This is a genomic window from Janthinobacterium sp. GW822-FHT07H11 (assembly GCF_058798615.1).
The window spans coordinates 3,751,234-3,866,576 of sequence record NZ_CM179507.1; the positions used below are offsets into that span (position 1 = coordinate 3,751,234).

General features: G+C 65.5%; 96 protein-coding genes (2 of these 96 only partly in view). 36 read left to right on the top strand and 60 right to left on the bottom strand.

All coding sequences use genetic code 11. From position 1 onward, the window contains the following. Positions 1–327 carry the beginning of a GGDEF domain-containing protein gene (locus AC3RCJ_RS16585; RefSeq protein ID WP_492958173.1) on the bottom strand. It extends 576 nt beyond the left edge of the window, so the window shows 327 of its 903 coding nt (coding positions 1–327); it begins with the start codon at positions 325–327; the stop codon falls past the left edge of the window. A 306-nt stretch (positions 328–633) separates the two neighbouring features. Between AC3RCJ_RS16585 and AC3RCJ_RS16590 the strand changes: the two genes are divergently transcribed. Together AC3RCJ_RS16590 and AC3RCJ_RS16595 are read left to right on the top strand one after the other, a co-directional pair. After that, positions 634–3,171, top strand: coding sequence for a TonB-dependent receptor (locus AC3RCJ_RS16590; RefSeq protein ID WP_492958175.1), 2,538 nt, complete (start codon positions 634–636; stop codon positions 3,169–3,171). Between the two features lie 17 nt (positions 3,172–3,188). Continuing rightward, entirely contained in the window at positions 3,189–5,048 is a 1,860-nt protein-coding gene (locus AC3RCJ_RS16595) for a phytase (protein WP_492958177.1), read from the top strand. Between the two features lie 76 nt (positions 5,049–5,124). Here the strand turns inward: AC3RCJ_RS16595 and AC3RCJ_RS16600 are convergent, their stop codons facing one another. Together AC3RCJ_RS16600 and AC3RCJ_RS16605 are read right to left on the bottom strand one after the other, a co-directional pair. Further along, a complete protein-coding gene (locus tag AC3RCJ_RS16600) occupies positions 5,125–7,458 on the bottom strand; it encodes a M28 family metallopeptidase (RefSeq protein ID WP_492958179.1) in 2,334 nt (777 codons plus the stop codon). A gap of 255 nt (positions 7,459–7,713) precedes the next feature. Next, positions 7,714–8,151, bottom strand: coding sequence for a hypothetical protein (locus AC3RCJ_RS16605; protein ID WP_492958181.1), 438 nt, complete (start codon positions 8,149–8,151; stop codon positions 7,714–7,716). 295 nt (positions 8,152–8,446) lie between these two features. Here AC3RCJ_RS16605 and AC3RCJ_RS16610 point away from each other — a divergent pair, with 295 nt between their 5' ends. Both AC3RCJ_RS16610 and AC3RCJ_RS16615 read left to right on the top strand, forming a co-directional pair. Then, on the top strand, positions 8,447–9,325 hold the full coding sequence (locus AC3RCJ_RS16610) for an EamA family transporter (protein ID WP_492958183.1): 879 nt from the start codon (positions 8,447–8,449) through the stop codon (positions 9,323–9,325). A gap of 265 nt (positions 9,326–9,590) precedes the next feature. Further along, complete coding sequence (locus tag AC3RCJ_RS16615) at positions 9,591–10,022, top strand: c-type cytochrome (RefSeq protein ID WP_492958185.1); 432 nt, start codon at positions 9,591–9,593, stop codon at positions 10,020–10,022. 88 nt (positions 10,023–10,110) lie between these two features. Here AC3RCJ_RS16615 and AC3RCJ_RS16620 read toward each other — a convergent pair whose 3' ends face one another. The 4 genes from AC3RCJ_RS16620 to AC3RCJ_RS16635 form a co-directional block, all read right to left on the bottom strand. After that, a complete protein-coding gene (locus tag AC3RCJ_RS16620; RefSeq protein ID WP_492958187.1) occupies positions 10,111–10,374 on the bottom strand; it encodes a DUF378 domain-containing protein in 264 nt (87 codons plus the stop codon). Between the two features lie 169 nt (positions 10,375–10,543). Continuing rightward, positions 10,544–11,083, bottom strand: coding sequence for a GNAT family N-acetyltransferase (locus AC3RCJ_RS16625; RefSeq protein WP_492958189.1), 540 nt, complete (start codon positions 11,081–11,083; stop codon positions 10,544–10,546). Positions 11,084–11,090: 7 nt separating this feature from the next. After that, the gene (locus tag AC3RCJ_RS16630) at positions 11,091–11,663 is read right to left on the bottom strand and encodes a helix-turn-helix domain-containing protein (protein WP_492958191.1); all 573 of its coding nucleotides are present in this window, start codon (positions 11,661–11,663) and stop codon (positions 11,091–11,093) included. A 181-nt stretch (positions 11,664–11,844) separates the two neighbouring features. Next, a complete protein-coding gene (locus AC3RCJ_RS16635; protein ID WP_492958193.1) occupies positions 11,845–12,747 on the bottom strand; it encodes a LysR family transcriptional regulator in 903 nt (300 codons plus the stop codon). A gap of 117 nt (positions 12,748–12,864) precedes the next feature. Between AC3RCJ_RS16635 and AC3RCJ_RS16640 the strand changes: the two genes are divergently transcribed. From AC3RCJ_RS16640 to AC3RCJ_RS16650, 3 genes are all read left to right on the top strand, one after another. Continuing rightward, the gene (locus AC3RCJ_RS16640; protein WP_492958195.1) at positions 12,865–13,944 is read left to right on the top strand and encodes a YeiH family protein; all 1,080 of its coding nucleotides are present in this window, start codon (positions 12,865–12,867) and stop codon (positions 13,942–13,944) included. 104 nt (positions 13,945–14,048) lie between these two features. After that, positions 14,049–15,035: a MerR family transcriptional regulator gene (locus AC3RCJ_RS16645; protein WP_492958197.1), complete on the top strand. Its 987-nt coding sequence runs from the start codon at positions 14,049–14,051 to the stop codon at positions 15,033–15,035. 161 nt (positions 15,036–15,196) lie between these two features. Continuing rightward, a complete protein-coding gene (locus AC3RCJ_RS16650) occupies positions 15,197–15,838 on the top strand; it encodes a LysE family translocator (protein ID WP_492958199.1) in 642 nt (213 codons plus the stop codon). Between the two features lie 2 nt (positions 15,839–15,840). On the opposite strand, the gene AC3RCJ_RS16655 is transcribed toward AC3RCJ_RS16650, so the two are convergent. Continuing rightward, positions 15,841–16,605 (bottom strand): alpha/beta fold hydrolase, encoded by a 765-nt coding sequence (locus AC3RCJ_RS16655; RefSeq protein ID WP_492958201.1) that lies wholly within the window; start codon positions 16,603–16,605, stop codon positions 15,841–15,843. Positions 16,606–16,690: 85 nt separating this feature from the next. Between AC3RCJ_RS16655 and AC3RCJ_RS16660 the strand changes: the two genes are divergently transcribed. Then, the gene (locus AC3RCJ_RS16660; RefSeq protein ID WP_492958203.1) at positions 16,691–17,449 is read left to right on the top strand and encodes an AraC family transcriptional regulator; all 759 of its coding nucleotides are present in this window, start codon (positions 16,691–16,693) and stop codon (positions 17,447–17,449) included. 163 nt (positions 17,450–17,612) lie between these two features. On the opposite strand, the gene AC3RCJ_RS16665 is transcribed toward AC3RCJ_RS16660, so the two are convergent. The 4 genes from AC3RCJ_RS16665 to AC3RCJ_RS16680 form a co-directional block, all read right to left on the bottom strand. After that, complete coding sequence (locus AC3RCJ_RS16665; RefSeq protein WP_492958205.1) at positions 17,613–17,939, bottom strand: hypothetical protein; 327 nt, start codon at positions 17,937–17,939, stop codon at positions 17,613–17,615. Positions 17,940–18,019: 80 nt separating this feature from the next. Continuing rightward, positions 18,020–18,892 carry a hypothetical protein gene (locus AC3RCJ_RS16670; RefSeq protein WP_492958207.1) on the bottom strand — a complete coding sequence of 291 codons (873 nt, stop codon included), beginning with the start codon at positions 18,890–18,892 and terminating at the stop codon, positions 18,020–18,022. 136 nt (positions 18,893–19,028) lie between these two features. Then, on the bottom strand, positions 19,029–19,424 hold the full coding sequence (locus AC3RCJ_RS16675; protein ID WP_492958209.1) for a DUF5071 domain-containing protein: 396 nt from the start codon (positions 19,422–19,424) through the stop codon (positions 19,029–19,031). A 13-nt stretch (positions 19,425–19,437) separates the two neighbouring features. Further along, positions 19,438–20,658: an MFS transporter gene (locus AC3RCJ_RS16680; protein ID WP_492958211.1), complete on the bottom strand. Its 1,221-nt coding sequence runs from the start codon at positions 20,656–20,658 to the stop codon at positions 19,438–19,440. Positions 20,659–20,849: 191 nt separating this feature from the next. On the opposite strand from AC3RCJ_RS16680, the gene AC3RCJ_RS16685 reads away from it, so the two are divergent. Continuing rightward, positions 20,850–21,629 carry an EAL domain-containing protein gene (locus AC3RCJ_RS16685; RefSeq protein WP_492958213.1) on the top strand — a complete coding sequence of 260 codons (780 nt, stop codon included), beginning with the start codon at positions 20,850–20,852 and terminating at the stop codon, positions 21,627–21,629. Positions 21,630–21,663: 34 nt separating this feature from the next. Here the strand turns inward: AC3RCJ_RS16685 and AC3RCJ_RS16690 are convergent, their stop codons facing one another. The 4 genes from AC3RCJ_RS16690 to AC3RCJ_RS16705 all read right to left on the bottom strand — a co-directional run bounded on the left by AC3RCJ_RS16690 (position 21,664) and on the right by AC3RCJ_RS16705 (position 23,562). Beyond that, a complete protein-coding gene (locus AC3RCJ_RS16690; protein WP_492958215.1) occupies positions 21,664–21,951 on the bottom strand; it encodes a pentapeptide MXKDX repeat protein in 288 nt (95 codons plus the stop codon). Positions 21,952–22,032: 81 nt separating this feature from the next. Continuing rightward, entirely contained in the window at positions 22,033–22,764 is a 732-nt protein-coding gene (locus tag AC3RCJ_RS16695; protein WP_492958289.1) for a molybdopterin-dependent oxidoreductase, read from the bottom strand. A 49-nt stretch (positions 22,765–22,813) separates the two neighbouring features. Then, complete coding sequence (locus tag AC3RCJ_RS16700; protein ID WP_492964654.1) at positions 22,814–23,419, bottom strand: cytochrome b/b6 domain-containing protein; 606 nt, start codon at positions 23,417–23,419, stop codon at positions 22,814–22,816. After that, on the bottom strand, positions 23,419–23,562 hold the full coding sequence (locus tag AC3RCJ_RS16705) for a hypothetical protein (protein ID WP_492958219.1): 144 nt from the start codon (positions 23,560–23,562) through the stop codon (positions 23,419–23,421). The genes AC3RCJ_RS16700 and AC3RCJ_RS16705 overlap by 1 nt, the downstream gene beginning before the upstream one ends. Positions 23,563–23,690: 128 nt before the next feature. On the opposite strand from AC3RCJ_RS16705, the gene AC3RCJ_RS16710 reads away from it, so the two are divergent. The 6 genes from AC3RCJ_RS16710 (at position 23,691) to AC3RCJ_RS16735 (ending at position 29,195) form a co-directional block, all read left to right on the top strand. Beyond that, positions 23,691–24,275, top strand: a complete 585-nt coding sequence (locus AC3RCJ_RS16710; RefSeq protein WP_492958221.1) for a sigma-70 family RNA polymerase sigma factor — start codon at positions 23,691–23,693, stop codon at positions 24,273–24,275. Then, positions 24,272–24,919 carry an NrsF family protein gene (locus AC3RCJ_RS16715; RefSeq protein ID WP_492958223.1) on the top strand — a complete coding sequence of 216 codons (648 nt, stop codon included), beginning with the start codon at positions 24,272–24,274 and terminating at the stop codon, positions 24,917–24,919. The genes AC3RCJ_RS16710 and AC3RCJ_RS16715 overlap by 4 nt, the downstream gene beginning before the upstream one ends. A 119-nt stretch (positions 24,920–25,038) precedes the next feature. Continuing rightward, entirely contained in the window at positions 25,039–26,535 is a 1,497-nt protein-coding gene (locus AC3RCJ_RS16720; RefSeq protein WP_492958225.1) for a DUF4331 domain-containing protein, read from the top strand. Between the two features lie 13 nt (positions 26,536–26,548). Beyond that, positions 26,549–26,791, top strand: a complete 243-nt coding sequence (locus tag AC3RCJ_RS16725) for a hypothetical protein (protein ID WP_492958227.1) — start codon at positions 26,549–26,551, stop codon at positions 26,789–26,791. A gap of 65 nt (positions 26,792–26,856) precedes the next feature. Continuing rightward, complete coding sequence (locus AC3RCJ_RS16730) at positions 26,857–28,068, top strand: tetratricopeptide repeat protein (RefSeq protein ID WP_492958229.1); 1,212 nt, start codon at positions 26,857–26,859, stop codon at positions 28,066–28,068. Further along, positions 28,065–29,195 (top strand): HupE/UreJ family protein, encoded by a 1,131-nt coding sequence (locus AC3RCJ_RS16735; RefSeq protein ID WP_492958231.1) that lies wholly within the window; start codon positions 28,065–28,067, stop codon positions 29,193–29,195. Before AC3RCJ_RS16730 ends, AC3RCJ_RS16735 begins: the two co-directional genes overlap by 4 nt. A 130-nt stretch (positions 29,196–29,325) precedes the next feature. Here AC3RCJ_RS16735 and AC3RCJ_RS16740 read toward each other — a convergent pair whose 3' ends face one another. The 3 genes from AC3RCJ_RS16740 to AC3RCJ_RS16750 all read right to left on the bottom strand — a co-directional run bounded on the left by AC3RCJ_RS16740 (position 29,326) and on the right by AC3RCJ_RS16750 (position 32,399). Further along, a complete protein-coding gene (locus AC3RCJ_RS16740; protein WP_492958291.1) occupies positions 29,326–30,285 on the bottom strand; it encodes an LLM class oxidoreductase in 960 nt (319 codons plus the stop codon). 96 nt (positions 30,286–30,381) lie between these two features. After that, positions 30,382–31,005, bottom strand: coding sequence for a glutathione S-transferase family protein (locus AC3RCJ_RS16745; RefSeq protein ID WP_492958233.1), 624 nt, complete (start codon positions 31,003–31,005; stop codon positions 30,382–30,384). Further along, on the bottom strand, positions 31,002–32,399 hold the full coding sequence (locus tag AC3RCJ_RS16750; protein WP_492958235.1) for an MFS transporter: 1,398 nt from the start codon (positions 32,397–32,399) through the stop codon (positions 31,002–31,004). Before AC3RCJ_RS16750 ends, AC3RCJ_RS16745 begins: the two co-directional genes overlap by 4 nt. A gap of 126 nt (positions 32,400–32,525) precedes the next feature. On the opposite strand from AC3RCJ_RS16750, the gene AC3RCJ_RS16755 reads away from it, so the two are divergent. Continuing rightward, on the top strand, positions 32,526–33,416 hold the full coding sequence (locus AC3RCJ_RS16755; protein ID WP_492958237.1) for a LysR substrate-binding domain-containing protein: 891 nt from the start codon (positions 32,526–32,528) through the stop codon (positions 33,414–33,416). Between the two features lie 291 nt (positions 33,417–33,707). Here AC3RCJ_RS16755 and AC3RCJ_RS16760 read toward each other — a convergent pair whose 3' ends face one another. Next, positions 33,708–34,658 carry a hypothetical protein gene (locus AC3RCJ_RS16760; RefSeq protein ID WP_492958239.1) on the bottom strand — a complete coding sequence of 317 codons (951 nt, stop codon included), beginning with the start codon at positions 34,656–34,658 and terminating at the stop codon, positions 33,708–33,710. Here AC3RCJ_RS16760 and AC3RCJ_RS16765 point away from each other — a divergent pair. Then, entirely contained in the window at positions 34,657–34,896 is a 240-nt protein-coding gene (locus tag AC3RCJ_RS16765) for a hypothetical protein (protein WP_492958241.1), read from the top strand. The genes AC3RCJ_RS16760 and AC3RCJ_RS16765 overlap by 2 nt on opposite strands. 405 nt (positions 34,897–35,301) lie before the next feature. Beyond that, positions 35,302–36,528, top strand: coding sequence for a response regulator (locus AC3RCJ_RS16770; RefSeq protein WP_492958243.1), 1,227 nt, complete (start codon positions 35,302–35,304; stop codon positions 36,526–36,528). Here the strand turns inward: AC3RCJ_RS16770 and AC3RCJ_RS16775 are convergent. The 11 genes from AC3RCJ_RS16775 to AC3RCJ_RS16825 form a co-directional block, all read right to left on the bottom strand. Next, the gene (locus tag AC3RCJ_RS16775) at positions 36,510–36,893 is read right to left on the bottom strand and encodes an immunity 22 family protein (RefSeq protein WP_492958245.1); all 384 of its coding nucleotides are present in this window, start codon (positions 36,891–36,893) and stop codon (positions 36,510–36,512) included. The genes AC3RCJ_RS16770 and AC3RCJ_RS16775 overlap by 19 nt on opposite strands. Beyond that, positions 36,894–39,587: a polysaccharide deacetylase family protein gene (locus AC3RCJ_RS16780; RefSeq protein WP_492958247.1), complete on the bottom strand. Its 2,694-nt coding sequence runs from the start codon at positions 39,585–39,587 to the stop codon at positions 36,894–36,896. A 124-nt stretch (positions 39,588–39,711) separates the two neighbouring features. Then, a complete protein-coding gene (gene hmgA, locus AC3RCJ_RS16785; RefSeq protein WP_492958249.1) occupies positions 39,712–41,016 on the bottom strand; it encodes a homogentisate 1,2-dioxygenase in 1,305 nt (434 codons plus the stop codon). Between the two features lie 249 nt (positions 41,017–41,265). Continuing rightward, positions 41,266–41,775, bottom strand: coding sequence for a peptide-methionine (S)-S-oxide reductase MsrA (gene msrA, locus AC3RCJ_RS16790; protein ID WP_492958251.1), 510 nt, complete (start codon positions 41,773–41,775; stop codon positions 41,266–41,268). Positions 41,776–41,841: 66 nt separating this feature from the next. Continuing rightward, positions 41,842–43,185: an MBL fold metallo-hydrolase gene (locus AC3RCJ_RS16795; RefSeq protein WP_492958253.1), complete on the bottom strand. Its 1,344-nt coding sequence runs from the start codon at positions 43,183–43,185 to the stop codon at positions 41,842–41,844. A 128-nt stretch (positions 43,186–43,313) separates the two neighbouring features. Further along, a complete protein-coding gene (hemB, locus tag AC3RCJ_RS16800) occupies positions 43,314–44,288 on the bottom strand; it encodes a porphobilinogen synthase (protein WP_099667779.1) in 975 nt (324 codons plus the stop codon). A gap of 115 nt (positions 44,289–44,403) precedes the next feature. Then, positions 44,404–45,303, bottom strand: a complete 900-nt coding sequence (locus AC3RCJ_RS16805) for a VirK/YbjX family protein (protein ID WP_492958255.1) — start codon at positions 45,301–45,303, stop codon at positions 44,404–44,406. Positions 45,304–45,481: 178 nt separating this feature from the next. Continuing rightward, a complete protein-coding gene (locus tag AC3RCJ_RS16810; protein ID WP_492958257.1) occupies positions 45,482–46,567 on the bottom strand; it encodes an acyltransferase family protein in 1,086 nt (361 codons plus the stop codon). A 214-nt stretch (positions 46,568–46,781) separates the two neighbouring features. Beyond that, on the bottom strand, positions 46,782–48,146 hold the full coding sequence (locus AC3RCJ_RS16815) for a sensor histidine kinase (RefSeq protein WP_492958259.1): 1,365 nt from the start codon (positions 48,144–48,146) through the stop codon (positions 46,782–46,784). Then, positions 48,139–48,825, bottom strand: a complete 687-nt coding sequence (locus AC3RCJ_RS16820; protein ID WP_492958261.1) for a winged helix-turn-helix domain-containing protein — start codon at positions 48,823–48,825, stop codon at positions 48,139–48,141. Before AC3RCJ_RS16820 ends, AC3RCJ_RS16815 begins: the two co-directional genes overlap by 8 nt. A gap of 102 nt (positions 48,826–48,927) precedes the next feature. After that, on the bottom strand, positions 48,928–49,302 hold the full coding sequence (locus tag AC3RCJ_RS16825) for a hypothetical protein (protein WP_492958263.1): 375 nt from the start codon (positions 49,300–49,302) through the stop codon (positions 48,928–48,930). Positions 49,303–49,556: 254 nt separating this feature from the next. Between AC3RCJ_RS16825 and AC3RCJ_RS16830 the strand changes: the two genes are divergently transcribed. The 4 genes from AC3RCJ_RS16830 (at position 49,557) to AC3RCJ_RS16845 (ending at position 53,667) form a co-directional block, all read left to right on the top strand. Beyond that, entirely contained in the window at positions 49,557–50,339 is a 783-nt protein-coding gene (locus AC3RCJ_RS16830) for a DUF481 domain-containing protein (RefSeq protein ID WP_492958265.1), read from the top strand. Positions 50,340–50,355: 16 nt separating this feature from the next. Next, positions 50,356–52,218: an esterase/lipase family protein gene (locus AC3RCJ_RS16835; RefSeq protein WP_492958293.1), complete on the top strand. Its 1,863-nt coding sequence runs from the start codon at positions 50,356–50,358 to the stop codon at positions 52,216–52,218. 117 nt (positions 52,219–52,335) lie between these two features. Continuing rightward, positions 52,336–52,980, top strand: coding sequence for a hypothetical protein (locus AC3RCJ_RS16840; protein ID WP_492958267.1), 645 nt, complete (start codon positions 52,336–52,338; stop codon positions 52,978–52,980). 6 nt (positions 52,981–52,986) lie between these two features. Further along, positions 52,987–53,667 carry an RES family NAD+ phosphorylase gene (locus tag AC3RCJ_RS16845; RefSeq protein WP_492958269.1) on the top strand — a complete coding sequence of 227 codons (681 nt, stop codon included), beginning with the start codon at positions 52,987–52,989 and terminating at the stop codon, positions 53,665–53,667. An 11-nt stretch (positions 53,668–53,678) separates the two neighbouring features. Here AC3RCJ_RS16845 and AC3RCJ_RS16850 read toward each other — a convergent pair whose 3' ends face one another. The 13 genes from AC3RCJ_RS16850 to AC3RCJ_RS16910 form a co-directional block, all read right to left on the bottom strand. Beyond that, positions 53,679–54,674: an HD domain-containing phosphohydrolase gene (locus AC3RCJ_RS16850; RefSeq protein ID WP_492958271.1), complete on the bottom strand. Its 996-nt coding sequence runs from the start codon at positions 54,672–54,674 to the stop codon at positions 53,679–53,681. Between the two features lie 13 nt (positions 54,675–54,687). Further along, positions 54,688–58,392, bottom strand: a complete 3,705-nt coding sequence (locus AC3RCJ_RS16855) for a PAS domain S-box protein (RefSeq protein WP_492958273.1) — start codon at positions 58,390–58,392, stop codon at positions 54,688–54,690. Between the two features lie 355 nt (positions 58,393–58,747). Continuing rightward, positions 58,748–59,404, bottom strand: coding sequence for a hypothetical protein (locus AC3RCJ_RS16860; protein ID WP_492958275.1), 657 nt, complete (start codon positions 59,402–59,404; stop codon positions 58,748–58,750). Continuing rightward, on the bottom strand, positions 59,401–59,769 hold the full coding sequence (locus AC3RCJ_RS16865) for a hypothetical protein (RefSeq protein WP_492958277.1): 369 nt from the start codon (positions 59,767–59,769) through the stop codon (positions 59,401–59,403). Before AC3RCJ_RS16865 ends, AC3RCJ_RS16860 begins: the two co-directional genes overlap by 4 nt. Before the next feature lie 76 nt (positions 59,770–59,845). Continuing rightward, positions 59,846–62,344, bottom strand: coding sequence for a TonB-dependent siderophore receptor (locus tag AC3RCJ_RS16870; protein WP_492958279.1), 2,499 nt, complete (start codon positions 62,342–62,344; stop codon positions 59,846–59,848). 185 nt (positions 62,345–62,529) lie between these two features. Continuing rightward, a complete protein-coding gene (locus tag AC3RCJ_RS16875; protein WP_492964655.1) occupies positions 62,530–63,495 on the bottom strand; it encodes a FecR domain-containing protein in 966 nt (321 codons plus the stop codon). After that, positions 63,492–63,998 carry a sigma-70 family RNA polymerase sigma factor gene (locus AC3RCJ_RS16880; protein WP_492964250.1) on the bottom strand — a complete coding sequence of 169 codons (507 nt, stop codon included), beginning with the start codon at positions 63,996–63,998 and terminating at the stop codon, positions 63,492–63,494. The genes AC3RCJ_RS16875 and AC3RCJ_RS16880 overlap by 4 nt, the downstream gene beginning before the upstream one ends. A gap of 148 nt (positions 63,999–64,146) precedes the next feature. Next, positions 64,147–64,641: a DUF3617 domain-containing protein gene (locus tag AC3RCJ_RS16885; RefSeq protein ID WP_492964249.1), complete on the bottom strand. Its 495-nt coding sequence runs from the start codon at positions 64,639–64,641 to the stop codon at positions 64,147–64,149. A 76-nt stretch (positions 64,642–64,717) separates the two neighbouring features. Further along, a complete protein-coding gene (locus AC3RCJ_RS16890; protein WP_492964248.1) occupies positions 64,718–64,897 on the bottom strand; it encodes a hypothetical protein in 180 nt (59 codons plus the stop codon). 156 nt (positions 64,898–65,053) lie between these two features. Beyond that, on the bottom strand, positions 65,054–66,514 hold the full coding sequence (gene pyk, locus AC3RCJ_RS16895) for a pyruvate kinase (RefSeq protein WP_492964247.1): 1,461 nt from the start codon (positions 66,512–66,514) through the stop codon (positions 65,054–65,056). Positions 66,515–66,604: 90 nt separating this feature from the next. Beyond that, positions 66,605–67,615 (bottom strand): type I glyceraldehyde-3-phosphate dehydrogenase, encoded by a 1,011-nt coding sequence (gap, locus tag AC3RCJ_RS16900; protein ID WP_492964246.1) that lies wholly within the window; start codon positions 67,613–67,615, stop codon positions 66,605–66,607. Between the two features lie 32 nt (positions 67,616–67,647). Then, a complete protein-coding gene (ppc, locus tag AC3RCJ_RS16905; protein ID WP_492964245.1) occupies positions 67,648–70,401 on the bottom strand; it encodes a phosphoenolpyruvate carboxylase in 2,754 nt (917 codons plus the stop codon). A gap of 204 nt (positions 70,402–70,605) precedes the next feature. Then, entirely contained in the window at positions 70,606–70,767 is a 162-nt protein-coding gene (locus AC3RCJ_RS16910; protein WP_492964244.1) for a hypothetical protein, read from the bottom strand. On the opposite strand from AC3RCJ_RS16910, the gene AC3RCJ_RS16915 reads away from it, so the two are divergent. After that, the gene (locus AC3RCJ_RS16915) at positions 70,766–71,221 is read left to right on the top strand and encodes an RrF2 family transcriptional regulator (protein WP_492964243.1); all 456 of its coding nucleotides are present in this window, start codon (positions 70,766–70,768) and stop codon (positions 71,219–71,221) included. The genes AC3RCJ_RS16910 and AC3RCJ_RS16915 overlap by 2 nt on opposite strands. Before the next feature lie 75 nt (positions 71,222–71,296). On the opposite strand, the gene AC3RCJ_RS16920 is transcribed toward AC3RCJ_RS16915, so the two are convergent. The 4 genes from AC3RCJ_RS16920 to AC3RCJ_RS16935 all read right to left on the bottom strand — a co-directional run bounded on the left by AC3RCJ_RS16920 (position 71,297) and on the right by AC3RCJ_RS16935 (position 75,067). After that, entirely contained in the window at positions 71,297–72,982 is a 1,686-nt protein-coding gene (locus AC3RCJ_RS16920; protein ID WP_492964242.1) for a cation acetate symporter, read from the bottom strand. Further along, entirely contained in the window at positions 72,979–73,287 is a 309-nt protein-coding gene (locus tag AC3RCJ_RS16925; RefSeq protein ID WP_492964241.1) for a DUF485 domain-containing protein, read from the bottom strand. The genes AC3RCJ_RS16920 and AC3RCJ_RS16925 overlap by 4 nt, the downstream gene beginning before the upstream one ends. A gap of 150 nt (positions 73,288–73,437) precedes the next feature. Then, positions 73,438–74,619: an NO-inducible flavohemoprotein gene (hmpA, locus tag AC3RCJ_RS16930; RefSeq protein ID WP_492964240.1), complete on the bottom strand. Its 1,182-nt coding sequence runs from the start codon at positions 74,617–74,619 to the stop codon at positions 73,438–73,440. A 37-nt stretch (positions 74,620–74,656) separates the two neighbouring features. Further along, the gene (locus AC3RCJ_RS16935; protein WP_492964239.1) at positions 74,657–75,067 is read right to left on the bottom strand and encodes a hemerythrin domain-containing protein; all 411 of its coding nucleotides are present in this window, start codon (positions 75,065–75,067) and stop codon (positions 74,657–74,659) included. Between the two features lie 224 nt (positions 75,068–75,291). Between AC3RCJ_RS16935 and AC3RCJ_RS16940 the strand changes: the two genes are divergently transcribed. The 8 genes from AC3RCJ_RS16940 to AC3RCJ_RS16975 all read left to right on the top strand — a co-directional run bounded on the left by AC3RCJ_RS16940 (position 75,292) and on the right by AC3RCJ_RS16975 (position 83,201). Beyond that, entirely contained in the window at positions 75,292–76,167 is an 876-nt protein-coding gene (locus AC3RCJ_RS16940; protein ID WP_492964238.1) for an STAS domain-containing protein, read from the top strand. A 7-nt stretch (positions 76,168–76,174) separates the two neighbouring features. Continuing rightward, positions 76,175–76,537: an STAS domain-containing protein gene (locus AC3RCJ_RS16945; RefSeq protein WP_492964237.1), complete on the top strand. Its 363-nt coding sequence runs from the start codon at positions 76,175–76,177 to the stop codon at positions 76,535–76,537. 16 nt (positions 76,538–76,553) lie between these two features. After that, complete coding sequence (locus AC3RCJ_RS16950; RefSeq protein ID WP_492964236.1) at positions 76,554–76,988, top strand: ATP-binding protein; 435 nt, start codon at positions 76,554–76,556, stop codon at positions 76,986–76,988. Next, positions 76,973–78,073 (top strand): ATP-binding SpoIIE family protein phosphatase, encoded by a 1,101-nt coding sequence (locus AC3RCJ_RS16955; protein ID WP_492964656.1) that lies wholly within the window; start codon positions 76,973–76,975, stop codon positions 78,071–78,073. The genes AC3RCJ_RS16950 and AC3RCJ_RS16955 overlap by 16 nt, the downstream gene beginning before the upstream one ends. After that, positions 78,070–79,914 carry an ATP-binding protein gene (locus tag AC3RCJ_RS16960; protein ID WP_492964234.1) on the top strand — a complete coding sequence of 615 codons (1,845 nt, stop codon included), beginning with the start codon at positions 78,070–78,072 and terminating at the stop codon, positions 79,912–79,914. The genes AC3RCJ_RS16955 and AC3RCJ_RS16960 overlap by 4 nt, the downstream gene beginning before the upstream one ends. 5 nt (positions 79,915–79,919) lie before the next feature. Continuing rightward, entirely contained in the window at positions 79,920–81,434 is a 1,515-nt protein-coding gene (locus AC3RCJ_RS16965) for an ATP-binding response regulator (protein WP_492964233.1), read from the top strand. Between the two features lie 404 nt (positions 81,435–81,838). Beyond that, positions 81,839–82,072, top strand: a complete 234-nt coding sequence (locus AC3RCJ_RS16970; protein WP_492964232.1) for a hypothetical protein — start codon at positions 81,839–81,841, stop codon at positions 82,070–82,072. Position 82,073: 1 nt separating this feature from the next. Next, complete coding sequence (locus tag AC3RCJ_RS16975; RefSeq protein ID WP_492964231.1) at positions 82,074–83,201, top strand: metallophosphoesterase; 1,128 nt, start codon at positions 82,074–82,076, stop codon at positions 83,199–83,201. Here the strand turns inward: AC3RCJ_RS16975 and AC3RCJ_RS16980 are convergent. Next, positions 83,198–83,947 carry a DUF4303 domain-containing protein gene (locus AC3RCJ_RS16980; RefSeq protein WP_492964230.1) on the bottom strand — a complete coding sequence of 250 codons (750 nt, stop codon included), beginning with the start codon at positions 83,945–83,947 and terminating at the stop codon, positions 83,198–83,200. The two genes, AC3RCJ_RS16975 and AC3RCJ_RS16980, sit on opposite strands and share 4 nt — an antisense overlap. A 15-nt stretch (positions 83,948–83,962) precedes the next feature. After that, the gene (locus AC3RCJ_RS16985; RefSeq protein WP_492964229.1) at positions 83,963–84,886 is read right to left on the bottom strand and encodes a LysR family transcriptional regulator; all 924 of its coding nucleotides are present in this window, start codon (positions 84,884–84,886) and stop codon (positions 83,963–83,965) included. 123 nt (positions 84,887–85,009) lie between these two features. Between AC3RCJ_RS16985 and AC3RCJ_RS16990 the strand changes: the two genes are divergently transcribed. Continuing rightward, positions 85,010–85,777, top strand: coding sequence for an SDR family oxidoreductase (locus AC3RCJ_RS16990; protein ID WP_492964228.1), 768 nt, complete (start codon positions 85,010–85,012; stop codon positions 85,775–85,777). 64 nt (positions 85,778–85,841) lie between these two features. Here the strand turns inward: AC3RCJ_RS16990 and AC3RCJ_RS16995 are convergent, their stop codons facing one another. From AC3RCJ_RS16995 to hpaR, 5 genes are all read right to left on the bottom strand, one after another. Next, positions 85,842–87,242, bottom strand: a complete 1,401-nt coding sequence (locus AC3RCJ_RS16995) for a c-type cytochrome (protein WP_492964227.1) — start codon at positions 87,240–87,242, stop codon at positions 85,842–85,844. Beyond that, positions 87,239–88,849, bottom strand: a complete 1,611-nt coding sequence (locus tag AC3RCJ_RS17000) for a GMC family oxidoreductase (protein ID WP_492964226.1) — start codon at positions 88,847–88,849, stop codon at positions 87,239–87,241. Before AC3RCJ_RS17000 ends, AC3RCJ_RS16995 begins: the two co-directional genes overlap by 4 nt. Before the next feature lie 9 nt (positions 88,850–88,858). Further along, positions 88,859–89,383: a sugar dehydrogenase complex small subunit gene (locus AC3RCJ_RS17005; protein WP_492964225.1), complete on the bottom strand. Its 525-nt coding sequence runs from the start codon at positions 89,381–89,383 to the stop codon at positions 88,859–88,861. Positions 89,384–89,411: 28 nt separating this feature from the next. Then, positions 89,412–90,578, bottom strand: a complete 1,167-nt coding sequence (locus tag AC3RCJ_RS17010) for a porin (protein ID WP_492964224.1) — start codon at positions 90,576–90,578, stop codon at positions 89,412–89,414. Positions 90,579–90,972: 394 nt separating this feature from the next. Beyond that, on the bottom strand, positions 90,973–91,428 hold the full coding sequence (gene hpaR, locus AC3RCJ_RS17015) for a homoprotocatechuate degradation operon regulator HpaR (RefSeq protein WP_492964223.1): 456 nt from the start codon (positions 91,426–91,428) through the stop codon (positions 90,973–90,975). Positions 91,429–91,915: 487 nt separating this feature from the next. Here hpaR and AC3RCJ_RS17020 point away from each other — a divergent pair, with 487 nt between their 5' ends. After that, on the top strand, positions 91,916–93,460 hold the full coding sequence (locus AC3RCJ_RS17020; RefSeq protein WP_492964222.1) for a ShlB/FhaC/HecB family hemolysin secretion/activation protein: 1,545 nt from the start codon (positions 91,916–91,918) through the stop codon (positions 93,458–93,460). Between the two features lie 42 nt (positions 93,461–93,502). Beyond that, positions 93,503–106,204: a YDG domain-containing protein gene (locus AC3RCJ_RS17025; RefSeq protein WP_492964657.1), complete on the top strand. Its 12,702-nt coding sequence runs from the start codon at positions 93,503–93,505 to the stop codon at positions 106,202–106,204. Positions 106,205–106,243: 39 nt separating this feature from the next. On the opposite strand, the gene AC3RCJ_RS17030 is transcribed toward AC3RCJ_RS17025, so the two are convergent. The 3 genes from AC3RCJ_RS17030 to AC3RCJ_RS17040 form a co-directional block, all read right to left on the bottom strand. Next, entirely contained in the window at positions 106,244–107,197 is a 954-nt protein-coding gene (locus tag AC3RCJ_RS17030; RefSeq protein ID WP_492958588.1) for a DMT family transporter, read from the bottom strand. Between the two features lie 68 nt (positions 107,198–107,265). Further along, positions 107,266–109,089 carry a DUF885 domain-containing protein gene (locus AC3RCJ_RS17035; RefSeq protein WP_492958586.1) on the bottom strand — a complete coding sequence of 608 codons (1,824 nt, stop codon included), beginning with the start codon at positions 109,087–109,089 and terminating at the stop codon, positions 107,266–107,268. A gap of 155 nt (positions 109,090–109,244) precedes the next feature. Then, the gene (locus AC3RCJ_RS17040) at positions 109,245–110,288 is read right to left on the bottom strand and encodes a LacI family DNA-binding transcriptional regulator (protein WP_492958584.1); all 1,044 of its coding nucleotides are present in this window, start codon (positions 110,286–110,288) and stop codon (positions 109,245–109,247) included. Positions 110,289–110,423: 135 nt separating this feature from the next. Between AC3RCJ_RS17040 and AC3RCJ_RS17045 the strand changes: the two genes are divergently transcribed. After that, on the top strand, positions 110,424–111,620 hold the full coding sequence (locus tag AC3RCJ_RS17045) for a phytanoyl-CoA dioxygenase family protein (RefSeq protein ID WP_492958582.1): 1,197 nt from the start codon (positions 110,424–110,426) through the stop codon (positions 111,618–111,620). A gap of 52 nt (positions 111,621–111,672) precedes the next feature. On the opposite strand, the gene AC3RCJ_RS17050 is transcribed toward AC3RCJ_RS17045, so the two are convergent. Next, positions 111,673–113,685: a glycoside hydrolase family 3 protein gene (locus tag AC3RCJ_RS17050; protein WP_492958580.1), complete on the bottom strand. Its 2,013-nt coding sequence runs from the start codon at positions 113,683–113,685 to the stop codon at positions 111,673–111,675. Between the two features lie 225 nt (positions 113,686–113,910). On the opposite strand from AC3RCJ_RS17050, the gene AC3RCJ_RS17055 reads away from it, so the two are divergent. Beyond that, on the top strand, positions 113,911–114,948 hold the full coding sequence (locus AC3RCJ_RS17055; protein ID WP_492958578.1) for a helix-turn-helix transcriptional regulator: 1,038 nt from the start codon (positions 113,911–113,913) through the stop codon (positions 114,946–114,948). Between the two features lie 260 nt (positions 114,949–115,208). Here the strand turns inward: AC3RCJ_RS17055 and AC3RCJ_RS17060 are convergent, their stop codons facing one another. After that, positions 115,209–115,343, bottom strand: partial view of an efflux RND transporter permease subunit gene (locus tag AC3RCJ_RS17060; RefSeq protein ID WP_492958576.1) — the 3' end only. The gene runs 2,925 nt beyond the window's last position; only the last 135 of its 3,060 coding nucleotides appear in the window; its start codon lies beyond the right edge, outside the window; it ends in the stop codon at positions 115,209–115,211.

A 115,343-nucleotide genomic window follows, 5' to 3' on the forward strand; every position in this document is an offset into this window, starting at 1 on the left:
GCCGAACGGAATCAAGGCTTCCAGCCAGTTATCCCATACTTGCCGCTTGTCGACGGCAAAAAATTCATCGAGGCAATCGGCCCACGACCCCAGCATGATGGCGCACAGGCCGCCCGCGATCAGGCTCGTCACGCGGCCGCGCGGCCGGCTGCTCAGGGTAAACAGGAACCATACGCCGGCCATGACGGCCGTGCCGCCTTCGCAGACGATATCCATCCACTTCCAGATGGCGACCGGCTTCGGATGGCCGAGGGTGGCGTACAGGAAAAAAAACAGGGGCAGCGCCAGCGCGGCGGCAATCAGGCTGTTACGGTGCAATGGCAGCATGGGGGAAAACCTTTAAAAGTGGTGCTGCCGCCACGATAGCGCCCGCCCATGACGCCACGATGACATGCCCCGCGCCCGTGCGGCAGGTGCAAACGGCTCACCATTCCTATTTGCCATCGCGCAAATACCGCATGCCGCGCCCCGCGCGCCCACGGCCGGCAGGTCATTTCAGCTCACCATGCTTCATTTCCAGATGGAAAGCGCTCAGATGCCGTTGTTTTCGCGGCGCCCCGCCCGCCCCTGTCACGCAACCGTCATATTTGCTGCCTAGAATCCGCCCGGTTCCTTCCCCCCACCGAGCCCTTCATGAAAACCATGCACACATCGTTCCCCTCCCCGCTGCGCCTGACGGCCCTGTCCCTGGCCGTCATGGCCGTCTTCAGCGGCCAAAGCCATGCGCAAGCGCAAGATGCGAACGGCCAGCCGGCCGCCACCGTGGTCGTCAGCGGCCAGCGCGCCAGCCTGCGCAACGCCATCGCCGCGCAAGAGAAAGCCGACAACATCATCAGCGTCATCAGCAGCGACGATATCGGCGGCTTGCCCGATAAAAACGCGGCCGAGGCGCTGGCCCGCCTGCCGGGCGTGTCGGTGCAGCGCGACCAGGGCGAAGGCCGCTACATCACGGTACGCGGCCTGGGGCCGGACCTGAACGCGGTGACCATCAACGGCGCGCTGGTGCCGTCGCCGGAAGCGGGCCGCCGCGCCGTGGCGCTCGATATCCTGCCTGCCGGCCTGATACGCACGCTGGAAGTGTCGAAAACCTTGCTGCCAGAAATGGACGCCAACTCGCTGGGCGCCACCATCGAAGTCAAGTCGCTGTCCGCCTTCGACTTGCCGGGCAAGCTGCTGTCGGCCAACGTGGCCGCCAGCCACGATGAAAAGACGGGCAAGACCAGCCCCAGCGGCGGCGCCCTGTGGGCCCAGCGCTTTCTCGACGGCAAACTGGGCGTGGCCGCCGGCCTGAGCGCGGAAAAGCGCTCGTTCGGCTCCGATGACGTGGAAACGGGCGGCGCCTGGAGCAAGGGCAAATTGTCGGGCCTGGAATTGCGCGACTACCTGCCCGTGCGCAAGCGCGGCGCCCTGGCCGTCAACCTCGATTACCGCCCGGAAGCGGGCAACAGCTGGTTCCTGCGCTCTTTTGTAAGCGAATTTTCCGACGATGAAGTGCGCGACCGCTTGACCATCAGCAATATCGCGGGTGGCAGCCTGGCAGAAGGCCAGACGGCCAGCGCGCGCGCCGAGCGCCGCATCCGCCAGCGCAAGTACACGCAGCAAGTGCGCTCGCTGGTGCTGGGCACGCAGCAGACATCGGGCGACTGGACCCTGGACGTGAAAGGCGGCATGAGCCGCGCCACGGAAGACACGCCGGAGTCCTTGAACGACGGCCGTTTCCGCGGCCTCAGCAATTTCGCCGGGATCAGTTTCAATGGCACCGAGCAACCATTGTTGAGCGGCCCCGCCTCGCTGTACGACCCGGCCGGCTATGCGCTGAACGCCATCACCCTGCAAAAGCGCTACTCGAAGGACAATGAGCACCACGCGCGCATCGACCTGGCGCGCAAGTTCGACATCGCCACCCTGAAATTCGGCGCCAAGCTCAGCCGCCGCGAAAAAAACAATGACACGGATCAATGGGCGTATAACAGCAGCAAGGCTGCCAGCGGCAATTACTGGGGCGCCGGCGCCACCTCGATGAGCGCCTTCGTGCAGGGCCACCATCTCGACTACGACCTGGGAAACATCGGCGTGGCGCTGGACCCGGCCCTGATACGCGCCAGGGTCGCCGGCCTGGACCGCGCCAAGGCGCGCCTGGCCACGGAATCGATCATCAACGATTACCGCATGCAAGAAGACATCAACGCCATGTATGTGCAGAACAGCTACGACTTCGACGCCTGGCACATCCTCGGCGGCGTGCGCGCCGAACGCACCAGCTTTGAAGCGGCCGGTTCGCAAGTGGACAGCGCCGGCGTCGCCACGGCCTTGACGCGCGAGCGTTCGTACACCAACTGGCTGCCGAACCTGCAAGCCCGTTATGACATGGATCAAAAAACCAGCGTGCGGGCCGCGTGGACGCAAGCCGTGGTGCGCGCCAACTTCAGCCAGCTGGCACCGGGCATCAGCCTGGCCAGCAACACGGAAGCCGTGATCGGCAACCCGGACTTGAAACCCTTGAAAGCCAACAACCTGGACCTCGGCATCGAAAGAGTCCTGGGCAACGACGGCGTGATGTCGGCCTACGGTTTCTACAAGGACATCAAGAATTTCACGTACACGACCAACCTGGCCGGCACGGGACAATGGACGGGCTACACGACGGCCACCTCGTATGCGAACGGCGACGCGGCCAAGGTGAAAGGCATCGAACTGGCCTACATGCAGCCGCTGCGCATGCTGCCGGCGCCATTCAACAAGTTTCTGGTGGGCGTCAACGGCACCCTGAGCACCTCGCGCGCGCGCATCGGCCGCTACGACAAGGCGAGCAACAGGCAGATGAACCGCGACATCCGCCTGCCGGGCCAGTCGAACCAGGTCATGAACTTGATGCTCGGCTATGAAACAGGGCCGGTCAGCGCCCGCCTGGCCCTCAACTACAAGTCGCCTTACCTGCTGGAAATGGGCAACGATATCCTCGCCCAGAGCCAGGACCACATCGTCGACAGCCAGAAACAGCTCGATTTCTCGCTGTCCTACCAGGTCAACAAGCAGTTCCAGCTGACGTTCGAGGCGGCTAACCTGAACAACGAGAAATACTATGTCTACCAGGGCACGAAGCAATACAACGTGCAAAACGAACAATACGGCCGCACTTTCAAGGTGAGCCTGAAAGCCAGCGCCTTCTGATGATGATTATCAATACCATGAAAAAAACCGTACTCTGCAGCGCTGTGCTGGCTGCCTTCTGCCTGGGCGGCATCGCCCAGGCCGCCCCCGCCCACGCCTTGCCTGCCTTCACGCAGGAGGCGGAAGAACTGGCCCGCCTGCCCGGCGGCGGCTGGCTGACCCTGGACAAGCACGGCTTGCGTCTGTTCAATGCGGCCGGCCAGGAGCAGGACCGCATCGCCGTGCGCGCCAAGCAGCTCGACACGCGCCCCGATGGCGGCAAGGTACTGGCCGTCTTCCTGGAAGCGGACACGCAGCGCCCGCTGCCCGTCTCCGTCGACGTGCAGGCGGGCAAGCTGGTCAAGCTGGCGCCGTTTCCCGTGCCGACGTTTTCCGTGGAAGCGTCGTGTTTGTACCGCGACGCCCAGCAACTGGCCCATTTGTTCTTGATCGGCAAGGATGGCCAGGCGGAACAATGGGTGATGCAGGGCGAACAGCGCAGCCTGGTACGCAAGCTGGCCTTGCCGCCGCACGCGAAACACTGCCGGGTCGACGATGGCGCGCAGCGCCTGCTGGTGAGCGAGTCCGGCATGGGCGTGTGGGCCTATGACGCCGAGTCCGAAGGCATGGGCAAGCGCGAAGTGGTGGCCCTGCGCAAGCCGTACGGCCAACTGGACGGCGGCGCCGGCGCGCTGGCCGTGCTGCCCGGCGGCGTGGCCGTGCTCGACGGCAAGGCGGACAAGCTGCACCTGCTCACCCATCAAGGAGAGACATGGACGGCGCAGCCGGCCCAGGCGCTCGCCTTGAACGTGCGCAAGGGCGACAGCCAGCTGGCGCTCGACGGAAATTCGTTGATGTTGCGCGGCAAGAACGGTTGGCAAGCGCGGCAGTTAAAATGGGCTGGCCAAGCGGAGACAAAGCCTGCGGTCGCCATCATCGCGCCGCAAGCGCAGACGGAACCGATGGCGCGCCAGGGCGACGCGGCCGACGACCCGGCCATCTGGCTGGCCAAGAACCCGGCCGATGCGCGCATCCTCGGCACCAACAAGAAACAGGGGCTATTGGTCTACGACCTGCAGGGCAAGCAGACGCAGCTGCTGGAAGTGGGCCGCCTGAACAACGTCGACGTGCGGCAGCATATCCAATTGAATGGCCGCAAGGTCGACCTGGCTGTCGCCACGCAGCGCGACGACAACAGCATGATGTTGTTCACGATCAATGCCAGCGGCGAGGTGGCGGAAGCGGGCCGTTTTCCGACCGGACTGAAAAGCATCTACGGCATGTGCCTGTATCAACCGGCCGGCGGCGGCGTGGAAGCGTTCATCAACGACAAGGACGGCACCTTCCAGCAGTACAAGATCGGCATGAGCGGCGACCGGTTCAGCGCGACGCTGTTGCGCAGCTTCAAGGTCGCCACCCAGCCGGAAGGCTGCGTGGCCGACGACGCCAATGGCCGCTTGTTCCTGGGCGAGGAAACGCGCGGCGTGTGGACCACCTCGGCCGACGCGGCCAGGCCGGACGCGCTCGCCATGGTCTTGCCCGTGGGAGCGCACCTGGCGGCCGACGTGGAAGGCATGGCCATCTACCGCAAGCCCGGTGGCGCGCCCAATACGGGCTACCTGGTCGTCTCCAGCCAGGGCGACAGCAGCTATGTCGTGCTCGACGCGCAAGCGCCGTACAAAGTGCGCGGGCGCTTCAAGGTGGGCTTCAACTTGCCGGCCGGCATAGACGGCACCTCGGAAACGGATGGCCTGGACGTGACGTCCGCCAACCTGGGCGGCGCGTATGCGCAAGGCATGCTGGTGATCCAGGACGGCTACAAGCGCTTGCCCGACGGCCCGCAAAACTTCAAGTATGTGGCGTGGGGGGATGTGGCGAAGGCGCTGGGCCTGGAATAGATACCCGGCATGCCCGAGCCGCAGGAAAGGCCGGGGCCGGGCATGCCAGTGCCGGCCGTGCACGACACCGGCCACGCTAGGGCGCGGGGCTGGCGACGCGATAATAGCCGTGCCGGCTGATTTCCTCCGGGGCATTGGCGACTTCATAGGCGGTCAAGGCAATGGCGAGGGCGGAATACTGCTGCGCCGCACGCAAGGGCAGCACCTTGTCATACGTATCGAGGACCGTGTGCAGCACGCGCGCATAGTCGAAATCGCCGAGCACGCTAAATCGCGGCGTCGGCACGCCATTCACGGCAAAGACGGCGTCATCGCTGCCTGCCCTCGCGCTCATCGCCTTGCCCGCATCGCGCGGCGCATCGTTGATCGCCGCGGCGAAGCCGAAGATGGGATGGACGCCTTCCAAGTCGTTCTCGACGCGCTCGAACACCGGCTTCCAGGCCGATGGAATCGTGATGCCGCTGATGGCGCCAGGCCGGCCGTCGCGGTTGAGCATCATGATGACGTTTTTCAGTTCGCCGGCATGCCGCGCGGCAAACGCGAACGCGCCCTTGCGGCCAAGTTCTTCCGCACCAAACGCCACCATCATGATGGTGCGGCGCGGCTTGGCGCCGGATTTTGCCAGCAGGCGCATCGCCTCCATCATGCCGGCCACGCCGCTGCCGTTGTCGGCGGCGCCCGTCCCGCCATCGAAACTGTCAAGGTGAGCGCCGATCAGCACGATTTCCTCGGGCTTGTGCGTGCCGGGAATCCGGGCCACGACATTGTGATAGCTCACCGGGCCGGGATGGAACCAGTTACGGATGTCAAACTCCAGCGCGACCGGCGCGCCGTCCGCCAGGCGCCGCCGGATGTCGGCGTACTGTGGCGCAGCCAGTTTGATGTCAGGCAGGGTCGGCAGGGACTCCCAGGTGGTGGGCGCCGCCGTGCCGGAATACAAGGGCTCTTCGCCGGACTGGATGGTGCCCAGCGCGCCTGCCTCCATCAAGACCCTGGTGATGGCCCTGGGCTTGTTGACGGCTTCGCCATCGCGCCCGCTGCCCCCGCTTTCGCCGCCGATCAACACCCATTTTCCCTTGAATTGCGGGAAACGCAGCCGCGCCTCTTCCAGCGTGGCCGGACCCGGCGTGGCCAGGCCACGCTGCACGCCGCTGGTGCCGGCCGTGTAGGCCGGCGTCGCGATGCGCAGCGGCTGCTCCACGGGCGCCACCATGCGGGCAAGCCACGGCCCGCGGTTAAATCCCAGCGGCATCTGGCCCGCCTCTTCCAGCTCTGCCTGCATGCCCCACTGCTGCAATTGCATGCGCACCCATTGCGACGCATGCGTGTGGGCGTCGCTGCCGGCCATGCGCCCGCCAAAACGGTTGCTCAGGATATCTAGCCAGTCCATGACGCGCGGCTCGCTGGCGGCGAGCGCAACCATGCGGCGCACCGTTGCGTCACCTGCCTGCGATGGCGCGGCCTCGAAGCTGGCGTCCCTGCCAGAAAGCGTCGCCAGGAAGGCCGGCAGCCTGTCCTGTTCGCGTGCCGCCAGCGCCAGGTCCAGCTTCGCGGAACGGTGCCGCGGGTTGGCGCGCACCAGTGTTTCGTAGGCGCGCAGCACCGCTTGCATGCCCGCCAGGTCGCTGGCCGGCTGCTGGTCGGCCGCGTCCGGATGCAGCACCTGGAAAGCCATCGCGCTGGCCAGGTACTGGAAACCGATGGCCTCGCGTATGGCGGCGTGGGGCGCGACCCACAGCCAGCCTTCCAGCGGCCCGGCATGCAGCGTGAGGTCGGGAATATCGTCGATCCACGTGCTCAGCCAGGCCCCATCGCGTTGTTGCACCGCCAGCGGGTCCTGCTGCGCCTCCGCCGCCATCTGCACGACGCGCGCGCGCTCGGCCGGCGTGGAGGGACCGCGTCCGGCAGCCGCTGCTGGCGTCCCGGGCGGCAGCGCCGCCGGCACATAGCGCTCCCTGAGCCGCGTGCCGGTCACGGGCTTCGGTTCATTCTCATCGGTTTCAACCAGGCGCTCGCCGCTCAGCAGGTCGCCTTTTGCCTGCAAGGTCCAGCCGATGGTCACGTCGACGCTGACGTCCTTGCCGCTGCGGCCCGTGCTGATACGCTTGCCGCCATGCCGGAACACGGCACCGGCCGGCCCGGCCACCCCGTGCACCGTGCGCGTCGAGGCGAACTGGCCACGCTCGTCCAGCCATGATATCGTCGCCGTCACGCCGCCTGCGTCTTCGCTGATGTCGAGTATGCCCTTGTCGATCAAGTCCACCTCCACGCCATTCGTCGTCGTTGTGCCAGTCGCCGTCTGGAAACTCCACTGTCCCACGATGGCTGGCGCCTGCGCATGCGCGGTGCCGGGGATTGCGACAGCCGCGAGGAAGCAGCTGGCATGCAGGATGGGGCGTAGTCGATTCATGGATGTCCTTGTCATGGTTTTATCTCGGAAGAGTCAAAACCATTATGAGGAAAGCCAGATTGCCTTGATGCTATTTTCCGACCAAGGCCATGATTTGAGGCCTGAATGCCGGCATGCCCGTGCCGAACGCGCAGATCACCGGCCGCCGGCGGATGCCGGGGCGCACTTGACGCTGCCCCATCCCGGGAAAGCCGCCTGTTGCATTGCCTCGGGGCCTATCCCGGCAGCGCTGTATTCATCGAGTGGCACAGGCCCCTAACGAGGCTGCGGACGGCGCGTCGAATCGCGGTGCTGGCCGACCAGAATCCGGGCCGTCATCAGGATGACGCCAGGCCCGACGCTGCCTCGTTCCATGGCCTTCCAGTGGCCATTCTCCTGGCGAAATGCCTGCGTACTTATACCAGGAGCCCGGCCGCCGTGCTGGATCGCCACGATGGTCTCGCCGGCACTGACTGCGGCAAGCATGAAGCGCGTCGTCGGAACGCCGGGCTCGACGAAACAGCTGCCATTGAACAAGTCCCCCTGGTCCGCCACCGCCGTGCTGTCGGTCAAATACGTGCGGACCTCCAGCGGCAAGCCCGCAAACGAGTTGGCCAGGCCCCAGACGGGAGCCTCCCCGGACGCGCCGGACGCCGCTCCCGCGAGCGCCAATCCCGCCGCGCCGACTGCCAGTAATCGATGCCATTTCGCCATTCACCGCTCCCCATATCAAGATTCGTCCCGCCATGTCGTGACGCTGTCCGTGCGTGCCGGCTATCGGCGCCATGGTCCATATTTTTCCTTGTGGCACAGCCTTTCAGGAAAGGGACCGCCCGCGGCGCCTTGGCAAGCCATTGCGACTGTAGCGCATTTCACAACTTTGCGTCAGGAAAACTGTCAACGGAAATCCCGTGACGGGCCAGGCAGTTGAAAGGCCTTGCACAAAAATCCCCGGAATATGGCATTTTGCCAGCGACCAGCAGGCTCTTGCATATTAAAATGGCGCCCCATGACCTCCCCCGCCTCGACCTCCTCCCTGCCCGACAGCATTTTGCTCCCTTCCCTGGCCGTGCTGGGAGGGCAGATTTCCGTCAACCTGGGGGCGGCGATTGCGAAGAACCTGTTTCCCGTCATTGGCGTGGAAGGGATCACGGCCTACCGCGTGGGATGCTCGGCATTGATACTGCTGGCGATCTTCCGCCCCTGGCGTTTCCGCCTGACGCGCAAGGATGTGCTGAATTTGCTCGTCTACGGTTCCGTGCTGGGACTGATGAATCTGCTGATTTACCGGGCCTTTGCGCTGATACCGATCGGCATCGCCGTCGCCATCGAGGTGACGGGGCCGCTGGCCGTGGCCATGCTGTCGTCGCGCCGGCCGCGCGATTTATTCGCCGTCGCCTGCGCCGTGTTCGGTTTATATTTGCTGCTGCCCCTGCAAGGCAGCCCGGGCAGCCTGGACCCCGTGGGCGTCGCGTATGCGCTGGGCGCGGCCCTGTGCTGGGCGCTGTACATCATCTTCGGCAAGCGTGCCTCGACCCTGCAGGGCGGCCAGGCCGTGGCCTGGGGCATGACGGTGGCGGCGATGGTGACGGTGCCCATCGGCGTCGCCTATGCGGGCACGGCGCTGCTGGCGCCGTCGCTCGCGCTGATGGGCCTGGCCATTGCCCTGCTGTCCAGCGCCCTGCCGTATTCGCTGGAGATCTTTGCCCTGCGCCGCTTGCCGCAAGGCGTGTTCGGCATGTTCAGCAGCGCCGCGCCCGCCGTCAGCGCGCTGGCCGCCATGGCGGTGCTGGGAGAAATGCTGAGCCTGATCCAGTGGCTGGCCATCGCCTGCATCGTCTTCGCCTCGGCCATGGCAGCCTTGGGCGCGCAAGGCGGCAAGCGCTAGGGCCACGGATCAGCGGCGGGCAAGTAACAGGCCTTGATACGGCCTCGGAACGGCGTCAGTCAGCCGTCAACAGGCTGCAGGCGAGGCGCAGGCCGGCCACAGGCGAGCCGCAGGGAAGCCGCAGGCCGGCCACAGGACGGCGCCAAAGGCCACAGGCCAGTCCCGGGGTGCCGGCCGCTGCGGCACGGCGGCGCAGGAACGGCCGCCGCACTGTAAAATGCACGATTCCTTTGCCACGCGCCACGCCTGTATGCCTGTATCACAGATGAAACTCCTGCCGCCAATCCGCTCCCCGTTTCCATTCCCGCCACTGGCCCTGGTCTTGGCGGCGCTGCTGCTCGCGCATGGCGCCATGGCCAGGGCCGCCGCGCCTGCCCCGGCACCCGCCCTCAAGGGCAATGCGGAAGCGGGCAAGGCCGCGTTTCGCAAGTGCGCGTCTTGCCACCAGGTGGGACCGGCGGCACGCGGCGGCTTCGGCCCCAAGCTGACGGGCGTGATCGGCCGCAAGGCCGGTGCCACCACCGACTACAAGTACTCCACGGCCATGAAAAACGCCAATATCGTATGGACCGAGCAAAACCTGGCCGGTTTCCTGGCCGCGCCCAGCGATTTCATTCCCGGAAACAACATGCGCTTCTGGGGCATCGGCAACCAGCAGCAGCTGGCCGACTTGCTGGCCTATCTGCGCACGCAGTAAGGCCAGGCCGGCCTTGAATTCGCGTTCGCGTTTCGCGCTGGCGCCGACAGGCATCATGGCCGCCGGTGTCTGGTGGCGGCGGCCGCCGTCATGGCGTCCTGGGCAGCTTTTTCACGCACAGATAGATCGAATACAAGGCCGCCAGCCCCACCAGCACGTATACGCCGCGCGATGCCGTCGTCATGGCGCCCAGGATGCGGGCCACGATGTCGATGTCGAACAGGCCCACCAACGCCCAGTTCAAGCCGCCCACGATCAGCAGGACCATGGAGATCCAGTCGACCACGTTCAAGCCTTTTGCCGTCATTTCCGCGTTTGCCGCACCGTCCGATCCCGCCTGGATATTCGCCATGTCAGCCTCCTGTGGAGAGTAAGTGGAGAGTAAGAGAGGAGCCCGTCGCCGGGCCTGTGTATACGCCAGTGTAGACGGGGCACGGCCGGGCGCCAGTCGGACGATGCCGGACGCCGAGGTAGGACGAGTCTGTAATCGGATGCGTGATTTTATCCGGCAATGCGCCTGGCTAAGCCTGCAGGCATTTATACATGACCGTGGTGGCATCGAGCCTGTCCCCGGCGGGCGCCAGCGCATACGCGGGAATGATGCCGGCCACCGCATAGCCGAGCGAGGCATACAGCGGCTCGGCATGGTCGCCCGTGCGCGTATCGAGGGTCAGCAGGCTGCACGGCAACTGGCGCGCGCGCGTTTCCAGTTCGCGCATCAGCAGGCGGGCGATGCCGCGCCGGCGGAACGCGGGACTGACCAGCAATTTGCGCACTTCCGCCCGGTGCCGCTGGTTGGGATTGGTATCCCAGTCCAGCTGCACGGCGCCCGCCACCTGGCCGCCCTCCTCGGCCACCAGCAGCAGGCGCACGCCGCGCCGCACGGCCGGCAGCACGTTGCCGCGCCAGAAGGCCAGGCTGTCTTCCCGCTCGAACGGCAGCACAAAGCCGATGCTGGCACCGTCGTGCACGCACGCTTGCAGCAAGGCGGCCAGTTGCGGCAGGCGCGCCTCGATGTCGGCGGCGGCAAGGGCATGCAGATGCAGGGAAGACGAGGTCATGGCTGGCTCACACGATGAAAAGGAAATAGCGGGCGCCGCTGTCCGGCGGCGTCGTAAACGCGCTGGGGCCGTGCAGCTGGTAGCGCAGGCAGTCGCCGGCGGCAAGGTCATGCGTCCGGTCCGCGAGCGTGACCGTCAGCTTGCCTTCCTGCAACAGCAAATGGTGTTCCATGCCGGGCCGGGGCGCACCGGCATAGGCGATGTGCACGCCAGCGCCCAGTTCGCATTCGAGCGCTTCGCCCGCCAGCGCGCGCGACGGGGGCGAGACGCTGCGGCGCTGGAAACCCGTCTCGGGGTCCGTCCATACGGCTTGCCGGGCCCGCCGCAGCACGGGCGCGAAGTCGTCCTCGACCATGCGCAGCAGGCGCGACATGGCCAGGCCGTAGGCCGCGCACAGCCTGCCCAGCACGCTGGTGGTGGGACTGACTTCGCCGTTTTCCAGGCGCGACAGGGTGGCGCGGCTGACCTGGCTGGCGCTGGCCAGCTGGTCCAGCGACCAGCCCCGTTCGACGCGCAACTGTTTCAGGCGCCGGGCCAGGCGCTGTTCCGCATCGCTCTGCGCAGATATTGAATTTTCCATATATGGAAATTTATCCCATATACGGAAAAATAACAAGGATCCGCGTAGCGATGCCTGCCACGGGCTACGGCCCGACACATCAGCATGTGCACATAAAATTTCCCACAATCAATTTCAATCCCCGAAATTGACACAGCAGCGCTTGCTTCCGGGGCGGCATGTCCAGCATGGCCTTGCTTGACTACCCCGCCATGCGCGACGCATGCCGGCACAGCTCCAGGAAGCCGGCCAGGCGCGGCGAGAGGATTTTCTTCGATTGGCGGATCAGATAGAAATTGCGCTCCAGGGGCGGCAACATGGTGTCCAGCTCCACCAGTTGCCCGCTGGCCAGCAAGTCGGCCACCACCACGCGCGACAGGCAGGCGATGCCGAGACCGGCCGCCGCGCCATACTTGATGGCTTCCGAATTGCTGAATTCGCCCGCGGCGCGCAGATAGTGCAGATACGGCACCAAGGCCTGCTCCACCGCTTCGCGCGTGCCCGAGCCGGCTTCGCGCAGCAGCCAGCCCGCCTGGTTCAGCTCGGCAAAGCTGAGCAGGTGCCGCAGCTGTGCCAGCGGGTGCGCAGGCGCGGCCACGATCAGCATCTGGTCCGTCAGCCACGGCTCGACCAGCAAGCCCGGCTCGTGGCACGGTCCCTCGATCAGGCCGATATCGACACGGAACTCGGCCACGGCGGCGGCGATGTCGGCCGTGTTGGCTATCGTCACTTGCGGAATGCTGCGCCCGTACTGCTGCGCGGCCTGCGCCAGGATCTGCGGCAGCAGATAGATGCCGATGGTGGTGCTGGCGCCGATCTGCAGGCTGACGGGCACGGACGGGTCGGCGCCCGCGAACTGGCGCTCGATGCTGGCGGCCGCGTCGCGCATCTGCCGCGCCTGCGGCAGCAGCAGGCGGCCATTGTCGTTGAGCACCAGGCGTTTGCCCACGCGGTCGAACAGTTGGGCGCCGAGCAGGGTTTCCAGCTCGTTCAGGGCGGCGCTGGTGGCCGATTGCGACAGCGCAATCTGCTCGGCGGCGGCGCTGGTGCTGCCCGTGTCCGCGACGGCGAGAAAAATCTGCAATTGCCGCAAGGTCAAAGCCATGCTGTTTCCTCCTCAAGTTACCTATTTTTCAGGTTGAACATACAAAAACAATCCGTTTTACCATTTAATTTGCGAACTGTACAGTGACGCCATACGCATAAAAACATGGAGTACGGCATGTCATACCTTTCAACAAGCAACACGACAAGTTTCAGCGACCGCTACGGCCGCTTGCTGCCGGGCCTGTTACTCAGCGGCCTGATCGCGTATGCCGCGATTCAGCTGGGCAAGCTGGACTGGATGCAAAACCACGGCATGAGCGCGCTGACCCTGGCCATCATGCTCGGCATCGTGCTCGGCAACAGCGCCTACGCGCGCCTGGCGCCCAGTTGCGGCGCCGGCGTGGCCTTTTCCAAGCAGACCCTGCTGCGCCTGGGCATCATCCTCTACGGTTTCCGCCTGACCTTCCAGGATATCGGGCAAGTGGGCCTGGCCGGCATCGCCATCGACGCGCTGGTGCTGACGTCCACCTTCGGCCTGGCCATGTTCCTGGGCACCAGGGTCTTCAAGCTCGAGCGCAACAGCGCCATCCTGATCGGTGCCGGCAGCGCCATCTGCGGCGCGGCGGCCGTGATGGCCACCGAACCCGTCGTCAAGGGGCGCAGCGAGGATGTCACCGTGGCTGTCTCCACCGTGGTGGTGTTCGGCACCATCGCCATCTTCCTGTATCCGCTGCTGTACCAGTGGAACCTGGGCTGGCAGGTGCTGGGCGCCACGCCCACGGCGTTTGGCGTGTACATCGGCTCGACCGTGCATGAAGTGGCGCAGGTGGTGGCGGCCGGCAAGTCGATCGGCCAGGAAGCGGCGAATGCGGCCGTCATCGCCAAGATGGTGCGCGTGATGATGCTGGCGCCCTTCCTCGTCATCGTGTCGGCCGTGCTGGCGCGCGGCAAGAGCAAGGCGGGCGGCGACGGCGGCAAGGCGGCCAGGCTGGCCATCCCCTGGTTTGCCTTCATCTTCATCGCCGTGGTCGCCTTCAATTCGCTGGGCTTGCTGCCAGGCGGCGTGGTGGCCACCATTACCGATATCGACACGGCCTTGCTGGCGATGGCCATGGCGGCCCTGGGCCTGACGACGCATCTGTCGGCCATCCGCCGCGCCGGCATCCGGCCGCTGCTGCTGGCCGGCCTGCTGTTCTGCTGGCTGATCGCCGGCGGCGCCGCCATCAACCACGTGGTGGCCAGCCTGTTTGCCTGACTATGTGCGATGCACCGCTTAGCAGGCCACCCGCGCACAAAAACGGCTTGCGCGGCCAAGTTGAACCGCTACAATGAAAAATCACGGTTCACCTACGGTTCATCATGGCAAGCGCTCTCCCGGCAACGGCAAACGAAGACACTGGCGACGCGGAACGCGGCGCGTACCGCAGCGGCACGGCCGCCAGGATGGCGGGCTTGCCTGTCGAGACCCTGCGCGTATGGGAACGCCGCTACGGCATTAGCGATGCGCAACGCTCCCCCCATGGCCAGCGCCACTATTCGGCGAGCCAGGTGCATCGCCTGGGCCTGATCAAGCAACTGGTCGACCAGGGCCACGCGGTGGGCCTGCTGGCGCGCCTGCCGCCGGAACAATTGCAGCAGTTGCTGGCGCCACCCGGGGCCGCCATCCTGCCGCGGCCCCTGCGCCTGGCGCTGGTGGGCACGACCTTGCCCATGCGCATGTCAAGCGATTTGCGCGGCACGGCCAGCCTGCCCGCCTGCGACGTGGTGCGCGTGTGCGATACGCTGGCCGAGGCGGCGACGGCGCTGCGCGAGGCGCGCGCCGATATCGTCATGATCGAAATCGCCGAACTGGACGACGACGCCCTGCCCCTGATCCGCGCGGCCAGCGTGGCCGCCGCCGCGCGCGCGGTGGTGGTGCTCTATCATTTTGGCGCCGGCGCCACGCTGGCCCGCCTGCGCGCCCTCGATTGCCTGCTGGCGCGCGAACCGGCCGCGCCGGCCGATGTCATCCGCATGTGCGCGGGCGCCCTGCGCGGCGCCAGCCCCGTCGCGGCGCCGCCGTCGACGCTGCCGCCGCCGCGCTTCGACGCGCAGGCACTGGCTGCCATCACGGCCGCTGCCACCAAGGTGCAATGCGAATGCCCGCGCCACCTGGCCGACATCCTGCGCATGCTGGGCAGTTTCGAGCACTACAGCCAGCAATGTGCGACGCGCAACCCGGACGATGCGCTGCTGCACCAGGACCTGAGCCATGTTGCGGGCCAGGCGCGGGCCATGCTGGAACTGGCCATGGACAGGCTGGCCCGGGCGGAAGGCTTGCCGCTGCCGCCGGCCACGCAGGCCTGAGCCGCGCCGCCTTGTCCTGAGCGGCGCCGGGCTCGCCGGCCGCGCCCGGCCCCGGCCGAGGGTACTGGCCTGAACGGCTGCCGGCGGCTTGCGCAAAAACTTCGTACAATAGCGATGTTTTCAAGTTCAATCCGGCCACGGCCCCATCCAGGAAATACTCCATGCATCTCTCGAACTGGCTGCTTTTCTGCAGCGTTGCCTTGCTCGTCACGTTTTCGCCCGGCCCCGCCGTCCTGCTGGCCATTTCAAATGCCATCGCCGTCGGCCCGCGCCGCGCGATGATCAGCAGCATGGGCAACGGTTTTGGCCTGTTCATCATTTCCGGCGTGGCCATGGCCGGCATGGGCGTCGTGCTGGCCACCTCGGCCACCGCCTTCATGCTGCTGAAACTGGCCGGCGCCCTGTACCTGGTCTACCTGGGCGTCAAGCAATGGCGCAGCAAGACCAGCATCGTGGCCGACGCGCCCGTGGCACAAGGGGCGGCGAATCCGAATTCGTTCTGGAAACTCTTCCGCCAGGGCCTGACCGTCGCGCTGACCAACCCGAAAGCCATCCTGTTCTTCTCGGCCCTGTTCCCGCAGTTCATCACGCCGGGCGAACCCGTAGCCATCCAGTTCACCGTGCTGACGACCTCGTTTGTCGCCTGCGCCATGCTGGCCCATCTGTTCTATGCCAACCTGGCGCGCCTGCTGAAAACCCAGCTGGCCACGCCGGGCCGCGCCAAACTGTTCAACCGCATCTCGGGCGGCGCCTTCGTGCTACTGGGCCTGAGCCTGCTGCGCCTGCGCGCCAAGACCGCGTAAGGTCATTCCTCCGACAAGAACGCCTCGATGCTGGCCGCCAGGGCCAGCGGCGTTTCATTCATCGGATAGTGTCCCGCATTGCCCAGCACTTCCAGCCGGGCTTGCGGGTAGCGCGCCAGATACGTGCGGCGCATCAGGGCCGCGTCAAATCGGGGATCGTGTTCGCCCACCAGCGCCAGCAAAGGCAGATTCGGCGCCGCCCGCATCACTTCCCCGCTGAAATCCGTATCGCTCCACGCCAGAAAATAGGCGGCGAACGCGGCCGGATCCGAACTTTCCCACGAATATTGCGCCTTCCAGTCCAGCCAGGCTGCGGACAAACGCCCGCCCGTGCTGCGATCGATGATGGCGCGCCGCGCCTGCTGGTTGCTGCTGGCATCGAGAAACAGCGCGCGCGCCGGCGCATCCATGGTCACGCCGCAGCTGGGCACGGGCGCCACGGCCACCAGTTTGCGCAAGCGCAAGGGCGCCAGCAAGGCCAGCCGTTCCAGCGCCATGCTGCCCATCGAGTGACCGACCACGCTGAACGCGGCAAAACCCAGCGCATCGGCCAAGGCCAGCGCGTCGCGGGCGACTTCATCCATCGAATACTGCCCTGCCGCGCCGCGCATGCCGCCATAGCCGCGATTGTCCATGAAAACGTAGCTGAAGGCGGCGCCGTCGAGGGCCGTTTCCATCGGCGCGAACGCGTGCGCGTCGCCAAACCAGCCGTGCAGGACGATGACGGCGTGCGGTCCATGGCCCACGCGATGATAGCTGTTGTGCATGTTCACTCCTGAAAAAGAGTGGATCGTAAGGGGAAATAGGACGGCCCGCCTTCGATGCCAGGTCAAATACTGTAGAGTATGGGCCATGGATGATTTTTATACGGAAGTGCCGCGAACACTGATCGCCACCGCGCGCGACCATGCCCCCGGCGAACAGTTTCCCAGCCACAGCCATGCGCGCGGGCAATTTGCGTATGCGGCGCGCGGCGTCATCAGCGTGCATACGCCGCAAGGCAACTGGCTGGTGCCGCCGCAACGCGCTTGCTGGGTGCCGGCCGGACTCGTCCACGGCATGCGCATGCATGGCGCCGTAACCATGCACAATGTGTTTATCGCCCCGGACGCCATCGCCAGGATGGGCTTGCCACCCGATTGCCAGGTGCTCGATGCCACGCCGCTGCTGCGCCAGTTGCTGGCCGAAGCCGTGACCGTGGAAGCCTTGTATGTGGCAGCGTCGCGCGCCGGGCGGTTGATGGCCTTGCTGCTCGACGAAATCGCCGCCATGGCGCCCCTGCCCCTGAGCGCGCCCCTGCCGCGCGACGCCCGGCTGGCGCGGCTGTGCATGGCAGTGCTCGAACAGCCCAGCCTGGACAGCGGCCTGGACGCGATGGCGGCGCAGGCAGGCATGAGCCGGCGCACCTTTACGCGGCAATTCCGCGCCCAGACGGGGCTGGCCTTTGCCCAATGGCGCCAGCAAGCATGCCTGCTGGCCGCCATCACGCGGCTGGCCGACGGGCAAGCCGTCACCCGGGTCGCGCTCGATCTCGGCTATGCCAGCCCCAGCGCCTTTACGGCCGCCTTCCGCCGCGTACTGGGCCGGGCACCCAGCGACTATTTAGCCTAGGAAATGATCGTGGCGATGCGCCGCGCCAGCGCCTGCGCCAGTTTCTGCATATGGCAGCCGTCGACAAAACCGTGATGCGCCTGCGCGGAAAACGGCACCCGCATGCCGTCGTCCGGCTGCGCCAGGACGCGCGCAGCGGCGTCCCTTTGATCCGCATCAAGCGTTATTCGTCACTGCGACTTGACGGCCTGGCGCGCAGATCCAGCAAAACATGCCCCAGGATTTTTTTGCCGTGGATATCGACGATAACCGTCAGATAAGTATCATCGTGGGGGACGGGAATACCGATGTGTTGAAACTTTCCATCTGACGACTCATAAATATGGGCGACCTGCCAATTCCAGTCCACAGCATCGCCAAAGTCACTCCCGATGACCAGATCGGCATATGCCCAAAGATCGACGACTTCCCTGGCGGTTTCAGTCACCTTCAGCATAGGCGCATGAAACGTTTCTTGGTATTCGTCATTCGACAGTAAATGTATTTTCATTTTTTATCTGCATTTGGCCGCCGGCCGGGATAGCCCGGTCGCCAGCCTCCCTGTATCGGGAGGTATGTTGCGCCGGAATTTTACCCGGCCTGATTCATCTCGTCGTCCAGCATATTGGCGAACAGGTCGAAACTCAGGATACCCGTGCCGATGCATGAAAACACCGTCGTGCCGGCCGCATCCTTGATCGTCAGTTTTTCGGTCCAGTCATTCTGATTCATGCACTTCAGGCTGGCGCCAGGCCAGGTGACGCCGTCCACATGCAAACCCTGCGCCGACAAGGCCAGTTCCTGTGTCTTGACATTCAGGAAATTGCCGAAAAAGCGCTTCTTGTACACGTCGCCGCTGCTGATGTAGCGGAAAGTCACGCGCTCGCCGTCCGCAAGCTTCTGCTTTAATACGGGCATACGGTATTCCAGGTAACGGGAACGAAACGCGTCCATGAACTCGTCAAAGCGCTTGAGTTCTCCGGTGGCCCATATCCATGGCTGGTCGGCGCCCGTGCGGTAGGCAAAGTTATTGATCATGCCGGCCATGGCAGTGGAGCCGCCCGCAAACAGATACAGGTCTTCGATATCGGCAAAGGCTGCGTAGCTGCGAATGCCGTCCGATTCATGCACCACACCGTCTTCATGCAATTCAAAACGGCTTTTCTGCCGCTTGAGCATTACCGCGCGCATGACCAGCACCAGCACGGCGAGCAGCAATAGAAAAGCCGCTGAACCATAAAGAATAGTCAAATTGCTGTGCGTGCCCAGCTTGGCGCCATTACGCAAGGTCATGGCCTGCGTATCGCTCAGTGTTTTCTGAGGCATGGTCGTGCTCAGGTACAAGACAAAACCTGCCACTGCCGCCAGGATCGCCGCAAATACCGCAAACAGCATAGGCACCGTCTTGCCATGAAAATACACGGCGAGTGCTTTATTGGTTTGCGGGATACTAAAATTGCCCATGTAATCTTCCTGTTAAATGATAGGGAGGGTTTTACAACCCGGAGGTCGAAATATATTCGGCCCGGATTGTCTCCTATCTATTACAGGAATGGCCACACGCACGCTCAATACTGATTTTCTACAAGAATGACCCTGATTATTGCTCGACCGCAGTGATTATCTGGCATTGCAGAATTTCCCGGGCCACCTCGGCCACGCCTTCTTCCAGCTCGGCAGCCGTTGGCGCGAGGGCGAAGCGCCGCAATTCCCCGTCCACGGCGGCAGCCAGCCCGGAGGAATGGCGCACGATGCCCAGCAGCACAATGTACTTCCACTGTTCATCGTCGCTGGCCAGCACCGTTCTGATATGGGGAGCCAGGCGCGGGCCGATGCCGGCCAGGTAAGGCAGGAGGATGGCGGCCACGGGCCAGTTCGCATCTTGCACCCACTCCAGGATCTGCGGCATGGCGGGACGCAGTTCTTCCCAGCGCACGGCGGTCAGGGCTTGCGCGTTCTGCGTATCGTGTTTATCGCGCGGCAATGGCAGACTCATGCGAGGCGTCCTGTCATGCGGCGCCATCGCGCGCCAGGCCCCGCTGCACCTGCCACGCCAGCGGCAAGGTCAGCAGCAGTACGGCCGCCAGCACCGTCAGGGCCGCGGGCACGCCCGCATGGTCGCCCAGCGCGCCGAACAGCACGGGCGCCAGCGCCCCGCCGCCGATGGTGCCCGTGTAGAACAGGGCGAACGCATGCTCGCGCTTGCCCGGTTCGGCCAGTTCCGGCACCACGCCGTACAGCACGGACGAGGTGCCGTTCAGCGCCAGCCCCAGCAGGGGCAGCATGGCCATGACGCCGGCCAGCGGCAGCCACAGGGCCGCGACGATCAGCAGCGAGGTCATCGATTCCGTCAGCCGCACGGTCTTCATCATGCCGATGCGCGCGCCCAGGTAGCCGCACAGCAGCTTGCCGAAGGCGCCGCCCACGAACAGCAGCGATAAGGCCACGCCGATGCCGGCCGTGCCCGCGCCCTTGCTTTTCAGCAAGAACGGCAAGAAGGTAAGAAAACCCATGCGCACGGCGCTGTCCAGGGTGCCCGTGGCCAGCAGCGCGCGAAAACTCCCTTTCGAACCGCTGCCGGCGATGGTCTTGCCCGCCTTTTTGGTCCCCGCCTGCAGTTCGCCGGGTTTCGGCAGCAGCCACCACAGCAAGCCCGCCGCCGCCAGGCCCAGCAGCCCCAGCAGCGAGACGCCGGTTTGCCAGCTGCACGCGAGCAGCAGCAAACCCATCAGCGCGGGTATCAGGGTCTTGCCGATATCGCCGGCGAAATTATAGTGCGACAAGGCCTCCTTCACGCCGCCGCCCGCCTCGTGCGCGTCCGTGACGATGGACGAGGCCAGCGGATGCTGGGTGCTGGCGCCCAGGCCGCCCAGCAGCAAGGCGATCAGCAGCACGGCCAGGCCGCCCGCCTGCCCCGCGACCAGGTAGGCGACGCCGGCCAGCGCCGTGCCGCCCACCAGCATGCGTTCGCGTCCCCAGCGCCTGGCCATGCGGCTGGCCAGCAGCTGGAAGCCGGCCATCATGCCTGAATACGAGCCGCGCAAGAGGCCCACCATGGCGTAGCTGATGGCGAACTGCGCCTGCCAGATGGGCAGCAGCACGTAGATGACGTCCGTCAAGCCGTCATGCACGGCATGCGCGCCGCAGGCGGCAAACAGCGAGCGGCGGCGGATGGATTTGTCGGATGGTTTGGCTTCGGAGGACTGCGCGGCGGTGGATGGTTCGGTCATGACTGTGCATGCAGGAAATCAGGAGGCGACCAGCTTACTACAAATTGCAAATTAGCATCTTTGCCGCCCCGCCAGTGCCGTGCCAGCCCCGGCACGGCCGTCCCTGCGTGTTGTTGCGCTACAAAATGACGCTGCGCAGGCACCATGCCATGGTATAACTATGCACAATTGCCATCAGAAGCGGCGCGACCATGACGTCCTCCAGCGACACATCAGGCCCATCAGGGAAAAACGCAGGCTGCAGCCAGTGCCGGCAAGCGGCGCCGCTGGGCTTCGATTTCACCTTTGCCTATCAGCCCATCGTCGAACTGTCCACGCGCTCGATCTTTGGCCATGAAGCCCTGGTGCGCGGCCCCAACGGCGAATCCGCTTACTCGGTCCTGTCCCAGGTCACTGACGAAAACCGCTACGTCTTCGACCAGGCTTGCCGCGTGCGCGCCATCGAGGGCGCGGCCCTGCTGGGCATCGAGGAATATCTGTCGATTAACTTTCTGCCGAACGCCGTGTATCGCCCCGAAGCGTGCATCCAGGCAACTTTGGCTGCGGCGCGCGAGCACAACTTCCCCATCCGCCGCATTATCTTCGAGGTGACCGAGGGCGAGGAAGTGCGCGACCGCCCCCACCTCGTCAACATCTTCCATGAGTACCGGCGCTTCGGCTTCCAGACGGCCATCGACGATTTCGGCGCCGGCTACGCGGGCCTGACCCTGCTGTCCGAGTATCAGCCCCACATCATCAAGATCGACATGGAACTGGTGCGCGGCATCGAGGCCAGCGCGCCGAAACAGGCTATCGTCAAGGGCATCATCGGCATTTGCAGCGAACTCGGCATTCAAGTCCTGGCCGAGGGCATCGAAACGGCCGCCGAACGCGATTGCCTGCGGGTAATGGGCATCGACCTGATGCAGGGATATTTGTTTTGCAAGCCGGCGCTGATGGCCATAGGCAAGATCGACCCTGCGGCGTGGTGACAGGCAGCCACCACGCCCCGGCCTGCCCGGCTGCTTACTTGCCCATCGCATCCTTCTTCATGTCATCCTTCTTCATCTCGTCCTTCTTCATCGCGTCTTTCGCCATGGCGTCTTTTGCCATGCCATCCTTTGCCATGTGATCCTTCTTCATGTGCTTCTTCGCCATCGGCTTGTGCATGCCGTCCTTGTCCATCGCATCCTTGTGCATGGCATCGGCCGGGGCAGGCTTGGCCATGGCGTCTTTCTGCATGGCGTCCTGGGCGAACGCGGCGCCCGACACGAGAATGGCGGAAGCGAGGATGGCGGTGATCGTGGTTTTCATGATATGTCCTTGTCTCTGGGTTAAATGGGCAAGTGCCCGGTGTGAAAGCGGCTGCGGTACTGCTGGTGCTGCTAAAAGTGTTCAAGAGCCGCCGAACCAGTTATATCCCTGATTCTCCCAATACCCTCCCGGGTAGGTATTCGTCACGAAAATGGCCTGGATATGCTTGGGGTTCTTGTAGCCGAGCTTGGTCGGCATGCGCAGCTTCATCGGGTAGCCGTATTTCGGCGGCAATTCCTCGCCGTCATACGTCAAGGCCATGATGGTTTGCGGATGCAGGGCCGTGGCCATGTCGATGCTCGTGAAATAATCGTCGGCGCACTGGAAGCCGATATATCTGGCCGTCGTGTCGGCGCCGACCCGCTTGAGGAAATGGGAAAACGGCACGCCGCCCCACTTGCCGATGGCGCTCCAGCCTTCCACGCAGATGTGGCGCGTCACCTGCGTTTCTTGCGGCAGGGCGCGCAGCTGCGGCAGGGTCCACGGCTTCTTGTCGGCGATCAAGCCGCTCAGTTCCAGGCGCCAGGCCTCGCCATCAGCCTGTTCCACCTCGTCCTCGCCGTAATAGGCGTTGAAGGGAAACGGCCGCGTGATCATGGAGTCCGGATACGTCGGCGCCAGTTTATTCGGGTCGAACAGCCAGCCCTGCACCCGGTCGTTGAAGCGCGACACGGCCGCCAGGGCCGTCTCGATGCCGGACGGGTCGCTGACGTTACACCCCGTCAGCAAGGACAGGCCGCCCAGAGTCAGGCTGCGCTGCAAAAACAGGCGGCGCGACGGCTGTTTGATCTGGCGCAAGGCGTCGGCCAGCATGGCCTGGCCCTGCGCTTGCACGATGATGGTTTTTTTCATGCTCCTCTCCTTAGCGGCCGCGCAGCATGGCGACCAGGGTGCGCGGCACCAGCGCCACCATCAGCAGGTGCACGGCCACAAAGCCCGTCAGCAGCGCCATGGCGATGAAGTGGATCCTGCGCGCGCTCTCGTAGCCGCCCAGCACCTCGCGCAGCAGCGGGAATTGCACGGATTTCCACAGCACCAGGCCGGACAGCACCAGCACGATGCAATCAAACATCACGAACAGGTAGGCGGCCCGCTGCACCATGTTGTAGCGGCGCGGGTCCGCATGGGCCAGCTTGCCCTTCAGCGCGGCGGCAACATCGGCCAGCAGCGCGCGCGGCGACAGGGGAAAGAACTGGCGCCGCAGCCGTCCCGAGACGATATTGATGAGCAGATACAGCACGCCATTGGCCGCCAGCAGCCACATGGCGGCGAAATGCCATTGCAGGGCGCCGCCCAGCCAGCCGCCCAGGGTCAGGGCGCGCGGCAGCTCGAAGGGGAAGAACGGCGCCGCGTTGTAGATGCGCCAGCCGCTCGTGGCCAGCACCACCACGGCGATGGCGTTGAGCCAGTGCGTCAGGCGCAGCCAGGCGGGGTGGATCACGGCGCTTGCCGTCATGTGCGTGTCCATCACAGCGCTCCCTTCGCGCACCAAGCCATGCCGGCCGCTTGCAGGACGGCGCTGTTGGCGGCCCGCGGCGCGGCGGCCGGCCCTGCCACGGCCAGGAGCCAGGCGGGAAGGAAACAGGCGGCAAGACGGGACTTGATAAGCATGATGACTAACCGTTATAGTAAATTAAGAAGCGTGCTTGCCTGTCAATTCGCCGCATGCAGCGGATTGGTTACAGCCGCCCGAAAAATAATTTGGAATATTTCTTCAACGCCTGTCACCAAAGGCCCGCATGCAACGAATACCTGTCAGCGAGCAGTTGCATGGCGCGGAATTGCGGCTGCATGGCCTGCTGCTGCGCGGGCTCGATGGCGATGCGCACGCTTATCGTAGTTTCCTTCAGGCAACCAGCAGCCATTTGCGCGCCTACTTGCGGCGGCGCCTGCAGCGCTGGCCCGACGAGGTGGAAGACCTGGTGCAGGAATGTCTGCTGGCCATCCACAACCAGCGCCTGACGTATCACACGGCGGTACCGCTGACGTCGTGGATCCATGCGATCGCCCGCTATAAATGGATCGACTGGCTGCGCCGGCACGGGCGGCGCGAAGCGCAGCACCAGCCATATGACGAGGAAGATGACACGCAGCAACTTTTTTCCAGCGCCGATGCCGAGGCGGCCGAGGCCAGCCGCGACCTGGGCAAGCTGCTGGCCACCTTGCCGGCGCAGCAGCGCGACGCCATCGTGCATACCAAGCTCGACGGCTGGTCCGTGCGCGACACGGCGGCCGCCATGGGAATTTCCGAAGCCAGCGTCAAGGTGGCCGTGCACCGCGGCCTGAAGACACTGGCGGCAAACTTGAGGACAAGCGCAACATGAAAACCGACGATCTGATCGCCATGCTGGCCAGCGGTCCCGACGTGGCCGCCGCGCCGCCGCCCGGCGCCCGCTGGCGCGCCATCGCCACCCTGGGCGCCGGCCTGCTGGCCAGCGTGGCCTTGATGGCCCTGCTGCTGGGCGTGCGCCCCAACCTGGACCAGCTGGCGCAGCTGCCCGACTTCTGGATCAAGGTGGGCTTTGTCGCCTGCCTGTGCCTGGCGGGCTGGCAGGCGAGCCGCCGCCTGTGCGTGCCGGGCGCCGCCACCCGCGCCCTGCCCCTGCTGGTCGCCATGCCGGTGCTGCTGATGTGGGCGCTGGGCGCCGTCATCGTGCAGGAAGCGCCGCCCGAGCAGCGCGCCGAACTGTTCTGGGGCGCCACCTGGCGCAGCTGCCCCTTGCTGATCGCCATGCTCGCGCTGCCCATCCTGGCCGCCGTGCTGCGCCTGATGCGCGAGCTGGCGCCGACGCGCTTGCGCCTGGCCGGCGCCGCCGCCGGTCTTGCTTCCGGCGCCCTGGCCGCCCTCGTCTATTGCCTGCACTGCCCGGAACTGGCCGCCAGCTTCGTCGGCTTCTGGTATGTGCTGGGCATGCTGGCGCCCACGGCCGTCGGCGCGGCCATCGGCCCGAAAGTGCTGGCCTGGTAAGCCCCGCGCGGTCCGAACCAAGGCATTGCATCCGTTTTCTCCCGCCGCGCGTATAAGCCAGGCAGCCTGCTGTTTCCTGGACTTGTCTGTCAACGCCAACAACCATCGGGAGAATCGCAATGTCTTTGTCACTGTCAACAACCGCCCTGGGCGCCGCCCTCCTGGGCAACCTGCTGGCGGCCGCCCTGGCGCCGTCCGCCCACGCGTCCAGCCACCGCGAAGCGCCGTTCATCACGCAACACCCGAAAGTCGACGCCACCGACTTCTATCTGTTCCGCAGCTATGAAGCGGGGCGCGGCGCCTACACCACCGTGGTGGCCGACTACCTGCCGCTGCAGGACGCCTACGGCGGGCCGAACTATTTCACCATGGACCCGAACGCCCTGTACGAAATCCACATCGACAACAACGGCGACGGCAAGGAAGACCTCACCTTCCAGTTCCGCTTCACCAACACCATCAAGGATGACCAGTTCACCGTGGGCGGCAAGAAAGTCTCGATTCCGCTCGTCATCAACGGCGGCGCCATCGATTCCATCAACCCGCCGGGCCTGAACGTGCGCGAAACGTATACCGTGACGGTGGTGCGGGGCGACCGCCGCGGCGGCACGAAGAACGCCGTCACCAATGCCAGCGGCGGCGGCAGCGTGTTCGACAAGCCCGTCGACAATATCGGCAACAAGGCCATCCCCAATTACGCCGCGTATGCCGCGCAGCACGTCTACACGGTCAACATCCCCGGCTGCGGCGCGCCGGCGCGCCTGTTCGTCGGCCAGCGCAAGGACCCCTTCGTGGTGAACCTGGGCGAAACGTTTGACTTGATTAACATCAAGGCGCCCGCCACGGAATTCGCCGCCAATGCGGAGTCCGCCGCCAGGGACGACCTGGCGCGCAAGAACGTCACGGCCATCGAGATGGAAGTGCCGACCGCCTGCCTGACGGCCGGCCTGGAGCCCGTCATCGGCGGCTGGACCACGGCCAGCCTGCGCCAGGGACGCTTGCTGAACCCGGCGCCGGGCGCCATTCCCGCATCGAAGGAAGGCGGCGCCTGGGTGCAAGTATCGCGGCTGGGCATGCCGCTGGTGAATGAACTGGTCATCGGCCTGAAGGACAAGGACCGCTTCAACGCCAGCAAGCCGTCGGGCGATGCGCAATTTGCCGACTATGTGAAACATCCCACCGTGCCCGCCCTGGTGGAAGTGCTGTTCGGCTCGGCAGGCGCCAAGGCGCCCACCAACTTCCCCCGCAACGACCTGGTGGCCGCCTTCTTGACGGGCATCAAGGGCGTGAACCAGCCGGCGACGGTCGCCGCCTCTGAAATGCTGCGCCTGAACACCTCGATCGCGCCCACCGCCATCGGATCGCAAAAGCGCCTGGGCGTGATCGATGGCGACAACGCGGGCTTCCCGAACGGCCGCCGCCCCGGCGACGACGTGGTCGACGTGGTGCTGCGCGTGGCCATGGGCAAGCTGTGCACCCTGAACATCGGCTGCGCCCCGTCCGACGCGCCCGCTGGCGGCTTGCACTTCACGGACGGCGCCTTCCTCGATGAAACCTACTTCACGGCAGGCTTCCCCTACCTGAAAAACCCCATCGCCGGTGCGCCGCAGATGTAACAAGGAGAATGCGATGAACAAGCTCCATGCACTCGGCGCCCTGGCGCTCACGGCCCTGCTGGCCGGCTGCGGCGGCGGCAGCAATAGCGGCGAAAACGGCAACGGCGGCGCCACGCCGCCCCCCGTGGCCATGCCCGACGCCTTTTATGCGGCCGTCAGCAAGGTCATCGCGCGCACCAGCGATGACACGGAAGGCATCGCCATCGACGCCATCATGGCGACCGCGCCGGAAGACGCGGAAGCGGCGGCGCTGTAGCCCCTGCGGGCGCCGGGGAGTCCGCTCTCCGGTGCCCGCATCAATGACTGTTGATGGCCTCCACCATGAAAACACCGATTTCCCTGCTGTGCGCCTGCCTGCCCCTGCTGGCCTGGGCCACGCCCTACACGCCGAAAGACGGCAGCGCCGTCATCGAGCAATTGCCGCGCCGCGCCGACGCCACCCAGCTCGCCTTGCGCAGCCTGCGCCAGCGGCTCGATGCCACGCCGGGCGACCTGGCCCTGGCGGCAAGCCTGACGCAGCGCTACATCGCCCTGGCGCGCAGCGAAACGGACCCGCGCTACCTCGGCTATGCCCAGGCGGCGCTGGCGCCGTGGTGGCGGCAGGCGGCGCCGCCCCTGCCCGTGCGCCTGCTGCGCGCCACCATTTTGCAAAGCAGCCACCATTTCGGCGCCGCGCTGCAAGACCTCGACGCCGTCATCGCGCAGCAGCCGCACAACGCCCAGGCCTGGCTGACGCGCGCCACCGTGCTCACCGTGCAAGGCGATTACGCGCAGGCGACAGCGGCGTGCGCGCGCCTGTCGGCGTTGACAACGCAGCTGCTCACCGTCACCTGCCTTGCCGGTATCGCCAGCGTCACGGGCCGCGCCGCCGGCGGCGAGCGCCTGCTGGAGCTGACCCTGCAAAGGAGCGCCGGCGCGACGCCCGAGCTGGAAAGCTGGGCCGCCACCCTGCTGGCGGAAATGGCCACGCGGCGCGGAGAGGCCATGCTGGCCGAAGCCCGTTACAAGGCGGCGCTGGCGCGCCAGCCGCGCGACAGCTACCTGCTGGGCGCCTACGCGGATTTCCTGCTCGACCGGCGGCGTCCGCAAGACGTCGTCACGCTGTTGCAGGACCGGCAACGCATCGACGCCCTGCTGCTGCGCTACGCGCTGGCCCTGCAGGCGCTGCCCGGACGGCAGATGGCCTTCCAGGCGGCGAAGGCGGAGCTGGCGGCCCGCTTCACCGCCGCCATGCAGCGGGGCGACACCGTGCACCGGCGCGAACAGGCGCGCTTCGCCCTGTTCTTGCAACAGGATATCCCCGCCGCCCTGCGGCTGGCGCAGCAGAACTGGGCCATCCAGAAGGAAGTGCCCGACATGCGCATCGTGCTCGAAGCGGCCCTGGCCGCCCGCGACGATGCGGCGGCCCGGCCCGTGCTGGCCTGGATCGCGGCCCATGACGTGGAAGACGTGGCCCTGCAAGGGCTCGTCAGGCAACTGGGGCCGCAGGATGGGCGGAAAGTCAGTTTTATCAGGAAAGCGGGGGTACTATGAGGTGTGCTGTAAAGCGCTGCCTGTTCATCCTGCTGCTGTGCGCATGGCCAAGTCCCGCACAAGCCCACAAGCCCAGCGACAGCTATCTGAGCCTGACGGTGCACGGCGAGCAGGTCGAGGGCCAATGGGATATCGCCCTGCGCGACCTCGATTTCGCCATCGGCCTCGATGGCAACGGCGACGGCGCGCTGACGTGGGACGAGCTGCGCGCGCGCCACGCCGCGATTGCCGCCTACGCGCTGCGGCGCCTGCAAGTGGCCGGCGACCAGGGCGTGTGCCCCTTGCAAGCCGCCGAACAGCTGCTCGACCAGCATACGGACGGCGCCTACAGCGTGCTGCGCTTCCGGGCAACTTGCCCGGGCGGCACGCTGGCGAATTTACACATCGGCTACAGCCTGTTCGCCGACCTCGACCCGCAGCACAAGGGGCTGCTCAAGATCCACAGCGGCGGCGCCACGCAGACGGCCATCTTCGACCCGGACAGCCCGCGCCAGACGATTTCGCTGGCCGCGCCAGACCGCCTGGCGCAATTCAGCGCCTATATCAAACACGGCATCTGGCATATCTGGATCGGCTACGACCATATCCTGTTCCTGCTGTCGCTGCTGCTGCCGGCCGTGCTGCTGCCGGGCTTGCGCGAACAGCGGCAAGGCCTGCAAGCGGCTTTTCATGACGTGCTGAAGGTCGTCACGGCGTTCACGCTCGCCCACTCCATCACCCTGAGCCTGTCTGGCCTGTCGCTCGTCTCGCTGCCGTCGCGCTGGGTGGAGGCGGCGATTGCCGCCTCCGTCATTTTGGCCGCGCTGAACAACCTGCTGCCGCTGTTCCGCGGCAAGCGCCACGTGGCCGCCTTCGCCTTTGGCCTGCTCCACGGCTTGGGCTTTGCCAGCGTGCTGCGCGACCTGGGCTTGCCGCAAGACGCCCTGCTGGCCAGCCTGCTGGGCTTTAACGTGGGCGTGGAAATCGGCCAGCTGGCCATCGTCGTCGCCTTTCTGCCCGTCGCCTGGCTGCTGCGCAAGACCTGGCTGTACCGGCAGGTGCTGAGCGCGGGATCGCTGGCCATCGCCGCGGTGGCGTGCGTATGGCTCGTCGAACGGATAGCCGACATCAAGCTCATCAGCGCGTGAGCGGCATCAGTCATCCGCGCGGCGCACAAGGCCATGCCGATGCCTGCGGCATATCAACAGCGTCGATGGCCCCGTACAGCCGCTCCTGTCAAGAAGCGAAGGAGGTTTGCCATGGATCACGCTTGCGTTATCACCATGAAGCAGAAAGGGCGGACGGCCCCTCATGCGAGGGAAAATGTGGCAATACCTCCTCTGCCAGTTCCTGAAGCACTTCCGCTGCGGGCCGCCGCGAGAACTGGATACCCAGCGCGGCATGGTTGACGCCGGCACTTTGCCATTCGCCCAGCAGGTCAATCAGGCCTTTGCTCCCGGTTTGCAAGACATATCCGCCGCGCAGTGGCGTCCGTGGATGGTTGCGGTCCGCCACCAGATCGATCCATTCATTGCTCATGTGCGGCCTGAATCCGCCATCTGGAATCAGCTTGCGCCAGGCGCGGATCTTTTCAGCCAGGCGTTGCGGCCCTTGGCACGTATGGGTCGCGCCGGGATAGGTCAGCCAACCATCGGCATGTTCGCCTATCCACGGCAAGGATTGCCCCGATGAGCTTGTGATGATCAGTGGTATGGCGCCCATGGCCGGTTTGGGTAGGAACTCGACGTCCTCGACCTGGCCCAACGGTGAATCAATGCGCAGGCTTCCCGTGCGCATCAGTTGCCGGAAATACGAGACGGCGTGTGCAAAGCGCTCGCCGCGCTCAGCGTGCGCCAGGCGATAGGCTGGAAACTCGACGGCCCTGTCGCCCGCGGCGATTCCCAGCACCAGGCGGCCACCCGATAGCTGGTCTATCGTTGCCGATGCCTTGGCCAGGTCTATCGGATGGCGCAGGGAAAAGATGGCGCTGCCTGTTGCCAGTGCAATGGTCTTCGTTCGCGCGGCAAGGAACGCGAGATACGTGAAGGGATCGAACACTTGCCCTGCGTCCCCGAAGGAGGGGTCGAACAGCGGCACGTCTCGCACCCACACGGCGGCAAAGCCGTGCTGCTCAATGTCGGCCACCAGATCCGCCTGCCCCGCCAGCACGCGCATGTCCCCCGCGTAAAAGCGCAGCGGCAGGAAAATGCCAAGGGTCAGCTTGTCGGGGGCAAACATTCGTCTATAGCCTGGGTGAGAGGCGAAGGCTGGCGACGATGCCACGCAGGCGTGCTGTGTTGTATCTTTCATTTTCATCTCCTGTGGTATTGCGGATCAGGCGCCAGTCGCGGGCGCCGGCAGGGCGATACCACGCTGTACTGCCGGCCTTGCCGCTACGCGCTCATGCCAGGCGCTCATGTGTTGGTGTGCGCTGAAATCGATGCCTATGAGGCGCGCGATATGAGTCCAGCCGAAATGCGCGATATCGGCAATAGAATAGTCATCGCCAGCCAGGTAGGGATGCCCGGCCAGGCGGCTGTCCAAAGTGGCGAAGGCCTCTTTCGTCAGGCGGCGGTAGTGCGCGATGGCGTCAGGATTCTTGTTCGCGGAGAAAATCTCGAAATGCACGCGTTGGCCAATGAGCGGCCCCACGCTCGACGCATGGAACACCAGCCATTGAATCGCCTGCCAGCGGGCCTTGGGCGCGCTCGGAAGAAGCCGATCGGTCTTTTCCGCCAGGTAGAGCAGGATGGCGGCGGACTCAAACAGCGTGATGCCGGTGCTGTCGTCCACCAGCACCGGGATGCGTCCGTGTGGGTTGAGGCGCAGGAAGCCTGCTTGCAGGTTCTCGCCTTGATCGATCCGAACGTGCCGCAGAGTGTACGGCAGGCCCAGCTCTTCCAATGCAATGGTGATCTTGAAGCCATTGGGCGAACTGTCGGTATGGAGTTCGATCATTGCGCGCGCTCCACGACAGGCGCCTTTCCCGGCAGGATAAGCACCGCACATGCCAGCCCGGCGGCCACCACGCCCGTGGAAGCCAGAATGGCGTAGCTGTAGCCTTGCGCCGCGCTCCCTCCGCCGGCCACGACAGCGATGCTGACGGCGACACCGGCTGCCAGGCCAACCGCGGAGCCGACTTCCTGGGTCGTCGTGAGCATGCCGCCAGCCAGGCCATGATCGGCAGCATCGATACCCTCGATGCCAGCCACGGTCCATGCGGGAAAGGCTGCTCCGTACCCTATCCCCGCAATCAGGGTGCCGGGCAGGATGGATGCGGCCCATGAAGCGTCCGCCGCCAGCGATGTTCCCAGCAAGGCCAGCCCCACGACAAACAGCGCCATGCCACCCAGGATGACTGCTTTGCTGCCCATCCTGGCAATCAGGAACGGCCCCAGCCAGGCACTGGACAAGGTGAAGGCAGTCGCCATTGGCAGCAACCCCCATCCTGTCTGCGTGGCAGTGAAGCCGAGGATTTCCTGCATATACAGCGCTACGACGACGAAGGTTGGGCCCAGGGCCGTATTCGCCAGCAGCGAGACCAGGTTGGCACCACCCGTCATGCGCCGCCAGAAGATGGGAATAGGCATCAACGGGGATTCCACCATGCTTTCCACCCAGACAAACAAGGCCAGCAGGCCGATGGCCAGGGCGAGCAGCGCGAATGTGGTGGGAGAAGACAGGCCCACATGCTCGCTGTTGGCAAAAGCGAAGACCAGCATTGCGGCGCCCGCGGCCGCCAGCAGCGCACCCCATGCGTCAAGGCGTCGAGCCGCAGTCTTGGTATCGGGCCGTCCAGGAGGCAAGTGCCCGGCAAAAACCATGACCAGTATGCCGACCGGCACGTTGATCCACAACACCCAGCGCCAGCCCATCGAGTCGGTGATAATGCCGCCCAGAATCAGGCCACCGACAAACCCGCTGGCGGCCACAGCTGTCCACGCACCGAGTGCCCGGTTGCGTTCCTTTTGCTCGGGAAACACGGTCAACAGCAATGAAAAGGCCGCGGGTGAAAACAGCGCGGCGCCCAAGCCCTGCATGGCGCGCGTGGCGATCAGCATGGCTGGACTCTGCGAAAAGCCTCCGAGCAATGATCCGGCGGTAAACAGCATCAGTCCGGCCAGGAACACGCGTCGGCGGCCAAACATGTCGGCGGCGCGACCGCCCAGCAACAAGAATCCTGCGATCGCTACGCCATAGGCATTGATAACCCATTGCAAGGCTCCTGGCGTGAAGCCCAGGCTTTCCTGTATCTGGGGCAAGGGAATCATGGTGATGGAGAAGTCTAGCAAGGCGACGAATTGAGTCGTGCACAGCAAGATCAGGCAAAGCCGCCAGCGCGGAGTGTTCATATGCTTACCTCAGTGATATAGTTTATCTAAATATGTTGAATGCCTAAACAGCACGTATGATGCCGACAAATAGCTATCATCGGAAACGATCATTTCTTCCACAACAATTTAGAAAAACTAAATCCAATGACGATATCACTCCCATTGCTGGCTCTGCGCACCTTTGTCGAAGTCGGAGAACGGGGCAGTATCAAGTCCGCAGCCGAAGCGCTCAACGTCACATCGGGCGCGGTCAGCCAGCAGATACGGTTGCTGGAAGAGCGGATTGGCGTCGCGCTCTTTACCCGCGAGCGGCATGGCCTGCGCTTGACCGAGGCAGGGAGCAGCGTTCACCCCTCGTTGCGTCAGGCTTTCGAGCAGATCGAAAGGAGCGTGCAGACCTTGGCAGACATCAAAGGCAGGCAGACCTTGACGGTCAGCACCGTCGCGACTTTCGCCGCTTCCTGGCTGGTGCCACGCCTGGGGCGCTTCAATCTGCGGCACCCGCACATCGAGGTACGGGTCGAGGCAACTTCAGCCGTGGTGGACATGCGGCGGGACCGGATTGATGTGGCGCTACGGCATGGGCTGGGCGCCTATCCTGGCTTGCACGTTACCCGCTTGATGGCGCCCGTGCTGGTCCCGGTGGCTTGCCCCGGCTTACTTGCCGCCGGCGCCGTGCTTGAGGCACCTGAAGATTGCCTGAACTACCCGCTGCTGCATGACTGTGAGCGCGCGGATTGGCCGCTGTGGTTCGCGGCGCATGGGGTTGCCGCAGACCCGCGCGCCGAACGCGGGTCCGCGTTTGAAGATGACTTTCTGTTGATACGCGCAGCCGAAGCCGGTCAAGGGATAGCGCTGGTGCCGATCGAATACGCGCAGGCAGAAATCGTTGCAGGGCGTCTGATACAGGTCCTGGACAAGCCCTGGCCTGCGCGGTTTGCCTACTATGTGCTGACGAAGCCGGATGCCATGCACAGGCCAGAGGTCAATGCCTTCGTGGAATGGATCACGGAGGAAGCACAAGACCTGGCATGACAACACCTCGTGGTCTTTCGCCCATGAAACGCCTTTTTGCTGCGGCGACAGGCATTTGCAATCCTTTATGCAATACCTTTCGCCATCTAGCGATGGAATCAGCTTGATAAGTGGCCGCAGCAAATAGGAAGCAGTGCTTTGGCCATGGCTCCGCCATCGACAACGATGTCGGGTGGACTTGACCGCCTGGGCAGACGTCTGCTTCTCTGGAATACGTTTTGTCAGGGTGGCCACTTCCAGGACAGGCATGATCTACGGCAGGCAGGAAAACCTGCCGCCGCCGGCACCCTGCTAACCCGCCGCCGCCGTCCCGGATGCATCGACCAAATATTTTCGCTCTGCCGTAATTCGGTATCTCAAGGTCACCTTTCCCTGCGTATCGCCGTTGGTTCCCTCAAAATCGTAGGGATGCATGAGTACTCGCGTGATCGGCGCTGCGGCATTGGGAGTCTTTGAAACTTGAAAATGAGCAATACCTGGCCAACTCATTTCGCGTGAAATTTCGCAAATCGTATCGGGCAGCAAGACAAAACCGGCGGGCGCAACAAATTCCCCGTCCGCCCACGTAGGCCGCCCCGCCGTATTTCCATCAGCGCCCGCCGCGCACCACAGCGTGATATCGATGTCTTTGAATTCGGATTTAATCACCAGGTTTCTGACGGCGGGAACTTCAAGACTCATGGAATCCTTGCCTTGATTTTCCGTCTTCGCATTGACCACAATACTAAATTTCCTGGTTTTATCATACTTGAACATGACTGTTTCGCTGCCAGCACCGACCAATTCGCCAAACTCCTGTTTTTTTCCGGCGGCATCCAAAACTGCTTCCGCGCCTGTCACAGTGTAGTTCAGCTTGGCCGCACCCAATAAGCCGCTCCTGAAGGAAATATTTATCGTGTCCTCGCCGAAAGAATCGACCCATAGGCTGATGGGCTTGGAACCGACCTTGGCCAGGCAGGCCGCATAATTTTGCGAACTGTCATGGGACAGGGCGTGATGATAGTAGCTTTGGCTCTGTTCACTGAGTCCAGAGGAAACAAAAAGTGATGTGAATACACTCCGTTTTTGCTTGAACTCATCATAGTCACCAGTGAAATATTCAGGAATCGACGCAGAATAGCTTTTCTTCATCTCCTCATAATTATCACGATTGATATAACTGAACAAAGAATACCTTGAGGTAATATCATTTTGAATAATTGTCGTATCAAACTGGATAAGTTTTTCACAATCGCTGTTCATGGCACATCCTTTTAATTTTGCTTATGCGTTTTATGAATTAAAGAAATTATTTCAACCCAATAAATCATTTCATCCTCCGAATATCGCCCTCAATTCATCTTCATTAAAAATCACACTGCTGGCAAGCGCTATTAATAAGGCAATCAAACAAAAACAAGAAGACGTGATATTACTCAAATGTCGAATGGCAATTTCTACGGGTTGCCATGCATCGCATCTACCTGATTCAAGCGTATGAATGTTTCTGGCCGCTAGCAGGGCGGCACAGCACAGTTCACGAAAAACGCCGTCCCGCTCCACGCGCCAAGGATTAACGCCAGGCCTGCGCAAAGGAATCGACGGCTACGGCTCAGTTCGCTGGTGAGGGCGCCTTCGCTGGCGCGTCCGACGTGCCGACGCCGCTATCGCAGTGGCCCGCTACGCGCACCGTGCGCGCGGTGACAGCCTCGGCTGGCGCTGCCTGCATTTGGCTGTCGCCGCCTGGCCCCCCCATGCGCGACAATGCCTGCGCACAAAGCTGCCCGCTGTTTGCGTTTTCTCAACCGCATTGCGCGGCCAGTTTTTATGATGTCTGTACAGGCTCCCACGCGATATCTACGCGGCAGGCTGGCTGCCTGGATTGAGCATTTTGCAAGGAGCGACCGTGGACTTGAGCGACAGCAGCGGCAAGGCGAGCAAAACCGCCACGGCAGCCGTGCGCAAGCGCGACGTGCTGCCCTACATCCTGCTGTCCATCCTGCTCGCGGGCGTGCTGGCCGTCGCTGCCGGCGCCCTGCTGCCGCCCTATTACCATGCCGTGCCCGCGCTGCTGTGGAGCCTGGGCTTCTGCGTCAGCGGCATGCTGCTGGGCTTTCTGTTCGGCATACCGCGCAGCTTGCCATCGGGCACCGTGAACATGGCGCCGGGCGACGAGCGGGGCACGGGCAAGAGCCGCCCGGCGGACGAGCCGCCCGCGGCGGGCGCCGATGCGGCAGCCGGCACCCCGAGCAATACCCTGTTCCTCGGCACGCCCACGCCGATGGAAATCAATTCCAACCTGGTCGAAGTGTCGGACTGGCTGACCAAGATCATCGTGGGCGTGGGCTTGATCGAGCTCAAGAGCCTGCCAGGCAGCGCGCGCAGCATGGCCGCCTTCATCGCGCCCAGCCTGGCCATCGACAGCCCCACCGCCATGGCCGTCGTGGGCGGCATCATGCTGTTTTTCTCCGTGCATGGCTTCCTGATCGGCTACCTGCTCACGCGCATCTACCTGTCCATCATGATCAAGCGCGCCGACAGCCTCGTCAAAAATGAGTCGGTGCGCCTGGAAAGCGGCAAGGAAATCGAGGTCACGGAACTGAGCCGCCTGCAGCAGAAATCGCTCGACGACATGCAGGAAGCCGTCACGCAACTGCTGCTGGCCCATCCGCCCGACGGGGACGCCACTGTCACGGCCCTGGCCGGCATACCAACGGCGCAAAAGCCGGCCAGCCTGGTACTGTGGCTGGACGACCATCCACGCAACAATACCTTGCTGGTGGAGCAACTGGCGCGGGAAAATATCAAGGTGGACCAGGCCGTATCGACCAGGCAAGCGCTGGCCATGCTGCAACAGAAGCGCTATGCGCTGTTCATCACGGACATGGCGAGGGTGGAAAACGGCCGGCGCATCAAGGATGCGGGCGTGCGCACCGTGCGCGAGGTGCGCCAGCTACATGGGGGACTGCCCATCATCGTATATTGCAACAAGGATACTATCGCCAGCTATGGCACGGAAGCGGAAGCGGCCGGTGCCCGCTTCATCACGACCTCGGGCACCAGCCTGCTGGCCAGCGTCAACAAGCTGCTGCATGAGGAACGCCAGGATGGCGCTCAGCCCGCTGCGTCGTAAAAGTAGCTGCCCACGTGGTGCAGCGTACTGCGCTGCGGGTGCGCGAGTTGATTTGGCGCAAACACACACACGCCGGTGTCGGCCAGCACGCCCTGGGCATCCGCGTCCGCGCTGGCCTGTGCCAGCCAGCTGTCGGCATACGATACGCCGTCAAGCAACGCTGCCAGCGGCACTGGCGCAGCCAGCATCGCGCTCTCGAAGCAGGCCGGCGCGTACTGCGTGAGGCCCGTTTCCAGGAAGAATGGCGACGGCAGTTCATCGCCGTCCTCCGTGTACGCGGGCGACAGGTAAGCCTGCAGCGCGTCCCAGCTGGGGAAGCGGCCGCTGCAGGCAAACACGTGGACCGTGGGCAAGACGGAGGCCAACTACAGCTTTTCCATTTTTTGCCGCACGGCCGGGGCCGTTGACGCCGTCGGCGCCAGTTCCAGGTAGGTTTTGTACGCGGCCTTGGCCTTGGCGGCATCGCCGGCCTTGGCATAGGCATCGCCCAGGTTCAGGTAGGCGATGGCGCGCGACGGGTCCATCTTGACCGTGTTTTCAAACCAGCGGGCCGCTTCGCGGTATTTTTCCTGCTTGTAGAAGACAAAGCCCAGGTTGTTGGCGGCCAGCGCGAAGTCGGGGCGCAGTTTCAGCGCCTCCGTAAATTGCGCTTCCGCCTGCGCATACTGTTTTTCCTTGTACAGCTGCAAGCCACGGTCGTTGGCCCGCTGCGCCAACTGGCGCGCTGAGGTGGGCACGGCGCCCGGCGTGACGATCTTCTGCTCGCCGCCCTGCAAGTCCTTCACCGTCACGCTGGCCGCTGCCGGCTTGGCGTCGAGCTTGCTGTTCAGGGCGATGGCCTCCGTCGACAGCTGCGTCGTGTTCGGGCTGAGGAATTCCGTCTCGCCCGGCAACTCGAAGACGAAATCGCCCCCTTCCGAGCCTGGCAGGCTGCCGAAGGCCGGCGTCTGGTTCGACACGCTGGACACGGCCGGCGCCACGTAGGCCGCCAGTTCCGTGGCCGTGATCAAGCCATCGCCGTTGAGGTCGCCCTTGCCCGCCAAGCCTTGCAGCAGGGTCCAGGTGAACACGGAGTGGCCGTTCGGCCCGCCATCTGCCACCAACTGGTCGCCGCCGCCGGCCGTCAGCATTTGCCGCCCGATGCGCTTGGCGTTGTCACGCAAAAACGAGCTGGAACCGGCGCCACGGGTCAGGCCCAGGCCGCTGTAGCAGGCGTCCATGACGAAGAACGCGTGCTTGGCCGTCAGGCTTTCCGCGATATTCTGGATTTCCGTCATCGGGATCGCATCCGTGGCGAACTGCGCCGGGTCGGAGTCAAACGGCACGATGTAGCCGAGGTCGCGCCCCGAACTGAGCTTGCGCGTGGCGCCGTGGCCGGCGAAGAAGACGAAGATGCGGTCATTCTTTTGCACGCCGCCATGGGCCAGCTTGTCGTGGAAGGCGGCCAGGATATTGTTGCGCGTCGCTTCGCCATTCTTCAGGGTGACGACGCGCTCGGGGGCAAACGCGAACTTTTCGATCAGCGTTTCGCGGATGCCCTGGGCGTCGCGCACCGCATATTGCAGTTTCGGCCATTTCGCGTAATCGTCGATGCCGATCACCACGGCCCAGGAATTCGCGTAGCCCGTGGTGACGGGCACTTTTTCCGGCGCGGGTGCCGTGCTTTTTGCAACCTGGAAACTCGTGCCATCCCAGCCCGCGAATTGATAGCCTTCCGCGATCAGCTTGTCCAGCACGGCTGGCAAGGCTTTCACCGTGCGCTCGTGGATGTCGTGGAACAGGACGATGCCGCGCCCCGCCTTGTCGACCGAGGCCAGCACGCGGTTCGAGATGGAACTGGGCACGGGGTCGGCCCAGTCCAGCGAATCGATATTCCACATCACGGATTTCAGATGGGCATCGGCCAGCGCGGCCATGCCTTCGCTGTTGCGCGCGCCATACGGAAAACGGAACAGCGCGGCGCGCTCGGGGCTGATGGCTTTGAGTAAAGTGTCGGTGCCGAGGATTTCGCCTTTCAGCTTGTCGCCCGTCTGTTTCGACAGCTGGGCGTGGCTGAAACTGTGGTTGCCCACGGCATAGCCCTCTTTCATCAGCTTGCGGCTCACTTCCGCGCCCGCGCCCAGCTTGGCATGGCCTTCCGCGTCCAGGCTGCCCAGGTTGCGGCCCACGTTGAAGAACACGGCCGGCACGCCATACTGTTTCAGGATGGCGCTGATTTCTTCCGTGTAGCGCCGGTGCGGGCCGTCGTCGAAGGTCAGCACGATGGTTTTCTTCGGCAAGCCCAGGCCAAAGATTTCCGCCTCGTCCTTCTTCGGTGCCGGCTTGGCCTCAGGAACCGTGCCCGCCGGTGGCAGCGCATACGGCACGACGATGCCGTTTTCCTTCAGGATCTGTTCGCGGCTGTAGCGCTTTTTCAGCTGCGCCACGTAATCGTCCCAGCGTTCGCGCTTGAGTTCGATGGAACGCTGGCCCAGGTTGCCGAAGATTTGCCGGATTTCCTTCTCGTAATTGCGCTCGATCTCGCCCAGCGCATCGAGGTCTTCGGAAATGCGCTTGTGCAGCTTGATCGCCGGCAAGGACGAATCCTTGGCCACGTCGGCCAGCATGCCTTGCAGCAGCTCGCGGAAAGCCAGGCGATCCGCGTCGTACAGGCCGGGATCGGATTCGATATATGTCAACAGACTGTCGAGCGCCTCGAAGCGGCCCGGATTGGTGGCGGCCGTCAATTGATCCAGCGCAGAATCGAGCCTGGCGAGGCGCTCCTGGTTTTCATGGAACAGGGACTGTCCCACTTTACGGGCTTCGTCGCGCGCGCCTTCGGGCAAGCTTTGCTCGTCGGCCAGCAGCACGATAATCTTGCGGAAATTGGCCAGCAAGTCGCGGACCTGGGCGGCGACGGCGGCCGTGTCGGCAGCACCTTGTGGCGTGGCGCCCTTGCTGTCGGGCGCGGCGGCGTTTTGCGTGGCGGGCGCGGCGGGACGGGTCCATGTATAGATGCCGGCGCCAGCGGCCAGCGCCACGACGACGGTGGCGGCAATCTTGATCGGCTTGGAAGTCACAGACTTGTTTTTCCCTTCAACTACGGAGTAAGGCGGCGCAGGTGCGCCGACAGTTTCTTATTCCGTAATTGTAGAGCACACCTGGCAATTTGGGCCGTACGATTATTGCCAGGCAGCCAAGGAGTCACAGCGGGTCGGGGTCGAAATGCTTGCGCAAGCCTTGCCAGCACTCGAAATAGTCTTGCTGCAATAGCCCGCCATCGAGCGCAAACGGGGTCGGCCTGATGAGGGTGCGCGTCTCGAACATGAAGGCCATGGTATCGGCCACTTTCACGGGCGAGGCAGTGTCGCCGCGCGACGCCTTCTCGAACGTCTGCGCGTCGGGACCGTGGCCGGACATGCAATTATGCAAACTGCTGCCGCCCGGCACGAAACCGGCCGCCTTGGCATCATATACGCCGTGGATCAGGCCCATGAACTCGCTGGCCACGTTGCGGTGGAACCAGGGCGGCCGGAACGTGTGCTCGGCCGCCAGCCAGCGCGGCGGGAAGATGGCGAAATCGATGGCGCCCAATAGCGGATTGTCGCTTGGCGCCTGCAGCACGAGGAAGATCGACGGATCGGGATGGTCGTAGCTGATCGAGCCGATGGTGTTAAAACGCCGCAAGTCATACTTGTAGGGTGCGTAATTGCCATGCCAGGCCACCACGTCCAGCGGCGAATGGCCCAAGGTGGTGCGCCACAGGCGGCCGCCGAACTTGGCCACCAGTTCGCACTCGCCGTCGAGGTCTTCGTAGGCCGCGTGCGGCGTGAGGAAATCGCGCGCATTGGCCAGGCCGTTCGAACCGATGGGTCCCAGGTCGGGCAGGCGGAAGGCCGCGCCGAAGTTTTCGCAGATGTAGCCGCGCGCGCCGCCGTCGGGCAAGGTCACGCGGAAGCGCACGCCGCGGGGGATGACGGCGATTTCCTGCGGTTCCAGCTCGATCAGACCCAGTTCGGTGGCAATGGCCAGCCTGCCCTGCTGCGGCACGACCAGCAGCTCGCCGTCGGCCGAATAAAAGTAGCGCTGCATGCCACGGTTGGCCGCATACAGGTGGATGGCGCAGCCGCTCATTGTCTCGGCGCTGCCATTGCCGGCCATCGTCACCAGGCCGTCGATGAAGTCCGTCGGCGTCGCGGCGGCGGGCAGCGGCAGCGGGTCCCAGCGCAGCTGGTTGGGCGGCGTGGCGGGCAGCGCGTGGAAATCGCCGACGATGCGGGCGTTTTCCAGCGGCGTAAACGGCGGATGCTGGCAGGCCGGGCGAATGCGGTACAGCCAGGAACGCCGGTTCTGCGCGCGCGGCGCCGTAAACGCCGTGCCGGACAGCTGTTCCGCATACAGGCCCAGCGGCGCCAGCTGCGGCGAGTTCTGTCCTTGCGGCAAAGCGCCGGCGATGGCTTCCGTGGCAAATTCGTTGCCGAAACCGCTCTGGTAGCCGGCGCCTATCATGCTGCCTCCGCCAGGCCTCTGGCCGCGCCGCGCCCACCGCCGACGGCATGGCACGGTTCAGTAGTTAAATGGATCGCTACGATGCCGCTCATGTTCTCCCCTCGCCTCCTCGATTCCTGTTTTGCAGCCGCAGCCCGCAGTAGCGGGGACCGGCTGGGCCCCGTGTCGCTGACGGCGGGTGCAGGCCTTGCCGGTTCAGCTGCTGCCCATAGCGCAGACCCTGCGCATGGGCGTGCCCACGCCCTCTTCCTATTGCGCGCGCTGCGGCAAGACCCAGTCCGGCCGGATGTAATGGCAGGTGTAGCCATGCGGCAAGCGCTGCAGATAATCCTGGTGCTCCGCTTCCGCTTCCCAGAACGGGCCGGCCGGCGCCACTTCGGTCACCACCTTGCCGGGCCACAGGCCGGAGGCGTCGACGTCGCGGATGGTGTCTTCGGCCACGCGTTTTTGCTCGTCGCTGGTGTAAAAGATGGCCGAACGGTAGCTGCTGCCGCGGTCGTTGCCCTGCCGGTCTTCCGTGCTGGGGTCGTGGATCTGGAAGAAAAATTCCAGGATCTTGCGGTAGCTGATGGTGTTCGGGTCGAACAGGATTTCGATGGCTTCCGCATGCGTGCCGTGGTTGCGGTAGGTGGCGTTGGCCACGTCGCCGCCGCTGTAGCCCACGCGCGTGGCCAGCACGCCCGGATAGCGGCGCAGCAAGTCCTGCACGCCCCAGAAGCAGCCGCCGGCCAGGATCGCGGTTTCCTTGTCTTGTGTCATGTTGTTCATTCCTTGATCTGAGATGCTGGTATTAATCGTCCATCTTACCCTGTCGCGCGATTTTCTTCAGCGCGCCAGCAAGCGTTTCAGCTGCGCCGCCTGGTAGGCGCCGATGGCGTCGTTGAACAGGCAGCGGATCAAGGGGTCGTCGACGATGTCCGCTTCCGCCAGTACGGCCCGCGTGGCCGCATCGAAAGGTCCATCGTTGATGCGCATGTACATCGAGGTCAGCGATTCGCCCAGCACCAGCGCAGCATGGCATTTCACCAGCGGCACTTCGGTGGTCCAGCCGGGCGCCTCGCTCGTCTGCGGCACGAGGTCGATCGCATCGCCATGCGTGCGGTAATGCAGGACGGTGGCCGTGCCGTCATGGCCGTACAGCGCCAGGCGCCACAGGCGCGGTTGCTGGAAGTAGCTGTCTTCGGACAGTTCCATGTCGCGGTAGCGCTCAAGCAAACCGTTGCGGCAGAAGTCCAGCACCAGCGCGGTGCCGGCGTCGCCCAGGGGCGCGAAACGGTGCGCGATCTCCGCCGTGGCCGGTGGCGGCGCCTCGGGACGGTAGTCGAAATCCACGTCCTGCGGCCCCATCGGCAGCACCCACGGCAGCGGTGCGGCAGGCGCCAGGCCATGCGCGTCGAGCAGCACGGACGTGGACGGATCGAGGCGGAAGATGTGCGCATCGGGCAGCGCGGCGCCGATCTCCTGCGCAAACTGGCGGTAGGTGACCGGGAACATCGCGTGGTTGTACCAGGACCAGTCTTCCTGCACGAACTGGCAGGAACTGGGCACGAGGTAACGGGGCGCCAGCGCGCGCAGCTGCGGCACCCAGTCGTCGGGAAGTTCGACCGGGCCTCGCGCTGCCAGCGACGGCGCGATGACGGCGAGCTCGCGCATGGTCTGGAACGGCCACAGCACCATGTCCCAGGGCGCGAACGCGGCCAGCTGCGCCAGCGTCTCGGGGCCGATCCAGGAATCGACGACGTTGAGCACGTTGAGGTCCGCGGCGCGTACCTGGAACAGCGAATCGACATCGTCATCGAGCGCGCGGCGCGGGATCACCTCGATGGCGCCCACCCGCACGGGCACGTCCACGTGCAGCCGCTGCACCTGCGTAAACCCCAGCGCGCGCAGCATGGCGAACAGTTCGTCGAAGACGCAGTACAAATAGATGGGCGTGGCGCGGTCCAGCACATCAAGGCTGTCGAGCGAGCAGTGGTCGTCGTGGAAGTGCGAAATGAAGACGGCATCCCAGCGCAGCCGGCGCACGGCATCGAGGTCGAAGCGCACGGACGGGAAGGCGTGGCAGTTGCGGCTGAACGGATTTTCGACGATGGGATCGAAGGCGATGGCCGTGCCTTCGCATTCGAAGACATAGCCGGCGTGCAGGATGCGGGAGATTTTCAGGGGCATGGGAAATCGGAAAGAACCCAAGGGCGGAAATGCCGGGGGCGGACGGGGACGCCGAGTCCCTGAGGGTCCGACCCCGGACTTTGCCTTTGGGGTAGAAAAGGACGCTAGCTGTGCGCCAGGGACAAGGCTTAATACGGATTATTCAGCACATCCATCGCAAAATACGTAAAGATCATGTCCGCGCCCGCGCGCTTGATGGCGCCCAGGGTTTCCTGCACCACGCGGCGCTCGTCGATGGCGCCGGCTTGCGCGGCGAACTTGATCATCGCGTATTCACCGCTGACCTGGTAGGCGCCGATCGGCAGACGCGTCACTTCGCGCAGGTCGCGGATGATGTCCAGGTAGGCACCGGCCGGTTTGACCATCAGGGCGTCGGCGCCTTCGGCTTCGTCGATCAGCGACTCGCGCACTGCCTCGCGGCGGTTCATCGGGTCCATCTGGTAGGTCTTGCGGTCGCCCTTCAGGGTGCTGCCGGCCGCGTCGCGGAACGGACCGTACAGGCCGGAAGCGAACTTGGTCGAATACGCCATCACGGGCGTGTCATGGAAGCCAGCCGCGTCGAGCGCGCCGCGGATCGCCGCCACCTGGCCATCCATGGCGGCCGAAGGGGCGATGATGTCGGCGCCCGCCTGGGCCGCGATGACGGCCTGCTTGCCCAGGTTGAGTACCGTGCTGTCATTGTCGACCGTGTCGCCATGCAGGATGCCACAATGGCCGTGGTCCGTGTATTCGCAGAAACAGGTGTCGGACATGACCACCATTTCCGGCACGGCGTCCTTGATGATGCGCGACATGCGCGCCACCAGGCCGTCCGGGTTCAGGGTGTCCGTGCCGTGACTGTCCTTGTGGTGCGAAATGCCGAAGGTCATGACGGAGCGCAGGCCCGCGCGCGCGTAGCGCTCGACTTCCTGCGCCAGCTTCGCTTCGGGAATGCGGCGCACGCCGGGCATGGACTTGATGTCGATGAACTCGCTGCTGCCTTCGTCGACGAAGATCGGCAGGACCAGGTCGCGCGGATTGATCTCGGTTTCGCGGAACAGCTCGCGCAGTTGCGGGGTCGCGCGCAGGCGGCGCATGCGCGAAGTGGGGAATTGTGCTGGCATCGGGTGACTGGCTTCAGGTTGAGAACGCCGACAAGTATACGCCCATCGCGCCGATTGCGGCGGGCCGCCCGGCAAAAAAGCCGCGCAGGTCAAAAATGACCATCCCACGTCTTCATTATGCGTGCAGCAAGGCCGCCACTTGCCAGCGCATGTCCGCCGCCAGTTGCACCAGCATGGCGCCGCGGCGGCGCGCGTCCGCCCGCTTCTTCGACGGCACCAGTTCCAGCTGCGGCATCCGGCAGGGGCCGCATGGCAGGCGGTAATTGCCGTCGCCGGCAGGCAGCGCCTGCAGTTCGCGCCACGCCAGGTCGTAGTCGCACGAGATGCGGCGCCGGCGGCGCCAGTTCAGCGCGATGCGGTTGGCGTTGCCGACCAGGCCCAGATGGCTGCAGCCGAAAAAGTCGCCCAGGTCGCGCAAGGCGGCCACGATCAGGTTTTTCGGCCGGCAGCCATGCAGCGCCCGCGTGGCGTCTTTTACCGCCTGCGCGCCGGCGGGCGAGCGCAACCCCTGCAAGGCGCCAAGCTCGATGGTGCTGCCGCCCGCCTCTGATCGGAACAGGAAACTGGCCAGGTACAGCGAGACGCCATCGCGCGTCAGGCGCAGGCACAGGTCGCCCTCGCGGTGGCTGTCGTGGATGGCCGTCAGCTGCAGGCGGTAAGTGGCGCCATCCTTGCCTGCGATGGTGGCCAGCACCAGGGCGCGCCGCGCCGCGTATTCCACCAGCGGCCGCGCGCCCGCCTGCCACAGGAAGCGGTAATGCCCGCGCAGCAGGTCGACCCGCGCCGCGCAGCCGAACTGCCGGCTCGCATAGGGCCGGTAGATCTTGTACAGCAGGCTGGGATGGGCTTGCGCCAGCGCCGCCAGGCCCGGCGTGCCGGCGATGAAGGCTTGCCAGCGCGCGCGCTGCACGGGAAAGGCGATGGCGCCCAGCACGGCCTTGAGGCGATGGCCATGCTGGCGCAGCGGGGCCTGCTGCGGCGCGGCGCTGTCGCCGCTGGTGGTAAAAGTATGCATGCGAACGGCTCTACGACGGGACTGGTCGAACGAGGCGCGGCGACGGCCGCGCGCAGCCCGGAAAAGCTGGCAGCACGCGTGCGCACGCCCAGCTCCGGGTAGGGCGGATGATAGGCGGGCACTAGAAAAAAAGGGGTTACAACTTGGTAATGTGCTAGCTGCGCGACGCGCAGGCGCGTTAACGCATGGAGCCCGCGGCAGGCACCCTGTGATCGCGCTTGAATCGCTGCAACAGCCAGCGCCGCGCCGGCACTTCCAGCAGGCGGTAGCTCATGCTGCTGAGAAACAGGAGGATGGCGGTAAAGATCGTCGCCTTGAGCATGTAGGCGGAGATGCCCTGCCCTGGAAACATCAGGCGCAGGGGCTTTTGCAGCATCATGGCCAGCGGCACATGCAGCAGATAAATGGCGTAGGAGCAGTCACCCAGGAAGGCAGCGGCGCGTCCCTCCAGTATCGCCGGCCGCAGCCTGGCGACGAGCCACACTATCATGGGCAGTACGCCCATCACGAAAAGACCAAGTGGCATGACATCGCCGGTGTCGCCGCCGGCCACAAAAGCGGCCAGCACGCCAAGCGCCATGGCCGCGAAATAAACAAGTATCCATGCCTGCATACGGCACTGAAACAACAGCAAACCGCCGGCAAATCCCAGCAGGCCGCGCAGCATGCCTTCATGAACATCATCCGACTCATGCCCGGTCAGATAGCGGTTCACCCATACGGCAAAGCCCCACAGCAGTAGCGCCGCGCAAAAATGCAAGGCGAGCTTCCAGCGCAGAGTATGCGCACCCATGCGCACGGCAAAGAACCAGGCCAGGTTGATGGCCACCTCGATGAAAATCGACCAGCTTGGTCCATTCAATGGGAAGGATGGTCCCTCATCCTGCAAGCATGGCAGCATCAGCGCATTCGGCACGAAGCAGGCAATGTTTGCCGACGTCGTCCCGATACGGCTCTTGATCAGGGTGAGGACGAAGGCTGTCAGCAGCGCGACGGCATACAGCGGATACAGCCTGGCAAAGCGGTTGTGCAGAAAGTCCCTGAACGGCATGCCGAGGCGGATGCGCTCTTCGTAGCTATGCGCCATGACCCAGCCGGAGAGGATGAAAAAGAAGTCGACCGCCAGGTAGGCGTGCGTGATCTTGAAGCCGAATATGACCGGCAGATGATAAATGGCGACCAGCATCGCGGCCACGCCGCGCAAGCCATCGAGTGAAACAATACGGCCACTGAAATGACCACTCTTCATACCTGCATCAGTCATGCTTGCTCCGGATATCCGCCTGTCGAATTGGCGCAACGCGCCAGTAATGAACCAGGCAGATATGGCGATCACTCCATGCGGCGGCACGACGACGGACAGATTCTGCCGACAAGGGGATACGCCACAAAAAGTATCAAAATTATATCATGATGTTTTATTTAGAAGCAAATAATGCAACTTTTTATCGTCATGAGCGGCTACCAGCAAGGCAGCATCAGTGGACAATGGGGCTGGCTAGCCTGAGCCGCAGCCGCAAACCCGGCGCCGCGTCCTCGATCTCCAGGCTGCCGCCATGCAGGGCGGCGATGGCGTCCACGATGGACAGGCCCAGGCCATTGCCGGGCAGATGGCGGCTCTTGTCGAGGCGGTAAAAGCGCTGCGTCAGCTTCGGCAGTTCTTGCGCCGGCACGCCGGGACCGTTGTCGCGCACGGCCAGCCAGCCGCCGTGCGCGTCCAGGCCGGCGGACACCTCGACCGTGGCGCCGGCGCCCGCATACTTGATGGCATTATCGACCAGGCTGGCCAGCGCGCTGCCCAGCAGGTTGCGGTCGCCGCGCGCCGGCACGGCATCGCCATACATCTGCACCAGCAGCACGCCCTGCTCGTCGGCCGTCGCCTCGTACATTTCCACGATATCGGCGCCGATCTGCTGCAGGTCGATGTCGTCGAAATTCTCGGGGCGCATGCCCGATTCGGCCGCCGCGATCTGCAGCAGCTTGTCGAACACGCGCGTCAGGTCGTCGATATCGTCGATGGCCGCCTGCGCCGCGCCTGCATAGGCCGCCACCGTCTGCTGCTGGCGCAAGGCGCCATCGAGCTTGTTGCGGATGCGTCCCAGCGGCGTGCGCAAGTCGTGCGCGATGGCGTTCGACACGTGGCGCACCCCTTCCATCAGGTGCTCGATGCGGTCCAGCATGCGGTTGATGTCGCGGCTCAGCAAACCGAATTCGTCCTCGCTGGAGACGGGGATGCGCCGGCTCAGGTCTCCCGCCTCGATCTCGGCCGCCGTGCGGCGGATCTGGCCGATGCGCGCCTCGAGCTGGCGGCGGAACAGCCAGGCGCCGGCCACGGCCAGCAGCACGGCGGCGCCGCCGCCAAAGGCCAGCGAACGCAGCACCAGGGTGCGGATCGACTCGCCCTCCTCCATGTCGCGCCCGACGAACAGGCGCGCACCGCCGTCGAGGTCGCGGATCAGCAGGCGCGCGGGCACGCGAAGGCCTTCGCGCGTGACATCGCGGTGCAGCAGCTGGCCCACGGGACTGGCCGCGTCGGGCCAGGCCGACAGGTTGCCGGCCACGCGGCGGCCGTCGGCGCCGACGAGCAGGAAAATCTCCGTGTCGCTGTCCGTGCGGTCCGTCAGCAGGTGGGCGATTTCCGCGGCCGCGCGCGTGCCGTCACCGGCCACGTACAGGGCGGCCAGGCGCTCGGAAAGCAGCACCAGCTTGCGGTCCACGCTGCGGTCAAGCACGCCGATGGTGCCAAAATAGAAGACGGCGCAGACGATGGCGATCGACAGCGCCACCAGCACGCCATAGCCGAGCGCCAGACGCGCGGCGATGGAGCGGTGCAGATTACGCACTATCGAGCACGCCCAGCGTGTAGCCGACGCCGCGCACCGTGTGGATCAGCGGCGGCGAGAATTCCTTGTCGACCTTGGTGCGCAGGCGGCTTACCTGCACATCGATGACATTCGTCTGCGGGTCGAAATGATAGTCCCACACGGCTTCGAGCAGCATGGCGCGCGTGACGGACTGGCCCTGGTGGCGCATCAGGTATTCGAGCAGGCGAAATTCGCGCGGCTGCAGGGCGATCTGGCGGCTGGCGCGCGTCACGCGCATGGTGCGCATGTCGAGCACCAGGTCGGCCACCTGCAGCTGCGTCGATTCGGGCACGGGCGCGGCGCGCCGCAGCAGCGCCTCGATGCGCGCCAGCAGTTCGGCGATGGCGAACGGCTTCGACAGGTAGTCGTCGCCGCCGCTGCGCAGGCCGCGCACGCGCTCGTCGACGCTGGACAAGGCCGACAGCACCAGCACGGGCGTGTTGCGCCCCATGCCGCGCAGGCGCGCGACGATGGCCAGGCCGTCGATTTCGCCGGGCAGCAGGCGGTCGAGCACCAGCGCATCCCAGTCTTCGCCGCAGGCCAGGCGCATGCCGTCGATGCCGTTGTCGCAGGCCGAAACGTCATGGCCTGCCGCGCGCAGGCCGGCACAGATGTAGCGGGAAGTCTCGGCTTCGTCTTCGATGACCAGGCAGCGCACGGTAGTTCCTTGAATAGGGGTAGGATGGATACGCGCAGCATACGCCAGGCGCGCGCCGCTGACCAGCCCTGCCAGGTCCCCAGGCGTGCGCCGGGAACCGGCCTAGTTGCACTTGCCGCGCAGCTTTGCCACCACCACCAGGGGCAGCGCGTACACGCCGACGACGCCGATCGGGCCGATGTTGGTGGGCTGGCGCTTCAAGCCGTCCGGGTGCAGGCAATCGGGCACCCTCGCCTCGGCAAAGGCGGCGGCGAAGCGTTCGTATTTATCGGCGCGTATCGTCACCTGCTGCATGGCCGGCTGCGGCAGTGCGTCGCGCACCTGCGCCTCGTCGGCCAGCGCGGCGCGCACGGCCTCGCGTATCATCGCCTGCGTCATCGGCGGCGCGGCCGGGGGCGCCGCCTCGGGCGCTTGCGCGGCCGCCTGCGCGGCGGCCAGCGTCCATGTCAGCAAGGCAAGGCCACAGGCAGTTTTCATCGTCATCATCCACAAATATCAAGTTGGCAAGCTTGCTTCGACTATAGCAGCATTCGGGCGCTTCGCCACGCAAGGCGGGCGATGGCAGGGTCGGGTACAATACAGCCTCGACAATGATCCGCCGCGCCCGCGCATGCCAACCGAGCTTCTTGCGGCTGCCTGCGGCCTTCATCGACAATACACTCACGACCCACTGACGAACCGCAGGCAACGCCGCCACGCCTGGCGCGCGCGCCACAGACAAGCATACAGCCATGAAATCGACTTCCTCTCTCGCACTGGTGCTGGCCCTGGCCATCACGCACGGCGGCGCCCACGCCAAAGACAGCAATCCCAAGCCCACCTTGCTGTTCGATGAAATCCCCATCGGCAGCTGGAGCACTTCCGCCGAACTGGGTGCCATCACCACCTCGGGCAACACGGTCGGCACTTCCGTCACGGGCAAGATCGACGCGCGCCAGGAACTCGACGACTGGAGCAACCAGTACATCTTCAGCGGCTACTTCAAGGAAGACGAAACAACGAACGACGACGGGAAAAAGATCCGCGAGCGCTCGGCCGAGCGCTTTTCCGCTTCCGCCAAGGCCGCCTACAAGCTGATGGCCGACCATGAAAAGCTGTTCGTGCTCGCTTCCCACGTGAACGACAAGTTCGGCGCCTATACCAAGTACTCGACGCTGGCCGTCGGTCACGGCTCGCGCTGGTACCAGTCGGACGACAAGAGCGTCGACGTGGAAATCGGTCCTGGCTACTTCAGCGGCACCAACGATACGGGCGAATCGGAACACGGCCTGACGGTGCGCGGCGCGGCGGCCATGAAATGGAAGATCAGCCAGTCGGCCATGTTCACGCAAACGGTCAGCGTCGAGCGCGGCACCTCGAATACCCACTCGATCGCCGAGACGGCCCTCAGCACCAAGATCAATGGCACCATGCAGATGAAGGCGGCCTTCAGCGCCCGCAACGACACGCGCGTGCCCGATGACAAGAAGAACACGGATACACAGACGTCGCTGACGCTGGTCTACTCGTTCTAAGGCGCGCCCCGTGCTGATGCGGCGCCTGCGCGCCTGCGCCCTCGCTTGCGCCATGCTGCTGCTGGGCGGCTGCGCCGCCGTCACCGTGAGCGCCATTTCCCCGGCCGACTACCTGCAGCAGCGGCGCGGCGACATCCTCACCACGGGCAAGCTGAGCGCCTCGGCCAGCGAGGTGCTGCGCATCATCGGCAGCGACATCGCCGCCTGCGAGGCGAATGCCGGCACCTGCCGCGCCGACCTGGCACGCTCGGAGCTGCTCAGCGACGAGCAGCGCCTGGCCACCCTGTCGGAACTGTGGCTGGAAAGCGCGCTGGAGGAAGAAAAACAGGGCGCCAGCAACAGCGCCGAGCTGCTGGCCGCCTGGCTGGAATCGGCCCGCTACGCCTACGCCTACCTGTTCTACACGACGCGCACGCCGGGCCAGCGCGCGTTCGAGGAGCGCCAGACGCAGATCCGCGACTACTATAACTACGCCGTGCAAAAGGCCGTCGGCAACCTGTTCCGCCACCGCGGCGAGTACCGTCCCGACGGCCATGTGATCCGCGCCGCGGGCTGGGAAATCGACAGTGAACTGTCGGCGCTGCGCCTGCCCGAAGACGGCACCCTGCCCGAGGAACTGCTGCCGGCCACCTCGCTGCGCTTTTCCGGCCTGCGCAATGTATACCGGCGCGACGGCTTCGGCGCCGACCTGGTGGCCGTCATGCCCAATCCCGCGCAGGCCAGTGACGCGGCGTTCCAGGAAACGCGCTTTCCGGTCGTCACGGCGCTGATCCGCTTCGACGGCAACAGCCTGCAGGAGGTACTGGCCACGCAGCAGCTGATGGTGATGCTGGTCGACCCCTACCGCAGTGAAACGACGCGCATGGCGGGCCAGGAACTGCCGGTGGCCGCCGATTTCACGGCCGGCTACGGCCTGTGGCTGGCCCGTTCCGGCTTCGGCGTACAGGCGCTGCGCACGCTGTTCGGCCGCGCCGACGGCATTTCGCGTCCGCAGGTGCACCTGATGCAGCCCTACGACCCGGACAAGCGCACCATCGTCATGCTGCACGGCCTGGCCAGCAGCCCGGAAGCGTGGATCAATGTGGCGAATGAACTGATGGGCGACGAGCAGCTGCGCCGCCGCTACCAGATCTGGCAGGTGTACTACCCGAGCAATGCGCCGCTGGCGGCCAACAACGTGGCCATCCGCAAGGCGCTGGAGGCCACGCTGGCCCATTTCGCCCCTTCGGCCACGGCCGGCGCAGCGAACGACATGGTCTTGATCGGCCACAGCATGGGCGGCGTGCTGGCGCGCCTGATGGTCTCGGATGCCAGCAACACCCTGCTCGACGCCATCACGGAAGAATACCATTTGAAGGGCAAGAAGGCGGAAAAGGTGCGCGCCGGACTGGCGCCCTACCTCAATTTCACGGCCATGCCGCAGGTGAACCGCGCCATCTTCATCGCCGCGCCGCACCGCGGCACCTCGTTCGCCAACCACAAGGTGGCGCGCTGGATCGCCAACCTGGTGACCTTGCCCATCACCATGCTGGACCAGCTGGCCGACGCGGCCGGCAGCCTGGCGCAGCTCGACACGGGCAGCAGCGAGCCGCTGCGCATCCCCAACAGCATCGACAACCTCAGCGACAAGGACCCGTTCGTGCGCCTGGTCGCCGACCTGCCCATCAGCCCGAAAGTGCGCTACTACTCGATCATGGGCAACGACACGCCGCAGCTGCCCCTCGCCGAGTCGAGCGACGGCGTGGTGCCCTACGCCAGCGCCCACCTCGACGGCGCGCAGTCGGAAAAGGTCATCCCGTCCTGGCACAGCGTGCAGGAAAGCCCGCAGGCCATCCTGGAGATACGGCGGATCTTGCGGCTGCCGGACAGCTTGCCCTGATCGGCCGCATATAGCTCGCTGTCTGATGCAGGAAACATACGCTTTTCGCTTGATAAAGTTGCGAAACATGATAATCTTGTGTGTAAGACGCCTGGCGTATATACCCGAGGAGCGAACATGACAGCGCATCTGCATTACGACACCCTGGCGCCCGAACGCCAGGAATGGACCGACAATGACCTGCGGGTAGTGGAGCAATTCTCGCAATTGGTGAGCGCACAACTCGACATAGTGGCGCAAGGTCCCGAGCGCGAGCGCCTGATCGACCTGGCCACGCGCGCGCTCGATGCGGCGCGCGCCTCGCTGCGCGCCGCCCCGCCATCGATACCGCTGCAACTTCCCGTGTCAAAACTCAAGGTTTCCGATGTCATTAGGCAAGGATGGGTGGAACTGTCGCAGGCGTCGCTGTATCGCGCCGTGGAAAGCCAGCGGTTCTATTGCGTGACGCCCAAGGGACGCAGTATCGGCAAGGAGTTTCCGGCTTGGCAATTTGTCCAGCCCGTGCCGGAACTGATCGCGCCCGTGCTGGCCATCCTCGCCGGCCAGCCCGGTAGTGACATCCATGCCTTCTGGGTCAGCAGCGCAGACGAACTCAACGAACTGTCGCCGGCGGAGTTGCTTGCAGGCAAATCGTTCGAAACGCGGGCCGAAGTGCATCCCAGTCAGCAAACGCTGCTGGATCTGCCAGCCAGCGGGAGATTGCGCAAGGTGCTGGCGGCGGCGAAGTGGCAGCATAGGGGCATGGCCGATATCGTAGGCTAGCCCCGCATGACGCTGCAACTGAAAGATACGCCTGTCCCGCCAGAAATGACCGCGCGCCTGCCGGCGCTGGCATCGCTGCGCGCTGAATTATTGAGTAATATCATTACCCTTCGCACAGGCCAGGCTGTGGTGCGCGCAGCGTGGAACGCGGCATCGATCTGGCCGTTGAAAGTCCAGCGCACCTACCGCTTCGGCCCGCCCGCCGAGCTGGCTGGTCCGAACGGCTTCCCCTATCACTGGGTGTATCTTGCGGACGATGCCTATACGGCTGCCTGGGAAGCCCAGCTTTGCCGTAACGACGCCACGCGCCCGGGCACCTTTTACATCGAGCACAATGCGCCACAAGCGCTGATCGCCACCTTGTCATTCAGCGCCCCGCTGCAATTGTTCGACCTGACCGGGCTGGCCGCCAGCCGCCTGGGCATCTACGATCAATTGCGCAGTCCCGATCACGGCTGGTGCCAATGGCTGGGCTGGCAACTGGACCAGGTCATCGCGCAGGAGGCAGGCGCGATGCATGGCTTCGTGTATCCATCGCGCCGGCAACCCGGCAAACTTGCCTATGCGATATCTTCTCGCCATATGGCGGCATTGGGCACGAGCATGGCATGCTCACACGTGCAATTCGGCAACACTGAAGCCTATGCGCGCTTGCTGGCTAACCGCCTGCGCGTGGACCCGCCCTGAGCTGATGCTCGCTACACCGGCTCGCGCCACTTGTCCTTGATCTCCAGCATGGCCGGCAAGTGCTCCACAAACAGCGCCAGCAGCGACGGGTCGAAGTGCGTGCCGCTGTCGCGCTGCATGGCGGCGATGGCTTCCTCGACCGTCCAGGCGCGCTTGTACGGGCGCTCGCTGGTGAGCGCGTCGAAGACGTCGGCGATGGCGACGATGCGCCCTTCGTGGGGGATGTCCTCGCCTTGCAAGCCTTGCGGATAGCCGCTGCCGTCCCATTTCTCGTGGTGCGTGAGGGCGATGGTGCGCGCCATTTTCAACAGGCCGCCCGCGTGCTCGCCGATGATGGCCGCGCCGATTTCCGCGTGGCGGCGCATGACGTTCCATTCGTCCGCATCGAGCTTGCCCGGCTTTTGCAGGATGGCGTCGGGGATGCCGATCTTGCCCACGTCGTGCATGGGCGCCGCATTCAATAAATCTTCCGCCCTGGCCGCGCTGTAGCCGGCCGCCAGCGCCAGCTGGCGCGCGTAATAGCTCATGCGGATGACGTGCATGCCCGTCTCGTTGTCCTTGTACTCGGCCGCCTGGCCCAGGGTCTGGATCACCTGCAGGCGCGAGCGGCGCAGCTCCTCGGCGTCCACCAGCGACAGGTGCGTGCGCACGCGGGCGCGCACGATGGACGGGCTGACCGGCTTGGTGATGTAATCGACGGCGCCGGCGTCAAAACCGTCCGCCTCGTCCTTCACATCGCACAGGGCGGTAACAAAAATGACGGGAATGGAGGCGGTAGCCGGCAGGGCCTTGAGCCGGCGGCACACCTCGTAGCCCGTCATGGAAGGCATCATGATGTCGAGCAGGATCAGCTCGACCGGATTGTTGCGCGCCAGTTCCAGCGCCTTGTCGCCATCCTTGGCGTACAGCAGGCGGTAGTCGTCCTGCAGGATCTGGCGCAGCACCTGCAGGTTTGTCGCTTCGTCGTCGACCAGCAGCAGGGTCGGTTTTTCATCGGCTAAGGTCATCTGGAGTCCCATATCAGGAAAATGCGGCAGGCAGCGGCGCTTCCAGCCAGTCCAGCAGCTGCCGCAGCACGGCCACGGCGCGTGCAAATTCAAAGTCGTCAATGGCGCCGGCCAGCGCCTGCAACTGGCGCTGCTGGCCGTGCGGCGCCAGCAGCGCGCCGATCTGCGTCATCAGGGCGTCGTCGAGCTGGCCGCCCTCCAGGCTGGCCATGGCCTGGCGCAGCAAGGCGCCGGCCGCGGCGCGGTCCAGCGGCACGACGCTTTCCTGCGCGGCTGGCGGCGGCGCGACATCGCCGTCCGCGCCCAGCTCGCGCGCCAGCGCCGTGAACGCGGCCGCCAGTTCCAGCAGCGGATCGGCCACGGGCAACTGGCGCGCGACGGCTTGCTCGATGCGCCCCAGGATGCGCTCGATCCGCACCAGGCACAGGTTGGCGGCCGCCCCCTTGACCCGGTGCAGCAGGTGGCCGGCGACGCTGCTGCCGCCGCGCTCCAGTTCGGCCGACAGCATGGCAGCGCAATCGCCATTCGACTGCACGAAGCGCGCGATGGCGCGCTGCAGGGTCTCGCGGCCGCCCCACAGCGCGATGCCGCGCTGCCAGTCCACCTGCCCGCTGGCGCCATCCGCCGCCAGCGGAGCCTGCGCGGGCAAGGCCACGTTGATCTCGAGCAGGCGGGCGATTTCCGCCGTCAGCTTGTGCATTTCCAGCGGCTTCGAGGCAAAGCCGTTCATGCCCGCCGTCTGCGCGGCGCGCCGGTCCTGTTCCAGCACGCTGGCCGTCAGCGCGATGATGGGCGTCGGCTTGAGTCCCTGTTCGCGCTCGTGCACGCGGATCAGCCGCGTCGCCTCCAGGCCATCCATGCGCGGCATCTGCACATCCATCAGCACGACATCGAAGCTGCCCTTGCCGAACTCGCGCACGGCGCTCTCGCCGTCGCTGGCGGCGATGACCTGGTGGCCGGCCGCGCCCAGGCTGATGAGCAGCAGCTCCACGTTTTGCGGCACGTCGTCGGCGACCAGGATGCGCAGCGGCGGCAGGGATACCACCGGCTGCTCGCTGCGCCGCAGGACGGCCTTGCCCGGCGCCAGCGGCAGCAGCACGTGGAACACGCTGCCCACGCCCAGCGTGCTTTCCACCGTGATCGTGCCCCCCATCAGCTCGACCAGCTGCAGCGAAATCGTCGTGCCCAGGCCGGTGCCGCCAAAGCGTCGGCTCATCGAGGAATCGGCCTGCGTAAACGGCGCGAAGATCTTGTCGAGGCGGTCGGCGGGAATGCCGATGCCCGTGTCGTGCACGGCGATGTGCACCTGCTCGCCCTGCATGCCGACGGCCACGCGCACGTGGCCCGCTTCCGTGAACTTGACGGCGTTGCCGATCAAGTTCGTCAGCACCTGCTGCACGCGGCGCGCGTCGCCGAGGAAGAACTGGCCCATGCCGGGATCGACATCGACATGCAATACCAGGTCGCGCGCGTGCGCCGTGATGCGCAGCGAGGCGGCCACGTGGTCGACCAGGTCGGGCAGCGAAAAGTCCACCAGTTCCAGCTCGGTGGCGCCTTTTTCCAGCTTGGCCGTGTCGAGGATATCGTTGAGCAGTTCCAGCAAGGAGCGCGCGGACTGGCGCACCGTGCCCAGGTGGCGCCGCTGCAGGCTGTCCAGGGCCGTGCCCAGCAGCACTTCCGTGAAGCCGATGATGGCGTTCATCGGCGTGCGGATTTCATGGCTCATGTTGGCCAGGAAGCTGGTCTTCGATTCGGCGGCCAGCTCGGCGCGGTCTTTCGCCGCGCGCAGGTTTTCCTGCATGGCGCGCCGTTCGCTGACGTCGGTGGCCAGCTTGACCACCTTGAACGGCTTGCCGTCCGCATTGAAGATCGGGTTGTACGAAGCCTGTATCCACACTTCCCTGCCATCCTTGCCGATGCGCTTGTACTCGCCCGTATTGAACTGGCCATGGGCCAGCTGCTGCCAGAACGCGATGTAGTCGGGCGAAGTGACATAGCCAGGTTCGCAGAAGATGCTGTGATGCAGGCCCAGCACGTCGTCAAGCCGGTAACCGACCAGGTCGAGGAAGTTCTGGTTCACTTCCAGGATGCGCCCCTGCAGGTCGAACTCCGCGACGGCCGTCGCGCGCGAGATGGCCGTCACCTTGCCTTCGTATTCGGCGTTGCGCAATTCGCTTTCCGTGATGTCGAGGATGACGCCGTCGATCCAGCGCACCACGCCGTCGTCGTCGAGCACGGGGCCGCTGCTTTCGCGCACCCAGCGCTCGCGCCCGTCGCGGTGCAGCATGCGATAGACGTTCTCGAAATCGCGCCGTTCGTCGGCCGCCTGCACGCAGGTGTCGTTGACGCGCTGGCGGTCGTCCGGATGCACGAGCTCGAAAATGCTGACCTTGCCGTCGACGAAGTCCTGCGGCATCCAGCCCGTCAGATTATAGACGGCGTCGCTGATGAAGATCATCTTCCACTCGGGCGCGAAGCTGCAGTGGAACGAGACGCCGGGGATATTGCGGATCAGGGTGCGGTACTGGCGCTCGCTGTCCTTCAGCGCCTGTTCCATGTTGCGCGAAGAACGCATGTCCGTCACGAACGCCACGAACAGGGGTTGGCCCGGCGTGTCGATCTTGCCGATCGCCACGCGCATCGGCAGCACGGCGCCGTCCTTGTGGCGGCCATCGAGTTCGCGTCCGCTGTCGAGGATGCGCGAGGCGCCCGTTTCCAGGTAGTCGCGCAGATATCCCTCGTATTCGGCCGCGTCGGCCGGCTGCAGCAGCACGCTGGCGTCGCGCCCCACGATTTCCGCTTCGCGCCAGCCGAACAGGCTTTCCGCGGCCGGATTGAACGAGCGCACCTTGCCCTGGCCATCGATGGTGATCAGGCCGTCGGCGGCCGTGTCGACGATGGCGCGCAGCCGCGATTCGCCGGCGCTGGCGTGGCGCAGCAGCTGGCGGTAGCGCAGCAGGCCATTCGCGGCCGCCACGAACACGGTCAGGGTGACGGTGATCAGGGCCACGGCCAGGGCCACGAACGACGCTTGCACGGTGATCGTATTGTCGCCCGCCGTGGGCGTGCCGGAAAAGCGCGCCGCCAGCATGCCCGTGTAATGCATCCCGGAAATGGCCAGGCCCATGATGACGCTGCTGAGCAGCAAGGACGCCAGAGGACTGAGGCGCTGGCGCAGGGCATTCAGGCCGAAGCGTATCCACAGCGCCAGCATGGCCATGACAACGGCCACCAGCAGCGACAGCGCGAACAGCCAGGGCTGGTAATGCAGGGTCAGCGAGGTCTGCATGGCGGCCATGCCGCTGTAATGCATGGAGCCGATGCCCACGCCGACGAGCACGCCGCCCACCACCAGTTGGCGCCAGTTGATGCGCGGGCGCGCCAGCAGGTTCAGCGCCACCCACGAGGCCGCCATGCCCGGCAGCATGGACAGCAGGGTCAGGCCGGGGTCGAAGGAGACGCGCGTGCAGATGTCGAAGGCCAGCATGCCGATGAAATGCATGGACCAGATGCCGCCGCCCAGCGCGATGGCGCCCGTGATGATGGCCGTCTGGCGCTGGAAGCCGCGCTCGCTGCTGCGCGCCATGCCGGCGATCTGCAAGGCCATGAACGAGGCGAACACGGCGATACCGATGGAAAACAGCACCAGCCAGTAATCGTGCGTGCCGTACACGTACGGCAGGGGATAGGCGCTATCGCCAAACAGGGAACTGAGCATACTGTCGTGACATAAGTAAGTAGTAAAACGCAACGTCGCAAGACAAAACGGCGCACCGCGCGCGAGGCTGCCACCTGCCAAAGCGGCAATACAGCGAAAATGACAACGGTACGGGTCGACCAGATTGATGCTCGGTCATCACGCCCGCGCCTGCCGCGCGGGGGAAAGGTGCTTTTTCAGCGGGAAAAAGCGGAATGCGTGCGAACTCTGGCGCGGATAGCTGGCCGCCAGCGTGACGATGATTTTTTAAAGAGCTATGAGTATAGTTGCTTTGCGAAAATATTCATAGGACTTCAACAATGTCATGGCAATAGAGGCAATATTCTGCGGCCCTGATGCGACAGCGGCCCACCGCTCATGCTGGCGGCCACTGCGCGCGTATCGCGGAAGATGACTGATAGGAGGGGCCGTCCCGCACGGCGACAGGGATACCGGCCAGCTTACAACGGCGGCTCAGCTCGTCCTTGATCTGTCGCAAGGACCAGCGCTGCGGCACGGGCAAATCCATGCCCACCACGCGGATCAGCGGGCAGACGTCGAGCGTCGTGTGCAGCAGCAACTCCAGGCGCGCCATCGGTAGCCCGCCGCGGTAGACATCGACCGCGCCCGCGTAGCTGACCACCTCGAGCGCGCATATCTGCCGCGGCGCCAGCTGCAGCGCCTTCTCATGGCCGGGCAAGCCGCGCGCCACCCGGCGCAGCAACAGGCCCGCGTCATTGATCTCGACATGAAAAGACAGATCGGGGCCCGGCAGAAAAAGCACGCCGACGATCCAGGCGGTCAGCGCCGGCAGGCCCAGCAGCACCGCCTCGCCCGCATACGGCACGTCGCGCCAGACGGCTTGTACGATGAAGGCAAGGATCAGGGCGCAGCCGCCCAGCAGCACGCTGCGCCACAGCACGGGACGCAGATTGGCCATCATCGCCGCATGCGAGCTGGCATCGTCGGCCGGCGCAAAGCGTATCCATTCGGCGCGCGCCGGCTTGCAGCGCCTGGCGGGAATGCCGCTCAAGCGTCGGATGCCAGCATGCCGCGAAACCACGCCAGCTGCTCGCGCGTCAGGTAGTTGGCGCCATCGCCATGCAGGATGACGATCTCGACCTCGGCGGGAATCGACGCGATCAGCTGCGCCCCCGTGACGGGAATCTTGGGAAAATGGATGCCGGCCAGAAAGGCCGGGTCTTCCGCCACCGTCACGCAGCGGCGCTTGGGATTCGGCGACGGCACGAGGAACAGGTCGATCTGCTCGCTCTGCCCGCCGATCACGACGTGCAATTGCGCGGCCAGCAGTTCGGGCAGGATCAGCTCGATGTTATTCTCGGCGCGCGATTGCTGGAAAGCGCTTTTCAGGGGCGTCAGGACTGGCGTGGCGGACATGGGAGCGGTGTCGAAGTGGGAACGGCGGCAGTGTAGCAGAGGCGCCCCCGCCAGGCGCGCTCTGCTGGCGCAGCGGCTACAGCTTGTAGTTCAGGGACAGCAGCACGCTGCGTGGCGCGCCGTAGCGTTCCAGCCCGCCCGACCAGGCATAGCCGAGGCCCTGGTAGTAGCGGCGATCGAGCACGTTGTCGACACTCACCCGCAGTTGCAGCTGCTCGCTCAAGCGGTAGCCGGCCGTCAGGCCGACGATGGCGTAGCCGCCCTGCTGCGTCAGGTAAGCCGTGTCGCGGCGGTAGATCTTGTCCTGCGCAGTCACGGAGGCACCCACATTCCACCGCGCCAGGCTGCCGCCCAGCTGCACAGTCGTGTACAGCTTGAACAATTGCTTCGGCTCATCGGTGGCGATGCGCTGGCCGATATTCGACGCCACGCTATCTTTCGTGTACTTGGCCAGCACATAGGTGTAGCCGCCCGCGATCTGCCAGCCCGGCAGAGGCGAGCCCGACAACTGCAAGTCGACGCCTTCGCTCTTTACCTGCCCGGCCGCGCGGGCGCAATAGATGGCGCCGCCCGTCGGGCAATTGAGCTCGTCGGCCATGGCGCGGTTATTCTGCTTGATGCGGAACAAGGCGCCGCTGGCATTGAGCCTGCCGCCAAAATACTCTCCCTTGACGCCCACTTCCAGGTTGGTGCCGCTCAACGGCGGCAAGGTATTGCCCTTTACATCGAGCACGCTTTGCGGCTGGAAGATCTGTGTGCCGCTCGCATACAGGGAATGATGTTGATCCACATCATAAACAATGCCCGCATACGGCGTAAACTTGGCGTTTTCTGTCAGGCTGCGGCGCCAGGCGGGATTGGTGGAATACCAGCCCGTGACATCCTGCGCATACCAGCCGAAGCGCCCGCCCAGCACCAGGCGCAGCGGATCGGCCAGGCTGAAGTTGCCGGCCGCATAAATCCCCTTCTCGTCCGTCTTGCGGCCCCAGTTGTAGGGCTCGAACGGCGCGCCGCGCATCGGGTAGGCATGGGGATTCCACTGGCGCAGATCGAACACGCGCGTTTCCGCCCCTTCCCAGCTCTGGCCCGCGTCCGAATCGTCATGGCGGTAGCTGGCGCCGACGATGACGTCATGCTGGCGGCCGAACCAGGTGACGGGACCGCTCAGGCGCCAGTCGGCCACCACTTGTTGCGTGTTGTACTTCCAGCCCGTTTCAGACTGTTCCAGCAGATACGTTTCTCCATCGACACGGCTGTTGGTGGTATTGCGCGTCGAGGATGAGGCATCGATGTGCGTGATGGCAAAGCGGCTGCGCCAGCCCTGCTCCAGCCGCGTTTCCAGGTCGGCGAAGACGACGTTGTTGTCGCGCTTCTGGAACGAGTCGGCGTTGTTCAGGAAAGTCGAGCGGGGCAAGTCCATGTGGCGGCCGTCGGGCAAGGTCGGCAAGCCGACGAAGACGCCGTCGGTGCGGCTGTGCTGGCGCGAAAAACCGATGGCCGCCGTGGTCGACGGCGTCAGGTCCGCCTCGATGATCGCATACACGGTGCCATTGGTGTTGTTGACCACGTCGACGAAGCTGTCGCTGTCGCGCCAGCTGGCCGCCACCCTGCCGCGCACGCTGCCCGAGTCATTCAGGGCATTGCTGGCGTCCACCGTCAATTGCCGGTCGTTCCAGCTGCCCAGGTGGGCGGACGCATTCAGCAGGGGCGTGGCCGTGGGGCGCTTGCGTATCATGTTGATGCTGCCCGACGGCGCCCCCGCCCCTTCCATCAGGCCGGTGGCGCCGCGCACCACTTCCACGCGGTCGTACATCAGCATGTCGGCCGAGACATTGCGCTCATTGAAACCCGTGACATCGAGCGGCAAGCCATCGACATTCACGTGGCTCAAGGCAAAACCGCGCGCAAAATACGTGGTTTCCTGGTCGGACACGCCCTGCGTCTTGCCATACAGGCCGGGCGTGGCGCGTGCCACGTCCTGCAAGGTGGTCAAATCGAAATCTTCCATTTGCTGGCGCGAAATCACGCTGACCGTTTGCGGCGTGTGGCGCTGCGACAGGTTCAAGCCCGTGGCCGTCGACATATTCCGCGATGTATACAGCCCCGTGCCTTCCGTGCCACGGTCTGCCTCGGCGCTGACGACCACGGCGGGCATGCTGTCCAGGCCACCATCGGCCACGTTGGTATTGATTTTTCGCAACAGGTAGTTGCCGCTGCCGCCATCCACCACTTCCAGCCCGCTGCCTTGGAGCAACGTTTGCAAGCCGGCCGTGACGCCATGGCGTCCCTGCAAGCCCGGCGTGGCCAGGCCGTCCAGCGCCACGCCCTGCGTGGACAGGCTGACGCCGGCGGCGATGGCAAACGAGGCCAGCGCGCCGCGCAGGCTGCCGGCCGGAATGCTGTAGTCGCGCACATTGGCGGCCGGGCTGGACTCGGCCGCCAGCGCCGCCTGCGGCAAGCTGGCGCCGGCGGCGCCCACGGCGAGGAGCAAGACCAGCGCGGCGCGCACGGCGCCGGTGGTGGGATGGAGCGCCGGTGGCGTCCATGGTGAGAATAAGCGGTGCTGCACAGCCATGTGGACCCTTTCGATGGTTCGGATTGTTCTTTCTCTACCTTGTATGACGGAGCAATCCGGAAAAAGGGACAGGCAAGTAGTAAATTGGAGCATGTCGGCTTACGCCCTGCGGGCTGAACCGACCTGCCATACCCGACAAACGTAGGCCAGCTTAGCGTGGCAAGGCCACGCGCAAGCCGACACGTTCACGCCGCCTCGACGCTGATCCAGTAGCGCGTGCGGCTGTGCAGGCGTATTGGCAAGGAGCGCTGCAGCAAGGCCAGGATGTTGTCCGGGTCCTTCAGCTGGAAGATGCCGTCCACGGGCATGGCGGCCAGCGCCGGCTCGCAGCGGATCACGCCATGGCGGTAGCGCGCCACCTGCTCGAGCACCTCGCCCAGCGGCATGCGTTCGGCGACCAGCACGCCCTGCAGCCACGCGCCCGCATGCGGCGCCAGCGGCGACAAAGGGGCAACGGCGCGATCGTCGAAGCTGCCCTGCTGGCCCGCATGCACCGTGCACAAGGCGTCGGGCGCGAGCGCCGGCCGGATCTCGATGGCGCCCTCGCTGACGTTCACCTGCGTGCGCGGCGCCAGCAAGGTACCGCCCTGGCGCACGCTGAAGTGCGTGCCCAGCGCGCGCACGGCGCCATTGCTGCTGTGCACGAGGAAGGGACGCGCCGGCTCGGCCCTGTCGGGCGCCGTGGCGACGTGGATTTCCCCCGCATGCAAGACCACCAGCCGCGCCGCGCCGTCAAAGCGCACGTCGATGGCCGTGTCCGTATTAAGCACCAGTTGCGTGCCATCGGCCAATGCCAGGTGGCGGATTTCGCCCCTGGCCGTGCGGATGGCGGCGCGCCACGCCTGCCAGGGCGCCGTCTGGCTGGCCAGCCACAGGGCCGGGCCGGCCGCGATCAGCCCGGCCAGGCCGCAGACCGCGGCACGCCGGCGCGGCGACGGCGGCACCGCATCGGCCGTCTGGCGCAGCGCGGGCGGCACGCCTGCCAGGGTGCGGCATACCAGCTCGGCCCGTTTCCACGCCGCCTCATGCGCGGGATCGCTGGCGCGCCAGGCCTGGAAGGCCTGCTGCTCGTCCGGCGTCAGGGGGCCGCCGTGCAGCCGCACCAGCCATTGCGCCGCCGCGCGGGCGGCGCCCGGGTCGATGGTGTTCACAGGATCAGCAGGATGCAGCGCTCGAACGCCTGCACCATGTAGCGCTTGATGCTGCGCTCGCTCACGCCCAGGCGCTGCGCGATGTCCGCGTAGCCGAGACCGTCGACATGGGCCAGCAGAAAGGCGCTGCGCACCAGCGGCGGCAAGCCATCGAGCATGGCATCGATGCGCTGCAGGGTTTCCAGGATCAGCAAACGCTCTTCCGGCGACTGCATCAGCAGGTCGGGCTGCTGCGCCAGGGTTTCCAGCCACGCCTGCTCCAGCGACAGGCGCCGGTAGTGGTCGATCAGCAGGCGCTGCGCCACCGTCGTCAGGTAGGCGCGCGGCTCGCGCAAGGTCTGCCGGCCGTCTGGCGGCGCCGTCAGCAAGCGCAGGAAGGTATCCTGCGCCAGGTCGGCCGCATGGTCGGCGCACTGCAGCTTGGCGCGCAGCCAGCGCATCAGCCAGCCGTGATGGTCGCTATAGATACCCGCTATGGTTTCGCTCGAATGCGCAATGTTCACTAGGGACTCCGATGCGCTCAAGGCAAGGCGCGGCCAGCATGCTGGCCGGCCGCAAGACAAGCGACTCAATTGATAATAATTCTCATTATCACAAATCATTGCCTCCGGCGTCAATGCCGGCGCCTGCCTGTCCCTGGAAACTGTTGTTTCAGCGCGGCGCCTGGCGATTGAGATACAAGCTCTTCATCACCATGCCGCCGCGCATTTTCTTCGCGCCCGGCGCCAGTGCGGCCGGACAAGCGCCCTGGAACACCCCCGCCAGTTCGGTGCGCTGCACCTCGGTCTTGCCGTTCAGTTCGATCGTGGTGTCGGCGACCAGGGTGTAGGCTCTGGCCAGGTCGCCCTTGAAGCTGCCGGCCAGCCTGGCGCCGGGACAGCTGGACTGGAACTGGTACGTGTCGCCCTCGCGGCTTTGCGACTCGATCTGGCATTCCTGCTCGAAATCGCTCCACAAGTCGTCATCGATCAGGCGGTCGTGTTGCTGCTCCACGCAGATTTCCCAGGAAAACGGCGAGGTGGCGGGCGTCACCTTCCACAAGCCCGTGGCGCGCTGCAGGCGCTGCACCGGCTCGGCCGCTGTGGCGAACGTGGCGCCGCACAGGGGAAGAATAGTCATCAGGAACAGGGTCGCGCTGCGCTTCATGGGTATGCCCTCTGCTAAAAGATGAAAATATAGCAAAGGCACAAGCGTACCGGCCGCACGTTTAGCGGCGCCTGGGTCAGGCCAGCTTGCCTTGATCCGGCTTTGCAGCCAGCACGAAGGGAATGGCAAGCGGCCCCAGCAAGACTACCAGGACGGCCCGCACCGCCGTAGTCTTCAAGGAACGGCGTTTGGCAATGAACAGGCAGGCGAAGGCCGACAGCGACCAGATCAAGGCAGGCAAGTAGTCAGTCATCATGCACTCCGGATACGCCTTGGCAGGCAGGAAAACCATGCTGACACGGAAATGCGGCCAGCGCAATGGCAGATGGGGCATCTGCCTTGCGCCGGGCGGCCAACGGCCTATCTTTCAGCCATTCTTAAGCGTGCAGGCGGCTGGCGGCCGGCGAGATGGTCAATGCTGGCCGATCTTCATGATCTTCAGCGCGTTCGTGCCGCCGACCTTGCCCATCGGCTCGCCCCAGGTCAGCACCACGGTGTCACCCTTGGTCACGACCTTATGTTCCAGCAGCAAGTCTTCCGCCTGTTGCAAGACCTTGTCGCGGTCCGTGCCGGACGTCAGTTCCAGGGTGCTGACGTTGCGGTACAGGGCCAGCTTGCGGCGCGTGCCCACGCTGGGGGTCAGCGCGACGATGGGGATGTCGATGTTGCAACGGCTCATCCACAGGGCCGTGGAACCCGATTCCGTCAGGGTGGCGATGGCCTTCACGCGCAGGTGATGGGCCGTAAACAGGGCGCCGTAGGCGATCGACTGGTCGATGCGCGAGAACGTGGCGTTGAGGAAATCGGCGTCCAGCTTGCAGGTATCCCATTTTTCCGCATCGAGGCAGATGGCGGCCATCGCTTCCACCGTTTCGATCGGGTAGCGGCCCGAGGCCGTTTCCGCCGACGTCATGACGGCGTCCGTGCCATCGAGCACGGCATTGGCCACGTCGGACACTTCGGCGCGCGTCGGCACGGCGTTGACGATCATCGATTCCATCATCTGCGTGGCCGTGATGGCCAGCTTGTTCGACGCGCGCGCCATCTTGATCATGCGCTTTTGCAAGGCCGGCACGGCCGCATTGCCCACCTCGACCGCCAGGTCGCCGCGCGCCACCATGATGCCGTCGGACGCGTCGAGAATCTCTTGCAGCGCGGGAATGGCTTCCGCCCGTTCGATCTTGGCGATCATCATCGGCTTGTGGTCCCACGCTTCACCGGCGATATTGGCCAGCTGGCGCGCCATCACCATGTCGGTGGCGTTTTTCGGAAACGAGACGGCTACGTAATCGGCCTGGAAGCTCATCGCCGTCTTGACGTCTTCCATATCCTTCGCCGTCAGCGCGGGCGCGGACAAGCCGCCGCCCTGGCGGTTGATGCCCTTGTTGTTCGACAATTCGCCGCCGATCTTGACGGTCGTATGGATTTCACTGCCGATGACCTTGTCGACCGTCAAGACGATCAATCCATCGTTGAGCAGCAAGACGTCGGCGGCGCGCAAGTCGCGCGGCAACTCCTTGTAGTCGAGACCGCAGCGCTCGATGTTGCCCAGTTCGCCGTGTTCGCCCCATTTCGCGTCGAGGATGAAGGAAGCGCCGTTTTCCAGGAAAATCTTGCCTTCCTCAAACTTACCGACGCGAATCTTTGGCCCTTGCAAGTCGGCCATGATGGCCACTTCGCGGCCGCACAGGGCTGCCGCTTCGCGCACCATGCGGGCGCGGTCGATATGGTCTTGCGCCTTGCCATGCGAGAAGTTCAGGCGCACGACGTCGACGCCCGCCTTGAACATGCGGACCAGGGTATCGATATCGTTCGAAGCGGGGCCGATGGTGGAAACGATCTTGGTGGCGCGTTGCTGTACTTGCATGGTCATGGTGTGCTGCTTTCTATAAGGTTCGTGCTGCTGCAAGGGCCGGCCTTGTGGGCCGGCCGTCCTGGTGCGCTGGATCAGCGCTGGTTCTTCTTACTTGGCCGCCATCAGGGCGACCGTGGTGTCGAGCATGCGGTTCGAAAAGCCCCACTCGTTGTCGTACCACGACGACACTTTCACGAGGCGGCCCGAGACCTTGGTCAGGGTCGCATCGAAGTTCGACGAGGCCGGGTTATGGTTGAAATCGATGGAAACGAGCGGTTCCGTCTGGTAAGTGAGGATGCCTTTCAGCGCGCCTTCCGACGCCGTTTTCAGCAAGGCGTTGACTTCTTCGACCGTGGTATCGCGCTTGGCGATGAAGGACAGGTCAACCAGCGAGACGTTGATCGTCGGCACGCGCACGGCAAAGCCATCGAGCTTGCCATTGAGTTCCGGCAAGACGAGGCCGACGGCGGCCGCCGCGCCCGTCTTAGTGGGAATCATCGAATGCGTGGCCGAGCGGGCGCGGCGCAAGTCTTCATGCATCACGTCGGAGAGTACCTGGTCGTTCGTGTAGGCGTGCACGGTGGTCATCAAGCCCGATTCGATGCCGATGGCGTCGTTGAGCGGCTTGACTAATGGCGCGAGGCAATTCGTCGTGCACGAGGCATTCGAGATGACCGTGTCGGATGCCTTCAAGACATGCTGGTTGACGCCAAACACGATGGTGGCGTCCACGTCCTTGCCGCCCGGCGCGGAAATGATGACTTTCTTTGCCCCGCCCTTCAGGTGGGCCGAGGCTTTTTCCTTGGTGGTGAAGAAACCCGTGCATTCGAGCACGACGTCCACGCCCAACTCTCCCCACGGTATCAGGGCCGGGTCGCGCTGCGCGAAGACGCGGATGCGGTCGCCGTTCACGAGCATGTTCTCGCCATCGATGGTGACGACGCCGGGAAACTTGCCGTGCACCGTGTCGTAGCGCGTCAGATGCGCATTCGACTTGGCGTCGCCCAGGTCGTTGATGGCGACGATTTCGATATCCTGCTGCTTGCCGCCTTCGTAAAATGCGCGCAAGACATTGCGGCCGATGCGGCCATAGCCATTGATGGCAACTTTGATGGTCATGCTGTCTCCTTGATATTGTTTGAATGAATCAATTAACCGCTATTGCGAAGTCCTGCGGCGATACCATTGATCGACAAATGGATGCCCGTGCGCGCCGCCGCATCCTGCTTACCTTCGCGGAAACGTTTCAACAGCTCCACCTGCACGTGATTGAGCGGATCGATATACGGGAAACGGTTGCGTATCGAGCGCTGCATCAGCGGGTTGGCCTGTTGTAACTCTTCCTGGCCCGTGATCAGCTTCAGGGCATCCAGGGTGGCCGCGTATTCGGCGCGGATGCGTGTAAAGATGGCCTCGCGCAGGGCCTTGTCCTTGACGAGTTCCGCATACTTGCCGGCGATGGCGATGTCGCTCTTGGCCAGCACCATATCCATGTTCGACAACAAGGACGTGAAGAAGGGCCAGTCCGTGTACATGCCGCGCAGCACGTCCGCCCCATCGGCGGGATGGGCGGCCAGGTAGGCTTGCACGGCGGAACCGAAACCGAACCAGCCCGGCAGCATCAAGCGGCATTGGGCCCAGCTCAAGACCCAGGGAATGGCGCGCAAATCCTCGATCGAGGTCGACTTCTTGCGCGAGGCGGGACGGCTGCCGATATTCAGCGCGGCAATTTCCGCGATCACCGTCGATTCCCAGAAATACTGTTCGAAGCCGTCCGTGCCGTAGACGAGGTCGCGGTAGGCGTTCAGGGCCGTGCCGGACAGCTCTTCCATCGCGGCCAGGTGGCCTGCGCCGGCCGAGGCCTTCGGCTGCAGCTGCGCCTGCGGCAGCAGGGTCGACTGGATGGTGGCGGCCACCAGCACTTCCAGGTTGCGGCGCCCTACTTCCGGGTTCGCATATTTGGCCGTGATGACTTCGCCCTGCTCCGTCAGGCGGATCTGGCCCTGCACGGCGCCGGCCGGCTGGGCCAGGATGGCTTCGTAGCTGGGTCCGCCGCCGCGGCCGACGGAACCGCCGCGGCCGTGGAACAGGCGCAGCTTGATCTGATATTCTTTAAATACCGTCACCAGCTCGATCTCGGCCTTGTAGAGTTCCCAGCCGGAGGTCAAGAAGCCGCCGTCCTTGTTGCTGTCCGAATAGCCAAGCATGACTTCCTGCTGGTCCGCGCGCGACGCCAGCAAACCACGGTAGAACGGCAAGCCGAAGGCGCGCGCCATGATGGCGGGGCCGGCGCGCAAATCGTCTATCGTCTCGAACAGGGGAATGATGTTGACGTCGACTGCGCGGCTGTCCTGGCGCAGCAAGCCCACTTCCTTCAGCAGCAAGGCCACTTCCAGCAAGTCCGAGACGCTGGCCGCCTTGGAAATGATGCAGTTCGGCACCGATTCCTTGCCGTATTTGACGTGGGCCTCGCGCACGGCGCGGAAGATGTCGAGTTCGGACGTCGTTTCTTCCGAGTACTGCGCATACGGCGACGCCAGCAGGCGTGGCGACTCCAGCTCGGCCAGCAGCACGGCGATGCGCTGCTCTTCGTCGAGGTCCAGGTAGACGAGGCCCGGCTGGGCGCCGGCGAACAGTTCGCCCACGACGCGCTCGTGCACGTCGGAATTCTGGCGCAGATCGAGCGGCGCCAGCGAAAAGCCGAAGACCTTCACGGCGCGGCGCAGCTGGCGCAAGCGGCCCCGCGCCAGCGCGCGCAAGCCGTTGCTGACGAGCGAATGCTGGACCACGTCCAGGTCGGCCAGCAGCTCGGCGGCAGTCGCATAGGGCTGCACGCCGTCCGCTTGCTTGCCCTTGCCAGACAACACCACGCGCGTGCTTTCCAGGCGCGCATGGATGCCGTGCAGGGCGCGGCGGTACGGCTCGTCCACGCGGTGCGGCGAGGCGTCGGCCGAACGCTCGGCCAGCGCGCGCAGCGGTTCGCTGCAGGCGTTCAGGATTTGCGCCAGCGACAGTTGCGAAGCGAGCTTGCGCAATTCGCCGAGGTAAAAGTCGAGCACCTTGTCGGCCTGCGTCTGCAGGGTGCTGCGCAGGATGTCGGCCGTCACGAAGGGGTTGCCGTCGCGGTCGCCGCCTATCCAGCTGCCCACTTTCATGAAATTGGGCAATTCCGCATCTTCCCAGCGGGCATCGCGCTGGGCCAGCATCGTTTCCAGCGAGGAATACAATTTCGGCAATTCGCGCAAGATCGTGTGGTCGTAGAACGACAGGCCATTGGCCACCTCGTCCATGACGGACAGCTTGCTCGTGCGCAACAAACGCGTTTGCCACAGGGTGACGATGCCACGTCCCAGCGCTTCCTCGTTCTGCTGCGCCTCTTCCGGCGTCATTTGCACCCGGTCGCGCTCGCTCAACAGGCGGGCGATGGCCATCTGGCAATTCTGGATGCTCTTGCGCTGCACTTCCGTCGGATGCGCCGTGAACACGGGGCTGACGAACGCATCTTCAAAGAAGGTTTCCAGCGCGTCGGCCTTGCCCGCGTCAAACACATTGCCGACGGCATGGCCGAGGCTACCCTGGCGCGGCGGCGAACCGGCGATCAGATGGGCGCGCGTGCGGCGGATGTGATGTTGGTCTTCTGCAATGTTGGCCAGCAGCGAGAAATAGCTGAAGGCGCGCGTCAATTGCGTGGTTTCTTCCTGCGACAGCGCCTGCAGCGCAGCGGACAGCTGCGCGCGCGCCGCTTCGTCGTTATCGCGGCGGAAACGGATGGCCAGCTGGCGCACGTGTTCGATGCGCTCGAAGGCAGGGTCGCCCAGGTGGCTGCGGATGGCGTCGCCCAGCAGACGGCCCAGCTGGCGGATATCGCTGCTCAGCAGCTCGTCTTTCACTTCATTCATTTGCATGGTATTCATTCCTGGGGCGGCCACGGCGGCACCGCACAGATTGCGTAGTACGCGTTTCCCGTGGCGGGAAACGCCCATCGTCGGATTTGTAGTAAATTTACCTCAATGTTTCACCATCCCCTTGATTCTAATCAAGCAAAACCATGCGCAAGAAGCTTTACAGGGCATATAAGCTATTTGCCGAGGCAACAATATGAAAATTTACTACGCATTTAAGCGAAAAGCAATCTGCTTTTGTCTTTCCATGCGTGAAAGTAGGGGCAGATTGCTCACGCCGCGGGCGGCGGCGGCGCGCTTTTCCTGTATGCTGGCGGCGACGTCCTGAAACAGGCATGTCATCCACATCTTCACAACCACAAGCGCCATGCGACTGACCGCCTATACCGACTACACCCTGCGCACCCTGATGTACCTGGGCGTGCACCGCGACCGCCTGGTGACCATCCAGGACATCGCCGACCTGCATGCGATCTCGAAGAATCATTTGATGAAGGTGGTGCACCAGCTGGGCCTGTCGGGTATCGTGGAAACCGTGCGCGGACGCAACGGCGGCTTGCGCCTGGCGCGCGACCCGGCCGAGATCAATATCGGCACCGTGGTGCGCGAGACGGAAAACGATTTCTTCATGGCCGAATGCTTCAACAAGGACGGCAATACCTGCCCGCTGACGCCCGATTGCCTGCTGAAAGCCAAGCTGGGCCAGGCCACGGCCGCCTTCCTGGCCGTGCTCGACACCGTGACGCTGGCCTCGATACTCGAAGCGGCGCCGGGCGCGCCCGCGCTGGCGGCGGGCGTGATTCCCCTGCGCGTGGCCAAGTAAGGGTCAGGTAAGCGCGCCAAAAACAACAATGCCCGGCGAACCGGGCATTGTTTCCTGCAGTAATTACCTAAAACATCAATGCGCGCTGGCGCCTGCCGCGCCGATGCCCGTCTCCGAACGCATTTGCTGCGCTTCGTAGCCGGCGCGGTCGATGCGCGCGCGCGGGCTCTTGTCGAGCACCGAGAACAGCCAGATGCCGACGAAACCGGCCGTCATCGAGAACAGCGCCGGCGACGCGTACGGGAACAGCGCTTCGCCATGGCCGAGCACGTCGACCCACACGGACTTCGACACCACCGTCAGCGCCACGGCCGTCGTCAAGCCCAGGAAGCCGCCGATGGTGGCGCCCCGCGTGGTGCAGTCTTTCCACAGCACCGACATGAACAGCACGGGGAAGTTGGCCGAGGCGGCAATGGCGAAGGCCAGCGAGACCATGAAGGCGATGTTCTGCTTTTCAAAGGCGATGCCCAGCACCACGGCGATGATGCCCAGCACGATCGTCGTCACGCGCGACACCTTCAATTCGTTGGCGCCCGTGGCCTTGCCCTTCTTGATGACGGTGGCGTACAGATCGTGCGAGACGGCCGACGCGCCCGACAGGGTCAAGCCGGCCACGACGGCCAGGATGGTGGCGAACGCGACGGCCGACATGAAGCCGAGGAAGACATTGCCGCCGACAGCCTTGGCCAGGTGCACGGCCGCCATGTTGTTACCGCCCAGCAATTTGCCAGCCGCATCCTTGAACTCGGGATTGGTGCTCACCAGCACGATGGCGCCAAAGCCGATGATGAAGGTCAAAATGTAGAAATAGGCGATCCAGGTGGTGGCCCAGAACACGGACTTGCGTGCTTCCTTGGCGCTCGGCACCGTGAAGAAACGCATCAGGATGTGCGGCAGGCCGGCCGTGCCGAACATCAGCGCCATGCCGAAGGAGATGGCCGAAATCGGGTCCTTGATGAAGGAACCGGGACCCATGATGGCTTCCTTGGCGGCATGCACATCGACGGACTTGGCGAACAGCGCTTCCGGGCTGAAGTTGAACTGCGCCAGCACGGCCACGGCCATGAAGGTGGCGCCGCCCAGCAGCATCACGGCCTTGATGATCTGCACCCAGGTGGTGGCCGTCATGCCGCCGAACAGCACGTAGATCATCATCAGGGAGCCGACCAGGACCACGGCGATCCAGTACTCGAGGCCGAACAGCAGCTTGATCAGCTGGCCCGCGCCCACCATCTGCGCGATCAGGTAAAAGGCCACGACGACCAGGGTGCCGGACGCGGAGAAAATGCGGATCGGCGCCTGCTTGAAGCGGTAGGCTGCCACGTCGGCAAAGGTGTAGCGGCCCAGGTTGCGCAGGCGCTCGGCCATCAGGAAGGTAATGACGGGCCAGCCGACGAGGAAGCCGATGGCATAGATCAGGCCATCGTAGCCGTTGAGGAACACGGCGGCGGAAATGCCAAGGAACGATGCGGCCGACATGTAGTCGCCGGCGATGGCCAGGCCATTCTGGAAGCCCGTGATGCCGCCACCGGCCGTGTAGAAATCGGACGCCGACTTGGTCTTCTTGGCCGCCCACTTGGTGACGAACAGGGTGAAGATGACGAAGACGGCGAACATGATGATGGCCGTCCAGTTGGTCGGCTGCTTGACGGCCTGGCCCAGGTCGGCGCCGGCCGCCAGCACGCTGCCGCTGGCGCCCGCCAGCAAGGCCAGGGCTGCCAGGCAGGAAAGTTTGCGTTGCGTCAAGGTGGCGCCGTTCATGCTTGCACCCGCGCTTGAATGGCTTGCGTCAAGTCGTCGAACTGTTTGTTGGCGCGGCGCACATAGATGCCGGTGATCACCACGGTAAAGACGATGACGAACAGGCCGATCGGCATGCCCCAGGTCATCACGCCGGCGCCCGTCTTGGCAGCAAGAAATTCCTTGTCAAAGGCGATCAGCAGGATGTAGCCGTAATAGACCGCCATCATCAGGCCTGTCAGGGCCCAGCCGAAGCGCGAGCGCACCTTGACCAGCCGATGATAATTGGGGTCGCGCTTGATTTGTTGCACCAGATCGTCATGCATGTGTTGCCTCCGTTATGTAAAAACCTGCTCTTTTCTTGTCGAGCTTGATTCCACAATACGGGGCCAGCCTTACCCGCCCCTTACGCCAGGCGATTTTTTTTCACGCTGGCGGCACCCGGCGCAACAGCGCCGTGCCGGGTGCCGCCAGGCTCAGTTCAAGGCCGATGCGGGACCGAAGAATTCATGGTGCGTCTGCGCTTCCGGCACGCCCAGTTCGCGCAGATAGCCCTTCATGGCGCGCATGAACGGCTGCGGCCCGAGGAAGTAGGCATCGACGTCGCGCGATGCGGGCAGCCAGTTGCCGAGGCTGACCTTATCGAGCAAGCCGACGGCGTCCGGCGCCGCCTGGCCGGCGCCGTGTTCCGCATAGCAGTAATAACGCTTGAGCTGGGGATGCTGCGCCGCCAGCGCATCGATCTGCGCGCGGAACGCATGTACGCCGCCATTGCGCGCCGCGTGAATGAAATGCACGGGGCGCTTGCCGCGCAGGGCCGCCGTCAGCATGGCCAGGGTCGGCGTGATGCCCACGCCGCCGCTGATCAATACCAGCGGCTTGTCGCCATCTCTCAGCACGAAATCGCCCGATGGCGGCGTCAGCTGCACGGTGTCGCCCGCCTGCACGTGGTCGTGGAAGAAATTGGACACCTTGCCACCCTGCTCGCGCTTGATGCTGATGCGGTAAGTCTGGCCGTTGCTGGCCGCCGACAGCGAGTACTGGCGGCGCATGGGCACGCCGTCGACCGTCACCACCACGCCGATATATTGACCGGGCGCAAAGTCGAGCACGGGCTGGCCATCGGCGGGCGCCAGCAGGAAGGACGTGATCTCGTCGCTTTCCACCGTCTTGCTGCGCACGGTGAAGTCGCGCGCGCCGCTCCAGCCGCCCGGCGCGGCCGCTTGCGCCTTGTAGATGCGCCCTTCCTCGCCGGCCAGGATATCGGCCAGCTGGCCGTAGGCAGCGCCCCAGGCGTCGATGACGGCGTCGCTGGCCACGTCCGCCCCCAGCACTTCGCGGATCGCCTGCAGCAGGCTGGCGCCCACCAGCGGATAGTGTTCGGCGCGGATTTGCAGCGCCACGTGCTTGTTGACGATGGTCGAGACCAGCTCGCCGAGCGCCTCGAGCCGGTCGATATGTTTGGCGTACATCAACACGCCATTGGCCAGCGCCCGCTGCTGCTCGCCGCTGTGCTGGTGCGCCTGGTTAAAGTACGGCAGCACTTCAGGATAGTCGCGGAACAGGTTCTTGTAGAAATGGCGGGTCAGCGTTTCGCCGCCCTGCTCGAGGATGGGGACGGTGGCCGTGATGATGGCGCGTTGTTCTGGGGTCAGCATGTGAAACTCCTGTATGAATTTGAAAGGTAATGGCCGCTTATAGCGCTTCGATGGCCGGATACAGCTCGTGGTCCTCGCGCCGCATGCGCTGGTACAGCGCGTGCAGCACGCTGTTCGCCTCGCAGCGGAAGGCTTCCGGCTCGAGCTCCAGCCGCGCCGCCGTATTCCAGCGGCCGGCGAAATCCAGGTAGGCGCCGGCGATGCCGTGCATCTCGCTCTCGTACTGGCGCCCCAGGCGCGCCACGCTGGCCACGCCGCTCGCCTGCGCCGCCGGATACAGGTAGCGCTGCTCGACGGCCAGGTGCAGCTTGATCACGCCGCTCATGGCGACGATCTGTTCGGCGATGGCGCGTGCCTGCGGCACGACGCCGGCGCGCGCCAGTTCGCGCAAGCCGTCGATGGCGGCCAGGATGGCCAGATGCTGTTGCTTGAATTTATCGATATTCATCGTGCTCTTCCTTGCTTGAGTAGGGGCAGTGTAACGGAATTGGTTTAAACATGCAAATCATATACATCTTTAAATCGCGCAATGTCCTGGCAAATAAGCAGCCTAGTTACGCCGTTATGTGCGTTACGGAACATAACAAAAAGGCCAGGCCTGCCTATAATTTCCCATCGAGATAGCGGGCCGCATTGTGCCCAGGGCATCCCTCACTTCAGCCAAGGACGAGCATGAAAATGAAGACCGGCAATAGCCAGACCCAGCAACTGGCCAGCATCATCAGCGAGCACCACACGGAGTTGCTGGACGGATGGCTGGCCGGGCTGATCGCCCGCCTGGTGCGGCGCGACAAGATCGCGGAAAGCGAACTGCGCCAGCAGGCGGCGCAATTCCTGCCCCTGCTGGCGCGCGCGCTGGAATCGGGCGCCTCGTTCGACATCGAAGGCGAAGCGTGGGACGACACGCGCCAGCTGCTCGGCGAAATGTCGCAATCGCGGGTACGCCAGGGCTACTCGCCGATCGACACGGCCAGTTTCGTCTTCGCGCTCAAGGAGCCGCTGTTCGGCTACCTGCGCAAGGAGCTGGACGCCCAGCCGCAGCAGCTCGGTGACGCCATCATCGGCACCAGCAAGCTGTTCGACGACCTGGGCCTGCTCACCATCGCCACCTACCAGAAGGCGCGCGAGCAGGTGATCCTGCGCCAGCAGCAGGAATTGCTGGAACTGTCCACGCCCGTGGTGCAGCTGTGGCAAAACGTGCTGGCCCTGCCCCTGATCGGCACGCTCGACAGCGCACGCACGCAGGTGGTGATGGAAAGCCTGCTGCAAAAGATCGTCGACACGGGCGCCCTGATCGCCATCATCGACATCACGGGCGTGCCCACGGTGGACACGCTGGTGGCGCAGCACCTGCTGAAAACCATCGCCGCCGCGCGGCTGATGGGCGCCGACTGCATCATCAGCGGCATCCGGCCGCAGATCGCGCAAACCATCGTGCACCTGGGCGTGAACCTGGAAGACGTGATCACCAAGGCCACGCTGGCGGACGCCTTTGTCGTCGCGCTGAAACGCACGGGCTCCACCATCACCTACCAGCAGCAACACTGAGGCGCCTATGGAAAGAATCCCCATTTTACGCATGGGCCGGCTGCTGCTGGTGACGATCCAGGTGGACATGCATGACCGCCTGGCGATGACCCTGCAGGACGACCTGACCACGCGCATCGTCAAGGACCGCGCCACGGGCGTGCTGATCGATATTTCCGCGCTCGACATCGTCGACTCCTTCATCGGCCGCATGATCAGCAATACGGCGGCCATGGCCAAGATCCTCGATGCCCGCACGGTGGTGGTCGGCATGCAGCCGGCCGTCGCCATCACCCTGGTGGAGCTGGGCCTGGCACTGGAAGGCGTGAGCACCGCCCTGAACGTGGAACTGGGGATCAGGCTGCTGGAACGGGGCAGCCTGTGGGACTGAGGCGCGCGGGGGCACCGTGCTAGGCGCGCAGGCGCAGGAACGCGGCCGGGAAGCGGCGCAGGTGCTGCCACTGCACAGCGACGAGGATGTGGTGCGCCTGCGCAAGCAGGTGCGCGACAGCATGGTCGCCATGGGCTTTGGCCTGATCGAACAGACCAAGATCATCACGGCGGCCAGCGAGCTGGCGCGCAATACCCTGCGCTATGGCGGCGGTGGCGAAGCGCACATCGACCGCGTGCGCGACGGCACGCGCCTGGGGCTGGAGCTGCGCTTCATCGACCACGGGCCGGGCATCGCCGATATTGCGCTGGCCCTCACCGACGGCTATACCAGCGGCGGCGGGCTGGGACTGGGGCTGGGAGGCGCCAAGCGCCTGGCCGACGCCTTTCACATCGACACGGCGCCCGACACGGGCACCACCGTCACCATCGCGAAATGGAAGCTGTTTTGAACCACCAGGAACCATCGCCTGACATCGTCAGGCAAAGAAGTTTTCCCATCGGCGAACCGAGCGAGATCGCCGCTGCCAGGCGCGCCGGCAGCGAGCTGGCCCGGCGCGTCGGCTTCGACGACGTGCGCACGGGACAGCTGGCCATCGTCATCACGGAGGCGGCCACCAACATCGTCAAGCATGCGCGGCGCGGCGAAATCCTGCTGCGCAAGGTGGTGCGCGGCGGCGCCTGCGGCGTCGAGGTGCTGGCCATCGACAACGGCCCCGGCATGGCGAATGTGCGCCAGCACATGCAGGATGGCCATTCCACGACCGGCACCTATGGCGTGGGCCTGGGCGCGATACGCCGCCTGAGCCAGGAATTCGACCTGTACACGGCAAGCGGCCAGGGCACGGTGCTGATGATGGTGCTCTGGGGCCCGCATGCCAGCAGCGCCATCCCCGCCAGCCCGAACTGGCAGATCGGCGCCGTCTGCCTGCCCCTGGCGTCGGAGCAGGTGTGCGGCGACGCCTGGAATGTCGTCTGCGAAGGCCATGAACTGAGCCTGATGGTGGCCGATGGCCTGGGACACGGCCCGCTGGCCGCGCGCGCCTCGGAGCTGGCCAGCGCGCTGCTGGAAGAAAGCACGCCCGGCTTGCCGCCCCTGCCCGCGCCCTTCCTGGAACTGGCCCACGGCGCCTTGCGCGGCACCCGCGGCGCGGCCATGGCCGTGGCGCATATCGACAGCGCGCAGCGCGAACTGCGCTACGCGGGCGTGGGTAATATCGCCGCCTGCGCCTTCGATGCGCACCAGCGCCGCCATCTGCTGTCGCATAACGGCATCGTCGGCAGCAACCTGCGCAAGGTGCAGGAATTCCGCCATCCATGGCAGGTCGGCACGATGCTGATCATGCATTCCGACGGCCTGCACACGCGCTGGGACCTGGAGCAGTATCCGGGCCTGGCCCAGTGCCACCCCAGCCTCGTCGCCGCCGTGCTGTACCGCGATTTTTCGCGCGGCCGCGACGATGTCACGGTGGTGGCGCTGCGCGAACACGAGGCGCACGCGGCGCTGGCAATGACAGAACAGACAGGTGCGACATGACACAACGCATATTGACAGCCCATATCGGCAGTGAACTCGACGTCGTCGGCGCGCGCCAGCGCGCGCGCCAGATCGCCGCCCTGTGCGGCTTCGGCGTGCAGGACCAGGTGCGCATCGCCACGGCGGTGTCGGAACTGGCGCGCAATGTCTACAACTACGCGGGCAACGGCAAGATCCACTTCGCCATCGATGGCCAGACGGCGCCGCAAGTCTTCACCATCCGCATCGAAGACCAGGGTCCCGGCATCGCCCAGCTCGACCAGGTGCTGGCCGGCAACTACCGCTCGCCGACGGGCATGGGCCTGGGCATCCTGGGAGCGCGCCGCCTGATGGACCGCTTCCACATCCACAGCGTGCCGGGCCAGGGTACGGAAATCACCCTGCAAAAGCTGTTCCCGCGCGACGCGCCCCTGCTCGACGGACCCGGCGTGGGCGCGCTGAGCGGCAGCCTGCAGGCGCTGCCGTCCGACATCACGCTGGCCGAAGTGCAGCAGCAGAACCGCGAGCTGCTGGCCACCTTGGCCGAACTCAAGACGCGCCAGGATGACTTGCTGCAGCTGACGCGCGAACTGGAGGACACCAACCGCGGCGTGGTGGCGCTGTACGCGGAGCTCGACGAAAAGGCCGACCACCTGCGCCGCGCCGACCAGATGAAGTCGCGCTTCCTGTCGAACATGAGCCATGAATTCCGTACACCGCTCAGTTCCATCAGGGCGCTGTCCAAGCTGCTGCTGGACCGCGTGGACGGCGAGCTGTCCGAGGAACAGGAAAAGCAGGTGCTGTTCATCCTGCAGGGCGCCGTCAGCCTGAGCGACCTCGTCAACGACCTGCTGGACCTGGCCAAGATCGAGGCGGGCAAGGTCGACGTGCATGCCAACAGCTTTCCTGTGGCCGACCTGTTCAGCGCCCTGCGCGGCATGCTGCGGCCCTTGCTGGTGTCCGAATCGCTGACCCTGACCTTCATCGATCCCGACCCTGCGCTGCAAATCCATACGGACGAAGGCAAGCTGTCGCAGATCCTGCGCAACTTCATTTCCAACGCGCTCAAGTTCACCGAGGCGGGCGCCATCATCGTCAGCGCCACGCCCCTGCCGGAGCAGGACGCGATCCGCTTTTCCGTCTCCGACACGGGCCTGGGCATCGACGACGAGGACGTGCAGATGATCTTCGAGGAATTCAGCCAGGTCGAGAACCACATGCAGCGCAAGGTCAAGGGCACGGGACTGGGACTGCCGCTGTGCCGCAACCTGGCGGCCCTGCTCAACGGCACGGTGGCGGTGGAAAGCACCGTCGGCGTGGGCTCGCTGTTTTCCGTGGTCCTGCCCACGCGCTACCACGCGCCCGAGGGCAGCCTGCCGGCCTGCGCGCCGGCCAACGACGACGGCAACGACCAGCGCATTCCCATCCTGGTGGTGGAAGACAATCCGCCGGTGCGGCTGCTGTACGAAAAATTCCTCGCCGGGACGGAATTTCGCGTGGTGGCGGCACGCAGCGTGCGCGAGGCGGAGGAGCGCTGGGAGCAGCAGCACCCGGCGGCCGTCATCCTCGACATCCTGCTGCATGGCGAGAACGCCTGGCACTGGCTGGCGCAGATGAAGAACGACCCGCAGCGGCGCCAGGTGCCCGTCATCGTCGCCACCGAGATCGACGACAAGCGCAAGGGCCTGGCGCTGGGTGCGGACGCCTATTACGTCAAGCCCCTGCTGCGCCAGCAGTTGCTATCCACCCTGCGCGCGCTGATCGGCCAGGCGGCCACGCCGGCCCACGCCGGCGCGCCCGACATTCACACTCCAACCCGGCATGCGCCGGGTCCCGCCGCAAGGCAACACAACCTGGGATGATGCGCATGCTTCCGTATAAAAACAGCGATGCTCTGATCCTCAACGTGGATGACAGCGACGGCGCACGCTACGCCAAGTCGCGCATCCTCACGCGCGCCGGTTTCAAGGTGATCGAGGCCTCGAATGGCGGCGATGCGCTGGCGCGCGCGCGCAAGGACCGCCCCAACCTGATCTTGCTCGACGTCAAGCTGCCCGACATCAATGGCCTGGAAGTATGCCGCCGCCTGAAGGAAAGCGCCGACACGAATACCATCCTGGTGCTGCAGACTTCGGCCTCGTACATCGGTACGGCCGACAAGATACGCGCGCTCGACGGCGGCGCCGACAATTACCTGGTCGAACCGATCGAGCCCGATGAGCTGATCGCCAACGTCAAGGCGCTGCTGCGCCTGGGCCGCGTGGAACGCGAATTGCGCGACGTGGACCGCCGCAAGGACGAATTCCTGGCCACGCTCGCGCATGAATTGCGCAACCCGCTGGGCCCCATCCGCACGGCCCTGGCCCTGCTGTGCAAGCTGGACCCGGTGGTGCCGCCGATGCAGGACAATGCGCGCCGCACCATCGCCCGCCATACGGACCACCTGGTGCGCCTGGTGGACGACCTGCTCGACGTATCGCGCATCTCGCAGGGCAAGATCTCGCTGCAGTGGGAACGCATCAGCCTGGCCACCTTCATCGGCAGCGCGCTGGAAACGAGCTCGCACAGCATCGAGGCGCGCGGCCATGCGCTGGCCGTCGACCTGCCCGCCGAGGACCTGTGGGTCTGCGGCGATGCGGTGCGGCTGTCGCAGATCGTCGCCAACCTGCTGCTGAACGCGGCCAAGTTCACGGCCCCCGGCGGGCGCATCGCGATCCGCGCCGCGCGCGAAGGCGACAATGTGCGCATCGGCCTGAGCGACAACGGCATCGGCATCGCCGCCGCCAGCATCGACAGCATTTTCGGCCTGTTCGAACAGAGCGGCCACTCGCCCGACCGCGTGCAGGACGGCCTGGGCATCGGCCTGTCGCTGGTGCGCAACCTGGTGGACCTGCACGGCGGCCAGGTCGGCGTGCACAGCGCGGGCGTGGGCCTGGGCAGCACCTTCGAGATCGTCCTGCCGCTCGACACCAACGTGCCGCCGCCAGCCGACGAGCCGGCCGCGCCCGTCGCCGGCGCGACCCGGCGCATCCTCGTCGTCGACGACAACCGCGACGCGGCCGACACGCTGGCCGAATTGCTGGAAATCGACGGCCATGCCGTGCGCACCGCCTATACGGGCACGGAGGCGATTGCGCGCACCTTCGAATTCAAGCCCGACATCGTCTTCCTCGATATCGGCCTGCCCGACCTGAACGGCTACGAAGTGGCGGTGAAGCTGCGCCAGTTGCCGATGCCGCAGGAATTCCTGCTCATCGCGCTGACCGGCTACGGCCAGGAGCACGACCGGCGCGCCGCGCTGGCGGCAGGCTTCAACGAGCACTTCGCCAAGCCCGTCGACTTCGACAAGCTCGCCACCCTGGGCCTGCATATCGGCCGCTGAAGCGCAATTGGTCTTTTGAATAACGCTTCGGCTATAATCGGGCCGTGCGAAACGCCACAGTGTCGGGCCTCCAGGGATGTATCAATTGCCGCAACAACCGATGTCCGATGGCGCCGCGGCGCCTTTTTTCCACTGCGCCAGGCGGCGCTCCTGGCTGGCCGCCTCCTCCCTGACCGCGCTGGCCATGCTGGCGCCGCCGGCGCGGGCCGATAACGGCCTGCCCGCCAGGCTGGTCTGCCACGACGTTATCGTCGCGCCCTACTTCATGCAGAACCAGGGACGCATCGAAGGCTTGAACGTGGATATCCTGCGCGAAGCGGCGGCACGCCTGGGCATCGCCATCGGATGTCGCGCCACGCCCTGGCGCCGCCTGGAAAGCGGGCTGGCCAAGCCGCATCGATGCCGTGCTGGCCGACGGCGTGGCGGGGCTGTACGCGGTCAGGCAGCTGAAGCTGGACGGCATCGGCCGCGCCGCGCCGCCCCTGCTGCGCTTCGATATGCCTCTCGTCTTTCGCAAGAATGTCCGCTCGCCCGCCCTGGCGGCGGCCTTCGACCGCGTCCTGACGCGCATGCGCCACGATGGCAGCATGGCGCGCCTTACTGCCGCCTACCCGGGCGCCACCCCAACGGAACCCTGACATGAAGACCCGCACGCCGCTGCTGCGCATCACGATGATACTGGGCGCCCTGCACGCCCTGCTGGGCTGGCTGCTGCTGCCCGCCCTGCCCATCGGCCTGGCCGGCTGGCTGCTGTGCGGCGTGGTGCTGCTGGCGTCGACCATGCTGATGCCGATGACGATCTTTGCCCGCGCCGTCACCGCCGACGCGCGGCTGGCCGACCGCCTGAGCTGGGCGGGCTCGCTGTGCATGGGCTTTTTTTCCTCGCTGTTCGTGCTGGCCGTGCTGCGCGAAATCACGCTGCTGCTGCCGGCGGCGCGCCTGCATGCGCAGGTGTCGGCCGTGGCCGTATTGATCCTGGCGCTGCTGGCGAGCGTCGTCGGCTTCCTCAATGCGCGCAGGGTGGCGCGCGTGCGCGAAGTGACGGTGCCCATCGCCGGCCTGCCGGCCGCCCTGCAGGGTTTCAGCATCGTGCAGCTGAGCGACATCCACGTGGGCGCCACCATCAAGCGCGCCTACGTGCAAGCCATCGTGGCGCGCGCCAACGGCCTGCGGGCCGATGCCATCGCCATCACCGGCGACGTGGTCGACGGCACGGTGGCGCAGCTGGGCAGCCATACGGCGCCACTGGGCGAGCTGCGCGCGCGCCACGGCGTGTTCCTGGTGACGGGCAACCATGAATACTATTCCGGCGCCGCGCCGTGGGTGGCGCAATTCCGCCGCCTGGGCCTGCGCGTACTGATGAACGAGCACACGGTGCTCGAGCACGACGGCGCGCGCCTGCTCATCGGCGGCGTGACCGACTACAACGCGGCGGCCTTCGACCCCGCGCAGAAAAGCGATCCCGCGGCCGCCATCGCCGGCGCGCCCGACGGCGTTCCCCGCATCCTGCTGGCGCACCAGCCGCGCAGCGCGCCCGGGGCCGAGGCGGCAGGCTACGACCTGCAATTGTCGGGCCACACGCACGGCGGCCAGTTCTGGCCGTGGAATTTGTTCGTGCCGCTGCAGCAGCCGTATGTGGCGGGCCTGCACCGGCACGGCCGCCTGTGGATTTACGTCAGCCGCGGCACGGGATACTGGGGTCCGCCGAAACGCATCGGCGCGCCGGCCGAGATCACGCGCATCCGCCTGGTGGCGGCGCACGCCTAGTCAGCCCAGCTGGCCACCCACGCGTCGAAACGGGCCACCACCGCCGGCGGATTCAGGCGCGCCAGGGCGCCGGGCACCGGCTCGCCGCCGCTGACATCGAACAACAGCACGGTGTCGTCGCGCTGGGCGCCCGTGCCGAACAGCCGTTCGCGGTCCAGCTGCTCCAGCGCGGCGACGCATGCTTCGAACATGCCGCTGCGAAAACTGGCAAAGTCGACATCGAACGGCAGGTCGCGGTGGGCCTGCAGCAACAGGCGGTAGGCGCTGTCGAAATACGCGCCGCCTTCGTCAAACGCCCATTCGGCCGGATTCCACTGCATCTCGTCGGCATAATCCGAAACCGCCAGCGCCTCGCGGCAGTTGACCATCGGCGCGATGCTCATCGCGCCCTCATCGGTGAGCAGCGCAAACGCATTCAGCTGCCGCCGCGGATAGGCGGCGCGCACGGCGCCGAAAGCCTTGCGCGCGCCATCCTGCAGCAAGGTTTGCAGCAGCGGAAAATCAAAAACCGCAGGGTCGATGGCAGTGCTGCGCACCAGCGCATAGCCGTCGGCCAGCACGGCGCGGCAACGGGCCGCATACGCGGCGCGCGCGGCGGCCTCGCCGGGGTATTCGCGGCGCGCCTCCTCGCCCCAGGTCATGGCGGCGCCGCCCGCCGTCCACACGGTATGGCCGAACACGCGCACTTCCTGGAATTGACGCGGCATGTCGCCATCGAAGGTATGAAACAGGCTGTAATTAGTCATGCGAACTCTCGGTAGTCAGTCGGGATTCATCTGTGCGGCAAAATCGCGCTCGCGGAACTGCTGCAGCAGGAAGTCGACGAACACGCGCGTCTTTGCCGGCAGCAGCTTCTTGCTGGGATAGTACACGGACAAGGGGCCGGAATCGGCATGCCAGCCGGGCAGCAGGCGAATCAACGCGCCGCTGCGCAAGTGGGCCAGCGCGTGCGGCATGGGCAAGAGCGCCACGCCGACGCCCATGACGGCCGCCTGCGCCATCGCTTCCGGATCGTCGAAGATGGCGCGCGGCCGGCATTCGGCCACGCCTTCGCCGCCCTGCCCGTCGCGCAGTATCCAGCTGCGCAATCGCCCGCTGCCGGCCGAGCGGCGCGCCACGCCGTCCAGTTGCGCCAGGTCCGAAGGATGCACGGGCATGCTTTTCCCCCGCATGAAGGCCGGCGATGCCGTGGCGACGACGTGGGCATGCCCCAGTTCGCGCGCCACCACGCCGGGCGTCAGTTCGATGCCGCCGCCGATGGCCACGTCAAACCCCTCGCCGATCAAGTCCACCTGCCGGTTGTCGAAATGGCAGTCTGGCACCACGCCCGGGTAGCGCGCGATGAATTCGCCCAGCAGCGGCACCACGTAGCTGCGCCCGAACGACGGCGCCATGCTGATTTTCAGTATGCCGGCCGGCTGGCCGCCCTCCTCGGCCACGCCGGCGATCGCCTCGCGCAAGGTAGACAAGGCGCCCTTGACCTGCTGCAGGAAGCGTTCGCCCCCTTCCGTCAGGGTCAGGCGGCGCGTGCTGCGCTGGAACAGGCGCAGGCCCAGGCTCGCTTCCAGCCGCGCCACGTTCTTGCTGACGGCGGCCGGCGTCAGCCCCAGGCGGCGCGCGGCCGCCGAAAAGCTGCCCAGCTCGGCAGACAGCACAAACGATTGCAAATGATTGAGGGCGTCCATGCGCCTATTCTACCCGCTCATTCGATACTTATAGTTGAAAGTGATTGTCGCGATGCATGGCTAGCGCGCTGGCTATGGAAGGCAGATACTGAGCCTCTCGACTTATCACACAGAAAGCCCATCATGCAAACCCAAGCCACCACCAGCACCTCTTCGCCACTGCAAGACAAGACCGCGTTTGTGACGGGCGGCTCGCGCGGCATCGGCGCGGCCATCGTCCGGCGCCTGGCCAGCCAGGGTGCGAATGTCGTCTTTACCTATCAAAGCTCGACCGCCGAAGCGCAGGCGCTGGCGGCCAAGGTGGAAGCGGCCGGCGGCAAGGCGCTGGGCATGCAGGCCGATGCGGCGGACGCCGCGGCCCTGACGGCCGCCATCGCCAAGGTGGCGGCGCAGTTCGGCCGCATCGATATCCTCGTCAACAACGCGGGCGTGTTCCTGCCCGGCGCCATCGACGACTTTTCGCTGGCGGACTTCGACAAGACGATAGCCGTCAACGTGCGCGCCGTCTTCGTCGCCATCAAGGCGGCCGTGGCGCACATGCCAACGGGCGGGCGCATCATCAATATCGGCAGCACGAATGCGCACCGCATGCCGTTTGGCGGCGCGGCCGCCTACGCCATGAGCAAGTCGGCCCTGAGCGGCCTGACGCAAGGCCTGTCGCGCGACCTGGGTCCGCGCGGCATCACCATCAACAACGTGGAACCGGGTCCCGTCGCCACCGACATGAACCCGCCAACGGGCGACTTCGCCGACCTGATGCACGGCCTGATGGCCCTGCCCCGCCACGGCACGGCCGATGAAATCGCCGGCATGGTCGCTTACCTGGCCAGCGAAGAAGCGGCGTTCGTCACGGGCGCCGGGCTGAAGATCGATGGCGGCTTCGCGGCCTAGTCATAGGGGTCAGATCCTGTGGGTCTGACCCCAGCCTGTACTTCAGGGGGTGTTGTTAACCTGCCTATGCGCCCTTGCGCCGGCGTCCGCGCCACCACAGCAGCAAGGCCAGCAGCGCCAGCACGCCGACGATGATGGCGGCGCGGGCCAGGCCGATCAGGTTCGAGGCAGGACCGCCGTTGCGCAAGGTCGTCACCTGTTCCGCCGTCACCTTGACAGCGGGATTGCCGTACATCTTCTGCACGTAATTGCCGAGGGTGACGATCTGCTCGTCCGACAGGGTCTGGCGGAAGGCGGGCATGACGTGGCTTGCAGCATGACGACCCTCGCCATCCTGGCGCTCCACGCCATCGAGGATCGCCATCACCAGGTTGTTGCTGTTGCTGCGGCCCGTCACCGAGTTGTGGAACAGCGGCGGCAGGCTGCCGTCGAAACTGCCCTCGCCCCTGGCCTGGTGGCAGCTGGCGCACTGCGCATCGTACAGCTGCGCACCCGACATCCGCTTCAGGTTTTGCGGCAGCGGCACGCCACGGATGGTGGCCAGCTCGTCGCCCGCCTGGCCCCATTGCGTGACCGGCTGCGTGTCCGCCCTGTCGCGGATGGCGGGCACGCTCTTGATGTAGTGCGCGATGGCGTTCAGGTCCGCGTCGCTCAGGTGCCGCAAGCTATGGTCGATGGCTTCGGCCATCGGTCCGGCAGCCTGCGCCTTGTTCGCGGCGCGGCCCGTGCGCAGGTAGCCAACCAGTTCCTGCTGGCTCCAGCCGCCGATGCCGCTGTTGACGTCCGAGCTGATGTTCGGCGCAAACCAGGTGCCCAGGTCGGCCCCGCCCAGCTCCTTCGACAGCCGCTCGGCCATCAAGGCGTTGCGCGGCGTGTGGCAGGTGCCGCAGTGGGCCAGCCCTTGCGCCAGGTAGGCGCCGCGGTTCCACTCCATGCTCTTGGCTGGATCGGCGACGAACGGCTTTGTGTCGAGAAAGAGCCCATTCCAGCCCGCCATCGACATCCGGATGTTGAACGGGAACGGCAAGTCCGTCTGCTTCGCCGGCGCCGTGTCCACCGCCGCCACGCCATGCATGAAGTAGGCGTACAGGGCGGCCGTGTCCTCATCCGTCACCCTGGCGTAGGCCGTGTAGGGCATGGCCGGGTACAGGTGCGCGCCGTCGGCCCGCACGCCATGGCGCACGGCGTCGGAAAACTGCGCCAGCGTGTACTTGCCGATGCCGTGCGTGGTCGATGGCGTGATGTTGGTGGCATACACGGCGCCCAGCGGCGTGGCCAGCGCCAGGCCGCCGGCCATCGCTTGGCCGCCCGGCGCGCTGTGGCAGGCGATGCAGTCGCCGGCCGTGGCCAGGTAGCGGCCACGCTCGATCGCCCGCACGTCGGCGCCGGGAACGTCCGCCGCCAGCACGGGCAAGGCCAGGGCCAGCCAGGCGGCGCCGGCCGCCATTCGGACGGCCGCCATCATGCCGTTCCTCCCGCTTGTTCGTCGAGGATGTGCTTGACGCTGCGCAGCGCCACGGCCAGGCCGTTTTCCGTCGAATTGCAGGTGCCGGACGTGGGCAGCACGCCGGTGCCGCACAGGAACAGGTTTTCATGGTCGAAGGTGCGGCCCCACTGGTCGCACACGGCCCTGGCCGGGTCGGAACCCATCGACAGCGTGCCGCAGATGTGCTGGTTGTTGGCGAACACGCCTTCCTTGCTGTGGCGCAGATTGGTGCCGCCCATCAGCCTGGCGATCTGCTCGAAATCCTGCTTCGAGCGCTCGTGGCCCCGTTTCGTGTACTCGTCGATCGCATAATGCGCCTGCGGCCTGGGGATGCCCATGGCATCGCGCTCGCTGCTCAGGGCAATGCGGTTTTCCGGGTTCGGCAGCACTTCCAGCACGTTTTTCAGGCTCATTTCGCGGGCCGAGCGGAAACGCAGCTGCTGCTCGAACGCCTCGCCAAACACGCCCTTGCCGATCAGCTCCCGGGTGGCGCCGTCGACGCGCGAGATGTTCGTGAAATCCAGGCGGTACGGCGCATGCCGGCTGCGGAAGTCGCCGTCGCGCATGGTGTTGATGGAATTGGGGCTTTGCGGGCCCCGGCCCAGCCACAGGTCTTCATCGGCGTCGAAGGTGAGCGAGGTGCTCGGGTGGTCCATCAGGTTGCGGCCCACCATGTCGCTGCTGTTGGCCAGGCCGTTCGGATACTTGTCCGTGGCCGAGACGAGCAGCAAGCGGGGGCTTTCGATGCCGTTCGCGGCCAGAATGAAGGTCTTGGCCGTGACCCGGTGGCTCTTCTTGTCGGCGTCATAATAGAGCGCGGCCGCGATGCGGCCCTGCGCGTCGTGTTCCAGCTGGTAGACGTTGGCGTTGACGACGATCTTGACGCCCGCCTCTTCCGCCTGCAGCGCGGCGATGCCGCCATGGTATTGCGCATCGATGGGACAGATCGGCTGGCAGCTGTTATTGCCGCAGCAGGCCGGGCGGCCATCGTAGCTGACGCTGTTGCGCGCCACCGTATTGCCGACCACCTGGAACGACGGGTCGAGGCGCTCGCGGATGCGGCGCATGGCATACGGTTCCGTCACCGGCGCCATCGGGAACGGCTGCTGGCGCGGCGAACCCGTGTTATCACAGCCCGAGACGCCCATGATTTCTTCCGCTTCCTGGTAGAACGGCTCCAGGTCCGCGTAGCCGATGGGCCAGTCGACGCCCACGCCATACAGGGTATGGATGCGGAAATCGTTCGGCACGTTGCGCCAGGCTTGCGCGGCCCAGTGCCACGACGTGCCGCCGAACTGGCGGATGTATTCGGCAGGGTACGGGTACGGGCCGGCCTGCACCAGGTGGCCGTTGTCCTTCGGCTGGTAGATCGGGTGCGGCGCCGTGGCGACCGACGGATACGGCGACATCCAGTCGCTGCGGCGCGTCGTGTTGCGGAAACGGGCGACGATGTCGCCGCGCGACACGCGCGGTCCCGCTTCCAGGATCAGCACCGAGGCGCCGGCCAGCGCCAGTTTGCGCGCGGCCAGCGAGCCGATGATGCCGGAGCCGATGACGAGGTAATCGGCGCGCAGTGCTTCAGCCATGGTGGCTCCTTAGATTGGTTTTCTGGCCCAGCTGCCGTAGGCGCCGTAGGAATACGTGGGGGGTTTGAGGACGTCGGCCACGACGGCCGCGCTCAAGGCCTGCTCATAGGCGACGCAGACGGCCGCCTCGCCCGTGCCGACGATGCCCAGGTACCAGGCGCTGGCGATCTGGCGCGGCAGGGCCGCCAGCGGCGACTGGGCCGGAGCCAGCGCATCGAGCGCTTCCTGCAGGCCGGCCGCCTGCAAGCCCTGCGCATTGATCAGGGCCAGCAGCGCGCGCACCTTGGCGGGGAAGGCGGCGTCCTGCGCCACCAGCGCCTCGTACAGGCGCCGGGCCAGCACGGGATCGAGCACCTGGCGCCCGACCAGCATGGCCGACACGCCCAAAAAGGCGCCCTGCTCCGCACTGGCCACCGGTTCGGCCAGCGCCCAGGGAATCAGCGCCGCGGCCGATGCCGACAGCAAGCCGGCCAGCACCATGCGGCGGCCGGTCTTCAGGGGGCCGCCGCCCTCCTTGTCGTGTGTCGCGTCCAATTGAAGCTCCCGTGCGTTCAGCAACCGTTCAGAAAGAATGCTTGAGACCGACCATCAGCACCGTCTGGCCGCCGTTCGACGACGGCGTGCCGTTTTGCGAATCGCCGACCGAGGCGACGGCGTCGACGATGGCGCCGTCCTGGCCCAGGGTCCGGCCGCGCGCCAGCTGGCGCGCTTCGATCAGGTAGAGCGCCGTGCGCCTGGACAGCGCGTAATTCTGTTCGAACGACAGCTGGCGGTAGCGCGCGCGGTCGGCGATGCCATTGGCGCGGCTGGCATAAGTGTCGCTATAGCCGGCGCTCAGGAACCACTGCGGCGTCCACTGGTAGCTGGCAATCAGGCCGGCCGTGTTGAAGATGGCCGTGTCGCGGAAGGTGGAATGGCTGCCCGCCTGGTATTGCACATTGCTGGCGTTGGCGCCCACCATCCACTTGCCCATGGTGTAGCGCGCGCTGGCGGCGATGAATTCGATGCTGTCGGCCGAGGCGTAGCCCTGGTTGAGGGCCGAGATGCCGATGCTGGCCGAGGCCTTGTCGCTCCACCCCGCGCCGCTCTGGCCATTTTTCAGTTTCAGGTAGCCGAGCGCGAATTCGGCCGGCGACGCGCTGTACTTGACGGCGGCGCTGACGCTGCTGCCGGCGGCATTGCCGTCGGCCGCTTCGCCGAAGCCGTATTGCGCGCTGGCCTGCAGGCCGCGCCAGGCAGGCATGCTGTAGGTGACGGAATTGCTGATGCGCACGGTCGTATCGAGGCCGTCGATATCGCCCGGGTGGGCACCCGTGGCGCCCGTCAAGACATTGCTCGATGCCAGCGAGCCCACGAGCAGGTAGTACGGCGTGTACTGGCGGCCCGCCGTAACGCTGCCGTAGGCTGTCGATTGCAGGCCCACGTAAGCCTGGCGGTTGAACAGGGCGCTGGCCGAACTTTGCGCGCCCGTATCGCTTTCAAAGCCGTTTTCCAGCAAAAACAAGGCCGTCAAGCCGCCGCCCAGGTCTTCCACACCCTGGAAACCGATCTTGCTGGCGGACAAGCTGCCGCTGCGCATGTAGGTGTTCGACTTGCCGCCCTGGTTGCTGGTATAAGCGGCGGCCGCATCGACGACGCCGTAAATGCCGACATTGCCTTGGGCGCAAACGTTTGCGCCGATGAATGAGCCGGCGGCCAGCGCCATGGCGCGCATGCAAGTATGTTTCATTATTTTTCCTGACTATGCTGATTTATTGTACGGAAAACAAGTTTCCCGGTCGTGCACCCGCCGCGCGGGAAGACCTGGCCCCGCAAGCAGGGAGCCCTTGCCGCGGCCGCCGTGCTGGCGGCTGTCGGCTGTCGGCTGTCGGCTGTCGCGTGGGCAGCCGCCAGCAGCTAGGCGGGGCCCTGCTTTTCTTCTTGATTCGCATCAAGAGAAGCCGATTATACGCTTATTTACTCACATGTAAGTGATCGACTGTAAGGCAGGGTCTTATAGCAAAACCAGGACGCGCGCGGCCGCCAGCCCCGCGCGGTGCGGGCAGCGGCCATGGCAGGGAGGAAACAAGGCGGTGGCGCGCAGCGTCGCGGCCTGCGCCAGGGTGGGCGAAGAAGCGCGTGTCTCAGCGCGGAATGACGGGCGCGACGGGCAAGGTTTCCAGTGCGATGAAGGCCTCCAGGGCAAGGCGCATGTCCTCGAACACCTGCTTGCCATACGCCGCCTCCAGGCTTTCGTACTGCAAATCGATGAGCTTGCCCATCTGCAGCAGCAGGCTGGCGCCCGCCGCCGACAGGTGCACCTTGCGGCGGCGCTGGTCGCCCTCGAACTTGCTGCGGCCAATCAGCCCCGTTTCTTCCATGCGCGCCAGGATGCCGCTCATGCTGGGACTGGAAATCTGGCACAGCTCGCACAGCTCGCGCGGTTCCAGGGTCGGGCTTTCATTGAGCACGCGCATGATGCGCCACTGCTGCTCCGTGACGCCAAACTGGTTGAGTATGGGGCGGAAATGCTGCAGCAGGCTGTCGCGCGCCTTCAGCAGCAATTGCGGCATGTTCGGATAGCGGATCGGTAGCTGCAAGCGTCACTCCCAGTCAAGGTGATAAAAACATGGCAATTATACGGGGCGCCGCTGGCCGCTGGCGGAACCTGTCTTATTTTCCGCCATTTCCAATGCGTGATAATGTGTGACTATGTGCTTGATATATATTTTCCGATTAACTCTCCCGATCCGGCGCATATGTCGCGGCGGCCCTCCCGCCATAAAACAATTGTCGTAAATTTAATATTGTGTTGCGCGATCTTTTATTATTTTCATGAAGAAATAAAATAGGGCTGGAACAGCCTTAAAATCGCTCTCACCCATGCAGAGCGGCGCCACAGGGCGCGGCTGCCGATATTTTTTGACAGCGAATATCATGAAAACTTGCGATCGCCTTATTATCAGCCTATTGCTCAGCTCAATTAACGCCGTTTATGCCCAAGTCCCCCCTGATGCGGGCTCCTTATTGCAGCAACTGGAAAAAGGCCGCGCGCCGGCATTACCGAAAAAATCGCCCCAGGAATTAATGCCGGCACCGCCCGCCATGCAGGATGTGCCCGGCATGTCGCTCACGGTCAAGCATTTCCGCTTCCAGGGCAACACCCTGCTGGGTGACGCCGTGCTGCAACAGGCCGTGGCGCCCTACCTGGACCGGCCTCTCGCCTTCCAGGATTTGCAGAATGCGGCGCTGGCCGTGGCGGCCGCCTACCGCCAGGCCGGCTGGATCGTGCGCGCCTACCTGCCGCGCCAGGAAATCGACGGCGGCATCGTCACCATCCAGATCGTCGAAGCCGTGTTCGGCGGCGCGCATACGCAAGCGGGCAGCGCCCCCACGGTACGCATGCCGCTCGAGCGCATCGTGCCCTACGTCACGCGCGCCCAGCCCATCGGCGCGCCGCTGAACGCCGATGCGCTCGACCGTGCCCTGCTTGTCATCGATGACTTGCCGGGCGTGACGGCGGCCGGCAACCTGGCCGCGGGCCAGCGCGAAGCGGAAACCGACCTGATCCTGAAACTGGGCGACGAACCGCTGCTGACGGGCGACGCCGGCATCGACAACACGGGCAACCGCTCCACGGGCGCGGCGCGCGCCGCACTCAACCTGGCCATCAACAGCCCCCTGCACCTGGGCGACCAGGCGCTCGTCAACCTGATCCACTCGGAAGGCAGCGACTATGCGCGCCTCGCCTATAGCTTGCCGCTGGGCAGCGACGGCTGGCGCGCGGGCCTCAGCGGCTCCCACCTGTCCTACCGGCTCACGGCCGACGAGTTCGCCGCGCTGCACGCCAAGGGCAGTTCCAACACCGTCGGCGTCGATGCCAGCTATCCGCTGCTGCGTTCGCGCCTGCGCAACCTGTATCTGCAACTCAATTACGACGACAAGCGCTTCGACAACGCGGCCAACGGCGTCACCAGCAGCAACTACAAGATCCGCGCCTTCTCGGCCGGACTCACCGGCAACCTGTTCGACAGCCTGGGCGGGGGTGGCGCGAACGCGGCCAGCCTCAGCATCGTGCACGGCAAGCTGGACCTGGACGGCTCGCCGAACCAGCTGGCCGATGCGGCCACTACGCGCGCGGCCGGCAATTTCACCAAGCTGCGCTACTACGCCAGCCGCCAGCAGGCGCTGACGGAAACACTGTCCCTGTATGGCGCCCTGAGCGGCCAGCAGGCGAGCAAGAACCTCGATTCCTCGGAAAAATTCTATTTGGGCGGCAATTACGGCGTGCGCGCCTATCCGGCCAGCGAAGCGGGCGGCAGCGATGGCCAGCTGCTGAACCTGGAAGTGCGCTGGCGCCTGCCGGCCGATGTCGGCCTGACGGGGTTTTATGACTGGGGCCACGTCAAGGTCAACCATGACAACAACATCAACGGCGCCGCCCATGTGAACGGCTACAGCCTGAAGGGCGCGGGCCTGGCCCTCAGCTGGACCAGCAGCTTCCGCCTGAACCTCAAGGCGGCCTGGGCGCGGCGCATCGGCAGCAATCCCAACCCCAGCCTGAACGGCAGCGACCAGGACGGTTCGCTGCGCAAGAACCGCTTCTGGCTGCAAGCGTCGCTGCCCTTCTGAGCCCACCACCCCTTTGCCTGAACCGAAACGGAGATTGTCATCATGAGCGGACATGCCACCATCAATCGCTTCTATCGCCTGATCTGGAGCGAGGCGCAAGGCGCCTGGATCGCCGTCGCGGAAAATACGCGCGGGCGGGGCAAGCGCAGCGGGCGCGGCGCCTTCATGGCCGCCCTGTTCGCCGGCCTGGGCCTGGCGCCAGCCGCCTGGGCCGCGCCGCCCGCGCCGGGCCAGCTGCCGACGGGCGGCCAGGTGACGGGCGGCACGGTCAGCATCGGCCAGGCGGGCGCGCAGATGAACATCCAGCAAGCCAGCCAGCGCGGCGCCATCGACTGGCAGACCTTTAACGTGGGGTCGCAGGCCCAGGTCAGCTTCCAGCAGCCCAACAGCGCAGCCGTGACCCTGAACCGCGTGCAGGACAGCCAGGCCAGCCAGATCTTCGGCCGCATCACGGCCAACGGCCAGGTCTTCCTCAGCAATCCGAATGGCGTGTATTTCAGCCCTACCGCGTCGGTCAGCGTGGGCGGCCTGGTGGCCACCACGCACACGATGAATACGGCGGACTTCATGGCCGGCAGCAGCACCTTCACGCGCAACGGCGCCACGGGCGCGGTCATCAACGACGGCAGCCTGCAGGCGGGACTGGGCGGCTACATCGCCATGCTGGCGCCGCAGGTGCGCAACAACGGCATCGTCATCGCCCAGGCCGGCACCGTGGCCATGGCGGCCGGCGAGCAGATCGCGCTGCAGTTTGCCGACAGCCGCACGCTGGCCGGCGTGCTGGTGTCGCCCTCGGCCATCGCCGCGCTGGTGGAAAACGGCGCGGCCGTGCACGCGCCGGGCGGCCTCATCATCATGTCGGCCCAGGCCGCGAACCAGCTGCAGGGCGGCGTGGTGCGCAATAGCGGCGCGCTGGAGGCGACAGGCCTGGCCGCGCGCGGCGGCAAGATCGTGCTCGACAGTTCCGGCCTGGTCGACAATGGCGGCAGCCTCGACGTTTCGGGCAGCCAGGGCGGCGCCATCGCCATCGCGGGCGACCGCATGCTCAATGCGGGCAGCCTGCGCGCCGATGGCGGCGGCGCCATCGCGAGCACGCTGGCCAACGGCCTGGTGGAAACGGCCAGCGCCACCGTCTCGGCGCAAGGGGGCGGCAGCATCGCCATCGACGGCGGCGCCGGCAAGGTCTACACGTCGGGCCGCTACCAGGCCGACGGCGAGCATGGCGGCAAGGTCGTCATCACGGCCCGCGACGTGGCCCTGATGGGCGCCAGGGTCAGCGCCACGGGCGCATCCGGCGGCGGCACCATCCTCGTCGGCGGCGATTACCAGGGCAGGAATGCGGCCATCCGGAATGCCGTCAATACCACCGTCGGCAAGGGCGTGACCTTGAACGCGGACGCCACCGGCGCGGGCAACGGCGGCAAGGTGGTCGTCTGGTCGGAAGAAAAGACCGTCTTCGGCGGCGACATCGGCGCGCGCGGCGGCGCCTGGGGCGGCGACGGCGGCATCATGGAAGTGTCCGGCAAACAAACCCTGCATTTCGGCGGCACGGCCAACGGCTACGCGCGCTACGGCAAGTCGGGCACCCTGCTGCTGGACCCGAAGGACATCTACATCGACAGCCAGCTGTCGGGCCAGCTGGAATTCGTCGACCCCCACCCCACGGCGGGCGGCAGCTTCGGCAAGACCACCACGGCGCTGACCACGACGGCGGGCACCACCATCACGCGCACCGGCTATGTCGTCATCACGAATCCGGACGACAACCTGGGCGCCACGGGCTCCGGCGCCGCCTACCTGTTCCGCCAGAGCGACCAGGCACTGATCTCTACCCTGTACGGCACGCATGTGGGCGACAAGGTGGGCAGCTATGCCGTCACGGCGCTGGCCAACGGCAATTTCGTCGTCAGCAGCAATCTGTGGAACGCGGGCCGCGGCGCCGTCACCTGGGGCAGCGGCACGACGGGCTGGGGCGCGGGCGCCGTGGCATTATCGTCAAACAACAGCCTGGTGGGCAGCACGGGCACGCACATGAGCAGCCAGGGCTATGCCACTTCCGACAATGTGGGCGGCAGCGCCATCAAGACCTTAGCGAACGGCAACTATTTGGTCGGCACGGGAAGCTGGTCCGATTCGCGCGGCGCGCTCACCTTCGGCAACGGCAGCACGGGCGTGAGCGGCGTGGTGAGCTCGACCAACAGCCTGGTGGGCAGCACGCCGATGACCATCGTGCTCTCCGATGGCTACAAACAGTACAAATTCGGCGATCAGGTGGGCGGCAGCATCAACGTTTTGCCCAACGACAGCTATGTGCTGGTGAACTCAGGCTGGAACAAGGGCGTGGGCGCCGTCACCTTCGGTTCCGGCAGCAGCGCGCTGACGGGCGTGGTGGGCGCGGCCAACAGCCTGGTGGGCGACAGCACGCGCGCCGACGCCTCTGGTCAAGGGAACGGCACGGACAAGGTCGGCAAATACTTCCAGGCGCTCAGCGGTTCCCGCTTCCTCATCTACGGTTCGGACTGGAACAACAATGCCGGCATGCTGGCCACGTTTGATGGCGCCAACGCCGTCACAGGTCTCGTCTCGTCCGCCAACAGCCTCGTCGGCGGCGCCTTCGACTCGCTGTCATCGGGCGGCGTCACCTTACTGGGCAGCAATAACGCCTATGTGATCAGCAGCCCGGCCTGGAACAGCTCGCGCGGCGCCGCCACCTGGGTGGCGTACGCCACCAACGTCAAGGATGTCATCGTCGCCAACGGCCTGACCGGCTCTACCACGGGCGACAGCATCGGCAGCAAGACCATTACCGTACTGGGCAACAACGATTACGTGGTGTCGAGCCCGAACTGGAACGGCACGCGGGGCGCGTCCACCCTCGTCGACGGCACCACGGGCTTGAGCAAGATCAATCAGGATGGCACGGTGGGCGCCGGCAACAGCCTCGTTGGCAGCCAGGTCAATGACCGCGTGGGCGCAGGCGGCATCCTGGCCCTGGTCGGCAACGGCAATTACCTGGCCCTGAGCCCGTACTGGGCCAATGGCGGCAATGCCAGCGCCGGCGCCGTGACGTGGAACAGCGGCAGCAGCCCCACGCTGGGCGCCGTCTCGGCCGCCAACAGCCTGGTTGGCAGCTTCAGCGGCGACCGCATCGGCTCCTACCAGTACAATAGCTATCAATCAAACAACCCCGTACCCGCGCTGCAGGAAGGCACGTCGATTAGCGTGCTGTCGAACGGTAACTACGCCGTGGCCAGCCCCATGTGGAACGGCACGCGCGGCGCCGTCACCTGGAGCAGCGGCGCCACCGGCGCCACGGCCGATGGCGGACACACGATCAACGCCGACAACAGCTTGATCGGCAGCAATGTCAGCGACTTCATCGGCGGCTTCGTCGTGCCGACCGACGTCATCACCAATCCCGTGAACGGCGCCACCAGCCACCAGGACGCCATCGGCAATGGCATCACGGCGCTATCGAACGGCAATTTCGTCACCGTCAGCAACTATTGGCGCAATGGCGCCGCGCTGCGGGCAGGCGCAGTCACCTGGAGCGACGGAGGCGGCGCGCCGGCTGTGGGCGCCGTATCGGCCGCCAACAGCCTGGTCGGCAGCGTCACGGACGACCGCGTCGGCACGGGCAAGAACAATGTCAGTGGCGTGACGGCCCTGCTGGCCGGCTACGACGGCAACGGCAAGCAGCTCTATAGCGGCAACTATGTCGTCTCCAGCATCCTGTGGAACAATGGCGCGCTGGCCGACGCGGGCGCCGTCACCTGGGGCAGCGGTACGGGCCCGCTGACGGGCACGATTTCCGACAGCAACAGCGTGCTGGGCCTGAAGGCGAACGACAGCAAGGACTGGACCGTCGCGCCGCTGGCCGTGGCCGGCAGTTATCTGATCCAGAACCAGTACTGGGACAATGGCGCCGCCACGGGCGCCGGCGCGCTGACGTGGATCGACGGCAGCACGGGCCGCCTGTCCGACTATGCGGCGCGGGGCAGCCGCAACATCGTTTCCGCCGCGAACAGCCTCGTGGGCACCCAGGCGAACGACAATATCGGCTCCTATGTCGACTATCTGTACAACTACGATGCCGTCAACAATGTCAACCGCTATACGGGCAATTATGTTGCCCTGAGCACCAACTGGGCCAACGGCGCCAACGCCTCGGCCGGGGCCGTCACCTGGGGCAGCGGCGTGGCCGGTGTCAGCGGCGTGGTCGGCCGGGACAACAGCATCGTGGGCGAAAAGGCCGGCGATTACCTGGGTTCCTACTACGCAGCACTGATCAACGGCCACTATGTGGTGTCCAACCCCAACCGCGACATCAACGGCATCGTCAACGCCGGCGCCGTCAGCTGGGTCGATGGCAACACGGGCAGGCTGAACGACTATGCGGCGCAGGGTAACCAGAACATCATGTCGGCCGCCAACGCCATGGTCGGCAGCCACGTCAACGATTACCTGGGCACCAGCATCCAGCTGGCCACGTACTACGGCACCACGGCCGATTATGCGAATGCCGGCTATTTCATCATCTCGCCGGACTGGAACTGCGGCGCCGGCGCCGTCAATTTCATCAGCAACGCGGCCGCCCCGCTGAGCGGCACGACGGGCCCCGCCAATGCCGGGGTCGGCAATCCGAACGGCCGCTTCTGGGGCGGACTCGGCTATTCACCGAACATGTCGCTGGCCAGCAATGGCGCCGCCTTCGTCACCTTCGCGGGCGACAACGGCCACGTGATCCTCGTCTCGTCCGCCATGCCGGCCGCCAATCCCATGTGGCTGCCGGGCGCCACCGGCTATGGCGACGCCGAAGGCGCGACGCAGGCCATGACGCCCGATTACATCGCCGGCGTCTTGCGCACCGGTACCAGCGTGACCCTGCAGGCAAATAATGATATTTTCGTCAAGAGCGGCATCGACGCGAGCGGCGGCGTGGCCGGCGGCGCGCTGACCATGCAGGCCGGACGCAGCATCGCCGTGCTGGGCGACATCATCACGGGCAACCGCGACCTGAACCTGATCGCCAACGACAGCCTGGCCAACGGCGTCAAGGATGCCTACCGCGACGCGGGCATCGCCACCATCAGCATGGGCAGCAATGCCCAGGGCACGGCCGCCGTGATCGACGCGGGCACGGGCCATGTCTCGATGCTGATGGCCGACGGCAGCGACAAGAGCAACGCCATGGCCGGTTCGATCAGCGTCAACAGCATCACGGCCGCCAGCATCAAGCTGGTCAATCAGGGCAACGGCGCCGGCACGGTGGCCGACCTGCCCGACATGAACGCCAACTGCTGCGGCTTTGACGTGGGCTACCGCGGCGTCGGCGCCGACGTGACCTTGAACGCGGGCGCCGTCCTGAACGCCAGCGGCGCCGGCACGGCCGTGACCCTGGCGGCGAAAGGCAATTTCAACAATAATTCAGGCAATGGCGCGGCCAGCATCGCCCTGTCCGACCCGGGCGCACGCTGGCTCGTGTACGCGAGCGCCCCTGGCGCCAGCACGTTCGGCAACCTCGACAGCAACAATACGGCCGTCTGGAACAGCAGCTACACGGGCAGCGATGCCACGCAGACGGGCAATCGCTACCTGTTCGCCTACCAGCCCACCATCACCGTCAATACGCAAGACGTCAGCAAGACCTATGGCGACGACCTCGCTACCGGCACGGCGCTGGTGGACCAGGTCATCAGCCTGTCCGGCGCACAAGGCGCCGTGGCGGGCGCGTATCTCGGCGACACGATTTCCACCGCCGTGTCCGGCGCCATCACGGCCGCGTCCGCCGGCGCGGCCGCCAACGCCGGCGTGGCAGGCGGCCCCTACGCCATCACCGTCGACCTGTCTGGCGTGACCGGCAACAACGGCTATGCCGTGATGCTGGGCAGCAATACGCCGCGTACCCTGACGGTGCAAAAGAAAACGCTGACGGCCTCGCTCAATCCCGTCAGCAAGACCTACGACGGCGGCAGCCTGATGGCCCTGTCGACCGGCGACTATGTATTGAGCGGCCTGGTGGGCAGCGAATCGTTCGGCATCAATTCGTCCTTCGGCCTGTACGGCGGCGTCAACGTGGGCAGCTATGCCGTCACCGCGAATTTATCGGCAGGCAACTTCACGGCAGGCGCGGGCACCCTGGCCAGCAACTACAACCTGCCCATCTCGGCCAGCGGCACGGGCGTCATCACGCCGAAGGCACTGACGGCCGTGGTGATCGGCACGCCGACCAAGACCTACGATGGCAACGCCAATGCCACCCTATCCGCCGGCAACTACCAGCTGCTGGGCTTTGCCGGCGGACAGTCGGCCACCGTCGGCCAGGTGGCCGGCCTGTACAATTCCGGCGACGTGGCCGGCGCCAGCAGCGTCAGCGCCCTGCTCTCGGCCGGCGACTTCACGGCCGGCAGCGGCACCTCGTTCAGCAACTACATCCTGCCGACGAGCGCCAGCGGCGCGGCCGCCATCACGCCGAAGGCCCTGACGGCCAGCCTGACAGGCAGCATCGTCAAGACCTACGACGGCACGACCGCAGCGTTGCTGGGCAGCGCCAACTACAACCTGGCCGGTTTCATCGGCAGCCAGTCCGCCAGCGTCACGCAAACGGCAGGCAGCTACAATTCCGCCAACGTGGTCAACGCGAACAGCGTGACGGCCAGCCTGTCGGCCGGCGACTTCACGGCCGGTTCCGGCACGACCTTGTCGAACTACGTGCTGCCTGCCTCGGCCGGCGGAGCCGCCAGCATCACGGCCAAGGCCTTGACGGCCAGCCTCGCGGGCAGGATAGGTCGCGCCTACGATGGCACGACCACGGCCAGCCTGGCAAGCACCAACTACACGCTCGATGGCCTGGTTTCGGGCGAATCGTTCAGCGTGACCAAGGCCAGCGGCACCTTCGACAGCCGCAACGCGGGCAGCCGCACGGTCAGCACGACGCTGTCGTCCGAGGACTTCACGGCCGGCATGGGCACCTCGTATGCCAACTACCTGCTGCCCACCAGCGCCACGGGCACGGGCACCATCACGCCGAAGGCCATCGTGCTCACCGCCCCGTCCATCAGCAAGGTCTACGACGGCAGCCTTGCCTATACGACCGGCAGCGGCGACCTGTCCGCCCTGTCGGCCGCCCTGGTGGCCGGCGACACGGTGACGCATGCCGCGTTCAGCTATGCCGACAAGAACGCCGGCAACGGCAACAAGGTGGTCCAATTCAACAGCGCCACGCTCAGCGACGGCAATGGCGGCAGCAATTACAGCGTCAGCCTGGCCGGCAACGCCAGCAGCACGATCACGCCGCGCATCCTGACCGTGCAGGCGACGGGCATCGGCCGCGTGTACGACGCCACCACCACGGCCAGCGTCACCCTGGGCGACGACCGCGTGGCCGGCGACCTGCTGGACGTCAGCAACACCGCGGCCAGCTTCGCCAACAAGAACGCGGGCGTGAACAAAACCGTCACGGTGACCGGCATCGCCGCCGGCGGCGCCGATGCGGGCAACTACGTGCTGGAAAACACCAGCGCGCTGACCACGGCCACGATCACGCCCGCCTTGCTGCAGGTGACGGGCGTGACGGCGCAGGGCCGCAGCTACGACACGACGCGCAACGCCCTGATCACGGGCGCGCCCACCGTGCAGGCGCTCGGCAGCGATGTCGTCACCGTCACGGGCACGGCAACGGGCCTGTTCGCCGACAAGAACGCGGGCGTCAACAAGGCCGTCAGCGTCAGCGGCTACACGACCGAAGACGGCAATTACCTGCTGCTGCAGCCGACGGGCCTGACGGCCACCATCACGCCGGCCGTGCTGGAACTGCTCGGCCTGAACTCGGGCGTGAGCAAGACCTATGACGGCACGACGGGCATCACGCTGGCCGGTTCCCCCATCGTCTTTGGCCTGGGCAGCGACAGCGTCGCCGTGCTCGGCACGGGCACGGGCCAGTTCGCCAACAAGAACGCCGGCACGGGCAAGGCCATCACGGTGAGCGGCTTCACCTCCAGCGACAGCAACTACACGATAGGCCAGGCGCCAGAACTGACGGGCAGCATCACGCCCGCCCAGCTGACCCTCGACCCCGTGACGGCCGTCACGCGCGCCTACAACGGCGGCACCAATGCGCAAATCGCCCTCGGCAGCTACACCCTGCATGGCCTGGTGGCCGGCGAATCGTTCAGCGTGACCAAGGCTGCCGGCACCTTCGACAGCCGCCATGCGGGCAGCCGCACGGTCAGCACGACGCTGTCGTCCGAGGACTTCACGGCCGGCATGGGTACCTCGTATGCCAACTACCTGCTGCCCACCGGCGCCACCGGCACCGGCACCATCACGCCGAAGGCCATCGTGCTCACCGCGCCGTCCATCAGCAAGGTCTACGACGGCAGCCTCGCCTATACCACCGGCAGCGGCGACCTGTCCGCCCTGTCGGCCGCCCTGGTGGCCGGCGACACGGTGACGCATGCCGCGTTCAGCTATGCCGACAAGAACGCCGGCAACGGCAACAAGGTGGTCCAATTCAACAGCGCCACGCTCAGCGACGGCAATGGCGGCGGCAACTACAGCGTCAGCCTGGCCGGCAACGCCAGCAGCACGATCACGCCGCGCATCCTGACCGTGCAGGCGACGGGCATCGGCCGCGTGTACGACGCCACCACCACGGCCAGCGTTACCCTGGGTGACGACCGCGTGGCCGGCGACCTGCTGGACGTCAGCAACACCGCGGCCAGCTTCGCCAACAAGAACGCGGGCGTCAATAAAACCGTCACGGTGACCGGCATCGCCGCCGGCGGCGCCGATGCGGGCAACTACGTGCTGGAAAACACCAGCGCGCTGACCACGGCCACGATCACGCCCGCCTTGCTGCAGGTGACGGGCGTCACGGCGCAGAACCGCAGCTACGACACGACGCGCAATGCCCTGATCACGGGCGCGCCCACCGTGCAGGCGCTCGGCAGCGATGTCGTCACCGTCACGGGCACGGCAACGGGCCTGTTCGCCGACAAGAACGCGGGCGTCAACAAGGCCGTCAGCGTCAGCGGCTACACGACCGAAGACGGCAACTACCTGCTGCTGCAGCCGACGGGCCTGACGGCCACCATCACGCCGGCCGTGCTGGAACTGTTCGGCCTGAACTCGGGCGTGAGCAAGACCTATGACGGCACGACGGGCATCACGCTGGCCGGTTCCCCCATCGTCTTTGGCCTGGGCAGCGACAGCGTCGCCGTGCTCGGCACGGGCACGGGCCAGTTCGCCAACAAGAACGCCGGCACGGGCAAGGCCATCACGGTGAGCGGCTTCACCTCCAGCGACAGCAACTACACGATAGGCCAGGCGCCAGAACTGACGGGCAGCATCACGCCCGCCCAGCTGACCCTCGACCCCGTGACGGCCGTCACGCGCGCCTACAACGGCGGCACCAATGCGCAAATCGCCCTCGGCAGCTACACCCTGCATGGCCTGGTGGCCGGCGAATCGTTCAGCGTGACCAAGGCTGCCGGCACCTTCGACAGCCGCCATGCGGGCAGCCGCACGGTCAGCACGACGCTGTCGTCCGAGGACTTCACGGCCGGCATGGGTACCTCGTATGCCAACTACCTGCTGCCCACCGGCGCCACCGGCACCGGCACCATCACGCCGAAGGCCATCGTGCTCACCGCGCCGTCCATCAGCAAGGTCTACGACGGCAGCCTCGCCTATACCACCGGCAGCGGCGACCTGTCCGCCCTGTCGGCCGCCCTGGTGGCCGGCGACACGGTGACGCATGCCGCGTTCAGCTATGCCGACAAGAACGCCGGCAACGGCAACAAGGTGGTCCAATTCAACAGCGCCACGCTCAGCGACGGCAATGGCGGCGGCAACTACAGCGTCAGCCTGGCCGGCAACGCCAGCAGCACGATCACGCCGCGCATCCTGACCGTGCAGGCGACGGGCATCGGCCGCGTGTACGACGCCACCACCACGGCCAGCGTTACCCTGGGTGACGACCGCGTGGCCGGCGACCTGCTGGACGTCAGCAACACCGCGGCCAGCTTCGCCAACAAGAACGCGGGCGTCAATAAAACCGTCACGGTGACCGGCATCGCCGCCGGCGGCGCCGATGCCGGCAACTACGTGCTGGAAAACACCAGCGCGCTGACGACGGCCACGATCACGCCCGCCTTCCTGCAGGTGACGGGTGTGACGGCGCAGGGCCGCAGCTACGACACGACGCGCAACGCCCTGATCACGGGCGCGCCCACCGTGCAGGCGCTCGGCAGCGACGTCGTCACCGTCACGGGCACGGCAACGGGCCTGTTCGCCGACAAGAACGCGGGCGTCAACAAGGCCGTCAGCGTCAGCGGCTACACGACCGAAGACGGCAACTACCTGCTGCTGCAGCCGACGGGCCTGACGGCCACCATCACGCCGGCCGTGCTGGAACTGTTCGGCCTGAACTCGGGCGTGAGCAAGACCTATGACGGCACGACGGGCATCACGCTGGCCGGTTCCCCCATCGTCTTTGGCCTGGGCAGCGACAGCGTCGCCGTGCTCGGCACGGGCACGGGCCAGTTCGCCAACAAGAACGCCGGCACGGGCAAGGCCATCACGGTGAGCGGCTTCACCTCCAGCGACAGCAACTACACGATAGGCCAGGCGCCAGAACTGACGGGCAGCATCACTCCCGCCCAGCTGACCCTCGACCCCGTGACGGCCGTCACGCGCGCCTACAACGGCGGCACCAATGCGCAAATCGCCCTCGGCAGCTACACCCTGCATGGCCTGGTGGCCGGCGAATCGTTCAGCGTGACCAAGGCTGCCGGCACCTTCGACAGCCGCCATGCGGGCAGCCGCACGGTCAGCACGACGCTGTCGTCCGAGGATTTCACGGCCGGCATGGGCACCTCGTATGCCAACTACCTGCTGCCCACCGGCGCCACCGGCACCGGCACCATCACGCCGAAGGCCATCGTGCTCACCGCGCCGTCCATCAGCAAGGTCTACGACGGCACTCTGGCCTATACGACCGGCAGCGGCGACCTGTCCGCCCTGTCGGCCGCCCTGGTGGCCGGCGACACGGTGACGCATGCCGCGTTCAGCTATGCCGACAAGAACGCCGGCAATGGCAACAAGGCGGTCCAATTCAACAGCGCCACGCTCAGCGACGGCAATGGCGGCGGCAACTACAGCGTCAGCCTGGCCGGCAACGCCAGCAGCTCGATCACGCCGCGCATCCTCACCGTGCAGGCGACGGGCATCGGCCGCGTGTACGACGCCACCACCACGGCCAGCGTCACCCTGGGCGACGACCGCGTGGCCGGCGACCTGCTGGACGTCAGCAACACCGCGGCCAGCTTCGCCAACAAGAATGCGGGCGTCAATAAAACCGTCACGGTGACCGGCATCGCCGCCGGCGGCGCCGATGCCGGCAACTACGTGCTGGAAAACACCAGCGCGCTGACGACGGCCACGATCACGCCCGCCTTCCTGCAGGTGACGGGTGTGACGGCGCAGGGCCGCAGCTACGACACGACGCGCAACGCCCTGATCACGGGCGCGCCCACCGTGCAGGCGCTCGGCAGCGACGTCGTCACCGTCACGGGCACGGCAACGGGCCTGTTCGCCGACAAGAACGCGGGCGTCAACAAGGCCGTCAGCGTCAGCGGCTACACGACCGAAGACGGCAACTACCTGCTGCTGCAGCCGACGGGCCTGACGGCCACCATCACGCCGGCCGTGCTGCAGGTGAGCGGCTTGAGCCTGGCGGCGGCGAAGACCTACGACGGCACGCGCGGCGTGGCGTTGTCCGGCACGCCGGTGGTGTCGGGCTTCGAGGGCGAAACCGTCACCGTGGGCGGCAACGGCGGGGGCCAGTTCGCCGACAAGAATGTGGGCAAGGGCAAGGTGATCACGCTGACCGGCTATACCTCCAGCGACAGCAACTACGCGATAGGCCAGGAGCCGGGCCTCGTTGGCGACATCACGCCCGCGCTGGTCACGGTGACCGGTGTGCATGCCAACAACAAGACCTTCGACGGCAATGCCCTGGCCAGCCTGGGAGGCACGGCGGTGATCAACGTCATCGGCGACGACGAAGTGGCGGTGACCGGTACGCCTGGCGCCAGCTTTGCCGACGCCACGGCCGGCAAGGCCAAGCCGGTCACCGTCAACGGTTATGCGCTGGCGGGCGCCGATGCGGGCAACTATGCACTGAGCCAGCCGCAGGGCCTCAGCGCGGACATCCTCGATGCCGCCATCCAGGTGCCGCCGCCCATCGTCGCGCCGGTGCCGCCGCTACCGCCCCTGCCGTTGGCGCAGCAGCGCGTGGCACCCGGTTTGAGCATGCCGCCGCTGGGCGAGATACCCGCCTCGGACGCCGGCTTGAGCAGCACGCCGCCGGCCCTCCCCGCCCTGGCAGCCGCCACGGCGCTCAAAGTGACCAGCACGCCCGGCATCAGCGTGTCGCTGGTACGGCCCGCGTCGCTGCAGCAGAATGGCGCGATCGCCGTCTCGATACCGAAGGAAATCGCCAATGCGGGCAAGGGCTTCGGCTTCCCGCTGCCGGCGCAGATCGTCGAAACGGCTGCCGTCAACCGCGTGCCGGTGCAGGCGACCCTGGCCGACGGCACGCCGCTGCCGGCCTGGATCAGCTATAACGCCGACAGCAAGACGTTCGCCGTCACGCGCCTGCCGGACGGCGCGCTGCCGCTGCAAATCCTGCTGGTCATCGGCAGCCAGCGCGCGACGATGGTGATGGCGGAAGGCCAGTAAGCGGCGGGCAGCAGGGGCGCAGCGCGCCCCTGCACGGCCTCAGGCAGGGCCCTCTTGCTTCGCGTGCGCATGCACGGACCACAGCACGCCGGCCGTCAGCAGCAGCATGGCCGCCCATTCCAGCGGACGCGGCATGCGCTGCGCATGGATGAAGCCATACAGCAGCGCGAACAGCGTTTCCGACAGGATCAACTGGCCCGACAGGCTCACCGGCACCAGCCGCGAGGAGACGTTCCACAGGTAATTGGCGACCACGGAGGCGCCCAGCGCCAGCAGCATGCACACCAGCCAGAAGGCGCTCCAGTTGCGCGCCAGCGCGCCGCCACCGATCTCATCGACCTTGCCGGCGAGGTGCAGCGCCAGCGCTGCCGCGCCGACCAGCAGCGCGATCACGCCGCTGGCCAGCCCGTACAGCATGGACCATTCCACGCTGCTGAAGTGCGCATGGCGCTTCAGGAAACGGGCATTGTCGAGCGCATACCAGGTCCAGCAGGCGAGCGCCCCCACGGCGCACAGCACCCCGAGCAGCCTGTGGGCGACGTCGGCGCCGGCACCGGCGGCCGCATGGCCGAAGACATCGATATTGATGCAGGCGATGCCGGCCGCGACCACCAGCAGCGGCAGGGCCAGGCGGCGCAGCGGCAGCGAACCGTGGTCCCGGTGCCCCAGGATGGTCACGGTCAGCGGCAGCAAGCCGATGATCAGCGAGGTGGCCGCCACGCCGGCCAGCTTCACGCCGGAGGCCAGCAGCATGTAGTAGACGACATTGCCGGACAACGCCTGGCGCAGCATGGCCAGCCAGTCGCCGCGCCGCAGCCGGCGCAACAGCGGCAACAGGCGCGGCAGCATCAGGACGAGCGCCAGCATGCCATAGCAGGCATAGCGCCCCACCATCAGTTCGAGCGGGGAAAAGCCGGGCAGCAGTTCCGGCACAATGAAAACGGCGCCCCAGAAGGCGCCTGCCAGCACACCGAATACGATCCCACGCCACATGCCTGCCACTCTCTCGCTTCAAGAAAGGCGCCAGTATGGCATGCGGCGCGCGGTATCGCGCAATGGCGTCAGCGCTTGGCCAGCTGCCCGGGAATGAAATGCTCGCGCACTGCCTTTGCCAGCAAGTCCGGCGGCAGCAATCCCTGGCCCAGCAGGAAGTTGTTGAAGGCGAGCCGGTCGAATTTCGCGCCCAGGGCCAGTTCCGTTTCCGCACGCAATTGCAGGATGCGCGTATAGCCATAGAAATAGCTGCCGGCCTGGCCCGGCATGTTGAAGGTATAGCGGTCCAGTTCCTGGCGCGCCATGGCCTTCGACAGCATCACCTCGTCCGTCAGGATGCGGCCCGCCGCTTCGCGCGTGACCAGGCCCAGGTTCAGCATCGGGTCGAGCATGGCGCGCGCCGCGCGCAGCATGCGGAACTGCAGCGCGATGAACTGGCCTTCGGCCGGCTCGTAGGGAATCATCTCCGCTTCCGCATACAGGGCCCAGCCTTCCACGTTGACGCTGTTGAACGCGTACAGGCTGCGCGCCTGCGACACGCCACGCTCCACCATGGCGCTGAACTGCAGTTCGTGGCCGGGGCGGCCTTCATGTGCGCTCAGGGTCCATGCCGCGCCGGAGAAATTGAAATCGTCATACGCTTCGCCCTTGCCGCTGGCGGCCGGATTGCTGACCGTGAGGACAAACTGGCCATGCTCGCCCGTGTTGCCGATCAGCGGAGGCGGACGCATGTGCGGCGCCGGCTGGGCCGCCGATTCGGCGCTTGACGCCAGGCGCATGGTCATCGCGCGCTGCGGCACATCGACCACGCCGTGCTGGCGGATGCGCTCTTCCAGCTGCGTATTGACGCCCTTGTAGTGCGCCTCGAGCTGTTCGTCGGGGATGGAATCGCTTTTCAGCGCGCGCAGCACCTGGCGATAGTCGCTGCCATCGATGCCCTTCAGCGCCAGCTTGGCCGCCACCACGGGTGCCAGCGCCTGCATGGCGGCACGCGTTTCCAGGTAGGCCACCTCGGCCCGTTCCACCAGCGCGCGCGGCTCGATATCGATGCCCACCTGCTTCAGGCGGAACGCGTACAGCTCGGGCGCCATGCGGAAATCCGTGCGCGACAGGGGCAGCACGGTCTGCCGCTCCCAGGCCGCGTACTCGTTCAGTTGGCGCTCCATGGCGGCCAGCGCCGGTTCGGCGCCCGCGATCTTCATGTCGGCAAACAGCTTGCGGATGCCGGCGATATATGTCGGCACGTTTTCCAGCGACTGCTCCACCTGCAGGCGCACGGGGCCGGCCAGGCCTTTCTGGCCGACTTTTTCCGTGAAGCGCGCCTTGGCCTGCGCGGTGATCGGCGTGCTGCCCGGGTATTGCCCGACGTAGCGCTGCAGCCGTTCCAGCGCCTTGGCGCGGCGCGCGGCCGGGCGCTGTTCCTGCAGCAGGCTTTGCATGCTGCCGAACATCAGCTGGGGCACATCGAGCCACGGCAAGGTGTATTTCGCGTCAAGCTGCGCGCCCGCGATGTCACGCTCGACGGCGCCTATCAGGATGAGCAGGTCCTGGCGGACGCGCTCGTCCTTTTCCTTCGCCAGCCGCTGCTGCAGCGCGGCGCGCGCCTTCTGCATGGCCGCCACATAGCGTTCGGTGATCTTCGGCCCCAGGTCCGAAGCCAGACCGTCATACTGCGGCAAGCCCGTGTCGGAGGCACTCTCCGGCGAGAATTGCGCCTGCGCCTCGAGCACGATGGCGGCATTGCGGTTGCTGGCCTCGACCCAGGCCGATGATGCCGGGACGACGGCCGCGGCCGGCGCGGCAGCCATGGCGGGAGCGACGAATGCGCTGGCCAGCGCGGCGGCCAGCATGGTGGAGAATACGGTCCTGCACAATTTCGGGGAAACGGACATCGGGGATTTCCTTCCTGAGGTAAGCGATGAGCGAAGCGGCGAGTATCTGCCTGCCCCAGGCGACTGTCAATCGAGTGCGGGCAAATCCGAACAATGCCCGGCGGAGCGGCCGCGCGGCCCGGCAAAATTCGCCCCTGCGGCCACCGGCCATGTGCTCAGCGCTGCATGGCCGCCAGCGCCGGCAGGTTCCAGGGCGTCACGATCTGGATGGCCGACAGCGACACCGCCTGCTTCAAGGGCGGCAGCGCGCCGCGCGCCCTGAGAATATCCTGGCATGCGCGGCGCATGTCCTGCCCCAGGTCATGGTGCAGCACCGCCTGGACGGCCCCCGATTGCAGCAGCGCGCGGTTGTCCGCATCGAGGTCGTGGCCGATGAAGACCTGGCAAGCGCGCCCCGCCTCCGCGAAAGCCCGCACGATGGCGGCGTTGCCCCCGCCTATCGAATACACGGCGGCGATGCCGCGATGGCTGGCCAGCGCCTGCCGCACCAGCGTCCCCGTGGCGCCATCGATGCCATGACCTTCGCTGACTTGGACTATGCCCAGGTGGCGCTGATGTTCGCGCAACGCGCGCCGAAAGCCGATCTCGCGCTCCTCCTCGCCGTGAAAACGGTTGCTGCTCAGGGTGACCAGCACTTGCCGCCCCTTCGCGCGCCCCATCCACTGGCCTATCAGGTAGGCCGCCGTTTCGCCCGCCGCGCGGTTGTCCATGCCCACGTAGCTGCTGCGCGCGGAGCCGGGCAAGTCCGTCACCAGGGTCACCACGGGAATGCCGGCGGCAAGCAGCCGCCCGACCGCCGCCACGACCACGGGCAGGTCCGGCGCCTTCAGCAGCACGCCGTGGCTGCCATTTTTCCGGATGCGCTCCAGCAGCTCGACGATGCCATCGGCCTCCAGCGTTACATGCAGGTGAAAGCGCGAGCGCAATACGGCCGGATGCAGCGACGGCAGTTCCGCCTCCAGCGCCAGGCGCACCGCGTCGGTGAAGCGCTGCGGCGCCACCATCAGCACGTCGATCATGAACTTTTTGCCGGACAGGCCCACCTGCGCGCTTTGCCGCCCCAGTTCATCGAGCGCCTGCATCACGCGGCGCACCGTATTGGCGTGCACGCCGCCGCGCCGCTTGATGACACGGTCCACGGTGGCCACGCTGACGCCGGCCTGCAGCGCCACCACCTTGACCGGGAATGGGTGTGTCATGGGCAGCTCCGTGCGTATCGGTCGAGGATGCGCTGTTGATGGTTGTTTGATGGTTTTTTGATGGATTTTCTGATGAAAAATGCCGCTTCTCATCCCTATACTGATTGTACAGAACTTTAAAAAAGGAGACCCCGCATGAAAACCACCGTCGATGCCGCCCAGGCGCCGGCCGATGCCTTCTGGCTGTCGCAGCATGGCTGCCGACTGGAAGACTTCATCGGCATTGTCAGCAGGCACACCGACCCGGCCGACTATCCGCGCGCCGCGGCGGTCGCATCGGACATTCCCGTCTACGACTGCGACGCCGTGCGCCGGCTGGCATCGGGCACGGAGCCGCTGCGCGCGCTGCAGGCCGAATGGGGCAGCGCATTGATGAGCGGTCCCGGCGTGGTGCTGCTGAAACGCGCCGTCGACGATCTGGACACCCTGGAACAGGTCAATCGCGTCTTCCGCGAACTGATCGCGGAACAGCAGGCGGGCGGACGCGCCGGCGGCGACCATTTCGCCAGGCCGGGCGCGAATGAGCGCATCTGGAACGCGCAGCAAAAGCTGTGCCTGCGTGCGCCCGAAGCGTTTGCACGCTACTACGGCAATCCCGTGCTCGCATGGATGTGCGAAGCCTGGCTGGGGCCCGCCTACCAGATGACGGCGCAGGTAAATGTGGTCAATCCTGGCGGCGCCGCCCAGGCGCCGCACCGCGACTATCACCTGGGATTCCAGGGCGCCAGCGCATGCGCCGCCTACCCGGCGCATGTGCACCAGATGTCTTGCTTCCTCACCCTGCAGGGCGCCGTCGCCCATTGCGACATGCCGGTCGAATCGGGCCCCACCTTGTACTTGCCCTACTCGCAAAACTACCAGGCCGGGTATCTCGCCTGGCAGCAAGCGCCCTTCCGCGACTATTTTCAGCAGCATCACGTGCAGCTGCCGCTGGCCAGGGGCGACGCCGTCTTCTTCAATCCCGCCCTGTTCCATGCGGCCGGCCACAATCGCACGACGGACGTGCGGCGCACGGCCAATCTGCTGCAGGTGTCGTCGCCGTTCGGGCGCGCCATGGAAACGCTGGACCGCCGCGCCATGAGCGCCGCCCTGTATCCGGCCCTGCAGGCGCTGCATGCGCAAGGGGCGTTGACCGGCGATGGCGTCCGCCACGCGGTGGCCGCCTGCGCCGAAGGCTACGCCTTCCCCAGCAACCTCGATCGCGACCAGCCTGTCGGCGGCATGGCGCCGCCAACGCAGCAGCACCTCATGCTGCAGGCGCTGGAGGAAAGCTGGCCCGTGGCGCGTTTCATCGATGCCCTGGAGGGCAAGACCTGGCGGCAGCAGCCGTAAGGCGCCCTGCAGGAGCGCAGCCGGGGTTCCCTGCGGTGACGACAGGGCCGTTTCAGTACGCGAGGCCGTAGCCGAACTGGTACAGCGGATGGGCCGTGTCATACGGCACGTCCGATTTCTGCACCTGCACTTCGGCCATCGACGACGGCAGCTCGAACGGCAGCCTGCCCTGCGGCTTGGCCTTGCCCGTCAGGACATCGAACAGCGCGCCGTCGCTCACGCCGAAGTTGGCGACGATGGCGCTGGCCTTGTCCCGCACGTTGCCGAGGATGGCCGGACGGTCCAGGTACACGGTCACCACCGTCTTCGGCGCATATTTGGCCGCGTTCTTGATCGCCTCGTAGTCGGCGTTGCCGTCGACGTAATCGAGGCGGCCCTCGTGCTGCATGCTGCCGAAGATGTAGTTCGGGTGCAGGGTTTCATACGGCGCGGCCACGCGCAGCAGGGCCACGTCCGCTTCCTGCGGCGTGGTGACCACCGTGTAGCCATACTGTTTCGCCACGGCCGCATCGATGCCGTACAGGTAGACCTTCTTGACGGCGGCCGCCAGCGGCAAGACCTTGTCCTTGTTTTCCAGCAAGACCAGCGAGCGGCGCTGGGCATCCAGGCCCGCCTCGACGAATTCCGCCTTGCCCACCGTGCTGGCCGCCTTGGCCGCATCGACAAACGGGTGCTCGAACAGGCCCTGCTTGAATTTCTGGACCAGGATGCGCCGCGCCGAGGCGTTGATGCGCGCTTCCGTCAGCTGCCCCCGCTGCACGGCTTGCGTCAGGTAGGGCGCTTCCGTCACGCCGCCGAACTGGTCCATCCCCGCCGTCACGGCCTTCACATAGCGCTCGGCCTTGGTGGCGTCTTCCATGCCCCACGGCGTGCCGAAACCGATGAACGACGGCGCCACGCCGGCCGGCGTGCCGTTGCGGCAGTTGGCGTCGCAGTCGGACGTGATGCCCCAGTCGGACAGGATCACGCCCTCGAAGCCGTACTTGCCGCGCAGCAAGTCCGTCAGCAAGGCCTTGCTGAAACCGGCGCCCACCTGCTCCAGGGTGATGCCGTCGACGGTGATATTACCGTCTGGCATGGCGTAAGTCGGCATGACGGAAGCCGCCTTGGCCGTGAACGCCCCTTCGAACGGCTTGACGTGGTAGGCAAAATTGGTGCCCGGATAGGTCATGTAGCGGCCATAGTAATTGTGGCCGTCAAAGCCCTCTTTCGTGGCGCCATAGCCGACCCAGTGCTTGACGACGGCCACCACGCTGCCGTCATGCAAGCCCGTGTTGCCATCCTGGAAGCCCTCGATATAGTGCTGCACCATGCGTCTGGCCAGGTCCGCGTCTTCGCCAAAGGTGCCGTTGATGCGCGCCCAGCGCGGTTCCGTGGCCAGGTCCGCCTGTGGCGACAAGGCCTGCGTGATGCCGACGGCCAGGTATTCCTGGCGCGCGATGTCGCCGAAGCGGCGCACCAGCGCATCGTCGCCGATGGCGGCCAGGCCCAGGGTTTCCGGCCATTGCGAGAAACCGGAAGTAGCCGCGCTGGCGCCCACCGCGTACTGGAAATGGTGGCGCGGGTCCGTGCTGATGGAAACGGGAATGCCATGGCGCGACGTTTCGCTCAGGGCCTGCACCTTGTTGTACTGGGCCGCCATATTGGCCGTATCGCCCGCCATGCGGGTAATGAAGGTGTTGACGTACTGCCTGACGATCAGCTCCTGCAGGGCTGCGAGGTCATACGCCCCGCCCAGGCCGATGCCGGACGGGTCGGACACGGTGGGCGCCGTGCCGTGCATCATCAGGCCCGCCTTTTCATCGAGCGTCATGCGCGACAGCAGGTCGTCGGCGCGCTCCTCGGCCGGCAGGCGCCAGTCCTCGTACGGGTCGATCTTGCCGCTGCGGTTCATGTCCTTGAAGGTATAGCCGTCAACCTTCAGCTGGGCGTAGCTGGTGGCGCCGAACACGGGCTGCGTGTATCCCGCGCTGCCGGTGTCGCTGTTGCCGCAGGCGGCCAGGGCAAGCGTGGCGACGCCGCCGGCGACCACGCGGGCCATCGGTTTCAAAGTGCATTTCATCATGATCTCCAAGACTGTTTTTGTAGGTATCCAGGTGGCATCAGGGCCAGCCCGAAATCAATATAGCGTGAGAATGCGTGAGTTTCTTGACCGCGCAGCACGCGTTTTATACCCGCGAGAACAATTTTTACTGAGATCACACAACAACCAACAATCTCCTACAAAGTGCTAATATTTGTGAAAAATTACTACAACAAGCAGAATAAGCAGAATAAGCAGGAGGCAGCCTTGCACAAACCCGATACGCGCACGGTCTCGAACCGGGTCGCGCAGCAATGCGCGCGCGCCATGCAGGCCGATGGCCACGATCCCGCCGACTTTTTCCGCCATACGGGCATCACGCCGGCGCAACTGGACGAGCCGGGCGGCCGCATCAACGCCGAGCGGCACCGCCGCATGACGGCCTACGCCCAGCAGCTGCCGCAGCACCGGGGCCTGCTCGATCTCGATGTCACGCACTGGTTCGCGCACTACCCGGGCATCGCCCACGTCTGCTTCAACCGCCCCACCCTGCGCGGCGCGCTGCACGAACTGCTGCACCTGCGCGGCCTGATCGGCGAATTCGACTTCATGCTGATGAGCGAAAATGGCGCGCGCATCGAGATCGAATACCTGTCCGAATTCTGCGCCAGGGGCGGTGCCATGCAGGCGCTGGCCAATTTCCGCATGCTGTCGCTGGTGGCGCGCGCCTATGACGATGGCGCGGCCACCGCCTTCCATGCCGGCTTCCAGGGCAAGGCGCCGTGGTTCGCGCCGGCCATTGCCGAGTGCTTCGGTGCCAGCGCCGCCTTCGGCCAGGCGCGCAACACCCTGACGTTCGAGTCTGCGGCGCTGGACCGGCCCTTCGCCCAGTTCAACGCCATGCTGGCGCCGCACGCGCTGCGCCACGCGCAGGGGCAATTGCAGCAGTTGCAGGGAGCGCAGCTGTTTTCGGCCCGCGTGGAGCAGGCCATCATCGATTTGCTGGGCCGGCAAGGCGCAGGCGACACCGATGGCGCCGCGCTGCTGCCGGCCCTGTGCGACGGCCTGGCGATGAACCGCTGGACCCTGCAGCGCCAGCTGCAGCAGGAGCAGACCTCGTTCCGCGCGCTGGAGCTGCGCGCGAAAAGCCGCGAATCGCGCCGTTTGCTGCGCGAAACGCGCCTGAGCGTGGCGGAAATCGGCGAGCGCCTGGGCTTTTCCTCGCAAAGCGCGTTCACCCGCTTCTTCAAGACCCAGTTCGCGCTGCCGCCGGCGCGCTACCGGCAGGATGCAGCCGGAGCCTAGAGAAAAAGACAAGCAGCAAGAAACAAGCAACAATCAACAAACAACAAACAACAAACAACAAACAACAAACAACAAACAACAAGCAAACCGGCAAACCACGAAACGGCCCAAGTCAAGGAGACAGGCTCCCCGGGCCAAGCGGACCTGAAAAATGTCGAGGGCAAGGCGCAGCGACGCAGACAGTACGCAAGTACGGCAAGGAAGCTGCAACGCCGCCATCGGCATGTTCTCAGGCCCGCGTCTCCGGCCCGCTATTCAAGCTATACAGCCTGCGGCCGTATTCTGAACCAGATCGCGTACATGGCGGGCAGAAACACCAGGGTCAGCACCGTGCCGGCAAACGTGCCGCCGATCAGGGTATAGGCCAAGGTCCCCCAGAACACCGAATAGGTGAG

What these genes read in the sequence shown, in the direction of transcription:
- AC3RCJ_RS16700 (WP_492964654.1), bottom strand. Translation starts at nt 23,419, where the DNA reads ATGGACACGCACATGACGGCAAGCGCCGTGATCCACCCCGCCTGGCTG.
- AC3RCJ_RS16675 (WP_492958209.1), bottom strand. Translation starts at nt 19,424, where the DNA reads ATGAGTCTGCCATTGCCGCGCGATAAACACGATACGCAGAACGCGCAA.
- AC3RCJ_RS16765 (WP_492958241.1), top strand. Translation starts at nt 34,657, where the DNA reads ATGGCACATCCTTTTAATTTTGCTTATGCGTTTTATGAATTAAAGAAA.
- AC3RCJ_RS16935 (WP_492964239.1), bottom strand. Translation starts at nt 75,067, where the DNA reads ATGAATATCGATAAATTCAAGCAACAGCATCTGGCCATCCTGGCCGCC.
- msrA (WP_492958251.1), bottom strand. Translation starts at nt 41,775, where the DNA reads ATGACACAAGACAAGGAAACCGCGATCCTGGCCGGCGGCTGCTTCTGG.
- AC3RCJ_RS16835 (WP_492958293.1), top strand. Translation starts at nt 50,356, where the DNA reads ATGCGGCGCCTGCGCGCCTGCGCCCTCGCTTGCGCCATGCTGCTGCTG.
- AC3RCJ_RS17040 (WP_492958584.1), bottom strand. Translation starts at nt 110,288, where the DNA reads ATGACACACCCATTCCCGGTCAAGGTGGTGGCGCTGCAGGCCGGCGTC.
- AC3RCJ_RS16725 (WP_492958227.1), top strand. Translation starts at nt 26,549, where the DNA reads ATGAACAAGCTCCATGCACTCGGCGCCCTGGCGCTCACGGCCCTGCTG.
- AC3RCJ_RS16650 (WP_492958199.1), top strand. Translation starts at nt 15,197, where the DNA reads ATGCATCTCTCGAACTGGCTGCTTTTCTGCAGCGTTGCCTTGCTCGTC.
- AC3RCJ_RS16890 (WP_492964248.1), bottom strand. Translation starts at nt 64,897, where the DNA reads ATGATGACTGACTACTTGCCTGCCTTGATCTGGTCGCTGTCGGCCTTC.
- AC3RCJ_RS16590 (WP_492958175.1), top strand. Translation starts at nt 634, where the DNA reads ATGAAAACCATGCACACATCGTTCCCCTCCCCGCTGCGCCTGACGGCC.
- AC3RCJ_RS16710 (WP_492958221.1), top strand. Translation starts at nt 23,691, where the DNA reads ATGCAACGAATACCTGTCAGCGAGCAGTTGCATGGCGCGGAATTGCGG.
- AC3RCJ_RS16885 (WP_492964249.1), bottom strand. Translation starts at nt 64,641, where the DNA reads ATGAAGCGCAGCGCGACCCTGTTCCTGATGACTATTCTTCCCCTGTGC.
- AC3RCJ_RS16945 (WP_492964237.1), top strand. Translation starts at nt 76,175, where the DNA reads ATGGAAAGAATCCCCATTTTACGCATGGGCCGGCTGCTGCTGGTGACG.
- AC3RCJ_RS16980 (WP_492964230.1), bottom strand. Translation starts at nt 83,947, where the DNA reads ATGACTAATTACAGCCTGTTTCATACCTTCGATGGCGACATGCCGCGT.
- AC3RCJ_RS16735 (WP_492958231.1), top strand. Translation starts at nt 28,065, where the DNA reads ATGAGGTGTGCTGTAAAGCGCTGCCTGTTCATCCTGCTGCTGTGCGCA.
- hmgA (WP_492958249.1), bottom strand. Translation starts at nt 41,016, where the DNA reads ATGATAGGCGCCGGCTACCAGAGCGGTTTCGGCAACGAATTTGCCACG.
- AC3RCJ_RS17045 (WP_492958582.1), top strand. Translation starts at nt 110,424, where the DNA reads ATGAAAACCACCGTCGATGCCGCCCAGGCGCCGGCCGATGCCTTCTGG.
- AC3RCJ_RS16995 (WP_492964227.1), bottom strand. Translation starts at nt 87,242, where the DNA reads ATGATGGCGGCCGTCCGAATGGCGGCCGGCGCCGCCTGGCTGGCCCTG.
- AC3RCJ_RS16635 (WP_492958193.1), bottom strand. Translation starts at nt 12,747, where the DNA reads ATGGCTTTGACCTTGCGGCAATTGCAGATTTTTCTCGCCGTCGCGGAC.
- AC3RCJ_RS16670 (WP_492958207.1), bottom strand. Translation starts at nt 18,892, where the DNA reads ATGGGCAATTTTAGTATCCCGCAAACCAATAAAGCACTCGCCGTGTAT.
- AC3RCJ_RS16845 (WP_492958269.1), top strand. Translation starts at nt 52,987, where the DNA reads ATGACGCTGCAACTGAAAGATACGCCTGTCCCGCCAGAAATGACCGCG.
- AC3RCJ_RS16605 (WP_492958181.1), bottom strand. Translation starts at nt 8,151, where the DNA reads ATGGCGAAATGGCATCGATTACTGGCAGTCGGCGCGGCGGGATTGGCG.
- AC3RCJ_RS16960 (WP_492964234.1), top strand. Translation starts at nt 78,070, where the DNA reads ATGACACAACGCATATTGACAGCCCATATCGGCAGTGAACTCGACGTC.
- AC3RCJ_RS16825 (WP_492958263.1), bottom strand. Translation starts at nt 49,302, where the DNA reads ATGAAAACTGCCTGTGGCCTTGCCTTGCTGACATGGACGCTGGCCGCC.
- AC3RCJ_RS16810 (WP_492958257.1), bottom strand. Translation starts at nt 46,567, where the DNA reads ATGACTGATGCAGGTATGAAGAGTGGTCATTTCAGTGGCCGTATTGTT.
- AC3RCJ_RS17025 (WP_492964657.1), top strand. Translation starts at nt 93,503, where the DNA reads ATGAGCGGACATGCCACCATCAATCGCTTCTATCGCCTGATCTGGAGC.
- AC3RCJ_RS16690 (WP_492958215.1), bottom strand. Translation starts at nt 21,951, where the DNA reads ATGAAAACCACGATCACCGCCATCCTCGCTTCCGCCATTCTCGTGTCG.
- AC3RCJ_RS17050 (WP_492958580.1), bottom strand. Translation starts at nt 113,685, where the DNA reads ATGATGAAATGCACTTTGAAACCGATGGCCCGCGTGGTCGCCGGCGGC.
- AC3RCJ_RS16615 (WP_492958185.1), top strand. Translation starts at nt 9,591, where the DNA reads ATGAAACTCCTGCCGCCAATCCGCTCCCCGTTTCCATTCCCGCCACTG.
- AC3RCJ_RS16925 (WP_492964241.1), bottom strand. Translation starts at nt 73,287, where the DNA reads ATGCATGACGATCTGGTGCAACAAATCAAGCGCGACCCCAATTATCAT.
- AC3RCJ_RS16850 (WP_492958271.1), bottom strand. Translation starts at nt 54,674, where the DNA reads ATGACCTTAGCCGATGAAAAACCGACCCTGCTGCTGGTCGACGACGAA.
- AC3RCJ_RS16600 (WP_492958179.1), bottom strand. Translation starts at nt 7,458, where the DNA reads ATGAATCGACTACGCCCCATCCTGCATGCCAGCTGCTTCCTCGCGGCT.
- AC3RCJ_RS16830 (WP_492958265.1), top strand. Translation starts at nt 49,557, where the DNA reads ATGAAATCGACTTCCTCTCTCGCACTGGTGCTGGCCCTGGCCATCACG.
- AC3RCJ_RS16965 (WP_492964233.1), top strand. Translation starts at nt 79,920, where the DNA reads ATGCTTCCGTATAAAAACAGCGATGCTCTGATCCTCAACGTGGATGAC.
- AC3RCJ_RS16910 (WP_492964244.1), bottom strand. Translation starts at nt 70,767, where the DNA reads ATGGCGCTTGTGGTTGTGAAGATGTGGATGACATGCCTGTTTCAGGAC.
- gap (WP_492964246.1), bottom strand. Translation starts at nt 67,615, where the DNA reads ATGACCATCAAAGTTGCCATCAATGGCTATGGCCGCATCGGCCGCAAT.
- AC3RCJ_RS16755 (WP_492958237.1), top strand. Translation starts at nt 32,526, where the DNA reads ATGACGATATCACTCCCATTGCTGGCTCTGCGCACCTTTGTCGAAGTC.
- AC3RCJ_RS16620 (WP_492958187.1), bottom strand. Translation starts at nt 10,374, where the DNA reads ATGGCGAATATCCAGGCGGGATCGGACGGTGCGGCAAACGCGGAAATG.
- AC3RCJ_RS16705 (WP_492958219.1), bottom strand. Translation starts at nt 23,562, where the DNA reads ATGCTTATCAAGTCCCGTCTTGCCGCCTGTTTCCTTCCCGCCTGGCTC.
- AC3RCJ_RS16990 (WP_492964228.1), top strand. Translation starts at nt 85,010, where the DNA reads ATGCAAACCCAAGCCACCACCAGCACCTCTTCGCCACTGCAAGACAAG.
- AC3RCJ_RS16595 (WP_492958177.1), top strand. Translation starts at nt 3,189, where the DNA reads ATGAAAAAAACCGTACTCTGCAGCGCTGTGCTGGCTGCCTTCTGCCTG.
- AC3RCJ_RS17000 (WP_492964226.1), bottom strand. Translation starts at nt 88,849, where the DNA reads ATGGCTGAAGCACTGCGCGCCGATTACCTCGTCATCGGCTCCGGCATC.
- AC3RCJ_RS16680 (WP_492958211.1), bottom strand. Translation starts at nt 20,658, where the DNA reads ATGACCGAACCATCCACCGCCGCGCAGTCCTCCGAAGCCAAACCATCC.
- AC3RCJ_RS16715 (WP_492958223.1), top strand. Translation starts at nt 24,272, where the DNA reads ATGAAAACCGACGATCTGATCGCCATGCTGGCCAGCGGTCCCGACGTG.
- AC3RCJ_RS16855 (WP_492958273.1), bottom strand. Translation starts at nt 58,392, where the DNA reads ATGCTCAGTTCCCTGTTTGGCGATAGCGCCTATCCCCTGCCGTACGTG.
- AC3RCJ_RS16695 (WP_492958289.1), bottom strand. Translation starts at nt 22,764, where the DNA reads ATGCTGGCCGACGCCTTGCGCCAGATCAAACAGCCGTCGCGCCGCCTG.
- AC3RCJ_RS17010 (WP_492964224.1), bottom strand. Translation starts at nt 90,578, where the DNA reads ATGAAACATACTTGCATGCGCGCCATGGCGCTGGCCGCCGGCTCATTC.
- AC3RCJ_RS16630 (WP_492958191.1), bottom strand. Translation starts at nt 11,663, where the DNA reads ATGGAAAATTCAATATCTGCGCAGAGCGATGCGGAACAGCGCCTGGCC.
- AC3RCJ_RS16920 (WP_492964242.1), bottom strand. Translation starts at nt 72,982, where the DNA reads ATGAACGGCGCCACCTTGACGCAACGCAAACTTTCCTGCCTGGCAGCC.
- AC3RCJ_RS16795 (WP_492958253.1), bottom strand. Translation starts at nt 43,185, where the DNA reads ATGCCCCTGAAAATCTCCCGCATCCTGCACGCCGGCTATGTCTTCGAA.
- AC3RCJ_RS16625 (WP_492958189.1), bottom strand. Translation starts at nt 11,083, where the DNA reads ATGACCTCGTCTTCCCTGCATCTGCATGCCCTTGCCGCCGCCGACATC.
- pyk (WP_492964247.1), bottom strand. Translation starts at nt 66,514, where the DNA reads ATGACCATGCAAGTACAGCAACGCGCCACCAAGATCGTTTCCACCATC.
- AC3RCJ_RS16610 (WP_492958183.1), top strand. Translation starts at nt 8,447, where the DNA reads ATGACCTCCCCCGCCTCGACCTCCTCCCTGCCCGACAGCATTTTGCTC.
- AC3RCJ_RS16745 (WP_492958233.1), bottom strand. Translation starts at nt 31,005, where the DNA reads ATGATCGAACTCCATACCGACAGTTCGCCCAATGGCTTCAAGATCACC.
- AC3RCJ_RS16730 (WP_492958229.1), top strand. Translation starts at nt 26,857, where the DNA reads ATGAAAACACCGATTTCCCTGCTGTGCGCCTGCCTGCCCCTGCTGGCC.
- AC3RCJ_RS17030 (WP_492958588.1), bottom strand. Translation starts at nt 107,197, where the DNA reads ATGTGGCGTGGGATCGTATTCGGTGTGCTGGCAGGCGCCTTCTGGGGC.
- AC3RCJ_RS16915 (WP_492964243.1), top strand. Translation starts at nt 70,766, where the DNA reads ATGCGACTGACCGCCTATACCGACTACACCCTGCGCACCCTGATGTAC.
- ppc (WP_492964245.1), bottom strand. Translation starts at nt 70,401, where the DNA reads ATGCAAATGAATGAAGTGAAAGACGAGCTGCTGAGCAGCGATATCCGC.
- AC3RCJ_RS16685 (WP_492958213.1), top strand. Translation starts at nt 20,850, where the DNA reads ATGACGTCCTCCAGCGACACATCAGGCCCATCAGGGAAAAACGCAGGC.
- hmpA (WP_492964240.1), bottom strand. Translation starts at nt 74,619, where the DNA reads ATGCTGACCCCAGAACAACGCGCCATCATCACGGCCACCGTCCCCATC.
- AC3RCJ_RS16985 (WP_492964229.1), bottom strand. Translation starts at nt 84,886, where the DNA reads ATGGACGCCCTCAATCATTTGCAATCGTTTGTGCTGTCTGCCGAGCTG.
- AC3RCJ_RS16645 (WP_492958197.1), top strand. Translation starts at nt 14,049, where the DNA reads ATGGCAAGCGCTCTCCCGGCAACGGCAAACGAAGACACTGGCGACGCG.
- AC3RCJ_RS16975 (WP_492964231.1), top strand. Translation starts at nt 82,074, where the DNA reads ATGAAGACCCGCACGCCGCTGCTGCGCATCACGATGATACTGGGCGCC.
- AC3RCJ_RS17020 (WP_492964222.1), top strand. Translation starts at nt 91,916, where the DNA reads ATGCCGGCACCGCCCGCCATGCAGGATGTGCCCGGCATGTCGCTCACG.
- AC3RCJ_RS16665 (WP_492958205.1), bottom strand. Translation starts at nt 17,939, where the DNA reads ATGAAAATACATTTACTGTCGAATGACGAATACCAAGAAACGTTTCAT.
- AC3RCJ_RS17035 (WP_492958586.1), bottom strand. Translation starts at nt 109,089, where the DNA reads ATGTCCGTTTCCCCGAAATTGTGCAGGACCGTATTCTCCACCATGCTG.
- AC3RCJ_RS16720 (WP_492958225.1), top strand. Translation starts at nt 25,039, where the DNA reads ATGTCTTTGTCACTGTCAACAACCGCCCTGGGCGCCGCCCTCCTGGGC.
- AC3RCJ_RS16660 (WP_492958203.1), top strand. Translation starts at nt 16,691, where the DNA reads ATGGATGATTTTTATACGGAAGTGCCGCGAACACTGATCGCCACCGCG.
- AC3RCJ_RS16840 (WP_492958267.1), top strand. Translation starts at nt 52,336, where the DNA reads ATGACAGCGCATCTGCATTACGACACCCTGGCGCCCGAACGCCAGGAA.
- AC3RCJ_RS16740 (WP_492958291.1), bottom strand. Translation starts at nt 30,285, where the DNA reads ATGTTTGCCCCCGACAAGCTGACCCTTGGCATTTTCCTGCCGCTGCGC.
- AC3RCJ_RS16750 (WP_492958235.1), bottom strand. Translation starts at nt 32,399, where the DNA reads ATGAACACTCCGCGCTGGCGGCTTTGCCTGATCTTGCTGTGCACGACT.
- AC3RCJ_RS16870 (WP_492958279.1), bottom strand. Translation starts at nt 62,344, where the DNA reads ATGGCTGTGCAGCACCGCTTATTCTCACCATGGACGCCACCGGCGCTC.
- AC3RCJ_RS16655 (WP_492958201.1), bottom strand. Translation starts at nt 16,605, where the DNA reads ATGCACAACAGCTATCATCGCGTGGGCCATGGACCGCACGCCGTCATC.
- hemB (WP_099667779.1), bottom strand. Translation starts at nt 44,288, where the DNA reads ATGCCAGCACAATTCCCCACTTCGCGCATGCGCCGCCTGCGCGCGACC.
- AC3RCJ_RS16640 (WP_492958195.1), top strand. Translation starts at nt 12,865, where the DNA reads ATGTCATACCTTTCAACAAGCAACACGACAAGTTTCAGCGACCGCTAC.
- AC3RCJ_RS16865 (WP_492958277.1), bottom strand. Translation starts at nt 59,769, where the DNA reads ATGTCCGCCACGCCAGTCCTGACGCCCCTGAAAAGCGCTTTCCAGCAA.
- AC3RCJ_RS16940 (WP_492964238.1), top strand. Translation starts at nt 75,292, where the DNA reads ATGAAAATGAAGACCGGCAATAGCCAGACCCAGCAACTGGCCAGCATC.
- AC3RCJ_RS16760 (WP_492958239.1), bottom strand. Translation starts at nt 34,658, where the DNA reads ATGAACAGCGATTGTGAAAAACTTATCCAGTTTGATACGACAATTATT.
- AC3RCJ_RS16955 (WP_492964656.1), top strand. Translation starts at nt 76,973, where the DNA reads ATGGAAGCTGTTTTGAACCACCAGGAACCATCGCCTGACATCGTCAGG.
- AC3RCJ_RS16805 (WP_492958255.1), bottom strand. Translation starts at nt 45,303, where the DNA reads ATGCATACTTTTACCACCAGCGGCGACAGCGCCGCGCCGCAGCAGGCC.